The organism is Pseudomonas sp. IC_126 (assembly GCF_004331835.1).
In the GTDB taxonomy this organism is placed as follows: domain Bacteria; phylum Pseudomonadota; class Gammaproteobacteria; order Pseudomonadales; family Pseudomonadaceae; genus Stutzerimonas.
This window is the reverse complement of record NZ_SJSS01000004.1, coordinates 397,831-485,433: the sequence shown is the minus strand read 5'-3', so window position 1 is coordinate 485,433 and position 87,603 is coordinate 397,831. Positions and strand designations below refer to the sequence as shown.

Sequence of the window (87,603 nt, the reverse complement as noted above, 5' to 3'; positions counted from 1 at the left end):
ACCATAGAGCGTTGGAACCACCTGATCCCATCCCGAACTCAGCAGTGAAACGACGCATCGCCGATGGTAGTGTGGGGTCTCCCCATGTGAGAGTAGGTCATCGTCAAGCTTCTACACCAAACCCCCGACCCTCGTAAGAGGGTCGGGGGTTTGTCTTTGCACGAGAGAAATTATTAAGCTGTAGAGAGGGCTCTGTGCAAGGCCTGCGAAAACTTCACCAGCCATGCCGACGCCCTAGGTCCAACCCCAAGATCGAGTTTGAAAAGGTTCGCTTAGCAGGTACTGATCGTTCGGATTGTGATGCTCGAGAAATCGTTCCACTGTTTCAATCTGTTCACAATAATGACGCGAGCAATCCTTCGAGAGAAATGCAAATACTGCTAAATTGACGAACTCTGGCGGTCTCGGTGTGTTGGGGCTGCGGTTTTTGTTCAAGAGGTTCGCGTGGCCAAGAAAACCACATCGTTCTCCGGTCTTGGCGGGCTGGTGTTTTCCACAGACGCAGGGCGTCACTGCCCCGATTGCAATCAGCCGTTGGATGCCTGTATCTGCAAGCAGCAGGCGATTCCTGAAGGTGATGGTATCGCCCGCGTGCGTCGGGAGATCAAAGGGCGCGGCGGCAAGACCGTGACGACTGTTGCTGGCGTGCCCCTTGCGGAAGCGGAGCTCAAGGAGCTCGCCAGCGCGCTCAAGCGCCGTTGCGGTACTGGCGGCGCGCTCAAGGACGGGATCATCGAAATTCAGGGCGATCATGTTCAACTGCTGCTAGATGAGCTGATCAAGCGCGGATTCACGGCCAAAAAATCCGGCGGCTGAGTTCGATATCCGACTAATCAAATTTTGTGCTTATTACTTGGCGCACCGGCTGTCCAATCGGATAGCTTTCTGCCGTGCTTTACGCTCGGTAGGTAATCTCATATCAGGAGGCCTAGATGCCCGTACGACGCACACGTAAAGATGACGGCAGCCAATGGACCGCAGCGGATAGCCGTAGCGTTTACGGGATTCGTCACTGGGGTGCCGGTTACTTTTCGATCAGTGACGAGGGCCATGTCGAAGTACGTCCGCAGGGGCCAAGCGGAGAGCCCATCGAATTTACCGGCCTGATCGAGCAGTTACGTGACGCCGGTTTGACACTACCGCTGTTGGTGCGCTTCCCAGATATTCTGCAGGACCGTGTGCGTCGTTTGACTGGTGCCTTCGATGCCAACATCGAGCGCCTCGAATACCAGAGCAAGTACACCGCGCTGTATCCGATCAAGGTCAATCAGCAGGAGGCGGTAGTGGAGAACATTATCGCCACGCAGAACGTCGCTATCGGCCTAGAGGCCGGCTCCAAGCCTGAGCTGATGGCGGTGCTAGCACTGGCGCCTAAAGGTGGCACCATCGTCTGCAACGGCTACAAGGACCGTGAATTCATTCGGCTGGCGCTGATGGGGCAAAAGCTGGGGCACAACGTCTTCATCGTCATCGAGAAAATGTCCGAAGTAGGGCTGGTCATCGAAGAAGCCGCCGAGCTGAAGCTCGTTCCGCAGGTTGGTTTGCGCGTGCGGTTGTCCTCGCTGGCCTCAAGCAAGTGGGCCGACACTGGCGGTGAAAAGTCCAAGTTCGGTTTGTCGGCGGCTCAGCTGTTGACTGTCATCGAGCGCTTCCGCGCCGCGGGCGTCGAGCAGGGAGTGCGGTTGCTGCATTTCCACATGGGCTCGCAGATCGCCAACCTTGCGGACTACCGAGAAGGTTTCCGCGAAGCCATTCGGTACTACGCCGAGCTGCGCGCGCTGGGCTTGCCGGTCGACCATATCGATGTCGGCGGCGGCCTGGGGGTCGATTACGACGGCACCCATTCGCGCAATGCCAGCTCGATTAACTACGATATCGACGAATACGCCGGCACCGTGGTCGGCATGCTCAAGGAGTTCTGCGACCGGCAGGAGCTGCCGCATCCGCATATCTTCTCCGAAAGCGGCCGGGCGATGACTGCGCACCACGCGGTGCTGGTGATGCAGGTGACCGACTTCGAGCGTCACAACGATGAAGCGCCGACCATCGAGAATTACGATGAACTGCCCGATATCGTCCAGTCGCTGGCCGATCTGCTCGGGCCGACCGATCCGGAGATGGTTACCGAAACCTATTGGCGCGCCACTCACTACATTAGCGAGGCCGCAGCTCAGTATGCGTCCGGCAAGCTGTCGCTGGCGCAGAAGGCATTGGCCGAGCAGAGCTACTTCGCTATCTGCCGTCGCCTGTACAACCAGCTGAAGGCGCGCCAGCGTTCCCATCGTGCCGTACTCGACGAGCTGAACGACAAGCTGGCGGACAAGTACATCTGCAACTTCTCGGTATTCCAGAGCCTGCCGGATACCTGGGCGATCGACCAGATTCTGCCGATCGTGCCGCTACAACGTCTGAGCGAGGAGCCGGTGCGCCGTGCCGTGCTGCAGGACCTGACCTGCGACTCGGACGGTAAAATCAAGCACTACGTCGACGAGCAGAGCATCGAGAACAGTATGCCGGTGCATGAGATCCAGGCGGGGGAGGAGTATTTCCTTGGCGTCTTCCTGGTCGGTGCCTACCAGGAAATTCTAGGCGACATGCACAACCTGTTCGGCGACACCGATTCGGTGAACGTCTACCAGCGCGAAGATGGCAGCTATTACCACGCCGGTATCGAGACCCACGACACCATCGAGGACATGCTGCGCTACGTGCACCTGTCGCCAGAGGAGCTGATGACTTACTACCGTGACAAGGTTTCCAGCGCCCGGCTCAGCGCCAAGGAGCGCACCCAGTACATCGACGCGCTGCGACTGGGGCTGACGCGCTCGTCTTATCTCACGCCTTGAGCTGTGGGGGGCCCGCTTTGGCTTAAAGCGGGCCGTAGACCTGCCGGCAAGGCCCAAAGCATCGCGCCGAGAGCCAAAGCCAAAAGTGCATACCGCATCGATTTTAGAAGGCCCGCCCCTCACGGCGAAGCTTTCGGCTTTGCTCTAAACCTTACGAACAAACTCCGACTTCAGCTTCATCGCCCCGATGCCTTCGATCTTGCAATCGATGTCATGATCGCCGTCGACCAGACGGATGTTCTTGACCTTGGTGCCGACCTTTACCACCAGCGATGAACCTTTGACCTTGAGGTCCTTGATGACGGTGATGGTATCGCCGTCCTGCAGGGGATTGCCCACCGAATCCTTGATTACCTTTTGGTCGTCGCCAGCGCTCTCCGCTGCGCTGGTCGACCACTCGTGCGCGCATTCTGGACAGACCAGCAACTGGCCGTCTTCATAGGTGTATTCGGAGCTGCATTGGGGGCAGGGTGGTAAAGCGCTCACGGCGAGTCCTCTACAGGCAAAGGGGAAATCGCGAAGTGTATAAGGTTTTATTCCATCAGGCGCGGACGCAGCACTGATCGCCAGGGTGGGATTTGAAAGCGTGCCGACTCCGCCATCTGAGAGCGACGGAGTGGCCCTATGAGGCGAACTGAACTCAGTAGTCGTCCTTGATCGCACGGTAGCGCTCTTCCAGCTCGCGGCGGATTTGCCGGCGTTGCTGGGCCTGGGCGAAGCGGCGCTTTTGGTCCGGCGTTTGCGGCTGTAGAGGGGGAACGCTGGCCGGGCGGCCATCCTCACCGACCGCGACCATGGTGAAGAAGCAGCTGTTGGTGTGGCGAACCGTCTTTTGCCGAATGTCTTCGGTGACGACCTTGATGCCGATTTCCATCGAAGTGGTCCCGACATAGTTGACCGAGGCGAGAAAAGTCACCAGCTCGCCGACATGTACAGGCTGGCGGAAATTGACCTGGTCCACTGACAGCGTCACCACGTACTGCCCGGCGTAACGGCTGGCGCAGGCATAGGCGACTTCGTCGAGGTACTTCAGCAGCGTGCCGCCATGGACGTTGCCGGAGAAGTTGGCCTTGTCCGGGGTCATCAATACGGTCATGGTCAGTTCGGCATGTCCATCAAGCATGTGCGCGGCTCATCCTGGCGAAAAGGGGCGCTACTTTAGTCGAATACGAAGCGGCTGTGTGCATTGCTTGCTTCGTTGCCTCCAGTTTTTGTTCGAGGGGTCAATGTGGCAATAGCGCGCAGCATTAGATGCAGTTCCTGGAGGTCTTTCGGTCGACTGATGTTGTAGGCAATTTCGAAGTGCTCACGCTCCAGGCTCGTAGTGTGATGCTTTATTGATTTGCGCCAGTATCGCGTCTGTATTTCTCCTTATAGTCCCGGCTATTCAAGTTTCTGTTCACCGTGCCGGACTTTTCGCATGCGCTTTATCGCCGCTCTGATGCTCAGTTGCTTCGCTTCATTCGCTCACTCCAACGAGACGGCGATGGAGCGCTTCAACTACCTGATGGCCGATGCCGAGCGACGCCAGCAGGCTTATGCAGCCGGTCAGGAGCGCGCGCTGTTCTGCGGCTACTGCCACGGTGAGGACGGCAATAGCAAGCGGCCGCACATTCCCAATCTGGCCTCGCAGAACCCGGTTTACCTGTTCCAGTCGTTCGAGAAATTCGCCGAGGCTGAGCGCACCGATTACGTGATGTCGAAGCTGGCGAAGAATCTGACGCTCGAGGACCGGGTCAACATCGCCGTCTATTTCAGCCAGCAGAAGATCGTGCCGGCTGCGACTGCAGACGATGCGGCGCTGATTCAGCAGGGTGCGACACTTTTCCAGCGCACCTGTACCGGCTGCCATGGCGAACGTGCCGAAGGTCGAGAGGCCATGCCGCGTCTGGCCGGCCAGCCTGCTGTATACATCCGCACCGCGCTGACACGTTTTCGTAACCACGAGCCTAGCCGCGCGGGTTCGGTGATGATCGGCATCGCCGACAAACTGTCTGAGGCGGAAATAGAGTCCCTGGCTGCCTATCTGACGCAGCTGCAGCTGAGCGAAAGGCAAGAGCAGCAAGCCAGCGCGCAGCTATTGGGTATGGACGTGCATTGATCTTGTTTTACGTTGCGTTGCGAGCCTGAACCGCCTGCGTTTGCGAAACAACCAGAATTTTCCTATCGCGCCGCTTCGCTTATTCAATTTCGGCTGCACGGCGCACCGCTCTAGTCTCCTCGCCGCGTCCCAGACGCAATCCAAAATGAGAAGAGGACGACTAGATGAATCGTTACCTGCCAGGCGCCTTGCCTGCCCGCACGCTAGTGGGCGCGCTTTGCGCGAGCCTGCTGTCACTATCCGCCTATGCTGCTCCACTGACCCGCGACAACGGTGCGCCGGTTGGCAACAACCAGAACTCCCAGACCGCTGGCCCGAACGGTCCAGTGCTGCTGCAGGACGTGCAACTGCTGCAGAAATTGCAGCGCTTCGACCGCGAGCGCGTGCCGGAGCGTGTGGTCCATGCCCGCGGCACCGGCGCCCACGGTGAATTCACCTCCACCGCCGACATTTCCGACCTGACCATCGCCAAGGTCTTCGACAAAGGCGCCACCACGCCGGTATTTGTGCGCTTCTCCGCAGTGACCAACAACAGTCACTCGCCGGAAACCCTGCGCGACCCACGCGGCTTCGCCACCAAGTTCTACACCGCTGATGGCAACTGGGATCTGGTCGGCAACAACTTCCCGACCTTCTTCATCCGCGACGCCATCAAGTTCCCGGACATGGTCCACGCGTTCAAGACCGACCCGCGCACCAACCTGGACGACGACAGCCGTCGGATGGATTTCCTGTCCTACCACCCCGAATCCATCCAGACCCTGACCCGCCTGTACTCCAACTACGGTACGCCGGCCGGCTACCGCTTCATGGACGGCAGCAGCGTGCATTCCTACAAGCTGATCAACGACGAAGGCCAGGTGCACTATGTCAAGTTCGCCTGGAAATCGCAGCAGGGCATCAAGAACCTTGATCCCAAGCAGGTGCAGGAAACCCAGGGCCGTGACTACAGCCACATGACTCGCGACCTGATCACGGCCATCGACAACGGCGACTATCCGAAGTGGGACCTGTACCTGCAGGTGGTCAAGTCGGAAGAGCTGGCCAAGTTCGAGTTCGATCCGCTGGATGCCACCAAGATCTGGCCCGAGGCGCTGGTGCCCTCGAAGAAGATCGGCACCATGGTGCTGAACAAGAACCCGGACAACGTCTTCCAAGAGACCGAGCAGGTCGCCATGGCACCGTCCAACCTGGTTCCTGGCATCGAGCCCTCCGAGGACCGACTGCTGCAAGGCCGTCTGTTCGCCTATGCCGATACCCAGATGTACCGCATCGGTGCCAACCACATGAGCCTGCCGATCAACCAGCCCAAAGCGCCGGTCAACAACGGCAACCAGGATGGCCAGCTCAACGGCGGCAACACCACCACCAGCGTGAACTACCAGCCGAGCCGTCGTCTGAGCCGTGAAGAAGAGTCGCGTGGCCTGTACAGCCAGCTGGAACTCTCGGGTACCACTCAGCAGGCGCCGATCTACCGCACGCAAGACTTCAAGCAGACCGGTGAACTGTTCCGTTCCTTCACCCGCAAGGAGCAGAAAGACCTGATCGCTACCCTCGGTGGAGAACTGGCCAAGACCGACGAGGAAGCGCGCCATCACCTGCTGTCGTACTTCTACAAGGCTGATGCCGAGTACGGCGAAGGCCTGACCAAGGTGGCCAAGGGCGACCTGCAGAAGGTCAAGGCGCTGGCCGCCGAGCTGGAAGACTGATGCACCCGGCCGGCCCACGCAGCCGGCCATTCCCCGGCCCATGGCGTCTGCCGCGGGCTTCTCGTATGAAGAGAAACGCAATGAAAAACCTGATTCTGCTGGCTGCCCTCTGGCTGGGTAGTGGATATGCACTGGCGCAGGGCGAGCCCATCGCGGCGGATGCCGAACAGGTACACGCCCAGTTGCGCGATTATTTCTTCGATGCCGCGAGGCACGGCGATAGCCCGATCCTCGACGAATTCATCCAGGCGGGGTTTGACCTGAACACCGCCGACGAAAAGGGTTACACGGCCTTGATCCTCGCCGCTTATAACGGCCATGCGGACACCGTAGAGCAGCTGCTTGCGGCCGGTGCGGATGCCTGCGCCGAGGACAAACGCGGCAACACCGCCCTGATGGGCGCGATCTTCAAGGGCGAGCTGCGCATCGCCAAGCGCCTGCTGGCCACCGAGTGCAATCCGGACCAGCGCAACGCCGCCGGCCAGACGCCGGCCATGTACGCCGCGCTGTTCCAGCGCGAGACGCTGCTCGACGCCTTGCGCGAACGCGGTGCCGACCTCGGAGCCTCCGACCCGCTGGGTAACTCGGTCGAGAGCCTGGCCCGTGGCGAGATTCGCACGCGCTAGCTAATAGTTAGAGGTTTATTGGCACGCTACAAATTTGTAGACCGAACAAGTTCGACCTTACCTCCAATACGAAAGGGATGGGTCCGTCGAGCGCGCAGCGAAACGGGACACTAGCGATGCACCGGAACCATGCAGGCCGTGTACGGCGGTTCAATCGTATTCAGAGGCGACATGCTCGCCCAGCAGGCGTCGCTGCCGTGATGTCGCGACGGCCAGCACCTCGGGGTTGAACGCGAAATGCAGGTAGGGCGAGAACTTTTGCGCCACCATTCGCCGACCGTAGTGCACCTGCAGCAGGTAGCGGCTGCGGTCGGTGGTGCGGTTGCGGCTGCCGGCGTGCCAGAGATCGCTGCGAAAGAACAGCACGTCGCCGGCTTCGCACAGTACCGGCTCTGCGTTGCGTCCGCGCCAGTCGGTTTCTCCTGGATGCGGCTTGCGTCCGGCGCGATGGCTGCCAGGGACGACCAGCGTTGGGCAGAGGTCGGCGTCGATGTCGTCCAGGTACAGGTGTGCAGTGCAGACTTGCATCGGCAGCTCGAAGGCCGGGTCGGCCAGCAGGTTTTCCGGCAGTTTCATCGCCAGGTAATCGGCGTGCAGCTCGCCGCCGACGAAGCCTGGATGGCTGCGCCAGGCGGTCTGGCCGATCACATGGCAGTCCGCGCCGAGGCAGGCTTCGGCCAGCTCGATGACGTCCGGTAGATCTAGATAATCCAGCCAGAACGGATCGCGGTTGAACACACATTTGTAATGGTCGTCCACCAATCCCTGGTAATCCCAGTGGATCGGCTCCAGGCGGTCGATGGCGGCACGTACGTCTTCGATCTGCTGCGGTTGCAAAATGCCGCGCAGCAGCACGAAGCCTTGCGCGTTCATGGCACACAGATGTTCGGCGGCGGGACGGATTCGCGGCATGGCGACGGATTCGGTGCTGTTTGGGCTATCGACAGTTTGCTGAAAGCTTGGGTTCGTATGCTGCCTCCTGTTCGCGATGACCTGTCGTCGCGGCAGGTGTGCTGCCACAAGCGGCGCGCTGGCTACATCCTTTCTTGTGCGAACTTCGGGGCGTGGCCACAAGCGGCGTTCGCGGGTTCGCTTTAGCACAAATCATTCTGGTTACATCGCGACACCGCTCTGGCTTGGGTCTTTCCGGCATTTGAGCGAAAATCGCCGCGCTTTTTCCCCGTCGCACATCGATGCGCTTGGCATGCTCACGAGGCCTGGATGACTACCGCACGCTTCACCCCCATACAGATCCTGTTCCATTGGTTCAGCGCTTTGCTGGTGCTAGCAATCATTGCGTTGCCTTACGGCGCGGACTATTTCGCATCGCTACTCGGCGGCAAGAGTAATGTGTTTACTCTGCACAAGTCGCTGGGAGTGCTGGTATTGGCGTTAACGCTGCTGCGCTTGTTCTATCGCGGCCGCAAGGTTTCCCCGCAACAGCTCGAACCCGAGCAGTCCCGCCCACAGCAGCTCGCCGCGATGGTGGGGCACGGGCTTCTCTATCTATTGCTGATGATGATGCCAATCTCAGGGCTGCTGTTCGGCAGCAAGCCGATCAACCTGTTCTGGCTGGTGGAGATCGGACCGCTACCATTCTCATCGGATATTCGTAGCGTTGCGAAGGACGTTCATATACTCGGCCAATACGTGCTCTTCGCGATGATCCTCGGCCATGCTGCCGTTGCCCTCTGGCATCACTACGTACGTCGCGATGACGTGCTCAAGGGTATGTTGCCGTTGGTGCGTTGACCGATCGGGATCGGCACGCCGCCGATCCCGCTTCTTTACAACCGCTCAGCCCGCCCCGCCCACGATCCGCAGCCCGCTCTGCCCATTGCCCTGTCGCTGCACCTGAATCTGCACCGGAATGCGCTCGTGCATTTCCGCGACGTGGCTGATCACCGCGACCTTGCGGCCTTGGGCCTGCAATGAATCCAGCGCGTCCATGGCGATCTGCAGCGACTCGGGATCGAGGCTGCCGAAGCCCTCATCGATGAACAGCGACTCGATCCGAAGTTTGCTCGACGCCATCGAGGCGAGGCCCAGTGCCAGCGCCAGTGAAACGAGGAAGGTTTCCCCGCCCGAAAGCGAATGCACCGAGCGCAGCTCATCGCCCATCTCGGTATCCATCACCAGCAGTCCCAGCGGACTGCCGCCGCGCTTGAGGCGATAGCGTCGAGCCAGCTGGCGCAGCTGGACGTTGGCGTGCTGTACGAGAAGGTCGAGGTTGTAGCCCTGGGCGATCTTGCGGAAGGCGCCGCCGTCGCTCGATCCGATCAGCGCGGCGATGCGGCCCCAGCGCTGGTGTTCGGCCGTGGCCGCCTCTATCTGTTCGAGCAGGGCCAGGCTCTGGTTGCGCCGCCGATCGTCATCGAGCAGCGCGGCGAGGGTTTCGGCGCAGTGGCGTTCGGCCTGGTCGCAGCTGACCTGTTGCGCGGCGAATTGCTGCTCAAGGCTTTCGGCGTCCAGCGTCTCGGTGTACTGCTGTTGATGTGCGGCGATTCGCTGTTCGCAGCCCTCCAGGCGCTCGCGGCTGCGGGCGAGCTGTTCACTGTTATCGCGCAGGCGCTGACGTGCTTCGTCGAGCAAGGCGTCCTCCATATGCAGCAGCTGGGCGAAGGTCGCGTCGTCCAACTCAGGATGGGCGCTGCGCCAGGTGGCGAGCTCTTCGTCCAGTGCACGGCGTTCGGCCAGTAATTCGTCGCGGCGCTGGCGGCAGTTGTGCTGCTCGCCGGCCAGGCGAGTAAGCCCGAGCCGGGCCTCGTTCAGTTGCCGGTCGACCTCGGCCTGCCGCTGGCGAGCATTCTGGATCGTCTGTTCCAGTTGCTGTTGCCAGGCCTGAGCGCTGGGTTGTTGACCCAGGCTTTGGCGCAGGCTTTGCCTGCAGGCTTGTTCACGAGTTTGCAGTTCGGCCAGGCGCGCGGCGCAGGCCTGATGCCGTTCGAGGCGATGGTGCTGTTGCAGCTGCTCGTGCTCCAGCGCGGTTTGGCATTGCTGCTGTAGTTCGGTCAGCTGCGCTTGCTGCTCAAGCTGCTGGCAACGGGCCTCGACCAGGCCGTCGAGCTGCATGAAGGTTTCGGCGGGTGTCTCGCGCCAACGCTCGAACAGGGTGGCGGGCAATAGACCGGCAAATTCGGCCAGTTCCTCGGCGAGCCGTGTTTCGTCGCGGGCGATGGCGTCGCGTTGTCCTGCCAGTGCCTGGGTGGCCTGGACGCAGGTTTCCCGGGCGCTCTGCCAAGCCTGGTGCAGTGCTTCGCTGCGCTGCTGCAAGGTGAGCAGTTCGCGCTGGCGGGCGTTGGCGACGGTGATGTCGGCTTTGAGCGTGGCCAACCGGCTGTCGAGCCAGGACTGCTGAGCTGTTTCCGCCTGGGTTAGCAGTTCGGCGTAGGCGGATAGGGCGACCAGTTGCGGTTGCAGCTGGGCCAGTTCCTCGGCGATTTCCGCAAGACGCTGCGTGTTCTGTTTGATCTCGCCAGTCAGGGCGATGTGCTGGTCGCGCAACGTTTGCAGCCGTTCGTCCTGGGCCTGCAAATGCCGTTGGGCCTGCTCGGCTTCATGCTCGTCCTGCTGATCCAGAGCGGCGAGCAGCGCCTGGCCGTCGTGCCAGGGATGTTCGAGGCTGCCGCAGACGTTGCACGGCTCACCCGGCACCAGCGCGGCGCGCAGGGCCTCGACATTGGCGCTACGGGCCAGACGCTGGCGTTCCAGCAGAGCCTGTACCAACTGCAGCGCCTTTTGCGCATCGTCGCGTTCGTTGCGGGCGACCTTGCCGGCCTGGGTCAGCGCCTCGAGTTCGTCTTGCTGACGGCTTCGTTCGTTCTGCAGGTGGCTTTGTTGAGCGACGAGCTGCTGCTGGCGCGACCAGAGGCGCTGCAGGGTTTCGATCTCGCGTTCGGCGGCGCGCCAGGTTTCTAGTTGCGTCGTAAGCTGCGCCAGTTGCTCGCTGGTCTCACCGCCGATCTGCGCCTGCAACGCATCGAGTGCCTGGCGCGTGGTCGCCTGGGCTGTTTCGGCGGTGCGGGCGGTGGCTTCCAGCGCCGGCAGTTCCGCGCGGCCCTGGCGGAGGCGGGCGGCGATCTGCACGGCCTGTTGCAGGCGCGGGCGGTAGCCATTCCAGGCCGCGCAAAGCGGTTGCAACTCGGCGCTGCGGGCGAGCTGTTCGCCGAGGGCGTCGAGTTGCTGGGCGGCTTGTTCCTGTTGCTGGCGCAGTTGGGTGAGTTTGAGTTCGCCAGCCTTAGTGGCTGCTTCGGTCTGCTCGGCTTGCTCGCGTGCTTCACGCAGGTCATTAGCGAGATGGCTCAGCCGTTCTTCTTCACGCCGCGCCTGGGCGAGCCCTGGTTCGGCAGACTTGAGCGCCTGTTCGGCGGCTTCAAGTGTCTCGGTTGCAGTACGGCAGGTCTGCTCCAGTTCATCGAGGCGGCGCTGTACCTCGGCATATTCGCGGTCGTGGCGGGCGAGGATCTCGTCGGTCTTCGCCAGCAACGGCGGGAGTTCGCTCGCGCGGATGAAACGGTGGCGCTGCGGCGCCAGCTGCTCGAACAGGGCGAGGATGCGCTGGGCGTCGGCGAGGCGTTCCTGCTCGTCTTCGGCCTCCTGCAACTGTGCGCGTGCGGCGCTGTGTTCGTTTTCCAGGCGCCGCAGCTCAGTCAGCCACTGACGTTGCTGTTCCAGTGCCTTGAGCTGTTGCTGCAGGCTTTTCAGTTCCGTTGTTTGCTGGTTGTGCTGGTCCTCCAGCGCTTGGCGTGCCTCGGGTTCCAGCGGCTGCACGCCGCCGGCCTGCTGTTGCAGCTGGGCCAGCGCTTCGCGGGCGCGCTTGGACGCTTCGAAGGCCGCCTGGCCGAGGCGGCTGTAGAGGCCGGTGTCGGTGAGTTTTTCCAGCAGTGTGCCGCGCTCGTTGTCGTCGGCCTTGAGGAAGGCGGCGAATTCGCTCTGTGCGAGCAGTACGGCGCGGGTGAACTGCGCCAGGTTCAAACCCAGGCGGGCTTCGAGCAGCTCACGGAATTCGCGTTTCTTGCCGCTGGCCAGTAATTGTCCACTGTCCAGATCGGTAAGGCTCTGGCTGCTGGCCTGCAGACGGCCATCGATCTTCTCGCGGGCGCGCTTGACCTCCCAGCGCGCACGGTAGCGGTGGCCGTCGACGCCGATGAAATCCACCTCGGCATGGCCACTGCCGCAACCGCGGCGCAGCAGGTTGCGTTCGTCACCACCGCCGATTTCGGCGTCGCCGTCGGGCACCTTGTTCAGCGGCGAGACGCTGTCCAGGCGCGGCGTGCTGCCAAACAGCGCCAGGCACAGGGCGTCGAGAATAGTGCTTTTGCCGGCACCGGTCGGCCCGGTGATTGCGAACAGGCCGGCGCTGGCCAGCGGCTCGGCGGTGAAATCGATGATCTGCTCGCCAGCGAGTGAGGCGAGGTTCTTCAGGCGAATGGCGAGGATTTTCATCTGTCCTCTCCTTCGCCGAACTCCACGGTCTGTAGCAGGCCGGCGAAGTCGTCCAGCGCTTGTTCGTCCGGCGGGTTGCCGAACTGTTCTTCCCAGGCGCGGGCGAACAGCTCCTGCGGGCTGATCTGGTCGAGGCCGAGCAGTACTTCAGAATCCGCCTCGCCGCGCTTGCCTGCATATTCGCTGGCGATGCGCACCAGCCGGCAGGCCTTGCCGGTGATCGCCGTTTCAATGCGCTGGCGCAGGTCGGGCAGCGGCTCGTCCAGCTGTACGCGGACTTCCAGCCAGGGCAGGTTTTCGCTGAACAGGCCGACCTGAGGCAGTGCCTCCAGCGCAGTGATCACTTCGGCCAGCGGCGCGCGACCGATGCGGATCATCTCCACGGCGCGCGGGATCGGCAGGCTTTCGATGTTTTCAAGGCGATCGCCATCGAGTTCGACCAGCAGCACCTGATGCGGATAATTCACCTCGGCGAAGGACAGCGGCAGCGGCGAGCCGCTATAGCGGATGCGCGCCTGGCCGGCGACCTGCTGCGGCTTGTGCAGATGGCCGAGGGCGACATAGGCGATGGCCTCGGGGAACAGGCTGGCCGGCAGCGCTTCGGCATTGCCGATGACGATGCTGCGCTCTGATTCCTCCGACACGGCACCGCCGGCCATGTGTGCGTGGCTCATGGCAACCAGCGCCTGGCCGGGCTGGCGCGCGGCTTCGGCGGCGGCGATCAGGCGTTGATGGACATGGCGGATGCCGGCCATGTAGTCATCGCCAGTATCGAAACCGGTGACTTCCGCTGGGCGCAGGAAGGGCAGGGTGAGGCACCAGGCGGCGACCTGGCCGTTGGCATCGTGTAACGGCACGCGCAGTCGTTCGTGATCGAGCTGGCCTTCTGCGACCCAACTGATTCGGCCGACGGCGTGGGCGTTCAAGCGCCTCATCAGCGGCGCCGGCAGTTCGATGCGGCCGCCGGAGTCGTGGTTGCCGGCGATCATCACGATGTCCAGTTGCGGCAGCCGTTCGTGGGCGCGGACGATGAAGTCGTACAGGCGTTCCTGGGCCTTGAGCGGCGGGTTGACCGTGTCGAAGACGTCGCCGGCGATGAGCAGGGCGTCTGCTGTGTGGGCGACGAGCTGGTCGAGCAGCCAGGCGAGGAACTGGGCGTGTTCGTAGTCGCGGTCCTGGCCGTGGAGGGTCTGGCCGAGGTGCCAGTCGGAGGTGTGGATCAGGCGCATGGGCTCAGTTCTTCATTCGGGCGAGCACGGCCTGCAAGCCGTTGCGCGGCTTTGCGGGGTGGCCAGTTGCTGGGGATAGGCATGGTTTTCGGCTGGTTTGGATCGTGTGCTTGTGCCTGTTTGCTCGGCTGTGAAGCTAAGCAGACGGTTGGCAAGGTGTTCGCTCGTGATGCTTTTCTTGTCGGACACTCAGGTTTCGCCCTGCTGGGCGAGTCCCTTTTGGCAAACGCCCCAAAAGGAACCAAAAGGTCTTGCCCCTGCATCCGGCCCCGGCTGCGCCGGGGTTCCCTCGCTCCGATGACGCTCCAGGGGCCCGCCGCGAAGCCATCCATGGCCCATCGCGGCTCTCGCGGCATCCATGCCGCTCAACCCCTTCCGCGCCACCTGCGCTCGGCCTTCTGAAAGGGGCGGTTCGGTGCTGTCTGATAGAAAAAAGAGCAACTGGGCGCCCATTTGCGTCACGTCTATCTGTACCTGCCACGATGCTGTGATGACTTCTAAAACTCTAACGCGGTTTTGACTTAAAGCGATTTGCCGCTTTGTCTGAGCACGGCCTGTCAGACGGCACAAAGCGCCCCTTTCAGGAGGCCGAATGGAGTCCTCGTGGAGGGGTGCGAGCGGCATGGATGCCGCGAGAGGCGTAAAGGGCCATGGATGGCCCTTGTACGCCGGCCCCCGGAACGAGGATGGAATGAGGGAAGTCGAACGCAGCGAGACCCGGATGCAGGGGCAAGCGTTTTTGCTTACTTTTTTGGGGGCCGGCCTTCCGGCGTTTGAAAAAAGTAAGGCGCCCAGCAGGGCGAAACCTGAGGTCCGGGGCGCCTCAAGCGCGGCGTCATATAAAAATGCCCGCGCCGCCAGCACTATTTCGCGAGCAAGCTCGCTCCTACGAAAAGCGACTGAGCGGTAACTTGGCCAATTCGCAGGCTCCATAGCAGGGGACATGCCGCCGTCCATAGCTGATCTGCCAATCCGCGCCGGGCGAACAAGTTCACCCTTACGGAGCACGATGCGGTGTGGCGGGCTAATCAATACAAACCACCTCTTCAATGTCTGCAGATTCGGCGTCTGAATCCGCTGCGCCGCCGCATTGGCCTGATAACGCTGCAGCACATATTGTGAACCAGCGCTCCACCCTTCCCGAAGCACAGCGCGCCGCTCTCCATTCCGTAGTCGGTTTCGATGATTGCCTTCTGCTCCGCTCTCAGCCTCGCGTAGGGTTCGGCCGCCAGTTCGACGTGCGCGCGAACCTACCTATATTCACGTCGCGCTTCAATCCAGCCGAGCAAACTTGGCGGTCGTCAGGAGTCCACACCTGGAGATGCCGACGAAACGGGACCGCGTCTGAACGGCTGCTAAACGTTACAGTTTCTTGTCGACAGACGGTCATCCGATGAGCGGTCGGAATCTCCTCTCGCATTGCTGGGTCTTTGTGTCAGACCCAGCGCTTGAGGCATCCATGAAAACCCTGTCCCGCCACCTTGCCGATCATTTCCCTCCCGACTACAAAACCCGTGTAGAACCGCAGGACGATGGCTATCTGGTCGTCCGCATCGGCTATCCCATCAACGGCACCGAAGCCATTCGAATGGTCTCGGGTCGGCAGGTCCAAAACGGCTTGTTGGTCGAAACCATTCTGGAAGACATGCGCAACGAGCTGGCCCGCGCGCAGTGATTCCCCGCTTCATCCGCTGTTCTTAGACTCCCGGTTAACCTCGCCCACGCTGCTGCGTCGGCAGATGGATGCACGCTCGCAACCCGCCCAGATCGCTCTGCTCCAACGATAGCCGGCCGTTCCAGGCCGTCAGAATATCCCGCACGATACCAAGCCCCAGACCATGCCCTTCGGCACGCTCATCCAGGCGAGTGCCGCGCTCCAGTACCGCTTCGCGGCGGTCGGCAGGTATTCCCGGTCCGTCGTCTTCTATCTGAATGAGATAGCCATCCGACATCTGATCGATGCTCAGTAGCACCTCCGAACGGGCGAATTTGCAGGCGTTGTCCAAGAGATTGCCGAGCAGTTCGAGCATGTCCTCGCGGTCCCAGGGTAGGCGGCAATCCTGATGGGTTTGCCAATGCAGATTGAGATCACGACGGTGGATCATCTTCAGCGTTTCGAATAGCGGCGTGAGTTCTTCGTTGCAATTGAAATAGGCGCCGGGTAACACCTCGCCAGCCAGACGGGCGCGACCCAGCTCGCGGGAGACGCGCTGCTGGACCTGCGCCAGTTGATCCCTCAGGTCCTGTTGCAGTCGCGGATGGGCTGCCAGCTCCTCTCGCTGCGTGAGGCTGCCGAGCACCGCCAGCGGGGTTTTCAACGCGTGGCCCAGGTTGCCCAGGGCGTGCCGAGAACGTTTGAGGGTATCGTCGGTGTGTGCCAGCAGGTGATTGATTTGCTCCACCAGCGGCTGCAGTTCGATTGGCGCCTGGATATCCAGCTGCTGCCGCTGACCCTGCTGCAGTTGAGCGATTTGCTGGCGGGCACGTTCCAATGGGCGCATGGCGAGCTTCACGGCGTAGCGTTGCAACAGCAAGAACGCCAGCAGCGCCACGCCGATTAGCCCCAGCCCCCCAAGCCGAACCTGAGCGAAGCTTTTGAGGATCGGCGTGTAGTCACGCGCGACGCTGATGACGATGCGTTGGCCGTCGCGGCGATATTCGGCGCGGTAGGCCAGCAGCCGCTGCTCCTGCGGGCCATCCACTAGGTCGCTGGCCAAGCCGTTGCGCGTCGGCCAGGCCGGTTCGGCGTCCCACAGCGAGCGCGATCGCCAGCTGCGCTCGGGCAGTTCGATGCGGAAATAGTGACCGGAAAACGCCCGCTGATAACGTGGATTCAGCCGACTCGAGTCCAGCTTGAAGCCCTCGGTGCCCTGGACTACCGCGATCAGCAGGCCTTCAGTTTCTTCGCGCAGATCGGTCGCCAGGTTGCGCCGCAAACCCGCCTCGAACAGCCACAGACTGCTTTGCACCAGCAGCAGGCCGACCAGCAGCAGGGCGCAAACCAGCCCGAGGCTGAGGCTGCGCTGAATCGACTTCAAGGCGCGCCGCCGAAGCGATAGCCCTGTCCGCGACGGGTTTCGATCAGCTCGCGGCCGAGCTTGCCGCGCAGGCGGTTGACGTGCACCTCGATGACATTGGAGTCGCGCTCGGTTTCGCCGTCGTAGAGATGCTCGGCCAGTTGGGTTTTGGACAGCAGCTGACCGGCGTGCAGCATGAAATAGCGCAACAGGCGGAACTCGCCGGCGGTCAGGTCGATGTCCTCGCCGTCCTTGTTGCAGCGCTGGCGGGCCTCGTCCAACGCCAGCCCGCCAACCTGCAACAGTGGCTGGTTGGCCACGCCGTGGGCACGGCGCAACAGCGCCTGAATGCGCAGCAGCAATTCTTCGGGATGGAAGGGTTTGGTGAGGTAATCGTCGGCGCCGGCTTTCAGCCCCTCGATGCGTTCGGCCCAGGAGTCGCGGGCGGTGAGGATCAGCACCGGCGTCGCCAAACCCCGTGCGCGCCAGGCGCGCAATACATCGAGCCCCGGCTTGCCGGGCAGGCCAAGGTCCAGAACGATCAGGTCATAGGGTTCGCTGCTGCCCTGGTAATCGGCGTCGCGGCCATCGGCCAGCCAGTCAGTGGCATAGCTTTGGCGGGAGAGGCTGGCGATCAGCTCGTCTGCCAGCGGTACATTGTCTTCGACCAGTAGCAGGCGCATCAGTCCTCTTCATCCTTGAGCAGACGGCCATCGCGCGCGTCGATTTCCAGCTCGCGGGCGATGCCGTTGGTGGTCAGCAATTCGATTTCATAAACATAGATGCCGTCATCCTCCTCCAGCTCGGCTTCCAGCAGCCGGGCTCCCGGATAGCGCTCCATGGCGCGCTGCAAGAGCGCTTCGAGCGGCATGATCAGCCCCTCGCGGCGTAGCCGCAGGGCTTCGTCCTGATCGAGGTCGCGACTCGCCGCCGGGGTGGCGGCGAGCAGTAGAGCCAAGGGAGTCGCTAGGAAGAGGGTGGCACGCATTAGTCGTCCTGATGGTCCTTGAGCACTTCGCCGGTCTTGGCGTCGAGTTCCATGTCCCATTGCACACCTTTGTCGTCGCGCAATTCAACCTGATAGATGTGGCGACCGTATTCTTCTTCCAGTTCGGTTTCCTCGATGGTGGAGCCTGGGTGCTTAGCCAGTGCGGCTTCGTTGAGCTTCTCGAACGACTGGATGGTGCCGGCGTCGCGTAGCTTGAGCGCTTCGTCCGGGCCGAGGTCGCGGGCCATTGCCAGGTTAGCGCCGAGGGCGAGGGTGGCGGCAGTGATCAGCGTAGTCAGTGTTTTCATGTTTCGTTTTCCTGTGTGGGTTTCGACGATTCACAGGTTACGAGCCCCGGCTTACGCCAAGCTGAACGAGCGCGCGCGACGAAAAAGCATTCGCCAGCAGCAATAGGTGCGGCCCGATTGTCCAATGCGCGTACGTCCACCTGTATCGGGAGGTCTGTCATGAAAGCGCTTCATTGCGTCACGCTAAGTCTGGCGCTGCTCGCCCAGCCTGCGCTGGCCGAAGATCTGCTCAAGCCCGCAACGCCGGCCCCATCGCCGGATATTGACGCCGGCCCCGCCACCGAAATGGTCTCCGAACCGGTCATACGCGCGACCGGCTCGATCGAGGCCATGGATCGCGAGCGAGGCGTGGTGACCATCGCCCACGGTCCGGTCCCGGCGCTGAAGTGGCCGGCTTCGACGATGGCGTTTCAAGTCAGACCGGAACAACTTGAGGGTCTGGCCGTGGGCGATGCGGTCCGGATCGGCTTTCAGAGCGAGGGCGACGAGGCGGCGATCGTCTCCATCGACAAGCGCTGACACAGTCTCGTTACCCATGGCAGACGGGTTGCAAGGAACCCTTTGCTAACTAAAGACCTCGTATTCAACAGGGGCCGCGTTACCAGCCATGTGAAAGCGCCGTAGCTTTCACATAGTTTGGTTGCGGCTTGCATCGATGAATCATTGCGAGGATCACGCTCATGTATCACAAGAAACTGACCGCAGCTCTTGCCATCGCCATTCTCGGAGGCGCCAGCGGAATCGCCCTGGCGGACAAGCCGGGCGCTGATTGGATCACGCTCGAACAGGCCGTGGAAAAAGCCAAGGCCGCCGGTTACACCACGCTCCACTCGATCGATGCCGACAACAATTCCTGGGAAGGCGAAGGCACCAAGGCCGACGGCAAAACCTGGGAATTCAAGATGGATGGCAAAACTGGGGAAATCACCCACGACAAGGAAGACTGATCCGGCGGCCCGCCACAGCGACTAGCGGCGGGCCGATTCATCTACTAGATCGCGGCGGGGCGGGTTAAAGCGCCTCCTGATCGGTATCTGGCGCGTCTTCGGAAACCGCTTCGTCAGGCTCAGTGATAGACGGAGTGGAGGGCTCGGCCAAGATTTCTTCGCCCCGCATCTGCCGTGCCGCATTGCTCAGTGCGGTTGCTTCGTCGGAACCTTGTGCGATATCCAGCAGCGCGGCGTTGGCGGCTTCCCAGAACAGGCTCATTTGTGGTGCCGAAGGCATAGGACGTCCGAAGGTGACGCCATCCATCGATATCCGCAGGTGCTCATCCGTGACCATATCCCAGAATAACCGCTTGTTCAGCGGTACGCCGATGGGTTTGTCGGCGTTCACCGTGCGCAGCCCTTCGCTGTCCAGCAGATAGCCTTCGATGAATTGCTTGGCTGTTGCGCCGTTTGGGCTCTGCGCAGCGATCATCGCGCCCATGACGCCGACGAAGGGGCGAGCAGGCTGACCCTCGATGGTCGGCAACGGCGCCACACCGAAGTCCACACCGGCCCGGCGCAATCCTTCCCATGACCAGGCCCCGGTTATCCACATGGCCTGTTTGCCGGCGTGCATCGCCTGCTGCGCGGCGTCACCGGGCATTCCACCCTGCGGCAGTACGCCGCTGTCGATGAAGCGGCGCAACAGGCGACCACCCGCCAGAGCGCCCGCGTTATCGATGCCGATATTCCCCGTGTCGTAGCTGCCGTCGGGCTGGCGCTTGAACACATAGCCGCCATTGGCCGCCAAGAGCGGCCAGCTGAAGTAGGCATTGGTGTAATCCCAGCCGATGGCATCGATGCCGCGCTTGCCGAGCTCGCTATCCAGCGCCTCGATTTCTTCGAACGAGGACGGCGGGGCGGGTATCAGCGCCTTGTTGTAGAGCAACATGATGGCTTCGGCGCCGACCGGATAACCCCAGGTCCGTCCACCAACCGTGAAGGCATCCCAGCCTACGGAAACCAGCGCTTCGCGCAGCGCCTGTGGCGGCTCGACAGGGACGACCAGACCCTTGGCAATGAAGTCGCCGAGACGGTCCTGTGGCCAGAGGATGATGTCCGGTCCGCTGCCGTTACGGGCGGCTTCTTCGAATTTCTGCGCGAGATCATCAGGGTGCTCCACCTTAGCCGGGATACCGGTCGCCTCGGTGAAACGGTTCGCGACCTGTTGCAGACCGCCGTGACCTTTGTCGGCGTTGATCCAGATGAGGAGCTTGCCTGGCTCGGCCGCCGAGGCGTTCAGGCAGACGAGCAACAGCGGCAACAGGGCTGTGATTAATTTCAAATGCATGGTTGGCCCCTGCTTCAGTAACGGTAACGGGAAATGTCGGTCAGCATTCGCTCAGCCAGCCCGTGCAGGTCATCGGCCTGGCTGGAGGTCTGGTTGGCGGTGCCGGTGTTGGTCTCGCTCATCGAGGCGATCTTTTCCACCTGTACGGCGATCAGGTTGCTGGCTGCGCTTTGTTCGCGAATGGCGTATGAAATCTCGGCTGCCAGCTCCACGGTTTGAGTCGAGGCGGTACGGATCGCCTGTACCGCAAGGCCGGTTTCCTCCGCTCGGCTGGCGCTCTGCTGGACCGTATGTACGGCCTGCTGCATGCGCTTCACCACATCGCTGGCGCCTTGTTCGATGGCAGCGACGATACCGGTGATCTCTGCGGCGGACTCGGCGGTGCGTGCCGCCAGTTTGCGTACTTCATCGGCGACCACGGCGAAGCCGCGGCCCTGCTCACCGGCGCGCGCAGCTTCGATCGCCGCGTTGAGCGCCAGCAGGTTGGTCTGCGCGGCGACATCGCCGATCACCCCGGTGACGGTGGAGATGCGCGTGGTTTCTTGCTGCAGGTTGTGCACGCTCTCGGCGGTGCCGTTCACTTCTTCGGCAATCATGCCCAGGTCGTCGATGGTGCTTTGCACTACCGCGACGCCTTCGGCGGCACGGTTGCCCGCCTCGGTCGAGAGCTTGGCGGCGTCCTCTGCGCGTTCGGCCACGTGGTCGATGCTGACGGTCATTTCCTCGACGCCGGCGGCCATCTGCGTCGCCGCGTCGGCCTGGGCGACGGAGCTGCCCGAGAATTCGTTGGCGTTGACCCGTAGCACGCCGGCGGCACGGCCCACATCCTCGGCGTTCTTGGCCAGATCATTGAAGCTGCGCTGCAGGGCTTCGATCATGGTGTCGAAGGCCTGTACGGTCTGGCCGATCTCATCGTTCGAACGGGACCCGACACGACGGGTGAGGTCGAGCGTTTCGCCGATGGTCATGACAGTCCGTCGCATCGCCTGCAAGGGCGCCATGATCGAGCGGCCCAGGGTAAGTCCGAAGCCCATCATCACCACCAGCGCCGCCAGTACGATACCCAGCAGAAGTCGGAACGATGTGCGATAGGCCTCGGCGGACGCTTGCTGAGTGATGTTCAGGGCGGCGGTGGCATCGTCGGAAAGCTGATCCGCCAGCTGGCCGGTAAGAATGGCCGCATCCTCGATGAACGGGCTGGAGGCCAGCTCCATGGCAGCCTCGGTCTGGTTCTGGCGCGAGCGGGCCAGTGCCGTCTCGCCGACGATGAGGTAGGCGTTGACCGTCTTGCGGAATTCCTCCAGCGCTCTGGTGGCTTCTTCCGAGTCGGCCTCGGCGATGGCCCGTGCCAGATCTTCATCCAGCTCACGCCCCTTACGTTTCAATTGCTCATCGAGCATTCGCTTGCGTGCAGAATCAGGGTCGGCGATGTGCCGGAAGATGATGCCGCGCAGTTCCTGATAACGACCGGCAAAGGTTTTCGCATCCACCAGACGCGGTACCTCATTGCTGGTGATATGCGCGACCGATGCGTCGAGCTTTCGTAGTTGAATCAGCCCCAGCGCGCCGACGGCGAACAGCGACAGCAAAGCGATCGACACCAGCGCGATCAGGCGAAGTTTAATAGTCATGCAAGCCCCATGAATGTGGTTGCCTGCCGCATTGAGACGACAGGAACGGACAAGGAGGCTTTCGGCTGGCGGGGCGAACTCTTAAGTCTCACCTGCCGGACGGCAATCCGAAGCTTTGCAGGACGCAGCGAGCAAGCCTCAACGCCGATGCGTCCGGCGTAGGTTTATTCCTTGTCCTGCTCCTTGTCCTTGTCCCGGGCCGGCATCACCTTGCTCAGCACCTGCTTGACCGACTGTTTGATGATGCCGCGCTGGTTCGGGTCGCCATGCAGCAGCGTGGTGACGAATTTCTTCGCCTGCTCCAGCTTGATGTGCGGAGGTAACGGCGGCACGTCGGGGTCGGTCTTGAATTCGATCAGCACCGGCCTGTCAGCAGCGAAGGCTTCATCCCAGGCGGCGGCGACCTGGTCCTCACGGTCGACGTAGATCCCCTTCAGGCCGATCGATTCGGCGAAGCGGTAGTACGGCACGTTGGGGATGTTCTGCGAGGCTTCGAATTTCGGATCGCCTTCCATTGCCCGCTGCTCCCAGGTCACCTGGTTCAGGTCTTCGTTGTTGAACACGCAGCAGATCCATTGCGGGTTCTGCCATTCCTTCCAGTATTTGGCGACGGTGATCAGTTCGGCCATGTTGTTCATCTGCATCGCGCCATCGCCCACCATGGCCACTACCGAACGGTCCGGATGGCAGAACTTGGCCGCGATGGCGTAGGGCACCGCCGCGCCCATCGAGGCCAGCCCGCCGGACAGCGAACCCATCATGCCGCGCCGCAGCTTGACGTCACGCGCGTACCAGTTAGCGCAGGAGCCCGAGTCGCTGGTGACAATCGCCGCATCTGGCAGGCGCGGCGATAGCTCGAAGGCGACGCGCTGCGGGTTGATCGGGTCGGCCCCGACCATGGCGCGTTTTTTCAGGGTTTCGTCCCAGTCGGCGCGCCATTTCTCGATCTCGCCTCGCCATGTGCGCTCGGCCTTTTGTTGAAGCAGCGGCAACAGCGCTCGCAGGGTTTCTGCCGAGTCGCCATGCAGGTTCACTTCCATCGGATAGCGGATGCTCAGCATGTCGGCCTTGAGGTCGATCTGCACTCCGCGCGCTTGGCCTTCCTCGGGCAGGAACTCGGAATAGGGGAAGCCCGAACCGATCATCAATAGGGTGTCGCATTCGGTCATCAGCTTGTAGCTCGGCTCGGTGCCGAGCAGGCCGATGGAGCCGGTGACCCAGGGCAGATCGTCCGGTATCGCCGCCTTGCCCAGCAGCGCCTTGGCAACGCCGGCACCGAGCTTTTCCGCTACCGCAATGACTTCATCGGTGGCATTCAGCGCACCGGCACCAACCAGGATCGCTACTTTCTCGCCGGCGTTGAGCACTTCAGCGGCATGTATGAGATCAACCTCGTAGGGCACCACCTTGGGCCGCGTATAGCCGATGCCGGAATGCACTGCGCCGTGAGCCCGCGGCGGCTCGCTGTACTCCATCTCCTGCAGGTCGTTGGGCAGGATGATCGCAGTGACAGTGCGCTGACCTACCGCTGTGCGAATCGCCCGGTCGACCAGATGCCTGACTTGAGCCGGGGCGCTGGCCTGCTGCACGAATGCGCCAGCGACGTCCTTGAACATCGACGCCAGATCGACTTCTTGCTGATAGTGCGCGCCCATGGCCGTGCGCGCCTGCTGCCCGGCGATCGCCAGCACCGGCATGTGGTCCATGCGCGCGTCGTACAGGCCGGTCAGAAGATGTGCCGCGCCCGGTCCGGACGTAGCGATGCAAACACCCAGCCCACCGTTGAATTTGGCGTCGGCGGAGGCCATGAAAGCGGCCATTTCCTCGTGTCGAGCCTGAATGAAGCGAATCTTCCCGTTGGCCCGGTTGAGCGCGCCGAACACGCCGTTGATGCCATCGCCGGGATAGCCATAGATGCGACGAACGCCCCATTGGTAGAGACGTTCGATCAGATAGTCGCCAACTGTCATTGCCATGGGTATCTCGCCTGATTTGACTGGAAACGGCCGGGCAGCCGGGACGGGCCTCGGCGCTGGGTGTTCTAGTCTGGACAGGGCGACCCCGCCAGGGTTCGCCGGCTTCAGCATTGCAGGGCGGGCCGGCCACCATGCCTCAGCTTGTCATGCATCGCCGTAGGGTGGGCTTCAGCCCACCGGTGTTGCTTCGGCGTCGCTCTCTGTGAGATTGAAGCGGAGCACCGACCGGCCCGGTCCACGATGCTTCCACTGGCTCACTGAGGGTCTACCTGATGGCAACAGCCGGCAGAGGCGGTGGAATCACCTGGTCGGGCTCGTCCGGTAATATCGACGGTGCCGCCGCTGCCGTAGCGATCATGATGGCGAACCCAGTCGGTCAGATTGTGTTGCGGCCCGTTCTCGCTGCGGCCATTGGGTGTCATGTCGAGTAGCACATAGCTACCCAGCAACTCCTCCGCACCGCGCCCGTAAGCCGAAAAGGTATGGAAGATGCGCCCATCCTCGTCGCGATAGAACACACTGAAACCCGACAGCTCCTCACAGACGAACGGCTCCCATCTGTAGTTGTAAAAGACCTTGCCGTCGACGATGTCCTCGGGATCGAACGAGACGTGGAAGTCGCGATTGAAATCGCTGCCGGCAGACGATACCCAACGGATCGGCCAGCCCATCCGTTGGCGGAACGCGTCGAGCGTGGCAAAAGGCGCTCGCGACACAGCGACGACGCTGACATCGTGGTTGGCCAGGTGCACCAGCGTGCCCTGCAGGTGATCCATCTCGAACGAGCAACCCACACAGCCTTCCTGCCAGTCGGGGCCGAACATGAAGTGCTTGATGATCAGTTGGCTGCGACCCTCGAATAGTTCGTCCAAACCTACCGGGCCGCTTGCGTCCTGAAACGCGTAGTGCTTGTCCACCAGCGCCCAGGGCAATTCGCGACGGGCGGCGGCGAGCGCCTCGCGTTGATGAGTGACCTGCTTTTCCTTGAGCAGATGCGCGGTATGGGCGGCCAGCCACTGCTGGCGGGAAACGATCGGATGGTTGTGCATCGTGGGCCTCCGGTTGCGGGACGAGTGAACTGGCCATCGATGATTTCGATGCGCTCTCGAATGGTCGACTGGTAGCGATACAAATCGACAGCTGTGGCTAATCAAGTTGGTCGGACATCGATGTCGGAGCGCTCGCGGCGGTCGGGTATCATCGTTGGCCTTTTCCGCTCGTACGCACCGTCATGTCCGCTACTGCCCCTAATGCCCGCAGCACCCTTCATCTGCCCCAAGGTGATTGGGCCACCGTGCTCGACTGCTTGTGCGCGCATTTCCCGGCGATCGATCGTGACATCTGGTCAGATCGCTTCGCCAGAGGGCGTGTGCTGGGCGCGGATGGACAACCATTGGCGGTGACGCATCCCTATCGAGCCGGGCTAAAGATTCATTACTTTCGCGAAGTGCCGAATGAAAAGCCGATCCCCTTCGAGGAGCAGGTGCTGCATCTTGACGAGCACTTGCTGGTGGCCGACAAACCGCACTTCCTGCCGGTGATGCCGGCCGGCGAATACGTCAACGAAACGCTGCTGGCGCGCCTGAGCAAGCGCGTGGGTAATCCCGATCTGGTGCCTATCCACCGCATCGACCGGCTGACCGCCGGGCTGGTGCTGTTCTCCACCAATCCGGAAAGCCGTGGCCGCTACCAGGCGTTGTTTCGCGAGCGGAAGATAGACAAGCGTTACGAAGCGATCTGCCCGGCGCTGCCCGATCTGAATTTCCCGCGTCAGGAGCGGCTGCACATGGTCGATGGCGAGCCGTTCTTCTTGATGAAAAAGGGCGCCGGAGAGCCCAACAGCGAGACGCGTATCGAGGTGCTCGAGCGGCGTGGCGAGCTCTGGCGCTACGCGTTGTATCCGGTCACCGGACGCAAGCATCAGCTGCGCCTGCAGATGGCGACGCTGGGCGCCGGTATTTGCAATGATCCCTTCTATCCCGAGCTGATCGAGCGTGGGCGCCGAGATCAAGACGACTATTCCAAGCCGCTCAAACTGCTGGCGCGCGGGTTGGAATTTCGCGATCCGCTGACTGGCGAGCCGCGCCGGTTCGAAAGCCGTCTGCAGCTGGATTGGTGACGCCGCTGGACCCCGTGCGCCTTTATATAGAGCGAGCTTGCTCACGAAGCCCCGATGACCGGCCGCACCTTCGCGACTGATCCAAGTCGATATCCATAACGCCCCTGCCGAAGCGATATCGCCATGCCCGAAGGTCCATCGATCGTCATTCTTCGCGAACAGGCCGACGTGTTTACCGGCCAGGTCATCGAACGTGCCGAGGGCAACTCCAAGCTCGATAAGGTGCGGCTGGTCGGCCAGACGGTGCGATCGTTTCGCAGCTGGGGCAAGCACTTTCTGATCGAGCTGGACGACGTTTCTCTGCGCATCCATTTGCTGTTGTTCGGCAGTTATCGAATCAACGAGCGCAAGGAATCCGCGCCGCGCCTGAGTCTGGGGTTCGCCAACGGCGAGCTGAATTTCTACGGATGCTCGGTGCAGCCCATCGAAGGCCTGTTGGACGATGCCTACGACTGGAGTGCAGATGTCATGAGCGACGCCTGGGATGGCCGCGCGACGCTCAAGAAATTACGCGCACGGCCACGCCTGCTCGCCTGTGATGCGCTGTTGGATCAAACGCTGTTCTCGGGCTCGGGCAACATCATCAAAAACGAAGTGCTTTTTCGCACCCGCATTCATCCGCTGTCGCTGATCGGCGATCTGCCGGCGGCGAAGCTGCGAGAACTGGCGCGAGAGGTTCGGACTTACAGCTTCGAATTTCTCCAGTGGAAGCGCGAGGGCGCGCTCAAAGCGCACTGGCTAGCACATACGAAAACGACCTGTCCGCGCTGCAAAATCCCTTTCGTCAAAGCCAAGGAGCTGGGGCGAAGCAAGCGCCGCGCCTTCTATTGTGAGCGTTGTCAGAAACGCTACGGGACCGACGCTGGCACTCAGCAAGCCGAGCAGCCAATTGTCGACATCGACTGACGCCCGCGTAACTGCCCGGCGAATCGCTAAGATGGCCCGCTACGAACTGGCTGGAGTTTTCCGATGCTCGACCTAGCGGCGGCGTTCATTGCGCTGACGACCTTCTTCACTTACGTCAATTACCGCTTCATCAAGCTGCCGCCAACCATCGGGGTGATGCTGACGGCGCTAGTCCTGTCGCTTATCGCGCTGGGTTTCTCGGCGTTGGGCTATCCGGTGCTTGAAACCGAAATGCAGCAGATCGTCAAGCAGATCGATTTCTCCGCCGTATTGATGACCTGGTTTCTGCCGGCACTACTGTTCGCCGGCGCCTTGCACGTCAACCTCGACGACCTGCGCAGCTACAAATGGCCCATCGGCATCCTGGCCACCGGTGGCGTGCTGTTTTCCACCCTGGTGGTGGGTTGGCTCGCGTTCAATATTTTCGGGCTGTTCGGCTGGCACATCGAGTTCATCTATTGCCTGCTGTTCGGTGCGCTTATCTCCCCGACCGATCCGATCGCGGCGATGGGCATCCTCAAGACTAGCGGCGCGCCGAAACCGCTACAGACCACCATAGTTGGCGAATCGCTGTTCAATGACGGCACCGCGGTGGTGCTGTTCAGCATTCTGCTGGGCGTGTTGAGCCTTGGCCAGGAACCGAGCCTTGCCGACTTCGGCCTGCTCTTCGCCAAGGAGGCGGTCGGCGGCATCGTGCTGGGGGTCGTGCTGGGCTTCGGTGTGTTCTATCTGCTGAGCAAGGTCGATGAGCATCAGCCATCCGTGATGCTGACCCTGGCGCTGGTGTTCGGCGGCTCGGCGCTGGCGACTCATCTGCACGTTTCGGCGCCTATCGTCATGGCGGTGGCCGGCCTGATCATTGGTAATCAGGGCCGCAAGAAGGCGATGAGCGACAGCACGCGGCGTTACGTTGATGGTTTCTGGGAACTGATCGACGAAATCCTCAATGCGTTGCTGTTCGCGCTTATCGGCCTCGAACTGCTGATCCTGCCGTTCGGCTGGCTGCACGCGGTGGCGGCGATGCTGCTGGGCGGCGCGGTGCTGCTATCGCGCGTGCTTACCGTGGCACCGATGATCGTCACGCTGCGTAAAATTTACGGCATCACGGATCGGCAGATCACCCGCGGCACCATCCGCATCCTGTCCTGGGGCGGCCTGCGTGGTGGCGTCTCGGTTGCGCTCGCGCTGTCGTTGCCGCTGGGAGAGGAACGGGATCTGCTGCTGAGCCTCACCTATATCGTCGTACTGGTCTCGATTCTTTTGCAGGGCCTGACGGTCGGGCCGCTGGTGCGTTCGCTGCATGGCTCGCAGCCAGCTGCGACTGACCAGCACTGAGCGGCTCATTCGCGACCCTATCTGGAGCCTATCTATATGCGCGCCGCCTTGCTGTCGTTGATGCTGTTGCCCTTGTTTGCCAGCGCCGAACCTCTACTCGATCTGCGTGTGGGCGATGCACGGCTTCAGGCCGAATACGCCCGTTCAGCAGCCGACCGCGAACGCGGTCTGATGGAGCGCACCGAGCTGGCGGCGGACAGCGGCATGCTGTTTCGCTTCGATGATTTTCGTCGCCACTGCCTGTGGATGAAGAACACGCCGCTGCCGCTGTCGGCTGCCTTTATGGACGAGCAGGGGCGCATCGTCGATGTCATCGACCTGGAGCCGTTGAGCACCGCGATCCGCTGCTCGCGCGAGCCGGCGCGTTATGCGCTTGAGGTCAATCAGGGGTGGTTTAGTCAGCACCGGGCAGGTATCGGCGATCAGGTGAATGGCATTCCAAAATAGGCTGCGAACGGCCAGTCGACGCCGCGCCGCGAGCTAGACGGCGCGCTTTGACGAGCGGGTTCCGAAGCCCGTCTCGCCTGTTTAGACAAGTCATTAAACCGTCATAGACCGTTCACCGAAGCGACATTAGCCGGCCCTAAGGTCATGCCTCATCAGACGGCGGCCAACAAGGGGCTGCCGTCGTTCTCGATGAGGGAGACGGTCCATGAGTGCAGTTATCCGTGTCGACAGTCTGAACAAGACTTTCGCAGGCAAACGTGCCCTGCATGATCTGGCGCTGTCCGTGCAGCCGGGCGAGATGGTGGCGCTGATCGGCGCGTCCGGTTCCGGCAAGTCCACACTGCTGCGGCACATCGCCGGCCTGGCCTGCTGTGATCGCAGTGGTGGCAACATCCAGGTGCTCGGTCGTGAAGTGCAGTCGGCGGGACGTTTGAATGCTGACGTGAGGCGGCTTCGTGCAGACATCGGCTACATCTTTCAGCAATTCAATCTGGTCAACCGCCTCAGTGTGCTGGACAACGTGCTGCTGGGCTTTCTCGGACGGATGCCGCGCTGGCGCGGTTCGCTGGGCATGTTCACCGCTGAGCAGAAGCAGCAGGCGCTGGCAGCACTGGAGCGCGTGGGGCTGGCCCACCGCGCTGATCAGCGTGCGTCGACGCTGTCCGGCGGCCAGCAGCAGCGGGTCGCCATCGCCCGTGCGCTCACCCAACAAGCCGAAGTGATCCTTGCCGACGAGCCGATCGCCTCGCTCGACCCCGAGTCCGCGCGCAAGGTCATGGACATCCTGGCTGACATCAACCGACGCGACGGCAAGACGGTGGTGGTGACCTTGCATCAAGTCGATTATGCCCTGCGTTACTGCCGCCGAGCGGTGGCACTCAAGGATGGCCGCATCCATTACGACGGCGCTTGTGCCGACCTCGATGGCCGCTTTCTCAACGATCTCTACGGCGCCGATCTCGACGCCAATCTTCTGTTTTCCGATCAGACCCGCTCGCCTGCCGCAGCGGCGCCTGCACAGCTCCGCACGCTGAGCCTGGCCAAGGCCTGAGCACCACTTCCCTTGATCCCACGTCATGCCAACCAAAGCGTCTATCTCTGACAGGAGCTTTTCCATGTTCAATCGTATTGGCCGCGTCCTTGCCGCCTCTGCCTTGCTGACCGGCTCGCTGCTGGGCGGCGCCCACGCGGATGATGGCAAGGAACTGAACTTCGGCATCATTTCCACCGAGTCGTCGCAGAATCTGCGAGCTGTCTGGGACCCGTTCCTCGCCGCCATGAGCGAGCGCACCGGGATGAAGATCAACGCGTTCTTCGCGCCGGACTACGCCGGCATCATCCAGGGCATGCGCTTCGACAAGGTCGACCTGGCCTGGTACGGCAATAAGTCGGCGATGGAAGCCGTGGACCGCGCCGGCGGCGAGATCTTCGCTCAAACCGTCGCCTCCAATGGCGCTCAGGGCTATTACAGCCTGCTGGTAGCGCACAAGGGCAGCCCCATCGACTCCGTCGACGACATGCTCAAGGACGCCGCCAACCTGACCTTCGCCAACGGCGATCCGAACTCCACCTCGGGCTATCTGGTGCCGGGCTATTACGTCTTTGCCAAGAACAAGGTGGACGCCAACAAGATCTTCAAGCGCTCGCTCAACGGCAGCCACGAAGTGAACGCCCTGTCGGTGGCCAACAAGCAGGTCGACGTCGGCACCTTCAACAACGAAGGCATGGAGCGCCTGGAATTGACCGCGCCGGAGAAGGCCGCTCAGCTCAAGGTGATCTGGACGTCGCCGCTGATTCCCGCCGACCCCATGGTCTGGCGCAAGAATCTGCCGGAAGCGACCAAGGCCGGCATCCGCGAATTCTTCATGACCTATGGCGATCAGCCGAGCGAGATGAAGGTGCTGGCTGACCTGCAGTGGGGCAAGTTCCGCGCCTCCGATGACGATCAGCTGCTACCGATTCGCCAACTGGAGCTGTTCAAACAGCGCAGCGAAGTCGCCAACAACGCCAAGCTCGATGAAAGCGACAAGCAGGCTCAGCTAAAGGAGCTGGACGCCCAGCTTGCGGCGCTTGAGCAGCGCATGGCCGAGATCGAGCAGAAAACCGCCGCCGCTACGGCGGGCTGATCCGCTGGCCGCCGCGTAAGCGGCGGCCGACCTCTGTTTGCCGGAGCATCCATGACTTCTCTGACCGCACCTACCCCCGTTGCCGCATCGCAGAAACATTCGTGGTTCAAGCTGATCGGTTGGGGTCTTTTCCTGGCAGTGCTGGGCTGGTCTTGGCAAGGCGCCGAGATGAATCCGCTGGCGCTGATCCGCGACGGCGGCAATATGGCGACCTTCGCCGCTGACTTCTTTCCGCCGGACTTCAGCAACTGGGAGCTGTACCTCAAGGAAATGATCGTCACCGTGCAGATCGCCCTCTGGGGCACGGTGCTGGCGATCCTCTGCGCGATCCCGCTGGGCATTCTCTGCGCCGAGAACATCGTGCCCTGGTGGGTCTATCAGCCGGTCCGACGCGTGATGGACGCCTGCCGTTCGATCAATGAAATGGTCTTCGCCATGCTCTTCGTCGTAGCGGTTGGCCTCGGGCCTTTTGCCGGCGTGCTGGCGCTGTTCGTCGGCACCACCGGCGTGCTCGCCAAGCTCTTCGCCGAAGCGGTTGAAGCCATCGAACCGGGCCCAGTGGAAGGCGTCCGCGCTACCGGCGCCAGCGCCCTGCAAGAGGTCATATTCGGCGTCATTCCTCAGGTGCTGCCGCTGTGGATTTCCTACGCGCTGTATCGCTTCGAATCCAACGTGCGCTCGGCAACAGTGGTGGGGATGGTCGGTGCCGGCGGCATCGGCGTGATTCTTTGGGAGGCCATTCGCGGCTTCCAGTTCGGCCAGACCTGCGCCTTGCTGATCGTCATCGTGGCGGTGGTGAGCGTGATCGACATCGTTTCTCAGCGCTTGCGCAAATTGTTCATCTGACCGGAGAGGGACGCCGCGCGCGTCTTTTTTTAGCCATGCACATGTCTAGACAACCGCAGCCGCGATACCTGCAACTGGCCGCCCAGCTGCGCGATGAATTGCGTCATCTGCAGCCGGGCGACCAGCTGCCCGGCGAGGTTCAGCTGGCGACACGTTTCGCGGTGAATCGACACACGCTGCGCCGCGCCATCGACGAACTGGTCAGCGAGGGCCGGGTGCTGCGCCAGCAGGGCAGAAGCACACGGGTACTGGAGCGGCCGTTGATCTACCCGCTGGCGGCGGGCAGCGCTTACAGCGAGTCGTTGTCGGCGCAGGGGCTCGGCGTCCAGGCTCGCCTGCTGCAGCGCCAACTGCGTCCGGCCACCGTCGAAGAAACCGAACACCTCAAGTTGGACGAAGGCGCGTCGCTGCTGGAGCTGCACACCCTGCGTCTGCTCGACGAGCAGCCGGTGAGTCTGATTCGCCACCGTTTCTGTGCCAGCCGCCAGTCGCTACTGGCCGAATACAACGGCGGCTCGCTGCGCCATTACTTGGCCGAGCGCGAACTGCCGCTGAGCCGCGCCTTTAGCTTGATTGGCGCACGGCTGCCCACGCCCAATGAGGCCGACCAATTGCTGATGCCGCGCCATGCGCCGCTGCTGACCGTACTCACCCTTTCCCATGACCTGGCCGGGCGGCCGGTGGAGCTGTCGTTATCGACCAGCCGAGCCGACCGCTTCCAGTACCAGGTCGCTACCTGATGGAGACGCGCATGACCCCAGAAATAGCCACTCGCCAGCGCTGGATGGGCGTGCTTGCCCGTGCCGGTGATGAGCTGACGCGCTACGAGGCTGCACTCAAGGACATCGAGTACCAAATGGTGCGGGCGCCGGAGATCGGCATGACCCTGGTCCGCGGTCGCATGGGCGGCACTGGCGCCGCGTTCAACCTGGGCGAGATGAGTGTGACCCGCTGCGTCGTGCGTCTGGGCGACGGCCGCACCGGTTACAGCTACGTGGCCGGGCGCGACAAGCGTCACGCCGAACTGGCCGCGCTGGCCGACGCGCATTTGCAGGGGCGCGATCAGGCGCGCTGGCAGCAGCAACTGATCGCACCGCTAGCGGCTGCACAGGCAACCCGCCGCGCCGCACAAGACGCCGAGACGGCCAGCAGCAAAGTGGAATTCTTCACCCTGGTGAGAGGAGAGGACTGATGAGCGCAGACCTGTTGTACGCGGCACTCGATGATCAGGTGCTGGACAGCCAGCGTATTTTCCGCGCCGCGCTCAAGGCCCTCGCCGAACCCGGCCTGGCGCAGCCGCTGATTGCTGTTCCGGCCCTCGATCCGCTGGCGTCGGCGACCTACGCCTTGTGCCTGAGCCTGCTCGATGGCGAGACGCGGTTGTGGCTGGCGCCCGCCTTCGATACGCCGACGGTGCGCACCAACCTGGCATTTCATTGCGGGTGCCCGATCGTTGCTGAGCGCGAAACGGCCGAGTTCGCATTGCTCGACGCGCAGGCGCTGGATGACCTGTCCGGTTTCTGCACGGGTAGCGAACGTTTCCCCGACCAGTCCTGCACGCTGCTGGTCCAGCTCGATGGCCTCGACAGTGGCCCGACGTTGAGCTGGAGCGGCCCCGGCATTCTCGGCCAGCGCGAGGTGAGCCTGCCGGTGCCGGCCTCGTTCTGGCAGCAGCGCGCCGCCCGCAATGATTTCCCCCGCGGGCTGGACCTGTTCTTCGCCGCCGACCAGACCGTGCTCGGCTTGCCCCGCAGCACCCGCATCGCGCCATCGATAGAGGAGGTCGCCTGATGTATGTAGCCGTCAAAGGTGGCGAACAGGCCATCGACAATGCCCACCGACTATTGGCGAAGAAGCGCCGTGGCGACACCGCCTTGCCCGAATTGAGCGTCAGTCAGATTCGCCAGCAGCTGCCGCTGGCGGTGGCGCGGGTCATGGCCGAAGGCTCGCTGTTCGATGAAGAACTGGCTGCGCTGGCAATCAAGCAGGCGGCCGGCGATCTGCTCGAAGCCATCTTCCTGTTGCGGGCTTACCGCACCACGTTGCCGCGCTTTGGCAACAGCGTGCCGCTGGAAACCGCGCAGATGCGCCCGACCCGGCGGATCTCGGCGACCTTCAAGGATTTGCCTGGCGGCCAGCTGCTCGGCCCGACCTTCGATTACAGCCATCGCCTGCTGGATTTCAGCCTGCTGGCCGAAGGCGAACATCCCGGTCCGGAGCTTGATCCTCAAGCCGAGCTGGCAGCCTGCCCGCGTGTGCTCGACCTGCTCGCCAAGGAAGGCTTGATGAAACCCGAGCGCGGCGGCGATCAGGCCGTGCCGGACATCACTCGTGAGCCCCTGGAATTCCCCAGTGATCGTGCCCAGCGCCTGCAAGCTCTGGCCCGTGGCGATGAGGGCTTCCTGCTAGCGCTGGGCTACTCGACCCAGCGTGGCTATGGCCGCAACCACCCCTTCGCGGGAGAAATCCGCATCGGCCAGGTTGAGGTCTGGATGGAACCGCCGGAATTGGGCTTCGCCGTGCCGCTGGGCGATATCGAGGTGACCGAGTGCGAGATGGTCAACCAGTTCGTCGGTGGCCAGGGCATGGACCCGCAATTCACCCGTGGCTACGGGCTGGCCTTCGGTTACGCCGAGCGCAAGGCGATGGGCATGGCACTGGTCGATCGCGCGCTGCGTGGCGCCGAGTACGGTGAGACGGTGCAGGGCCCGGCGCAGCAGGAAGAGTTCGTCCTGATGCACTGCGACAACGTCGAGTCTGGTGGCTTTGTCTCGCACCTCAAGCTGCCGCATTACGTCGACTTCCAGTCCGAACTGGAGCTGATTCGCAAGCTGCGCCGCGCGCCGGTCGAGGAGACCGTTACGGCCCAGCCCGAGCCCAAGGCCGAGGAGCGCCGCGCATGAACATGACTGTCACTGAACGCCAGCCCGGCGCGACGGAGCAGGGCTACAACTTCGCCTACCTCGACGAGCAGACCAAACGCATGATCCGCCGCGGGCTGCTTAAGGCCGTCGCGATTCCGGGTTACCAAGTGCCCTTCGGCGGCCGCGAGATGCCGCTGCCCTATGGCTGGGGCACCGGCGGCATGCAGTTGACCGCGGCCATTCTCGGCGCCGAGGACGTGCTCAAGGTGATCGACCAGGGCGCCGATGACACCACCAACGCGGTGTCGATCCGCCGGTTTTTCGCGCGCACGGCGGGCGTCGCCACCACCACCCGCACGCCCGAGGCGACGCTGATCCAGACCCGCCACCGGATTCCGGAAACGCCGCTGCGCAACGACCAGCTCATGGTCTTCCAGGTGCCGATCCCGGAACCGCTGCGCTTCATCGAACCCTCGGAAAGCGAGACCCGGACCATGCACGCCCTTGAGGACTACGGGGTCATGCACGTCAAGCTCTACGAGGACATCGCCACCTTCGGCCATATCGCCACCAGCTATGCCTACCCGGTGACGGTGGACGGTCGCTACGTGATGGACCCCTCGCCGATTCCCAAATTCGACAATCCCAAGCTGGACATGAGCCCGGCGCTGATGCTGTTCGGCGCTGGCCGCGAGAAGCGCCTCTATGCCCTGCCGCCTTACACCGATGTGCGCAGCCTGGACTTTGAGGATCACCCCTTCGCCATTCAGGCCTGGGATCACTGCTGCGCTTTCTGCGGCAGCGAAAGCTCCTACCTTGACGAACTCATCGTCGACGACGCCGGCACCAAGCGCTTCGTCTGCTCCGATACCGACTACTGCACGCAACGCCGCGACGCCCAGGAGGCCGCCGAATGAACGCCGCGCTCGATCTGCAACAACCTGCCAGCCGCCTCGACCAGCCATTGCTTTCGGTACGCGGGCTGACTCGCCTGTACGGGCCGGACACCGGCTGCCAGGGCGTCGACTTCGATCTCTATCCCGGTGAGGTACTGGGGATCGTCGGTGAGTCCGGCTCCGGCAAATCCACGCTGCTCAGCCTGCTGTCCGGGCGCTGCCCGCCCGACCGGGGTTCGGTGAGCTACCGCGGCCGGGATGGCGCCTGGCTCGACCTATATGCCGCCAGCGAGGCCGAGCGCCGCAGCTTGCTGCGCACCGAATGGGGCTTCGTCGAACAGAATCCGCGCGACGGCCTGCGCATGGGCGTTTCGGCCGGCGCCAACATCGGCGAGCGGCTCATGGCCCAGGGGCAGCGCCATTACGGCCAGCTGCGCCAGGCCGGGCTGGATTGGCTGAGCCAGGTGGAGATCGATCCGGCGCGTATCGATGACCTGCCGCGCACCTTTTCCGGCGGCATGCAGCAGCGTTTGCAGATTGCCCGCAATCTGGTGTCCGGGCCGCGCCTGGTGTTCATGGACGAGCCCACCGGCGGCCTCGACGTCTCGGTGCAGGCACGCCTGCTCGACCTGCTGCGCGGGCTGGTGCACGAGCTGGATCTGGCGGTGGTCATCGTCACCCACGACCTCGCCGTGGCGCGGCTGCTGGCGGATCGGCTTATGGTCATGCGCCGTTCGCGGGTGGTGGAAACCGGCCTCACCGATCAGATTCTCGACGACCCGCAGCACCCTTATTCGCAGCTGCTGGTGTCTTCGGTGTTGCAGCCATGAGTGGGGTTGATCGGCTATCGCAGACCATCTCGCCGCTATCTATTCAGTCCATTCTCGGTGATCGCTCATGAACAACCCGATTGAGGTCAGGGACCTGCGCAAGTCCTTCACCCTTCACCAGCAGCACGGCGTAACGCTCGACGTGTTGCATGAGGTGAGCTTTACCGTGGCCCCTGGAGAGTGCCTGGTGCTCCACGGACGCTCCGGTGCCGGCAAATCCACCCTGTTGCGCTGCCTGTACGGCAACTACTTGGCCACCGGCAGCATCCGCCTGCGCCATCGCAGCGAACCACTGGAGCTGGTCGGTGCCGAGCCCCGACAGATGCTGTCGGTACGCCGAGAAAGCCTCGGCTATGTCAGCCAGTTTCTGCGGGTGATTCCACGGGTGCCTTGCCTTGAAGTGGTGATGGCACCGGCGCTGGCGCGAGGCTGGAGCCGGCAGGAAGCTCAGGCCCGAGCGGAAAGCCTGCTGACCCGGCTGAACATCCCCGAGCGGCTCTGGCAGCTGGCGCCCGGCACTTTTTCCGGCGGCGAGCAGCAACGTGTGAACCTGGCGCGCGGCTTCATGGTGCAGTGGCCGGTGCTGCTGCTGGACGAGCCCACCGCATCGCTGGACGAGGCGAACTGCCAGGTGGTGCTGGAACTGATCGCCGAAGCCAAGGCCGCCGGGGCCGCGCTGATCGGCATCTTCCATGACCGTGCCATACGAGAGGCAGTCGCCGATCGCTATCTGGACATGACTGCCGAGGAGCATCGCCATGCCTGCTGAACTGATACTGAGCAACACGCGGATCGTCATGGCCGACCGGGTGATCGACGGCACGCTGGTGATCCGTGACGGCCTGATCGCAGATGTGAGCGAGGGCCGCAGCCAGCTGCCACAGGCTCAGGACCTGAACGGTGACTACCTGATGCCAGGGCTGGTCGAGCTGCACACCGACAATCTGGAAAAACACATGACGCCACGTCCCGGTGTCGATTGGCCCTCGGCCTCAGCGGTGCTGACCCACGATGCGCAGATCGTTGCCGCGGGCATCACCACGGTGTTCGATGCCTTGTCCATCGGCGACATCAACCCGCGCGGCAAGCGCATGCAGCAGTTGCCCGCCATGCTCGACGCCATCGCCCAGGCCGAGGCAGCCGGAGACACCCGCGCCGATCATCGTCTGCACCTGCGCTGCGAGGTTTGCCATCCGGATGCGCTGCCGGTGTTTCGCGACCTGGTGGAACATCCGCTGGTGCAGTTGGTATCGGTGATGGACCACTCGCCGGGCCAGCGGCAATTCGCCCAGACAGAGAAGTACCGCGAGTACTACATGGGCAAGTACCACCTTAACGAGGCGGAGATGGATGCGTTCAGCGACCAGCAAACCGCCAACTCCAGGCAGTACAGCGATCAGCAGCGCCGCGCCATCGTCGAGATATGTCAGGCCCGCGGTTTGGCCCTGGCCAGCCACGATGACGCGACGCTGGCCCACGTAACGGAGTCGGCCGGCTTCGGCATGGCCATTGCTGAATTCCCCACCACCTTCGAAGCGGCCGAGGCCAGCCATGTGCATGGGCTCAAGGTGCTGATGGGCGCGCCGAACATCGTTCGTGGCGGCTCGCATTCGGGCAATATTGCCGCGGCTGATCTGGCGCGGCGCGGCGTGCTGGATATCCTTTCCAGCGATTACTATCCGGCCAGCCTGCTGCAAGCTGCGTTTCTACTCGCGGCACAGGACAACGCCTACGATCTGCCCAAGGCCATCGCCACGGTTAGTCTGGCGCCAGCCGTGGCAGCGGGCTTCGATGATCGCGGCGAGATTCGTCCCGGCCTGCGCGCGGACCTACTGCAGGCGAGCGACAGACAGGGCCAGCCGGTGGTCCGACAGGTATGGCGACAAGGCAGAAGGGTCTTTTGATGAAGGGACGGATGACGGGACGACTGATCTATCTGATGGGCCCCTCCGGCGCGGGCAAGGACAGCCTGTTGCAGGCTGCCAGCGAGCCATTGCAGGCGCGCGGATGCAGGATCGCGCGGCGCGTCATCACCCGTTCCGCCGAAGCGGTAGGGGAGGATGCCCTGGCGGTGACGGAAGCCGAGTTCGAGCAGTTGCGCCATAGCGGTGCGTTTGCCCTGCACTGGCAAGCCAACGGATTGCGCTACGGCATTTCCCGCGAGATCGACGACTGGATGGCGGCTGGCGAGGATGTGCTGGTCAACGGTTCGCGAGGCTACCTACCAGAGGCGCGGGAGCGCTATCCGCAGCTGTGCGCGGTATTACTCACGGTAGCGCTGCCCGTATTGCGTGAGCGTTTGCTGGCGCGGGGGCGCGAGTCGCTCGATGAAATCGAAGCGCGGCTGGCGCGCAACCAGCAGTTTTATTCGGCGGCGGAGCAGGGCGAGGTGCTCATTCTGGATAACTCTGGGCCGCTGGAAGAAACCATGCAGCGCCTGCTGCAACTGATCGAACGGGGTCGCGCATGCGCCTGACCATCCTCGGCAGCGGCAACGCCCGTCAGGTGCCGGTGTACAACTGCGATTGCGCAGCCTGTTGCCGGGCTCGCGCCGATTCGACCTGGCGCCGCGGACCCTGCTGCGCACTAATCGAATGCGGCTCGCAACGCTGGCTGGTCGACAGCGGCCTCACCGACCTGACCGAGCGTTTCGCGCCGGGCAGCCTCAGCGGCATTCTGCAAACCCATTACCACGCCGACCACGCCCAGGGTCTACTGCACCTGCGCTGGGGGCTCGGGATGCGGATTCCGGTGCATGGCCCGCAGGATCCCGAGGGGCTGGCCGATCTCTACAAGCATCCCGGCATTCTGGATTTTTCTCAGCCTTTCGCCGCGCTGGAGCATCGCGAGCTGGGTGAGCTGAGCGTCACTGCGTTGCCGCTCAATCATTCGAAGCCGACCCTGGGCTATCTATTCGAGGGAATGGGTCGGCGCATCGCCTATCTCACCGACACCCTTGGCGTGCCCGAAGTCAGCCTGACGGTGCTGCGCCAGCGCCCGCTCGACCTGCTGGTGCTGGACTGTTCGAGCCCGCCCCAAGAGGCGCCGCAGAACCATAATGATCTGACTCGTGCGCTGGCAGTGATTGCCGAGCTGCAACCGGACCAGGCCGTGCTGACCCATATCGGCCACAATCTGGACGCCTGGTTGCTGGAGCATCCCGACGCGCTGCCAGCTGGCGTCAGCCTGGCCGTCGACGGTCAAACGCTCTGAATACGCTGGGCCCGCAGGACGTTGCCACCAAGATGGATGCCGAATGAACTCGACCGATACCTCACCGCCGCCAGCCTCCCAGCCGAGCCAGACCGCGCGCCGCCTGACCCTGGTGATGTGCATCGCAGAAACCCTGGGCATGGCAGGCTTCGCGCTGTTCGCCGCGTTGCTGCCCGAGTTTCAGTCACTCTGGGACCTGGACAACACCGAAGCGGGCTGGATCGGTGGTGGCTTCTTTCTTGGCTACATGCTCGCGGTGCCGGTCCTGACCGGGCTGACTGATCGTCACGACGCACGGCTGATCTACCTCTGGGCAATGCTACTGACTGCCCTTGCCAGCGCCGGCTTCGTGCTGGCCGATGGCTTTTGGTCGGCGCTGCTCTGGCGCGTACTGGCAGGGATCGGCTTGGCCGGCACCTACATGCCGGGGCTCAAAGCCCTGTCCGAACGGATCGAGGGGCCGGCGCAATCGCGCGCCATCGCCTTCTACACCGCGAGCTTCGGCCTCGGTACGGCGTTGTCCTTCCTGCTTGCCGGTGAACTCGCCGCGCTCGGCGGCTGGCAACTGCCGGCACTGCTCAGCGGGGGCTGCGCGCTGTTGGCCTGGGTGATGGTCTGGCGCGGCCTGCCGCCCAAGCCGGTTACCGCGCACGAGCCGCGTCGCCTGCTGGACCTGGCGCCGTTGACGAGCCGTCCCGTCATCGCCTATTGCCTGGCCTATGCCATGCACAACCTGGAGCTGTTCGCCTTCCGTGCCTGGCTGGTGGCCTTCATCGTGTTTGCCGGCGATTGGCAGGGCCAGTCGCCCTGGCTGAGCGGAACCTGGGTGGCGATGATCGCAACGCTCATCGGCATGCCAGCGAGCATCATCGGTAACGAGATGGCGATCCGCTTTGGCCGGCAGCGCTGGCTGGTCGCCGTGATGCTGTTTTCGGCGGTGTTGGCCTGCCTGGTCGGGCTCGGTGCGGCGCTGCCGTTCTGGGCGCTGCTGGTCCTGATCCTCTGCTACAGCGTCACGGTCACGGCCGACTCCGCTGCGCTGACCTCTGGACTGATAGCCGAGGCCCCCGCCAGCCACCGCGGCGCCGTCATGGCGCTGTATTCCTGCACCGGCTTTACCGGTGCGTTTCTCGGCCCGCTGCTGTTCGGCATGGTGCTCGATGCGTTGGGCGACGAACAGTTGGTGGGCTGGTGGGCGGCGTTCGCGCTGATGGGCCTATTGCTTGTGATTGGGCCGCTGGCGCTGCGCTGGGCGAGTCGCCGTTCCGAGCCACAGCCCGAGCCGCAACAGGCCTGATCTTGCATTAATCCAACGGCAACTCCGTCGTCCGCTTCACTTCACTCATGGCGATATGACTGTGGGCCTCCTGCACATGGGGGCGCTGCAAGAGCTGATCGCGCAAAAAGCGCTCGTAGCTGTCGATGTCCTTGGCCACGACCTTGAGCAGATAGTCCGATTCGCCGGCCATGGTGTGGCATTCCAGCACTTCGGGGTAACCGACCACAGCCCGTTCGAACTCGTCGAGGTTGCTGCGGCCGTGGGCGGACAGCTTGATATTGACGAACACCGTCATGTTCAGCCCGAGCTTCTTGGGGTTGAGCAGGGCGACCTTGCGCTCGATCAGCCCTTCTTCCTGCATGCGGTGGATGCGGCGCCAACAGGGCGATTGCGATAGCTCGACCTTTTCTGCGATCTCGGCGGCGGAGAGGTCGGCGTTGTGTTGCAGCAGCAGCAGAATCTTGCGGTCGATGCTGCTCAGCGGGGTCTGCATGGTGGTTCCTGTTTTGTTGTTGTTAGTGGATGGATCATGCACGCGAAGGCGCTTACACCGCAAAAGTAGAAAGAAAATCTCTCTTCGTCACGGCCAGACTCTTATCCAACGCGCAACGGTGGGGTGATCCCCCGCTGGACGCTGGCGTGGGGCGGCTTACCGTGCAGCTGCCCACGACTTTTTAGGCGGACAGTGAACAGCACTGTCCAGACTCCGATAAAAACAAACAGGAGCGCCACATGTCATTGGCCGAGATCCGCCTGGATGACAAGTACCGGCTCGCAACCGGACATCTGTACCTCACCGGCACCCAGGCGCTGACCCGCCTGCCGATGCTGCAGCATCAACGCGACCAGGCTCAGAACCTGAACACCGGTTGCTTCATCTCCGGCTACCGCGGCTCGCCGCTCGGTGGGCTGGACAAGAGCCTCTGGGAAGCGCGCGAATTCCTCAAGCAGAACGCCATCCATTTCCAGCCGGGCCTCAACGAGGAACTGGCGGCGACGGCGGTCTGGGGTAGCCAGCAAACCAATCTGTTCCCCGGCGCGAAATACGACGGTGTCTTCGCCATGTGGTACGGCAAGGGGCCGGGCGTCGACCGCGCGGGCGACGTGTTCAAGCATGCCAACGCCGCCGGTGTCTCGCCCCATGGCGGCGTGCTGCTGCTGGCCGGCGATGACCACGGCTGCAAATCCTCGACACTGCCACACCAGAGCGAGCACGCCTTCATCGCGGCCTCGATCCCGGTGCTGAACCCGGCCAACGTTCAGGAAATCCTCGACTACGGCATCCTTGGCTGGGAGCTGTCGCGCTATTCCGGCTGCTGGGTGGCGCTCAAGACGATCGCCGAAAACGTCGATTCGTCCGCCGTGGTGGAAGTCGATCCGCTGCGCGTCAGCGTGACCATTCCCGACGATTTCGAACTGCCCGAAGACGGCGTGCACATCCGCTGGCCGGACCCGCCGCTGGCCCAGGAAAAACGCCTCAACCTGTACAAGATCTACGCCGCGCGCGCCTTCGCCCGTGCCAACAACCTCAACCCGATCATGCTCGATTCGCCTAACCCGCGCCTGGGCATCATCACTACCGGCAAGAGCTACCTCGACGTGCGCCAGGCCTTGGATGACCTCGGGCTGGACGAAGCGCTGTGCGCCCAGGTCGGCCTGCGGGTGCTCAAGGTGGGCATGAGCTGGCCGCTGGAACCGGTCTCGGTGCATGAATTCGCCCAGGGCCTGGACGAAATTCTGGTGGTCGAGGAAAAGCGCAGCATCATCGAAGACCAGCTCACTGGGCAGCTCTACAACTGGCCGTTGGACAAGCGACCACGGGTGGTCGGTGAGTTCGACGAGGAGGGCAATTCGCTGTTGCCCAACCTCAGCGAGCTGACCCCCGCGATGATCGCCCGGGTAATAGCCAAACGCCTCGCGCCGATCTACACCAGCGACAGCATCCAGGCACGGCTCGCGTTTCTCTCCGCCAAGGAGAAGGCCCTGGCCGCGCATAGCTACAACACCGTGCGCACCCCGCATTACTGCTCCGGCTGCCCGCACAACACCTCGACCAAAGTCCCCGAGGGCAGCCGCGCCTCCGCCGGCATCGGTTGTCACTACATGGTGCAGTGGATGGATCGGCGCACCGATACCTTCACCCAGATGGGTGGCGAGGGCGTCAACTGGATCGGCCAGGCGCCGTTCACCGACACGCCGCACATGTTCCAGAACCTCGGCGATGGCACCTATTTCCACTCCGGCAGCCTCGCCGTACGCGCAGCGGTTGCATCGGGCGTCAATATCACCTTCAAGATTCTTTACAACGATGCGGTGGCCATGACCGGTGGCCAGCCCATCGACGGCGAGCTGCGCGTCGACCAGCTCAGCCGGCAAGTCGCCGACGAGGGCGTCAAGCGCATCGCGCTGGTCAGTGACGAGCCGGACAAGTACCCGAGCCGCGATGGCTTCGCGCCGATCACCAGCTTCCATCATCGCCGCGATCTGGATGCCGTGCAGCGCGAGCTGCGTGAGTTCAAGGGCGTCTCGGTGATCATCTACGACCAGACCTGCGCCACCGAGAAGCGTCGTCGGCGCAAGCGCGGCAAGCTGGAAGACCCGGCCAAGCGTGCCTTCATCAATCCCGCCGTGTGCGAGGGCTGCGGCGACTGTGGCGAGAAGTCCAACTGCCTCGCCGTATTGCCGCTGGAAACCGAGCTGGGGCGCAAGCGCGAGATCGACCAGAACGCCTGCAACAAGGATTTTTCCTGCGTCGAAGGCTTCTGCCCGAGTTTCGTCACCGTTCATGGCGGCGGGTTGCGCAAGCCGGAAGCGGTCGGTGCTAGCCTCAATCCGGCAAAGTTGCCGGAGCCGCAACATCCGACCCTCGAACGTCCATGGAACGTACTGATTCCCGGCGTCGGCGGCAGCGGTGTGACCACCCTCGGCGCGCTATTGGGGATGGCCGCGCATCTGGAAGGCAAGGGCTGCACCGTGCTCGACCAGGCCGGCCTGGCGCAGAAGTTCGGCCCGGTGGTCACCCACGTACGCATCGCCGCCAAGCAGGACGATATCTATGCCGTGCGCATCGCAGCGGGCGAAACCGATCTGCTGCTGGGGTGCGATCTGGTGGTGGCGGCCGGTGACGATTCGCTGACTCGCCTCAACGATCAGATCAGCCACGCGGTGATCAACAGCCATGAGGCGGCGACGGCGGAATTCACCCGCAACCCCGACGCCCAGGTGCCGGGCAAGGCCATGCGCGAAGCGCTGATGGATGCGGTGGGTGCCGAGAAGACGCACTTCATCGACGCGACTCGGCTGGCGACCCGGCTGATGGGCGACAGCATCGCCACTAACCTGTTCCTGCTGGGATTTGCCTATCAGCAAGGGCTGTTACCGCTGTCGGCTGAGGCCATTGAGAAGGCCATCACCATCAACGGCGTGGCAGCCGAGCTGAACCTGCAGGCGTTCCGCTGGGGCCGTCGTGCAGTGTTGGAGCGCGAGACGGTGGAAAAACTGGCGCGTCCGGCGGAGTTGGCCGAGCCGATCTGCCAGACCCTGGAAGAGATCGTCGACTGGCGCGTGGACTTCCTTACCCAATACCAGAACGCGGCCTACGCCAAGCGTTATCGGGCAATGGTCGAGCGCGTGCGAGAGGTCGATACGGCCGATGACCTGGCCCTGTCCAAGGCGGTGGCGCGCTACTACTTCAAGTTGCTGGCGTACAAGGACGAGTACGAAGTGGCGCGGCTCTACAGCGAGCCGGAATTCCGCCAACAGCTCGAAGCGCAGTTCGAGGGCGACTACAAGCTGCAGTTCCACCTGGCGCCGGCCTGGCTGGCCAAGCGCGATAGCACTACGGGCGAGCCGCGTAAGCGTGAGCTCGGCCCTTGGGTCCTGAACGCCTTCAACGTGCTGGCCAAGCTGAAATTCCTGCGTGGTACACCTCTGGACGTGTTCGGCTACGGCCATGACCGACGTGTCGAACGCGAGCTGATCAGCGAGTACGAGCGCAACCTCGACGGGCTGCTGGCGCAACTCAAGCCGAGCAACTACCGCACCGCCGTGGCGATTGCCGCGCTACCTGAACTGATCCGTGGCTACGGCCCGGTTAAAGAGCGCTCCATCGCCAAGGCACGCCAGCAGGAGAAGGTGCTCAAGGAGCAGCTGAACCGCGGCGACGAGGTGCAGAGCGTGCGGTTGTTCGAGCCGGCGGCGTAAGGGCTTCAGCGTAGGGGGCGGGCGGCGCTCTTCAACGTAGGGTGGGCTTTAGCCCACCAGCGGAGTTCAGCGTACTGGTGGGCTAAAGCCCACCCTACAGGGCCTACCTGCGCGGCGACGAGGTGCAGCTTCGTAGGGTGGGCCGGGCGGCGTTCCGCTTCAGCCCACCAGAGTCATTGGCGCCCGTAACCGGTGGGCTAAAGCCCACCCTACGGTTTGGCTCTATGCACATGCTGTTCATTACAAATTTTCAACGGCCTCGATGAACCGGGCCCGAACCAAACAACAACAGAGGAATCCTCAATGTCCGTCTTCACCCATCCCGATTTCGATAACCACGAACAGGTGGTCTTCTGCCACGACAAGGCGTCGGGTCTGCGCGCCATCATCGCCATTCACGACACCACGCTCGGCCCGGCGCTGGGCGGTTGCCGGATGTTCCCTTACGCCAGTGACGACGACGCCGTGCGCGATGTGCTGCGCCTGTCCCGTGGCATGACGCTCAAATCGTCGCTGGCGGGCCTCAAGCTCGGCGGCGGCAAGGCGGTGATCATCGGCGATCCGCATACCGGCAAGAGCCAGGCGCTGCTGCATGCCATGGGCGATTTCGTTGACAGCCTCGGCGGGCGCTACATCACGGCGGCGGATTCGGGCACTGGCGACGCCGAGATGCAGGCCTTCGCCCAGCGCACCCGTCATGTGATGGGCGCATCGCCGCGCACGCTGCTTGACGGCAGCATCGCCAGTGGCGATCCATCGCCGTCCACCGCGCTCGGCGTGTTCGTCGGCCTTAAGGCAGCCGTGCAGCATCGGCTGGGACGCGATGATCTGACTGGTCTCAAGGTGGCGATCCAGGGTGTCGGTCATGTCGGTCTGGGCCTGGCCCGGCATCTCAAACAGGCCGGCGCCGAGCTGTGGGTCTGCGACATCTTCGATGCAAACGTACAGCGCGCCATGGAAGAGCTCGGCGCCAACGCGGTACGCCCGCACGACATTTATGGCCTGGATGTGGATGTCTTCGCGCCCTGCGCCATGGGCGGCATCCTCAACGCCGAGACCTTGCAAAGTCTGCGCGCGTCAGTGATTGCCGGTGCGGCGAACAACCAGTTGGCAAGCCCGGAGATTGGTGTCGAGCTGCAGCGCCGCAATCAACTCTACGCGCCGGATTACGCCATCAATGCCGGCGGCATCATCGACGTCTACTACCAGCGCATCGGTGGCAGCGCGGCGCAGACCGATGCGCACGTCAAAGGTATCGGTGACACCCTGCGTGAGATCTTCAGCCGGGCCGCCGTCAGTGGCGAACCGACCTCGGTCATCGCCGACCGCCTGGCCCTCGAGCGGCTGCAGACCGGTGAGACCCTGGCGCAGCCGAGTGAGCAGCGCCTGCACGCTTAGCGATCCCCGGCGGCCCCGTGCCGTCTGCCCGTACTGCCGAGCCATTAGTGAAAGACGCAGACAAGCGCGGCGTCTATGGGCGCCCCTTGTTGTCGGGCGCCTGCACGCCGCGTGTCGTCTCGTCCGTGTACATCCCTGACAAAAACAACAAGCAGGAATCCGCATGACTGAAAAAAGCAGCCTCGCCGCCGGTACGCTCGGTGGCGCCTCCGTTCGTACTCAGCAAAGCGCGGCGCGTGGGCTCTGGTCCTCACGCTGGGTTTTCTTCCTGGCCGCCACCGGCTCGGCCGTCGGCCTCGGCAATATCTGGAAATTTCCCTACATCACCGGCGAAAACGGCGGCGGTGCCTTCGTACTCGTCTATCTCGGTTGCATCCTCACCATCGGCATTCCGTTGCTGATGGCCGAGGTGCTGATCGGCCGGCGCGGGCGGCAGAATCCGGCCGGAGCGGTCGCCAACCTGGCCCGCGAGGCCGGCGCCAGTCCGCATTGGCGTACAGTCGGCTGGCTTGGCGGATTCACCGGTTTTCTCATTCTGAGCTTCTATGTCGTGGTGGCTGGCTGGGCGCTGGCCTATGTGCCGACAACACTCAGCGGCAGCTTCACCGGCGCGGATGCGGCGGCCAGCGCCGCGCTGTTCGATGCGCTGTTGGCCGACCCGCTGCGGCTGGTGCTGTACGGCTCGGCGGTGCTGGCGGTGACCATGCTGATCGTCGGGCTCGGCGTGCGCGACGGGCTGGAGCGTGCGTTGCGTTTCATGATGCCGGGGCTGTTCCTGCTGTTATTGGGGCTGGTCGGCTATGCCGCTGTGGCCGGTGATTTCGCCCGGGCCGTCGAGTTCCTGTTCGTGCCGGACTTCTCCGCACTGAATGCAGAGAGCATGCTGCTGGCCCTCGGGCATGCGTTCTTTACCCTGAGCCTCGGCTGCGGCGCCATGATGGCCTACGGCTCGTACCTGCCCAAGGGTGTCTCGATCGCCAAGACCTCGCTGCTGGTGGCCTTGGCCGACACCTCGGTGGCGCTGTTGGCCGGGCTTGCGATCTTTCCGCTGGTATTCGCCAATGGCCTCGAGCCGGGTTCCGGTCCGGGACTGATCTTCGTCACGTTGCCGATTGCCTTTGGCCAGATGCCGCTGGGCCAGCTGTTCGGTGGGCTGTTCTTCGTCATGCTGGTGCTGGCTGCGGTGAGCTCGACCATCTCCCTAAGCGAACCAGGCATCGCATGGCTCAACGAACGCTTCGGCATCAGCCGCGCCAAGGCCGTGCTGACCACCGGCGCCGTGCTCTGGCTGCTCAGCCTTGCCAGCGTGTTCTCCTTCAACCATTGGGCCGATTATCAGCTGTTCGGCCGCACCTTCTTCGACACCATGGACTACCTCACCGCCAACTGGCTGATGCCGCTGGGCGGGCTGGGCACGGTGCTGTTCACCGGCTGGGTGCTCAAGGAGAAGGTCGTGCGCGAGGCGGTTGGTATCGTTCATCCCGGCTGGTTCCGTGTGTGGTGGAACCTGCTGCGCTTCGGCACGCCGGTGGCGATCGGGTTGGTGTTCTTCAGTCTGATTGGGGTGATCTAGGCATCGGCGTTGGCCAGGCTACATCGCGCGGCGCGCTTGGTTGGGTGTTGACCCGATGCCGCGCTTTGGTGGGCTGAAGCGGAGCGCCGCCCGGCCCACCCTACCGGGGATTCAGCTGTAGGGTGGGCTTCAGCCCACCACACCCCGCCGTAAAGACCTTGAACGCCCGCTGCGGCGCCTTGTCGCACTGGCTCGTCAACTTTTCGTTACGCATGGAAAGTCGGAGGACCAGCATCTGCGGCACGTCTGGTGCTGTAACGAAAAGCTGACGGACAACCCGTGTCGCCGCCAGGTCGGGAACTTGAAACGGGATTGTCCGGCGTGCTGCGCTGGGGTGTGATGGGAGCCGCCATGTCCGTGCGACACCAGAACAATAAGCAGGAGGCGCAATGAACGCTGTGACCAAGATCGAGCAGCACAACCCCATCGGCACCGACGGTTTCGAGTTCGTCGAATTCACCGCGCCGAATACCGAGGGCATCGAGCAGCTGCGTCAGTTGTTCAACCAGATGGGCTTTACCGAAACCGCCAAGCATCGCTCCAAAGAGGTTTGGCTGTTCCAGCAGAACGACATCAATATCGTGCTCAACGGCAGCCCCAGCGGCCATGTCCGCGAGTTTGCCGAGAAGCACGGGCCGAGCGCCTGCGCCATGGCGTTCCGGGTTAAGAACGCCGCTCAGGCCGCCACCTATGTCGAATCCCAGGGCGCCAAGCTGGTGGGCAGCCACGCCAACTTCGGCGAGCTGAATATTCCCTGCGTCGAAGGTATTGGCGGCTCGCTGCTGTATCTCGTCGACCGGTACTCCAATGAGAGCAGTGACAAGAGCATCTACGACGTCGACTTCGAGTACATCGAAGGCCGCACGCCGAACGACAATGCCGTCGGGCTGATGTGCATCGATCATCTGACCCACAATGTCATGCGCGGGCAGATGGACTTCTGGTCCGGCTTCTACGAGCGCATCGCCAACTTCCGCGAGATTCGCTACTTCGATATCGAGGGCAAGCTCACCGGCCTGTTCTCCCGCGCGATGACCGCGCCGTGCGGCAAGATCCGTATCCCGATCAACGAGTCGGCGGACGACAAGTCGCAGATCGAGGAATTCATCCGCGAGTACCACGGCGAGGGCATCCAGCACATCGCGCTGTCCACCGACGACATCTACGCGACCGTGCGCCAGCTGCGCGCCAACGGCGTGGACTTCATGAGCACGCCGGATACTTACTACGAGAAGGTCGACACCCGCGTCGCCGGACATGGCGAGCCCACCGAGGTGCTGCGCGAGCTGAACCTGCTGATCGACGGGGCGCCTGGGACCGGCAAATCAGGTGACGACGGCATCCTGCTGCAAATCTTCACCAACACGGTGATCGGCCCGATCTTCTTCGAAATCATCCAGCGCAAGGGCAATCAGGGCTTCGGCGAAGGCAACTTCAAGGCGCTGTTCGAATCCATCGAGGAAGATCAGGTTCGCCGCGGCGTGATTGGGGGCGAGTAAAATGGTCGGAACGTCGCCTGGGCCAGCATGTAGGGTGGGCCGGGCGGCGTTCCGCTTCAGCCCACCACGTCCAAGTCCGCCGATTCGGTATCGGTGGGCTAAAGCCCACCCTACATCGGTTCCGCGCCGCCCTTTTAACTCAGGGATATCCATGGATAGCAATCAAGCGATAACAGCTGACCCATCAAGCGCGCCAGCAACGCTCAAGCTCTACGGCTACTGGCGCTCCAGCGCGGCCTATCGAGTGCGCATCGCTCTGAATCTCAAGGGGCTGGCGTTCGAGAATCTGCCGGTGCATCTGGTCAAGGATGGCGGCCAGCAGCATTCAGCTGACTATCGGGCCCTCAATCCACAAGGCCTGGTGCCGTTGCTGGTCGATGGTGACGAGCGCATCGGCCAGTCGCTGGCGATCTTCGAATACCTGGAAGAAATCTTCCCGCTACCGCCGCTGCTGCCGGACGATCCCGCCGATCGCGCGCGGGTGCGCTCGCTGGCGTTGCATATCGCTTGTGATGTGCATCCGCTGAACAACACACGCGTGCTGCAGTACCTGAGCGGCACGCTGGGCGTGGAGGACGAGGTCAAGAACGAGTGGGTCCGTCATTGGATCGCTACCGGCCTGGCGAGCGTCGAGCAGGGGCTGGCCCCGTTCGAGGGCAGGTTGTCACTCGGCAGGCGGCCGGGTTACCTGGAGGCATGTCTGATTCCACAGGTATACAATGCGCGCCGTTTTGCCTGTGACCTCACTGCGTACCCGCGCATCCTCGAGATGGTCGAACGCTGCGAAACCCTCGAAGCCTTTGCCAAAGCAGCTCCGGAGGTGCAGCCCGACGCTCAATAAAAGGTTTATCCGCCTTGCACATTCCGTCGCGCTACGAGCGTGGCGGGTTCGATTTTCGTCACAGATAAAAACAAACAGGTGACGCATGACCCGTGAAAAACCCAAGAACCTCTGGCTGTCCCGCTGGGGCTTCATTCTCGCCGCGACCGGTTCCGCAGTCGGCCTCGGCAATATCTGGAAATTCCCCTACATAACCGGTGAATACGGTGGTGGCGCCTTCGTGTTGATGTACCTGGCGTGCATCCTGGCCATCGGCATTCCGGTGATGATGACCGAGATCGCCATCGGCCGGCGTGGCCGCGGCAGCCCCATCGATGCGATTGGCCGCGCGGCGCGTGAAAACGGCAGCAGTCCATTGTGGAAGGGTGTCGGCGGCATGGCCATGGCGGCCGGCTTCTTGATTCTCTGCTTCTACGTAGTGGTCGCCGGCTGGGCCTTCGCCTATACCCTGAAGATGCTCGACGGCTCTCTGGCCGCCACCTCGGTCGACGGTATGGCGCAGGTATTTGAGGCGCATAACGGCAACCCCTGGCAGCTCGGCGGCTGGAGCCTGCTGGTGGCACTGCTGACACTGTGGATCGTCGCCAAGGGCGTGCAGAAGGGCATCGAGAATGCGGTGCGCTGGATGATGCCGGGACTCGCCGTGCTGCTGCTGATCCTGGTCGGCTACGCTTTCACCAGCGGCGGCTTCGATCAGGGCTTCGCTTTCCTGTTCAGCTTCGACACCTCGAAAATTACTGGCGAAGCCTTGCTGGCCGCCCTCGGTCACGCTTTCTTCACGCTTAGCCTGGCGTCCGGCGCGATCCTCACTTACGGCTCGTACCTGCCCGATGACAAGTCCATTGCCCGTACGACTTTCACGGTCGCCATCATCGATACCTGCGTGGCATTGCTGGCGGGCTTGGCGATTTTCCCGATCATCTTCGCCAACGGCATGGACCCTACCGCCGGACCGGGGCTGATCTTCATGAGTCTGCCGCTGGCCTTCCAGCAGATGCCGTTCGGCACCGCCTTCGGCGTGCTGTTCTTCGCCATGGTTTCCCTCGCCGCGCTGACTTCGGCCATTTCGATGATCGAGGCCACCGTCGCCTACCTCAACGAAAAACATGGCATCAGCCGTCTCAAGGCGGCCATCGGCTCCGGCGCGGTCTTGCTGGTGATTAGCCTGCTGGCGATGCTCTCGTTCAACCTGCTGTCGGGCTGGACGCCGCTGGGCAAGAACTTCTTCGACTGGCTGGACTACCTGACCTCGCGCTGGATGATGCCGCTGGGCGGGATTTTCATCGTGGTCTTTGCCGGATACGCGCTGCGCAGCGACATCATGCGCGACGAGCTGGACCTGCCACCGCTGGGCTATGCGCTGTGGCTGTTCATGGTGCGCTATGTCTGCCCGGTGCTGATCCTGATGGTATTTCTGCATGCCCTCGGTTGGCTGGGCTTCGACCCGCTGGTGCGCTGGTACTGGATCGTCGGCGCCATCGGCGTACTGACCATCCTTGGCGAAGGCCTGCGGCCACGGGTGATGCCGGCGCTCGCAGGACGCTGAGTTCGCCAGCCCATCTGGTGCGTTAACGGAACGGCACGCTCGGCATGAGCGTGCCGTTTTTGCTTGTGCATGGGCGCTTTTCTAAATTGCCACAAGATATATCGCTGGTCCGTCAGTGAGGCATCGAAAGCCCCTGTTCATGGAGGCTGTGGCCCGTTTCGACCGAAATTCGATGATTAAAGATTCATCGGCAGACGCCGACAGATCGGTAATGCAACGGATGCTCAGCCAGGCCTGGGATTGCCGCCTTGATCCAGAACAAAACAAATGGTTGCTCTCATGTCTAGCCGTCTCAAGTTCAGCCACAAAATATTGCTGGCCGCGTCACTCGTAGTGATCGCGACCTTCGCCCTGTTCACGCTCTACAACGATTACCTGCAGCGCAACGCCATTCGGGACAATCTCCAGGGCTACCTGAGCGAGATGGGCGATAGCACCGCGCACAACATCCAGAGCTGGCTTGCCGGCCGTCTAGTGCTGCTGGAAAGCGTGGCGCAGACCATCGCCCATGACAGCTCCGGCGGGGCGGTCAATTCGCTGGTCGCGCAGCCGGCGCTCAGCTCCACGTTCGCCTTTACCTATCTGGGTCGCGCCGACGACGGCGAGTTCATCGTTTATCCCCGCCTTGAATTGCCGGCAGACTTCGATCCGCGCCAAAGGCCCTGGTACAAGGACGCCATCAGCGCGGCAAGTACGACGCTGACCGAGCCCTATTTGGACACCGCTACCAAAGAGTTGGTCATTTCGGCGGCAACGCCAGCCAAACGTGGCGGCCAAAACCTCGGCGTGGTCGGTGGTGACCTGAGCCTGCGCATGCTGGTGGACACCATCAACGCGCTGGACTTCGACGGCATGGGTTATGCCTTCCTGGTCAGCGGCGACGGTAAGATATTGGTGCACCCGGACAAGACCAAGGTGATGAAGACCCTGGCCGAGCTCTACCCGCAAAACACCCCCGCGCTCACCAGCAACTACAGCGAAGCCGAGCTCGACGGCGAGACGCGGATTGTCAGCTTCAGCCCGGTCCCTGGCCTGCCCTCGGTGACTTGGTACGTCGGCATCTCGGTAGACAAGGCCAAGGCCTACGCGGCGCTGTCGAGCTTCCGCACTACGGCTGTGCTGGCCACCGTTATCGCCGTTGCCTTCATCATGCTGCTGCTGGGCATGCTGATTCGCGTGCTGATGCGCCCGCTCACCGAAATGGGGCGGGCCATGGAGAACATCGCGGCGGGCGAGGGCGACCTCACCCGGCGGCTGAAGGTCGAGTCGAATGATGAATTCGGCACCCTGGCGCTGGCCTTCAACCGCTTCGTCGAGCGTATTCACGGGTCGATCCGCGATGTGGCATCGGCGACCGAGCAGGTCAACGAAGTGGCGCAGCGCGTGCTGACGGCTTCCAACTCCTCCATGGTCAACTCCGATGAGCAGGCCAGCCGCACCAACAGCGTGGCCGCCGCGATCAATGAGCTCGGCGCCGCCGCTCAGGAGATCGCCCGCAACGCCGCCGATGCCTCGCAGCAAGCCAGCGGCGCCAGCCATCAGGCCGAAGACGGACGCAAGGTGGTCGAGCGAAACATCGTGGCGATGAAGCAGCTGTCGAGCAACATCAGCGCGTCCTGCGAGCAGATCGAAGCGCTCAACAGCCAGACCGTCGGCATCGGCCAGATTCTCGATGTGATCAAGGGCATTTCCGAGCAGACCAACCTGCTGGCGCTCAACGCCGCCATCGAAGCGGCCCGCGCCGGTGAAGCCGGCCGTGGCTTCGCGGTGGTGGCCGACGAGGTGCGCAGCCTGGCCCATCGGACCCAGGCTTCCGCGCAGGAAATCCACGGGATGATTGAAAAGCTACAGATCGGCGCGCGTGATTCGGTCACCACCATGACCGAGAGCCAGCGTCAGAGCGAGGCCAGTGTGGGCATCGCCAACCAGGCCGGCGAGCGGCTCAGCAGCGTGACCCAGAGCATCGGCGAGATCGATGCGATGAATCAGTCGGTCGCCACCGCCACCGAGGAGCAGACCTCGGTGATCGAGTCCCTGAACATGGACATCACCGAGATCAATACCCTCAACCAGGAAGGCGTGGAAAACCTGCAGTCAACCTTGCGTGCTTGTGGCGACCTCGAACAACAGGCCGCTCGCCTCAAACAGTTGGTCGGCAGCTTCCGTATCTGACCCGAGCAGGCACCGCCAGAGGCGAAGCTCGGGCCTGTCAGTGGCCCGTCTTCGTCGTGGCTGGCATGTTTGTCGAGGCTGCCAGCTCCAGCGCCTGCACCGTGCTGTACTGCGCATTGGTGCCATGATTGGCCCCTTCGTTGATGCGCAGGTCGACCGTCAGTCCGGACACGGCTGACAGGCGTTCGGCCAGCTCCCGCGCATTGCCCACCATACGCCGCTCAGCCATGTGGCGCTGGCGTGGATCGGTCAGCGGATCGTCGGCGGCGGGTTCTTCCGCGCTGCCGGCGGTGACCAGCAGGCGCGCCTGCACGGGATGCCGTTTCACTCCCTTCTCGAACGTCGCCAGGCTGCGCTCGATATAGCCGTTGTACCACCAGATCGACGGGCTGGCGGCGACATAGCCGCTGAACGCCTGCGGTCGGTTGAGCAGCGTGTAGAGGGTGAACAGCCCGCCGTAGGAGTGACCGAACAGCGTCTGCCGCGCCGGATCGACCGGATAGCGCTCGGCGATCATCGGTTTGAGCTCGGTTTCGATAAATTCCAGGAAGCGCTCGGCGCCGCCGGAGGGTGGCGGTTCGCGGCCGGGCAGCCGCTGACGGTCCTCAGCGTCGGGTGTGTAGTCCTCGGCGCGCGCCTTGAAGTCGTAGAGCCCCTCGCCCGGATAGCCGATGCCGACGATCAGAACGGAGTTGCGCAAGGTCGGATCGGGGCGGGCTTCCAGCGCCTGGGCCTGGATCGCCAGCGAAGGAAACAGTGCATTACCGTCGAGCACGTAGAGCACCGGATAGCCGCCGGGTGGTGGTTCGTGCTGTGGCTGCGAGACGAAAATGCGGTAGTCGCGGTCGGTATGCGTTGAGTGCAGAAGACGCTGCTCGGCCTGCGACAGTGTCACGGCTTGCCACTCTTGGGCAGTGGACGCCGCTGCCGGCATCAGGTGCGCACCGACGCTGGCTATCAGGACCAGAGCGAGACGCTTCATGGCACCACTCCATCGGCTGGTGGCAGGGCTCCCTGCTGCCAGTCGACCAGCAGCGCTTCCTCGCCGGAGAAGCGCTGGAGGTGATCGGCGATGACGAAGCGCAGGCGTTTTTCGGCATCGCCGGGCTCGGCCTGACAATCGATCAGCAGGCGGTCGGCTTCGGCGCGCATCTGGCAGTTGCCGAAGGCGAAATCGATCTCTGCGCGGGCCTCGTCGAAGCGCACGTCACCCTTGTGGGCGAAGTGTTTGCACAGGCGGGTCATATTGCGCGCGGCGCGTGGTGTGGGGACTACGGCGTGAAACTGAGACATGGCGTTCTCCATGGCGAAGCCGCCAACATCCATAGGACGCCGACGGCTCGGGCGGATTAAAACTCGTAGCGGGCACCGACGACGAAATTGCGTGACGGGCCGTAGAAGTTGAAGGTGCCGACGCTGCCGACCCGCGAATAATATTTGCGGTCCAGCAGGTTGTTGGCGTCGAAGGTGGCGGTCAGCTTCTCGGTGATCGGGTAGGACAGCTTGGCATCGACCACCGCATAGCCGGGTGCGCTCAACCGCGGGCTGCCGGCGCGTTCGATGTGAAAGTCGCTCATGGCGCTGACTCCGGCGCCGATGCCCAGGCCGCGCAGAGTGCCGCCGGGTAGCGTGTACTTGGTCCATAGTGAGGCCTGGTGGCGCGGCATCAGAGCGAACAGCGCATTCTCGTCGCCGGACAGATTCTCGGTCTTCATGTAGGTGTAGCCGGCCAGCACCTCCCAATCAGGCGTCAGGTAACCGCTGACTTCGAATTCGCCGCCGCGGATGCGGGTCTTGCCGCTGGCCTCGTACACGCCGCCGATGGGCACGCCGAAGTCGTCGACGGCACCAGTGGCGCGATTCTCGTCGGTGAGCTGGAAGGCGGTGATCCGCGCGTTCAGGTCGCCACCGTAGTAGCTGCCCTTGATGCCTACCTCGTATTGCTCACCTTCGCGTGGCTCGATGATGCGTCCGCCGGCATCGGTCTCGGTCTGCGGCTTGAACACTTGCGAATAGCTGGCGTACAGCGAGTGTTGCGCATCGAGGTCGAACACCAGGCCGCCGTAGGGGGTGACATTGCCGCTTTCCGTGGCGTCGTGATCGGCCGTGCTGTTCTCGCCCGTGAAGCTGCTCACGCGAGCGCCGCCAATCAGCGCCAGGCGTTCGATGGGGCGGAAGGTCAGCTTGGCGTAGAGCCCGGCTTCGCGTTCCTCGGTCTCGGTCGGCGTGCCGAAGGTGATGTTCGGCCTCGGCTTGTCGCTTGGGTGATAGGTGTCGACGTCGATACCGCCAAGGTTGCCGCGGGCATCGGCGTATTCGGTCTCGTAGCGTTTGAAATCGGTGCCGACGACGAATTCTGAGACCTGGCCCAGCAGTTCGAACGGCTGGCTGTAGTTGGCGTCCACCGCGAGGGTGTCCTGCTCCAGGTCGCGTGCGGTGTAGGAGAGGTTGGTCACGCCCGTGGTGGCGTTGCGTCCGGTGAAGGCATAGAGGTAGTCGGTGGCCCGTTTGGATCCGCGCACGGCGACGCGGCCGTAGCCGCCGTTGTCGAAGCGGTGGGTCAGCTCGGCGACGGCATCGGTGCTGCGGCTATCGAAATCGCCCCAGTCGGCACCGAAGTAGGTCGAGCGACTGAAGTTCTGGAGACTGCCGTCGGTGGCGGCGGGGTAGCCGTTGTGCGGCAGGATGTCCTTGGTCTGGTGGATCAGCCCGAGGGACAGCGTGGTGGCATCGGAGAGATCTACATCCAGCGCGCCATAGAAGCTCTCGCTGGTGTTCTCGTTGTAGTCCACCTCGCCGTTGGTGTCGGCGCGCGAGGCGACCACGCGGCCACGTACGCGGCCTTCCTCATCGAGCGGTCCGGCGAAGTCGGCTTCCTGATAGTTCTGGTCCCAGGTGCCGTAGCGTCCGGTCAGGCTGCCCTGGAATTCGGCGGTCGGGCGCTTGCGGACCATGTTGACGATGCCGCCCATCTCGCTGGTGCTGCTGAACAGCCCGGACGGGCCGCGCATGATCTCGACCCGGTCGAACGGCGACAGCGACGGCAGCGTGCCGTTGATGCTGGCCATGGGCGCGGGCAGGCCGTCGATGTTGAATTCGTCGTACTCGTAGCCGCGTGCATAGATCGAGGAGCGGCCGCTGTCGTTGGTCAGGGTGCGCAGGCCGGCGGTGTATTTGGCCAGATCATCGAGGTTCACGAACTGACGGTCGCGGATGTAATCGCTGGTGTAGACGGTGATCGACTGCGGGATGTCGCGCAGTTCGGCTGGCGTCTTGGTGCCGACGGTGGCAGCCGGCACCGTATAGCCGCCGCTCTGCTCAGAGGACGGCATGTCATACAAGCGGTTGCCCTCGACCGTGATGCTCTCCAGCTGGACCGGCTCGTCCTGCGGCGCGACGCCTTGGGCCAGAGCGCTCAGCGGAAAGGGCGCGAGCAGGCCGACCAGCAGCCAGCGCCGAGAATGATGGGTAAGACGGAAGGGGCGGGTGGCTCTGTCCATGCGGCGGCTCCTGTCGCGAGCGGTGGGCAGATTGGCGACTGCCCCTTGGCTTCACTTAATGATAATGATTTGCATCAATATGTAACGGCGCGTAGTCTGCCACCGCGCTGTGGACAGAACCTTTGCGCGAACGAACATTTGCTTTGCGATCGCCATTGCCGGGGATATGCGCCATGCAGCAGCCTGATCACCTCATCCGACGCGACGAGTTGCCACTCACGAGCCAGCCGGGCTTGCGTCTGGCGAGGCCTGACGACGATTGCCTGTTCTATGGCCGGGTGGGCTGGCTGCAGTTGCGCGACGGGCTGTCGCTGCACTGGTCCGACTACGAGGAGCTGCAGGACTTCGTCACGGAAAACGTCGTCGGCCCGCGCCTGTCGTTCGTGCTCTTTCTCGATGGGCAGAGCGAGGTCAACTACGGTGACTTGTCGCTCACCTTTGGCCAGCCGGGCCGGTGTCGCAGTCCCGAGGGGATCGCACTGGCGATGAACGAGCCGGTGCTGTTCCGTCGCCAGGCCCGGCGCGGCCGGCATATCCGCAAGCTGGTGGTCAGCCTGTCGCCCGAGTGGTTCGAGGCCGCTGGCGGCGAGGTTGGCGGCTCGGTGCATCGCTTCATGCAAAGCCACTTGACGCCGCAGGTGTGGCAGCCCTCGGCGCGCCTGCTGACCCTGGCCGAGCAGATGCTCAATCCGCCCGATTACGATCCGCTGCTGCAACGTCTGTATCTGGAAAGCCGCGCGCTGGATATCGCCTGCGAGGCGTTGGGCAGTCTTGACGAGCGAGCAACTAGCGTCGGTCTGCGCCCACAGGAGCATGTGCGCGTGCAGCGGCTTACCGAGCTGCTCGATAGCGGTGCGGCAGATGACTGGAGGTTGGAGCGCATCGCGCGGGAAATCGGTGTCAACGCCAATACCCTGCAACGTCAGTTCCGCACGCTGCATGGCATGACCGTGTTCGAATACCAACGCGCACGGCGGCTGCTGCAGGCGCGTCAAGCGCTGGAGCGCGACGGCGTCAGCGTCAACGAAGCCGCCTGGCGCGCGGGTTACAACAGCCCGGCCAACTTCGCCACGGCGTTCAAGCGACAGTTCGGCATCAGCCCGAGGCAGGTGCGCGCGAGGATTTGAGGCAGCGAACTAGGTGGGGCGGGGCGAGCGGCGTTCCCGTCAGCCCGGCCACGCCAGCGTTTCGGCCTGGCCGCAGGCCTCGAATAGCGGTTTGCTGAACAGATACCCCTGCATCAAGTTGATGCCCAGATCGTGCAGAGCGCTGCATTCATCAAGGGTTTCCACGCCTTCGGCGATCACGGCGATGCTCAGCTCCTGACACATCCCGACTGTTGCTCTGACGATCGCCTGACGCGCACGGCTCTGGTCGATGCCGCGAATCAGATCCATGTCCAGCTTGATGATGTCCGGCTGGAAGTCGGCGAGCAGGTTGAGCCCGGCGAAGCCGGCACCGAAGTCGTCGATGGCCGTAAGAAACCCGATGCGTTGATATTCACGAAACACCTCGGCCAGCCATTTCGCGTCGCTGATGCGCTCGCCCTCAATGGTTTCGAAGATGATCCGCTCCACCGGGAAGTCATGCACGCGCGCCGCTTCGAGCGTCGAGCGGATGCACAGCTCCGGGCGATAGATGGCGTTGGGCATGAAATTGATCGATAGCCGGCTGCGCATGTCGAGCTTGGCGGCGGTCTTGATCGCTTTCACGCGACAGGCCTGATCGAAGCGGAAGCGATTTTCGTCGGTGACCTGCGACAGCACGCTGGGTGCCGGTTCGCCGTTGACACCTCGGACCAGCGCTTCATGGGCAAAGATTTCGCGCGCCTGGAGATCGACGATCGGCTGATAGGCGTAGCTGAAGCGAAAGCCAAGGCGCTCGCCGCTGGCGCAGCTGGGGCAACCGCCGTGTTCCTCGGCCGAATGGCAGGAATAGGAAGAAGGGGCTGGGTTACTGGCGTCATGTTGAATCATGGGCGCGCTCGCTGTCGGACGTGTTGAGTGACATTAGCGGCCGCGTTTACTGACGCTGGACTCCGCTCATCGCCGGGCGACCCATGTTACGACAAGCATCAGTGCGGTGCGCTGGCGAATTGATGGCGTTCGTCTTTTTTCAGCGGTACCCGTGTTTTGAAAGCGGTGAGCTGTAGATGGGCCGGGCGGCGTTGCGCTTCAGCCCACAATGCTCCGTCAACGTAGGTCGAATTAGCCGTAGGCGTAATCCGAAGCTCGGCAGGAAAGAAATCCGACGGCCGCGTGCATCGTCGGGGCAGCAAGCGACGGTAGCGCCTTCGGCGATTTCATCCTACAGAGCACTCGCGACGCCCCGTCAACGTAGGTTGGATTAGCCGGAGGCGTAATCCGACGTCCGACGGCATCATCCGACGCCCACCCATTCCACCGTGGCTGGGCTCAGTCTGAAACTACCCGCGCAATAGCTGCGGCCAGCTGATCCAGCCTCGCGGAATCCAGTCCGGCAATATTGGCGCGGCCGCTTTCCACCAGATACACCGAGTCATCGGTGCGCAGGCGCAGCACTTGCGCGGCGGTCAGGCCGGTGTAGGAGAACATTCCCCGCTGCCGAGCGATATGCGCGAAGCGTTCGGCCAGACCGTGCGGTTGCAGCGCTTCCACTAGACCCTGGCGCAAGCCGGCGATGCGCTCGCGCTTGGCGGCGACTTCCTGTTCCCAGAGCTGGCGCAGCTCGCTATTGGCCAGAATCGTCGCCACGACGGCCGCGCCATGAGACGGTGGTGTCGACCAGAGATTGCGCACCACCGAGGCTAACTGGCTGCGTACGTCGATCAGCGAGTCGCCGTCCGCCGTGACCACTATTAGTGCGCCGGTGCGTTCGCGATACAGGCCGAAGTTCTTCGAGCATGAGCTGGTGATCAGCACTTCCGGCAACGCGTCGACGAACAGCCTTACGGCCCAGGCGTCCTCGTTCAGCCCGTCGCCGAAACCCTGGTAAGCGAAGTCGAACAGCGGCAACAGCTCACGCTTGCGAACGATTTCCAACACCTGACGCCAGTCGTCCTGGCCCAGGTCGTAGCCGGTGGGGTTGTGGCAGCAAGCGTGCAGCAGCACCACGTCGCCGCTGGGAATCTGCTCCAGCGCGGCGAGCATGGCCGGCACGTCCAGCCGGTTCTGCTCGTTCACATAGGGATAGTGCTCGACCTTTAGCTGGGCCGCTGCGAACAGAGTTTCATGGATTGGCCAGGTCGGGTCGCTGAGCCAGAGGCTACGGCCCGGCAGGCATTTGGCGATGAAATCGCCCACCAGCCGCAGCGCGCCGGTACCGCCGGGCGTCTGGGTACAGCCGGCCCGGTTCTCAACCAGGGCTGGCGAGCCTTCGCCCAGGACCAGACGCAGAAGCTGCTCGCCAAACAGAGGATCGCCATGGCCACCGATGTAGCTCTTGGTCTGCTCGCTGTCGATCAGCCGCTGCTCTGCCAGCTTCACCGCCTTGGGGATCGGCGTCAGGCCCAGGGCGTCCTTGTAGACGCCAACGCCCAGGTCGAGCTTGGCCGGGTTCGGGTCGGCACGGTAGGCATCGAGCAGACCGAGAATCGGGTCGCCGGGGACCCGCGCCACGTCGCTGAACTGTTTCACTTGCGGCCCTCGGCTGTCTTGGCTACCTCATCGGTGCGCGCGGCCATGATGAAGTCGTTGCGGTGCAAGCCTTTGATCGAGTGGCTCCACCAGGTCACGGTGACCTTGCCCCACTCGGTGAGCAGACCGGGATGATGGCCCTCGGCCTCGGCGATCTCGCCGACGGCATTGGTGAAGGCCAGGGCGTGCTTGAAGTTCTTGAACGCGAAGACCTTCTCCAGCTCCATGTGGCCGTCGCGGGTTTCAATGTTCCAATCCGGGATCTGCTTGATCAGTTCGGCCAGCTCGTCATCGGATACCTTGGGCGCGTCGGCGCGGCAGGCTTCGCAGTGGGCTTGGGTGAGGGCGGTCATGGTCGGTCCTTGTGTTGTTCGTTGTTAATGGTCTGGGCTTGTAGGTGGACGCGTAGCGTGGGCTTCAGCCCACCGTTTTTTAGCCCAGATGTGGCATTGGTGGGCTAAAGCCCACCCTACGATTACGCCGTGCGGTTCACGTCATGCCGCTTTCGGCGGAAATTTCGGCTGGTGTAGGCCCAGCTGCATGGCGGTGCGCACATGGCCCATGATGTCTTCATGGGCGACGTCGAACAGCCTTCTCAGCTCCGGCAGGACGAAATACACAGGTTGCAGGATGTCGATGCGATAGGGCGTGCGCATGGCTTCGACCACGTTGAACACCTGATGCTCGGGTTCGTCGGAGAGGCAGTAGAGCGTCTCCTTCGGCGAGGACAGGATGCCCCCACCGTAGATGCGCTGGCCGGCTGGCGTTTCAACCAGGCCGAACTCGATGGTCATCCAGTACAGCCGCGCTAGGTAGACACGCTCTTCCTTGTTGGCCTTGAGGCCGAGCTGGCCATAGGTGTGGGTGAATTCGGCAAACCAGGGGTTGGTCAGCAGCGGGCAGTGGCCGAAGATCTCATGAAAGATGTCGGGCTCCTGCAGGTAGTCGAGTTCTTCCGGCGTGCGGATGAAGGTCGCGACGGGGAAGCGCTTGCTGGCCAGCAGTTCGAAAAAGGTCTGAAAAGGAATCAGCGCCGGCACGCGCGCCACCTGCCAGCCGGTGGTCGCCTGTAAGACGCGGTTTATCTCGTCCAGCTGCGGAATTCGGTCGTGGGGCAGGGCAAGCTGCTCGATGCCGTCCAGGTATTCCTGACAGGCGCGCCCGTCGAGGAGCTTCAGCTGGCGTTCGATCAGGGTCTGCCAGACGGCGTGTTCGGCGTCGGGGTAATGAATATGGCCGTGCGCGTCTGGTTCTCGGGCAACGTACTTCGTGGTTTTCATCTGACCTCCTGAGCGGGGTGGCCGCCTGAGTCTTTTTTGTTTTGGATGCCCTTCATCTGATAGCGGCAGCGCAGCGTATGGAAGTGCTTTGGTAGATGCTCTTGATGGGATGGTTCGGGTGATTCGTAAAGAAACGCTTACGAATCGTCGCATTAACTACTCTATCGCCTTGTCGAACAGCAGAACTGTCAAATAATCTTGACGACAAACAAGAGCGAGCAGCAGAAAGTTGCGGCCGAAACGAAAAGGGACAGGTTCACATGCGAATCAGGATTCTTTGCCAGAACCGCATCGGTATCCTCCGAGACATGCTCGAATTGCTGGTCGACTACGGCATCAACGTCGCACGCGGCGAGGTGGGCGGTGAGCATGGCAATGCGGTCTACCTGCATTGCCCCAATCTGATGAACCTTCAGCTGCAGGCGTTGCGCCCGAAGATCGAGGCGCTGCAGGGCGTGTTCGAGGTGCGCAAGGTCGGCCTGATGCCAAGCGAGCGGCATTCGCTGGAGCTCAATGCGCTGCTCGGCGCACTGGAGTTTCCGGTACTGTCGATCGACATGGCCGGCGCCATCGTCGCGGCGAACCGCGCGGCTGCCCAGTTGCTGGGCGTGCGCGTCGATGAGGTGCCGGGCATGAGCCTGTCGCGCTACGCCGAGGACTTCGACCTGCCGGAGTTGGTGCGGGCGAACAAAGCGCGCATCAACGGCTTGCGGGTGACCATCAAGGGCGACGTGTTCCTCGCCGACATCGCGCCGCTGCAATCGGAGCACGACGACAGCGAAGCCCTGGCCGGTGCGGTACTGACGCTGCACCGCGCCGACCGCGTGGGTGAGCGTATCTATAACGTGCGCAAACAAGAATTGCGCGGCTTCGACAGTATCTTCCAAAGCTCGAAAGTGATGGCTGCGGTGGTTCGTGAGGCGCGGCGCATGGCGCCGCTGGATGCACCGTTGCTGATCGAGGGCGAGACCGGCACCGGCAAGGAGCTGCTGGCGCGCGCCTGCCATCTATCCAGCCCGCGCGGGCAATCGCCGTTCATGGCGCTCAACTGCGCCGGTTTGCCGGAGTCCATGGCCGAGACCGAGCTGTTCGGCTACGGCCCCGGCGCCTTCGAAGGCGCGCGCCCGGAAGGCAAACTCGGCCTGCTGGAGCTGACCTCCGGCGGCACGCTGTTCCTCGATGGCGTCGGTGAGATGAGTACGCGGCTACAGGCCAAACTGGTGCGCTTTCTACAGGACGGCTGTTTCCGCCGGGTAGGCAGCGACGAGGAGGTGTATCTGGATGTGCGGGTGGTCTGCGCCACGCAGCTGGATTTGTCCGAGCTCTGCGCCAAGGGTGAGTTTCGCCAGGACCTGTATCACCGGCTCAACGTGCTGTCGCTGCACATCCCACCGCTGCGCGAATGCCTCGACGGGCTCGAACCGCTGGCGCTGCACTTTCTCGATCAGGCCAGCCGGCAGATCGGCTGCGCGCTGCCGAGCCTGTCGCCGCAAGCGCTGGAGCGGCTAGCCGGCTATCACTGGCCGGGGAACGTGCGGCAACTGGAGAACACGCTGTTTCAGGCGGTTTCACTCTGCGAGGGCGGGGTGATCAAGCCGGAGCACATTCGTTTGCCTGATTACGGCGCGCCGCAGCCGTTGGGTGAGTTTTCCCTGGACGGCGATCTTTCCAGCATCCTTGGCCGCTTCGAGAAAACCGTGCTGGAAGAGCTTTACCAACGCCACCCAAGCAGTCGCCTACTAGGTAAGCGATTGGGCGTGTCGCATACCACCGTGGCCAACAAATTGCGTGAATACGGCATCGGCAGCACGCGCGGCGGTGGGGGGTAATGCATACGATGCGGTGAGCGCGGGGGCCGTCAGAGCCACCCGCGCCGCGATCACAGTCACGCCAGCAAATCGGTTCCGAGCTGGATGGCGACCCACACCGCGAGGATTGTCGCCAGACCTAGAGCGATATTCTCGAACAGGTTGTTGCGATATTCGCCGAGCAGCTTCTTCTGGTTGGACATGATCAGCAGGCCGATCGAGATGATCGGTAGGCCCACGATATTCAGCGCGTTCACACCGATGGTCAGCGTCACGAAGTCGGGCATGCCTGGCAGTGACCAGACCAGCGGCGTGACCAGCACAAAGAGCATGAACCACTTGTGCAGCGGATCGCTCTGGAACTTCTCGCCATAGCGCGCACGGCGGGACGGTGCCGAGTAGTGCAGGGCGTCGACGATCAGCATCGGGAAGGCGGTCGTCTTGCCCACCACGCTAGCGAACAGGGTGGCAAACACGCCGATGAAGAACACATACCAGCCGGCCGGGCCGAAGAACATTTCCAGCGCTGCGCCCAGGTCGTCGAGCGTTTCGACCTTCAGCCCGTTGGGCCGCAGGATTTCCGCGCCGACCACCCAGATCGCCAGGTTGATCAGGATGCCGATGAACACCGCGAACAGCAGGTCGTTGCGCTGCATGCGCTTGTGCTGCGGCCCGGTCCAGCCCTTTTCCTTCATAACGTAGGGGTGCACGAAGTTGGCGATCGAGCCGGCGACCGCGCCGATCACCGAGACGGCCACCAGCAAGGCGCCATGCACGCCCCGGTCGCTCGGGATGCTGAAGCCGAAGGTGCCGGAGATGATGCCGCCGACGTCCGGCCCGGCCATGATGGCCAGCGACAGGAAGGCCAGCGTCATGATCGCTAGCAGCACCTTCATCACACCCTCGATCAGTGCGTAAATGCTGCGCCCGACCACTAGCCAGACGCCGATTACCACGGCGACCGAGCAGAGCAGCGGACGGTCGATGTGCAGCAGCGTAGAGAGAGCTTCGCCGGCGCCCTTGATCATGTAGGCGTTCATCAGATGTCCCATGAACAGCGCGTAGACGAACATGAACCAGGCGAACGCCGGGTGAAGCTGGGCATAGCCACCAAGGATGGTCATGCCTTGGTTATTGCAGAGCTGGAAGCGCGCAATCATGTTGACGATCAGAAAGCGCAGCAGTAGCGAACCGGCCAGCACCCACATCATCGCGTAGCCATAGTTGGCGCCGGCAACAGACGAGGTGATCAGATCCCCGGCGCCCAGCCAGGAGAGCACGGCGATGATACCGGGGCCGAGCAATTTGACGATTTTTCCCAGTCGCGAGGACGAGTGGGCGGGAACGATTTTATCAATGGCGTCCGAGCGGGCCATGAGTTGATCTCCGAATTATTGTTGTAGAAGGAACTGCGAGATGTAAGACATCATATGACTAGGTGTATTGCAATGTCATTCGACGCTTTTTCTCCTCGCAGCTAAAAAGATGTAACGAGCAGCCCACATAGTGGGACGGAAAGCCTTAGCTCGCATCTTCTATGGCATTTGGCTAGCAAAGTAGGTTGCTTGATCCGGCGCGATCATGCGTCGCTTTGTAGAATGGAAGCGATGCGATGGCTGCTAGTCATCGGACGACTAGGGCGCTGAACCTATGGGCAGTACCGAGGCGGGCCTCAATGCACCGCCTGAGTCACCGCATCGATCAATGCCTGCAGGTCGATCGGCTTACGCAGGTGCTGGGTGAAGCCTGCAGCCTTGGCCTTTTCCACGTCGCGCAGGGTGCCGTAACCGGTCAGGGCGATGCTTGGGGTGGTGGCGTTGGTGTCGCCGTGGCGTATCTCGTTCATCATCTTGTGGCCGTCGATGCCCGGCATGCCGACGTCGGAGATGATGATGTCGAAGCGCGTCGCCTCGGCCAATTCGATGCCTTGGGCACCGCCATCGGCGGTGGTGACCGTGGCGCCTTCGCTTTCCAGCAGTTCGCACATGGTGTCGAGAATGTCGGGCGAGTCATCCACCAGGAGGATGTTGATACCCACCAGCCCACCCATTTCGGCATCTGCCAGCTGGCTGAGCTCCAGTTCGGTCTGCATGTGGATTGGCAGCCAGACGCTGAAGCGCGCGCCCCGGCCAATGCCTTCGGAGTGGGCTTCGATGCGCCCGTTGTGGGCTTCGACCAGTTGCTTGACCAGCGCCAGCCCGATTCCCAGGCCATGCTTGGAGCGCTGCGCGTGCTGCATATCGGCCTGGCCGAACATGTCGAACACCTTGGGAAGGAACTCTTCGGCGATTCCCATGCCGGTGTCGATCACATCCAGGCGGGCCTGATCGCCTTCGCGCTCGAGTTGCAGGCAGATGCGATCGCCGCCCTTGGTGAACTTCCAGGCATTGTTCAGCAGATTCCAGATGATCTGCTCCAGGCGCGTCGGGTCTGCGTGGATATACACCGGCTCCTCGGGTATGACGCTTTCGAAGGTGACGCCTTCGCCCTCTGCCAGCGGCAGGAATACCGATTCGATGCCTTTGAGCAATTCCTGATAGTGCAACGTGGTGAAGTTCAGCTTGAGCTTGCCGGTGCGCATGCGCGAGACGTCCATCAGGTCGTCGATGATCCGCGACTGGCTGCGCACCGCGCTTTGTATCGACTGCGTGGCTTTGGACAGGCTACTAGCGTTCTTGACGACCTGCGAACGGGCAATAAGATCGGTGTTGAGCTGGATCAGGTTGAGCGGATGCTTCAGCTCGTGGGAAAGCACGGCGAAGAATTCGTCCTTCTGCAGGCTCGCGGCCTGGATACTTTCCAATTCGCTGGTGCGCAGGTTGTTGATCCGCTGCTGTTCGGTGAGGTCGCGGCCAATCTTGGCGAACCCCATCACATCGCCGTTATTGTCGACCAGCGGATTGACCAGGCCGCTGCAGAAGAACTGCGAGCCATCCTTGCGCATGTGCCAGCGCTCGTCGGCGGCCTGGCCCTGCTCCAGTGCACGCTTGCGCTCGGCCTCGGGGATGCCGACCTCACGGTCCGCTGCGGTGTAGATGAGGTCGATGCATTGGCCAATCACTTCCTGTTTGCTGTAGCCGAAAATGGATTCGGCGCCAGGATTCCAGGCGGTGAGCTTGCCTTGCAGGTCCGTGGTCATGATGGCGTAGCCGCGCATGCTCTGTGCCAGCAGTTTCATATGGGCTTCGCCAGCACGCGCGCGCTCCTCGGCGTTGCGTCGGGCAGTGATGTCGATGAAGGTCAGCACCGCGCCCTGGATGCGATCGTCGGTGGTGCGGTAGGGCAGAAAGCGCGCCATGTACCACTTGTCTTCGTGGCTCCTGACCTCGCGCTCGACCAGCTGCAGCTCGCCGAAGGCTTCGGAGGCGTCGCTGTACAGGGTTGGGTAATCGAGACGGTGGGTGATGTCGAGCAGCGAGCGGCCGGCATCGCTGCCGATCACGTTGAAGATGTCCTGGGCGCGCGGGGTGAACCACTTGATGCGCATGTGGCGGTCGACGAACAGCGTGGCGATATCGGTGGACGAGATCAGATTCTGCAGGTCGTCGTTGATCTTGCTGGTTTCGTCGACCTTGCTCTTGAGCTCGGCGTTGACTGTGATCAGCTCTTCATTGATCGACTGCAACTCCTCCTTGCTGGTTTCCAGATCTTCACTGGCCGAGCGCAGCTCTTCGTTGATGGCCTGCAGTTCTTCGTTGGATGCGCGCAGCTCCTCGTTGGAGGTCTCCGAGTGCTCGATGGTCAGCTGCAGCTGCTCCTTGGTCTGTTGCAGCTCGACTTGAAGCTGCGTCAGCTCGCTGTCGTTGGCGTCCCCTTGTGATGTCGCGGCGCGCTTATCGGAGGGATCCTCGATTTCATCGAAAAGCACCAGCAGGTAGTCGGCGCCAGCTTCATCGTCGCGGAACGGGCGTACCGTCATATCGATGAAAAAGTGGCGACCCTCGCGCTCCAGGCTGATGCGCCTGGCCTCGATGCACTTGCCGGTTTGCACGGCCTGATACAGCGCGCTACGCAGTGCCAGCCGCAGCTCGGGCTGCACCAGGGTCGCCAGGTTGAGCGAGGGTTCACCGCTGACGTAGCGCAAGAAGCGGCCAGCACGGTCGGACATGTGGACGATTTCCGACTCATGATTGACGATCACGCTGGGCGGCGCGTATTGCTCCAGTGCGCGCTGATGAGCGTAGGCGAAGGAGAATTTGCTGCGACGGGCCATCGCCGCGCCGGAATCGCGAGTGGGCGAGGCGGTGGAAAAGTTCTGTAACGAGGGCATCGGCACGCGTCGCTGGTTGCCGATATCCCGGGCGCGGTAAATACGGTTTTTCTTGTCCACGGGGGCGAACAGATGCGAGCAGATGTCCGCCGTCTCGGAGTTACCGAGAAACAGATAACCGCCAGGGTTGAGGGCGAAGTGGAACATGCGCAGCACTTCGCTCTGGATGTCCCGGTCAAGGTAGATCAGCAGGTTGCGGCACGAAATCAGATCCAGCCGCGAGAAGGGTGGGTCGCGCAGGATGTTGTGGCGAGCGAACAGGATCCGCTCGCGCAGCTCTTTGCGCAGGCGATAACGGTTCTGTTCCTTGGTGAAGTACTGCTGCAGCCGGTTTGGTGGCACGTCCGTGACGATCGCTTCGGGATAGACGCTGGCGCGGGCGATTTCCAGCGCCTGGTCGTCGATGTCGGTGGCGAAGACCTGCACATCGGCGCGCAGGCCGTTGCGTTCGACGTACTCGGTAAACAGCATGCCCAACGAGTAGGCCTCCTCGCCGGTGGAGCAGGCGGCGGACCAGATACGCAGCGCGTCGCTTTCGCCGAGCAAGGCCTTTTCCTCGAACAGCTGCGGGATGATGTCACGCTCCAGCGCTTCGAAGGCCTCCTGGTCGCGAAAGAAGTTGGTGACGCCGATCAGCATGTCGGCCAGCAGCGCCGGGGTTTCCTCTGGCCGGTCGTTCAGCAGTTGGGCATAGCCGGCCATGTCGTGGACGGCATTGACCTGCAGGCGTCGCTCGATCCGCCGCAACACGGTGGCTTGCTTGTAGTGGCGGAAATCATGGCCAGTGCGGCTGCGCAGCAGGCCAAGGATGTCGCGCAGGGCCGCTTCGCTTGCTTGGGTCGGCGTGTGCGTTGAGGCTTGTTCGGCTGCAGCCGGGGACTCGATCGGCGGCACCATCGTCTGCATGTTGCGGCTCAATTCCATCAGCCGCTGGGGCATCTCCAGCACCGGCAGCACGATATCGACCATGCCGGTTTCAATGGCGCTGCGCGGCATGGAGTCGTATTCGGCATCGTCGGGAGACTGCGCCATGGTCACGCCGCCCTGTTCCTTGATGCGGGACAGGCCGACCGAACCATCCGCGCCGGTGCCGGACAATACGATGCCGATAGCGTGGGTGTGATGGACGTCGGCCAGCGCTCGAAAGAACAGGTCGATGGCGACCTGCACGCCGCGTTCGCGAGTGGGCTTGGTCAGCCGCAGATAGCCGTCATTCATCGACAGGTCGAGGGCCGGCGGGATCACATAGATCCGGTTGCGCTCGATGGGCACCGGTTGCGTCACCTGAATCACCGGCATGCGTGTCTTGTTTTGCAGGATGCTGTCGGCGTTGCTTTCATGCGTCGGCGAGAGATGCATGATCACCACAAACGCCATACCACTGTCGCTGGGCATCTGTTCGAACAGGCTCATGAGAGCCTTGAGGCCACCGGCTGAGGCACCGATACCGACCACGGGAAAATCCAGGGTGCTGCGAGCCACGCTCAGGTTCTTCGGGGTCGATGGTTCATTGGGGTTACTCATCGGTTCCTCTGTGTGACGATCCATTGACGGCAGGGCGCCTGTGTTAAGGACAGTGGTGCGGCGAAATATGTCCCTTTTTCGCCACGAACCGCAGGATGATAAAGCTTCGTCACGGCGATTTCTTCTGCGGGCAGCCGGCAGGGGGGAAGTCACTTATTGCAATCTATGGATTACGCCTTCGGAACCTCGGATTACGCCTTCTGCTAATCCAGCCTCCGTTGACGGGGCATGGCGGATCGGCGAATCGCTTTCCGTAGGCTGGAATGCCCCAAGCGCTTCTATCGCTTCAACATTCGATGATGTTGACGGCCAGCCCGCCGCGCGCGGTTTCCTTGTACTTGCTCTTCATGTCGGCGCCGGTCTGGCGCATGGTGCGGATGACCTTGTCCAGCGAGATGAAGTGGCTGCCGTCGCCGCGCAGGGCCATGCGGGCGGCGTTGATGGCCTTCACCGAGCCCATGGCATTGCGCTCGATGCAGGGCACTTGCACCAGCCCGCCGACCGGATCGCAGGTCAGGCCGAGGTTGTGTTCCATGCCGATTTCAGCGGCGTTTTCCACCTGCTGCGGCGTGCCGCCCAGCACCTCGCACAGCGCGCCTGCGCCCATGGAGCAGGCGACGCCCACTTCACCCTGGCAACCCACTTCGGCGCCTGAGATCGAGGCGTTCTCCTTGTAGAGAATGCCGATGGCCGCCGCCGTGAGCAGAAAACGCACCACGCCGTCTTCGTCGGCGCCGGGCACGAAGCGCACGTAATAGTGCAGCAGCGCCGGGATGATTCCGGCGGCGCCGTTGGTCGGTGCGGTCACCACCCGGCCGCCGGCAGCGTTTTCCTCGTTGACGGCCAGGGCGTACAGATCGACCCAGTCGAGCACGTTGAGGCTGTCGCGCAGGTTGGCTTCTGGGTTTTCGCTGAGCTGGCGATACAACCGGGCGGCGCGGCGCTCGACCTTGAGCCCGCCGGGCAGGATGCCTTCGGTGCGGCAGCCGGCGCTCACGCAGTCCTGCATGATCTGCCATATTTGCAGCAGCCGTGCGCGGGTTTCCGCTTCCGGGCGCCAGGCCGCTTCGTTGGCCAGCATCAGTTGGCTGATCGACAGCCCGTGTTGGTCGCACAGCGCCAGCAACTCGCGGGCGGTGCGGAAGGGGTAGGGCAGGGGCGTGCGGTCTTCGACGATGCGGTCGGTGCCGGCCGCCTCTTCGTCGACCACGAAACCGCCGCCCACCGAGTAATACTCGCGGCTGCGGATCTGCAGGCCGGCGGCGTCGAAGGCGCGAAACACCATGCCGTTGGGGTGAAAATCCAACGGCTTGCGAATCATCGCCAAATGGTCCTTCTCGACGAAGCGGATTGGCTTTTCACCCAGCAGCCGCAGGGTGCCGTTTTTGCGAATCGCCGCCAGACGTTCCGGGATGCGGGTGGTGTCGACCTGTTCCGGCTGCTCGCCTTCGAGGCCTAGGATCACTGCTTTGTCGCTGCCGTGGCCTTTGCCGGTTGCGCCGAGCGAGCCATACAGCTCGACCCGCACGCGCTCGGTCGCATCCAGCAGGCCGTCCTGCTTCAGGCCCGCGGCGAACCGTGCCGCCGCGCTCATGGGGCCGACGGTGTGTGAGCTGGAGGGACCGATGCCGATCTTGAACAGATCAAAGGTACTCAGGGACATGAAGAATGCTCGGCTAGAAGAACGACAGCCCCAGGGACCAAAAGGTACCTGGGGCTGTTATCAGCTTAGACGCTGATTCACTGAGGAACGCTGGCGAGCGCTTCCTGGGTTTTGCGTTCGGCGAAGTAGGTGTTGGTCAGCTTGACAACCACAGGGCTCAGCAGCAGCAGCGAGATCAGGTTCGGGATCGCCATCAGGCCGTTGAGGGTGTCAGCGACCAGCCAGGCGAAGTCCAGCTGCGCCACTGCTCCGAAGGGCACGGCAAGCACCCAAACCACCCGGAACGGCCATATAGCCTTGGTGCCCACCAGGAACTCCCAGCATTTTTCGCCGAAATAGCTCCAGCCGAGAATGGTAGTAAAGGCAAAGACCACCAACGCAATGGTCAGAATGGCGCCGCCGAAGCCGGGCATCGCCGATTCGAAGGCGGCCGCCGACAATGCCGCGCCGCTCTCGCCGCTGGTCCAGACGCCGGAGCAGATGATCGCCAGGCCGGTCATCGAGCAGATGATGATGGTGTCGATGAACGTGCCCAACATGCCGATCAGGCCGGAGCGAACCGGGCATTTGCTGGTGCCTGCGGCCTGGGCGATGCCGGCAGTGCCGAGGCCTGCTTCGTTGGAAAAGATGCCGCGTGCCACGCCGAAACGAATCGCCGCAATCACCGCCGCGCCGGCAAAGCCGCCGGTTGCTGCGACCGGGTTGAAGGCGGATTCGAAGATCAGCGCGAACGCGCCAGGAATGGCTTCGAAGTTGACCGCCAACACCACCAGTGCGGCGATGATGTAGGCCACGCACATGAACGGCACCAGCGACGCGGCGACCTTGCCGATGCGCTTGATGCCGCCGAGGATCACCATGCCGACGATGGCCATCGAGACCACGCCAGTGATCCACATCGGTACGCCGAAGGTCGTCTCCATGGCATGGGCCATGCTGTTGACCTGCACCATGTTGCCAATGCCGAAACCGGCCAGGCCGCCGAAGATGGCGAAGGCGCCGCCGAGCCACAGCCACTTCTTGCCCAGGCCGTTCTTGATCGCATACATCGGGCCGCCAACGTGCTCGCCGCGGTCGTCCTTCTCGCGGTAATGCACGGCCAGTACAACCTCGCAGTACTTGGTCGCCATGCCCACCAGCGCGGTGCACCACATCCAGAACAGCGCACCCGGCCCGCCGAGGAAGATGGCGGTCGCCACACCAGCGATGTTGCCGGTACCGACGGTGGCCGCCAGGCAGGTCATCAGCGCCTGGAACGGGCTGATTTCACCCTCGGCGCCGGGCTCGTTCTTGCGCCCCTGCCACATCAGCCGAAAGCCGCGTGGAATGGTGCGCCAAGGCATGAACTTGAGGCTGATCATCAGGAACAGCCCGGTGCCTAAGACCAGCACCAGAGTCGGCGGACCCCATACCAGCGCGTTGATTTTATTGACCAGATCATTGAGGAATTGCATGTCGACTCCGTTTGTTCTTGTGGTTTACGGCGTGTCGGGGTGCGGCGAGGCACTTGTCCGGATTTCTGACTGGCCTGAGCTATGTTCTTTAGCGAAACGACCAGGCCATTCGGACTCCATGTGTGACAACGACGCAAGCGGGATGCCAGCTTTTATGGAATTCGTTGTAAATCAGTAAGTTAAAAATAAGTAGAAACTGAGCGTTGATGCTCTTTGTATTACATTCGATACAGCTGTATCGCGTAGCGCGAGATTGGTTGAGAAAAGCCGCCTGTATTGGTTTAGGTACGGCGTATCGATAGAAGTACAGGTGGGTGATGATCGCTGAGGCGAATGTGCACAGGCCGAGCGAAAGCGCTGTTCCCAAAGGTTACGTTAACGGCAGCTCAGCTTGATGTCTGGGCTCGAAAGGCCAGCGCTTGTAGAGTGCGCTCCGCGCACCGATCGGGACTGAGGGAAGGATCTAGGGGCAAGCGAACGCACTACTTTGCGGTGCGCGGAGCGCACCCTACGGAGAGTGGTGTGCTTGCAAATCCTAGCCGCCGATACCGTACTTGCGCAGGCGCATGGCGATGGCGCTGTGCGAGCTTTTCAGCCGCGCCGCCAGCAGCCGGGTAGAGGGATAGCTCGTGTAGAGCTTTTCCAGGATCGAGCGTTCGAAGGCGTCCATGGCTTCGCTGAGGCTGGAGATTTCATCGTCCTGGCAGGCCAGCTTGGTGCGGGCGATATCCAGGTCGTCGAGGCCGATCATGCCGCTGTCGGACATCGCCGCGGCGCGGAAAATGATGTTCTGCAACTGTCGCACGTTGCCGGGCCAGGGGTTGCCGAGCAACACCGGGTAAGTCGAGGGCGCAAGCCTGCATGGCGGGCGCTGGATCTGAGTGCAGGCCTGCAGCAGGAAGTGCCGGGCCAGCAACAGGATGTCTTCGCCGCGCTCGCGCAACGGTGGGACGTTCAGGTTGAGGACGTTGAGCCGGTAGAAGAGATCCTCGCGGAACGTTTCCTCACCAACCAGCTGTTCCAGGTCGCGGTGAGTGGCGCTGAGGATGCGCACATCGACGCGAATTTCGCGTTCACCGCCGATACGCCGGAAGCTGCCCTCGCTGAGAAAGTGCATCAGCTTGGCCTGCAGGTAAGGCGACATCTCGGCGATCTCGTCGAGAAAAACCGTGCCGCCATTGGCCAGCTCCAATAGACCGGGCTTGCCGCTGCGCTGAGCCGCGTTCGCGGCGCCTGGCGCATAGCCGAACAGTTCGCCGTCGGCCTGGTTCTCCGCCACGGCCGCGCAGCTGAGCGTGAGAAAGGGCGCGTTGCTGCGTGGGCTGGCGGCGTGGCAGGCGCGGGCGATCAATTCCTTGCCGGTACCGGTTTCGCCCTGGATCAGCAAGGGCGCATCGAGTGCCGCGACGCGCTTGCCGCGGGCCTTGATTGTGCGGATCGCTGGCGAGTCGCCGAGCAGCGCATCGAAGCTTTCCGCATGGTGCGGGTGCAGCGCGGCCAGGCGTTCCCCGAGACGGCTGGGTGCGTAGAGCGTGAGCAGGGCGCCGGCCGCCGGCTGAGTGCCGTCTGCCATGAGTGTTTCGGCGATCGGCATCACGTCGATCAGCAGGGATTGGCCATTGAAGATGATTTCGCGCATCGGCAGGCGAAAGCCCTGCTCGAGCATCGCGGCCTGCAGCTCCGGGGCTTCGAACAGCTCGCCGACGAATTGGCCTTCGGGGTCGAGCCCGACCAGGCTGATCAGCGCCGGGTTGGCCATGAGTATCTTGCCGTCGCCATCGACCGCCATCAGCGGGTCCGGCATGGCGTGCAGCAGCGCGTCGAGCTGCAGGCGGCGCTGCTGACCGGGCAGCATGCCAACCACCTGGATGTCCTGCACGCCCCGTACGCCGCGCAGCGCCTGGCGCAGCTCGTCGAGCACGTGCGCATCGATCGCCGGCGCGTCTATATAGACGTTGGGCGGCACCATCTCCACGGCGTCGAGGTTCAGGTTGCGCGCCACCAGTAGGGCGAGCACCTCTTGGGTGATGCCGATGCGGTCGATGAAGGTAACGTGGATGCGCATGCTGTTCGGGCCTCGGTCGAGGCCCGAAGTATGCCTGCTTGCCGAGCTGAAGGCATCGCCGGCGCGGCGCCGTTATCGGCTCGGTCCGCCCCAGGGTTTGGCTTCCAGGCTGTTGTGCACCGCGGTGGCTGCCTGGGCGGCCTGGCCGATGGCGACGCTCATCTGTTTCAGGCCCATGGTCACATCGCCGATGGCATAGAGTCCGCGCATCGAGGTTTGCAGATGATCGTCGACCCGCACGCCGCCGCACTCGTCGCAATCCACGCCCAATTGCAGGGCGAGATCAGAACGAAAACGCGCGCCAAGGCTGGGGTAGATGATGTCGAAATGGTGGACGTCACCGTTGCAGGTGATCAGCTCGATGCCGGTCTCGCAAGGGCGCAGGGCCTCGACGCGATCGCTGATCAGGCGGATGTCGTAATGCTCGGCCAGGGCGATGGCCTGATCGCAGGCATCCTGCTCGCCATGCACCACGACGGTGACGCGATCGCTGAAGGTGCGCAGGAACACCGCGTGGCCGATGGCGCACTCTGCTTCACCATAGACCGCGACGTTGTCCCCCTTTACCTCGTAGCCGTCGCAGATGGCGCATAGCCGCACTTTGCCTTCGGCGATGGCCTGCTCGACGTTGGGCATATCCGGCAGCGTGTCCTCGATGCCAGTGGCAAGAATGATGCGCCGGGCCACGCAACTTTGATCGCCATAGCGCACGCTGAAACCCTCCGCATGCGGCTCGATGTGCTCGACCCGGCCGTGTTCGAGCCTGGCGCCGTAACCGCTGGCCTGCTCGCGCAGCCTTACCAGCAGATCATTGCCGTTGATGCCCGGTGGAAAGCCCGGGTAGTTGTGCGATCGCGGGATCCATGAGGCGCGGCTGGAACCGGCATCGACCACCAGGCAGCTGCGCCGGAAGCGCGCCAGGTAAAGCGCTGCGGTCAGTCCACCCGGGCCGCCACCAATGATCAGGCAGTCGACAATCGTGGGTTGCGGGTTCGGCGAGCGTTGGTTCATGGCATTGGCCGTTGGCTTTCTGTTGGCCAGTAGAAGTGCTTGGCGGTGTGAAAGTTCGGTCAGTCCGATAAATGCAATATGCCGTTTTGAGAGCTGGTTGGACTTCCTGCGCTTGTGTCATGTGCGCCTATGCCGAAAACTCCCACCTTTCGTGAAATACCGCTCTAGCATCGGTGTTTCACGATCCTCATTCCAATAAAGGCCAGCCGCCGGCGCTCCGTTGCCGTGATGAGCGGGCCATTCACGTTGAAATGGACCGACCGCGCGTGTTGGGTCCGATCACGATCGATAAAACCACTCGAACGGTGCTTACGAGGCGCCGAGGTCGAGCTTTTCCTATTTGGGGGACAAATGTTCAAGTCTTGTGTCGCTGCGCTGGTCGTAGCCCTGTATTGGTTGAGTGCCCCGGCTACAGCGGCTGAAGGGGAACCCTTCGTCATCAAGTTCGCTCACGTGGTGGCCGATGACACGCCCAAGGGCAAGGGGGCGTTGCTGTTCCAGAAGCTGGCCCACGAGCGCCTGGCCGGCAAGGTGAAGGTCGAGGTGTATCCGAACTCGACGCTGGTCGGCGATGCCGACGAAATGCAGGCGCTGCTGAACAACGAAGTTCAGATCCTTGCGCCTTCGCTGTCCAAATTCGGCCAGTACACGAAGAAGCTGCAGGTATTCGATCTGCCGTTCCTGTTCGACGATCAGGCGGCGGTTCAGCGGTTCCAGCAGCGCGAGATGAGCCGTGAATTGTTGCGCTCGATGGCCGGCTCCGGCATCTATGGCCTGGCGTACTGGAACAACGGCTTGAAGCAGTTTTCCTCCACCCAGGCCCTGCGCCTGCCCGAAGATGCCAGCGGGCTCGCCTTCCGCATACAGCCATCGGCGGTGCTGGAAGCGCAGTTCAACGCGGTTGGGGCCAAGCCGGTGGTACTGCCCTTCGCCGACGTATACAAGTCGCTGCAAAGTGGTGTGGTGCAGGGCGCGGAAAACCCCTGGTCCAACATCGCCAGCCAGAACATGCACAAGGTTCAACCGTTCATCACCGAGAGCAATCACGGTGTGCTCAATTACATGCTGGTGACCAGTTCTAAGTTCTGGATGAGCATGCCATTCGCGGTGCGCTCAGAGCTCGAAGGCATCATCCTCGAAGTGACCCAGGCGGTGAATCGCGAAGCGGCGGCGCTTAACCAGCGCGACCGTGATCGGATCCTCGCGAGCGGCAGCAGCAAGCTGATTACCCTCACGCCCGAGCAGCGCCAGGCCTGGCGCGAGAAGATGATGCCGGTGTGGCAGTCCTATGAAGCGGAGATTGGCGCCGACGTCATCCGTGCGGCGCTGACGGTGAATCGCAAACACTAAGGCTGTTCCGTCCGTCGCCGTCGCGACGGACCTCACGACATCCGCTCGCCGGCATAGCACGTCGGCGAGCTCGGCGCACCGCGGCGCTCCAACTCTTCCTCCAGCCATTCTGCCAACACCCGCGCATTGTTCTGCTGCTCGTCGCGAGCGGCGTAAAGCAGCGTCAGCGGGCCCTTCATGGCGATGTCCAGCAACGGCCACCAGTGCTCTGGGTGGGCGGCCAGCTCTTGGCGATAACGCTCATGAAAGGCATCGAAGCCCAACCCATCATGCTTGAACGCTTGGCGCAGCGCCGCCGAGGGCGCCAGTTCCCGCAGCCAGTTGTCCAGCGCCAGGTCTTCCTTGCGCAGGTTTCGTGGCCAGAGGCGGTCGACCAAAACGCGGTATCCATCGCGGGTTTCGCAGGCCTCATAGGCGCGTTTGCAAAGAATCATCGCCTGCCTCCTAAGGTTTCGGAACTAAATCGGATTAGGGTTAAAAATACTTATATACAGGTAGTAAATACCCTTAAAGGCAAGGTTTATATAACCCGTTATATTGCATCTTATTGATTAATAAAGATTAAAAAGCGGCACGCTTCGTGACTAAGAGTAAGGGAAACATAACGCGTATAAGGAGCATCACATGAAGAATCTAGTCGCTTTGGTTGCCGGTGCAATGTTACTGACCAGTACGCTGGCGGGTGCCGATGAGGTCGTGGAGGCTCGCCAGGATCGAGTCGTGGGCGGCGGGTTTGGAGGGCTCAGTGGTTTCATGCTGGGCGCGGCAGCCGGACCGATCGGCGCATTGATTGGCGGCGGGCTGGGTTATCTCGTTGGTCAAGGGGCGCAGCAGGCGGCCGGTCTCGATCAGACGCTCTACATAATCGAGGCCGAAGATGGCAGCCAGTCCCAGGTGCGGAGCTCGGCGAACGGCTTCGTTGTCGGGCAGCAAGTCGAGCGTGATGGCGCCAAGCTGACGGCGCTGAATCGCTGAGTACGGGCGGCTATCTTCGATGCCGTAAGCGACTACAGCGAAGCGGAGACAGATCCTAAACTGGCCGGCAGGAACCGAAGGAGCCGCGATGAGCTATTCCCTGTTGCATGTGATTCACCTGCTGGCGGCCATTTTCTTCATCGGCGCGCTATTCGTTGAGGTGCTGGTGCTTCATCAGGTTCGCCAGCAGATCGAGCCGAATCTGATGCAGAGCGTTGATAAGGCCGTCGGTGCGCGCCTGAGAGTGGTGCTGCACTGGGTCGTGCTGTTCGTCTATGGCGCCGGCATCGGTCTGGCCTGGCATCACCGTCATGCACTGGCTAATCCTTTTGCGAGCAGTTTCGCAACCTTGCTCTCGTTGAAAATCCTGCTGGCGATCGGTGTGTTCTTCACCTTCGGTATGGTCGCCATGCTGTTGCGCAGCGGACGCATGACGCCAGCGCGTTATCGGCGCATCCAATGGGCGATCTTCCTGCAGATGATCGGCATCGTGTTGCTGGCCAAGGCGATGTTTTACCTGCATTGGTAATCCACCGGGTTACGCCTTTGGATCGTCGGATTACCCTACAGCATGGCGAATTCGCTACCGGATAGACCGTAGGGTGGGCTTTAGCCCACCATTTTGCTATTCCGAGCTACCGGAGCCCGCGATGTTCGCCTTCGGATCGTCGGATTACGCCTTCGGCTAATCCAACCTACGTTGACTGGACATCGCAGGTGCTTTGTAGATGAATCGCCGAAGGCGCTTCCGTCGTTTACCGCGAACGACGATGTCGCGTTAGCAGGTTCGTGGCAGACGAAGAATGACTTTGATCAACGGCGCATATGCTTCGCGTGCCGTTGATTGGCGCCAATTCAGCCGCTGTACCTTCGTTGCCTTCCCGGCTGCTGCGTCTAAGGTGGATGCTTCACATCCGGATCGGCAGAGGTACCGCATGAACTTCGCCTATAGCCCGCGCGTGGAGACGCTGCGCCAGCAACTTCTCGCCTTCATGGATCAGTACATCGTGCCGCGTATCGGTGCCCGGCACGATGAGGTCGCGGCGGGGCAGTATCCGGTGTCCTTCATGGAAGACTTGAAGGCGCTGGCGCGCTCGGAAGGTTTGTGGAATCTGTTTCTTCCGTCACTTGGCGCGGACGAGCCGGGCATGGGCCTGAGCAACCTCGAATACGCGCCGCTGGCGGAAATCATGGGGCGCGTGCAGTGGGCCTCGGAAGTGTTCAATTGCAACGCGCCGGACACCGGCAACATGGAGCTGCTGCACCTGTTCGCCAGTCCTGAGCAGCGTGAGCGCTGGCTCAAGCCCCTGCTCGAAGGCCAGATCCGTTCGGCCTTCGCCATGACCGAGCCGGACGTGCCATCGTCGGATGCCACCAACATCCAGACGCTGATCCGCCGCGATGGCGACGACTACGTCATCAATGGCCGCAAGTGGTTCATCACCAATGCCTCGCATCCCAACTGCAAGCTGTTGATCGTGATGGGCAAGACCGATCCCGACGCCGAAGCCCATCACCAGCAAAGCATGATCCTGGTGCCGTTCGACACGCCCGGCGTCGAGCTGGTGCGCAACATTCCGGTGATGAATCACATCGCCCCCGAGGGCCACAGCGAGCTGCTGTTAAGAAACGTTCGGGTGCCGGCGCGCAACCTGCTGGGCAAAGAGGGCGACGGCTTCATGATGGCCCAGGCGCGCCTCGGGCCGGGTCGCATCCACCACTGCATGCGATCGATCGGCATGGCCGAGCTGGCGCTGGAGCTAATGGTCGAGCGCGCTCAGGAGCGCAAGGCCTTCGGCAAATATCTGCAGCAGTATTCCAACGTCGGCGACTGGATCGCCGAGTCGCGCATCGAGATCGAACAGGCGCGGCTGCTGGTTCTGAAGACCGCCTGGATGATCGACGAAGTGGGCGCCAAGGCGGCTCGCAAGGAGATTTCCATGATCAAGGCGCTGGTGCCGCGCATGCACATTCGCGTCGTCGATCGCGCCATCCAGGTCTACGGCGCCATGGGCCTGACCCCGGATACCCCGCTGGCCGACATGTGGACGGGTGGCCGCGCGCTGCGCTTCGCCGACGGCCCGGATCAGGTGCACTTGCGCAGCATCGCGAAGATGGAGATCAAGGCCAGCGAAGCCACCCGAGGCGCCACCGCCGCCTATCTCACGCCGCCTGGCCGAGCTTGAACGGGTCCGTTTAGGGGAACGCAGCCTCGTCTAGCGCGAGGCCTCCGCCGGAGCCTGCACGGCATGGATGCTAGTCAAGATCGCTGAGGTTCGAGGGGCAACAGAGGGCACTGGACGCTTCGTTGACATGGCTCAAGAAATCAGTCGTCAGCGGTAAGGTTGATCGCGGTCAAGGGTAGGCCTGGGCTGCGTCACTACCATGCTTCCTACATTCCTTGCTGGAAGTGGAACAGTGCTCATGAAGCCCCAACGCAGTACGTCCGTTATCGCCGGCAATTGGGGGGCGTACCTGCTGATCGCAGTGTTCCTCATGGTCTGCAGCCTCACGCTGCAAGCCAAAGAGTACGAAGCCGAGCAACAACGCATCGAGCTGTTCTTCCCGAACGTAACCCAGATATCCGAGCCCGAAGGCGAGTATCAGGTGCGCACCCTCACCGATGGCGCCGGCACCGTCTACGGTTATGCCTTTCAGAGCGTCAACGTCACCGACATTCCGGCCTATTCCGGCAAGCCGCTGAACATGCAGGTGCTGCTCGATCGTGAGGGCCTCATCGTCGATGCCTACGTTCTGGAGCACCACGAGCCCATCCTGCTGATCGGCATTCCCGAGCAGAAGCTGCATGATTTCACCGCGAAATACGCCGGCATCAAGGCCGATCAGCGTGTGGTGGTGGGGCGTTCCAGCGACAAGAGCGCAGTGACCGTCGATGCCGTGACGGGCGCAACCGTGACGGTGATGGTGGTCAACGAAATCGTCATGCGCTCCGCCCATGAAGTGGCGGCGTCTCTCGGTCTGGTCAAGAGCAACCTCGACGCCAGGCAGAAGCCGGCCATCGTCCGCGAAGACGTTTACCAGCCCGCCACCTGGGCGGAGCTGACCGGCAACGGCGCGATTCGTCGGTTGCATCTGACCCATGGCGATATCAATCAGGCGTTCAAAGGCACCAAGGCCGAAGGCATCGACGAGGCGCCCGCCGAGGAAGTCGACGATACATTCATCGACCTCTACGCCCTCCACCTGAACCCGCCGACCATCGGCCGCAACCTGCTGGGCGACAATCAGTACCGCTTCCTGATGGAAGACCTCAAGCCGGGCGAACACGCCATCGCCGTGCTCGGCAGCGGCGAATACTCGTTCAAGGGCTCGGGTTACGTGCGCGGCGGCATCTTCGATCGGGTGCAGGTGCGCCAGTTCGGCAACATCCTCAGCTTCCGCGATATGGATTATCAGCGGCTCAACGACGTGTTCGCTGAAGGCATTCCGGACTTCAAGGAAATGGCAATCTTCATCCTCCGCGAAAATACTGGCTTCGATCCGGGCACGCCGTGGACGCTCGAGTTGCTGGTGCGTCGCCAGACCGGTCCGGTGGACGGCATCTTCACCAGCTTCGAGCTGCCCTATCAGATTCCCGAAGACTACATCGAGCGCCCGCAGCCGACTGCCGAGGAGCTGGCCGCCATCGAGGAAGCCAACCGGCCGATGTGGGTCAACATCTGGTACCAGAAGAGTTTCCAGATCGGCGTGATCCTGGTCGCGCTGGCGCTGCTGACGGTCATCCTGTTCATGCAGGACACCTTCGCTCGTTACCCGCACTTCCTGCGCATGCTGCGCCATGGCTATCTGATCTTCACCGTGGTGTTCATCGGCTGGTATGCCTTGGGGCAGCTGTCGGTGGTCAACGTGCTGACCTTCGTCCACGCGCTGGTGCAGGACTTCCGCTGGGAGCTGTTCCTGACCGATCCGGTGATCTTCATTCTCTGGACGTTCACCGCCGCAAGTTTGCTGCTCTGGGGGCGCGGCGTGTTCTGCGGCTGGCTGTGTCCCTTCGGCGCGCTGCAGGAGCTGATCAACGAGGCCGCGCGCAAGCTGAAGATTCCGCAGTACGACGTGCCCTTCACCGTTCACGAGCGGCTCTGGGCGATCAAGTACATCGTGCTGCTGGTGCTGTTCGGCATCTCGCTGGAATCCATGACGATGGCCGAAAAGGCCGCCGAGGTGGAGCCATTCAAAACTGCGATCACCCTCAAGTTCGACCGTCAGTGGTGGTTCGTCGCCTACGCCGTGTTCCTGCTGGTGATCAACATTTTTACCCGCAAGGTCTTCTGCCGCTACGTCTGCCCGATGGGCGCGGGGCTGGCGATCACCGGTCGCTTCCGCCTGTTCGACTGGCTCAAGCGGCGCAAGGAATGCGGCAACCCCTGCCAGCTCTGCGCCAACGAATGCGAAGTGCAGGCGATTCATCCGGATGGGCATATCAACCACAACGAATGCCACTACTGCCTGGATTGCCAGATGACCTACTTCAACGAAAACAAATGCCCACCGCTGATCGCCAAGAACAAGCGCGCTAAACGCGGCAAGAAAGCGCCGGTCGGGCCTCAGCTGATCCCCGTGCAAGTCGTGGAACCCTGAACCAGACACAACCCTTCACTTGACTGTTGGAATTACATCCCGAAAGGAGCTGACCATGAGCGACAAGGCAAAAGGTAACACCGAGGTGCTGGAAAAGAGCGGTCTGAGCCGCCGCGGCTTCCTTGGTGCGACTGCAGTGACCGGCGCGGCGGTTGCCGCCACGGCGTTCGGCGGCGCGGTGATGACCCGCGAAGCCTTCGCGGCTGCGGCGAAAGACGCAAAATCGAAGATTCATGTGGGGCCTGGCGAGCTGGATGACTACTACGGCTTCTGGAGCGGCGGCCACCAGGGCGAGGTCCGCGTGATCGGCGTACCGTCGATGCGCGAGCTGATGCGTATCCCAGTGTTCAACGTCGATTCGGCCACTGGTTGGGGCCTGACCAACGAAAGCCGCGCGATCATGGGCGAGAGCGCCAAGTACCTCAACGGTGACTGCCACCATCCGCATATCTCCATGACCGACGGCAAGTACGACGGCAAGTATCTGTTCATCAACGACAAGGCCAACAGCCGCGTGGCGCGTATCCGCCTCGATGTCATGAAGTGCGACAAGATGCTCACCGTGCCCAACGTCCAGGCGATCCACGGTCTGCGTCTGCAGAAGGTGCCGCACACCAAGTACGTGTTCGCCAACGCTGAGTTCGTGATTCCGCATCCCAATGACGGCAGCACCTTCGATATCAGCGGCGAAAACGCCTACACCATGTTCAACGTCATCGATGCCGAGAAGATGGAAATGGCCTTCCAGGTCATCGTCGATGGCAACCTGGATAACACCGATGCCGATTACACCGGGCGCTTCGCCGCTTCCACCTGCTACAACTCGGAAAAGGCGTTCGACCTGGGCGGCATGATGCGCAACGAGCGTGACTGGGTCGTGGTGTTCGACATTCCCGCCATCGAGGCGGCAATCAAGGCGGGCGACTTCATCACCCTCGGCGACTCCAAGGTGCCGGTGGTCAATGGTCGCGACGGGTCCAAACTGACCCGCTATATCCCCGTACCCAAGAACCCGCACGGCCTGAACACCTCGCCGGACGGTAAATACTTCATCGCCAACGGCAAGCTGTCGCCGACCGCCACCATCATCGCCATCGACAAGCTGCCCGAGCTGTTCGACGGCAAGCTGGCCGATCCGCGTGACGTGGTCGTAGGTGAGCCCGAGCTGGGCCTCGGCCCGCTGCATACCACCTTCGACGGACGCGGCAACGGCTACACCACGCTGTTCATCGACAGCCAAGTGGTCAAATGGAACATCGAAGAGGCGACGCGCGCCTACAAGGGTGAGAAGGTCAACTACATCAAGCAGAAGCTTGATGTGCACTACCAGCCGGGCCACATCCACGCCTCGCTGACCGAAACCAGCGAAGCGGACGGCAAGTGGCTGATCGCACTGTCGAAATTCTCCAAGGACCGTTTCCTGCCGGTCGGCCCTCTGCATCCAGAGAACGATCAGCTGATCGACATTTCCGGCGACGAGATGAAGCTGGTGCACGACGGCCCGACCTATGCAGAGCCGCACGACTGCATCCTGGTACGCCGCGATCAGATCCGTACCAAGAAGATCTGGGAGCGCAACGACCCCTTCTTCGCCCCAACGGTGGAAATGGCCAAGAAAGACGGCGTCAATCTGGACACGGAAAACAAGATCATCCGTGATGGCAACAAGGTGCGCGTCTACATGACCTCGATGGCGCCGGCGTACGGCATTACCGAGTTCACGGTGAAGCAGGGCAACGAAGTCACGGTGATCATCACCAACATCGACCAGATCGAGGACGTGTCCCACGGCTTCGTCATGACCAACCACGGCGCAAGCATGGAGATCAGCCCGCAGCAGACCTCGTCTATCACCTTCACGGCTGATAAGCCCGGTCTGCACTGGTACTACTGCAGCTGGTTCTGCCATGCGCTGCACATGGAAATGGTCGGTCGCATGCTGGTCGAACCGGCCTGAGGCAGCCCTGAACGTAGGGCGGACAAGGCGCGAAGCAGGTTCGCGCCGAGCTCGCTTTCATGGTCGCTTCAAAGCTGGCGAACCCTGATGGGTTCGCCAGTCGCATCACCCGCCTGGACGCTGAAGAAGGTAATTGGTGTGCTCGGATTTCAGGCTATTCGCTTAGGGTTTTCAGTGGCGCTTGTCGTCCACATGTTTTTTGCCGGGGCCGCGCTGGCGGAACCGCAACCCATCACCTCGCTGCCCTTGCAGGCGCTTGGGGAAAACCGCTGGACGCTGCCCGCCGGCGAATACAGCGGGCAATTTTTCATCGATCAGCCGCTGGCGTTGCACTGTGCACCCGGCGCGGTGATCGAGGCGCAGGGCAAGGCCAATGCGCTAACTATCCGCGCGCCGCATGTGACGATCGACGGCTGTGAGCTGCGCGATTGGGGGCGCGATCTGACCGACATGAACGCGGCGATCTTCATCGAGCCCAGCGCCACCGATGCGGTGATCCGTAACAACCGCCTGCAGGGGCCGGGGTTCGGTATCTGGGCCGATCGCAGCCAGAATCTGCTGATCGAAGGAAACCGGATCGAGGGCGACCTCGAACTGCGCTCCCAGGACCGTGGCAACGGTATCCATCTGTTCTCCGTTCGCGGTTCCCGCGTCGTCGGCAACCATGTCTGGAACACCCGCGACGGTATCTACATCGACAACTCCAACGGCAACCGCATCGAGCGCAACCTGTTCGAGGACCTGCGTTACGGCGTGCACTACATGTTCTCCCACGAGAACCAGGTGATCGCCAACGTCACCCGCCGCACTCGCACCGGCTACGCGCTGATGCAAAGCCGCAAGCTGACCGTGATCGGCAACCGCTCCGAACGGGACCAGAACTACGGCATCCTGATGAACTACATCACCTACTCGACCATCAAGGACAACGTCGTCAGCGACGTCGAGCGCGGCGATACCGGTGGCGACAGCATGATCAGCGGCGGCGAGGGCAAGGCGCTGTTCATCTATAACTCGCTGTTCAACACCATCGAGAACAATCACTTCCAGCGCAGCGAGCTGGGCATCCACCTGACCGCCGGCTCGGAGGACAACCGCATCGTCGGTAACGCCTTCGACGATAACCAGCAGCAGGTCAAGTACGTGGCGGTGCGCACCCAGGAATGGTCGGTGGACGGGCGCGGCAACTACTGGAGCGATTACCTGGGCTGGGACCGCGACGACGACGGTCTGGGCGATATCGCCTACGAGCCCAACGACAACGTCGACCGCCTGCTGTGGATGTACCCGCAGGTGCGGCTGCTGATGAACAGCCCCAGCATCGAAGTGCTGCGCTGGGTGCAGCGCGCATTTCCCGTGATCAAGTCGCCGGGCGTGCAAGACAGCCATCCGTTGATGGAGCCGCCTACCAGCGAACCGTTGAAGCCAGACCAGGAACCCCTTTCATGAATGCCGTTGAAATCATGGGTGTGAGCCAGCGTTACGGCAACATGACCGTGTTGCACGAGTTGAACCTGAACCTCGGCGAAGGCGAGGTGCTGGGCCTGTTCGGCCATAACGGCGCCGGCAAGACCACCAGCATGAAGCTGATCCTCGGCCTGTTGCAGGCCAGCGAAGGGCAGGTCCGGGTACTCGGCCGCGACCCAAGGACCAGCGATGTTCGTCGTCAGCTGGGATATCTTCCCGAGAACGTCACCTTTTATCCCCAACTCAGCGGCCGCGAGACGCTGCGCCACTTTGCCCGCCTGAAGAGCACACCGCTGAGTCAGGTCGACGATCTGCTCGAACAGGTCGGCCTCGCCCACGCGGCCGACCGCCGGGTGAAGACCTATTCCAAAGGCATGCGTCAGCGCCTTGGGTTGGCCCAGGCGGTACTCGGCGAGCCGCGCCTGTTGCTGCTTGATGAGCCGACAGTCGGCCTCGACCCTATCGCCACTCAGGATCTGTATCTACTGGTCGACCGCCTGCGCCAGAGCGGCACCAGTGTGATTCTCTGCTCCCACGTGCTGCCAGGCGTGGAAGCACACATCAACCGCGCGGCGATTCTCGCCAAGGGCCGGCTGCAGGCCGTTGGTAGCCTCAAGCAATTGCGCAGCGAAGCCGGCTTGCCGGTGCGCATCCGTGCCAGCGGCGTGAGCAAGAGTGAGGCGTGGCTGGAGCGCTGGAACACCGCAGGCCATTCGGCGCGGCGCCATGGCGAGGATGGCGTCGAGGTGATCGCCATCAACGGCCACAAGCTGCCGCTGCTGCGTGAACTGCTGGGCGAAAGCGAGCCGGATGACGT

72 protein-coding genes, 1 rRNA gene and 1 pseudogene (1 of these 74 only partly in view) are annotated in these 87,603 nt (G+C 62.6%); 46 read left to right on the top strand and 28 right to left on the bottom strand.

The window, feature by feature from the left end:
* The 3 genes from rrf to speA all read left to right on the top strand — a co-directional run.
* Positions 1 to 109: ribosomal RNA gene (gene rrf, locus E0D86_RS15585) — 5S ribosomal RNA — on the top strand; the annotation flags it as partial.
* A 335-nt stretch (positions 110 to 444) separates the two neighbouring features.
* On the top strand, positions 445 to 816 hold the full coding sequence (locus E0D86_RS15580) for a translation initiation factor Sui1 (RefSeq protein WP_131650939.1): 372 nt from the start codon (positions 445 to 447) through the stop codon (positions 814 to 816).
* Positions 817 to 932: 116 nt separating this feature from the next.
* Complete coding sequence (gene speA / locus E0D86_RS15575) at positions 933 to 2,846, top strand: arginine decarboxylase (RefSeq protein WP_131650938.1); 1,914 nt, start codon at positions 933 to 935, stop codon at positions 2,844 to 2,846.
* 144 nt (positions 2,847 to 2,990) lie between these two features.
* On the opposite strand, the gene E0D86_RS15570 is transcribed toward speA, so the two are convergent.
* The gene (locus E0D86_RS15570; protein WP_131650937.1) at positions 2,991 to 3,332 is read right to left on the bottom strand and encodes a zinc ribbon domain-containing protein YjdM; all 342 of its coding nucleotides are present in this window, start codon (positions 3,330 to 3,332) and stop codon (positions 2,991 to 2,993) included.
* A gap of 154 nt (positions 3,333 to 3,486) precedes the next feature.
* Positions 3,487 to 3,969, bottom strand: coding sequence for an acyl-CoA thioesterase (locus tag E0D86_RS15565; RefSeq protein WP_131650936.1), 483 nt, complete (start codon positions 3,967 to 3,969; stop codon positions 3,487 to 3,489).
* A 297-nt stretch (positions 3,970 to 4,266) separates the two neighbouring features.
* Between E0D86_RS15565 and E0D86_RS15560 the strand changes: the two genes are divergently transcribed.
* The 3 genes from E0D86_RS15560 to E0D86_RS15550 all read left to right on the top strand — a co-directional run bounded on the left by E0D86_RS15560 (position 4,267) and on the right by E0D86_RS15550 (position 7,282).
* Positions 4,267 to 4,947 carry a c-type cytochrome gene (locus E0D86_RS15560; RefSeq protein ID WP_131650935.1) on the top strand — a complete coding sequence of 227 codons (681 nt, stop codon included), beginning with the start codon at positions 4,267 to 4,269 and terminating at the stop codon, positions 4,945 to 4,947.
* A 164-nt stretch (positions 4,948 to 5,111) separates the two neighbouring features.
* Positions 5,112 to 6,656 carry a catalase gene (locus tag E0D86_RS15555; RefSeq protein WP_131650934.1) on the top strand — a complete coding sequence of 515 codons (1,545 nt, stop codon included), beginning with the start codon at positions 5,112 to 5,114 and terminating at the stop codon, positions 6,654 to 6,656.
* A gap of 80 nt (positions 6,657 to 6,736) precedes the next feature.
* Positions 6,737 to 7,282, top strand: a complete 546-nt coding sequence (locus E0D86_RS15550; protein WP_131650933.1) for an ankyrin repeat domain-containing protein — start codon at positions 6,737 to 6,739, stop codon at positions 7,280 to 7,282.
* Positions 7,283 to 7,432: 150 nt separating this feature from the next.
* Here E0D86_RS15550 and E0D86_RS15545 read toward each other — a convergent pair whose 3' ends face one another.
* Positions 7,433 to 8,194, bottom strand: coding sequence for a phytanoyl-CoA dioxygenase family protein (locus E0D86_RS15545; RefSeq protein ID WP_131650932.1), 762 nt, complete (start codon positions 8,192 to 8,194; stop codon positions 7,433 to 7,435).
* A 309-nt stretch (positions 8,195 to 8,503) separates the two neighbouring features.
* Here E0D86_RS15545 and E0D86_RS15540 point away from each other — a divergent pair, with 309 nt between their 5' ends.
* The gene (locus E0D86_RS15540; RefSeq protein ID WP_131650931.1) at positions 8,504 to 9,034 is read left to right on the top strand and encodes a cytochrome b; all 531 of its coding nucleotides are present in this window, start codon (positions 8,504 to 8,506) and stop codon (positions 9,032 to 9,034) included.
* A 45-nt stretch (positions 9,035 to 9,079) separates the two neighbouring features.
* On the opposite strand, the gene E0D86_RS15535 is transcribed toward E0D86_RS15540, so the two are convergent.
* Both E0D86_RS15535 and E0D86_RS15530 read right to left on the bottom strand, forming a co-directional pair.
* On the bottom strand, positions 9,080 to 12,727 hold the full coding sequence (locus tag E0D86_RS15535; protein WP_131650930.1) for an AAA family ATPase: 3,648 nt from the start codon (positions 12,725 to 12,727) through the stop codon (positions 9,080 to 9,082).
* Positions 12,724 to 13,956 carry an exonuclease SbcCD subunit D C-terminal domain-containing protein gene (locus E0D86_RS15530; RefSeq protein WP_131650929.1) on the bottom strand — a complete coding sequence of 411 codons (1,233 nt, stop codon included), beginning with the start codon at positions 13,954 to 13,956 and terminating at the stop codon, positions 12,724 to 12,726. The genes E0D86_RS15535 and E0D86_RS15530 overlap by 4 nt, the downstream gene beginning before the upstream one ends.
* Positions 13,957 to 15,415: 1,459 nt before the next feature.
* Here E0D86_RS15530 and E0D86_RS15520 point away from each other — a divergent pair.
* Positions 15,416 to 15,631, top strand: coding sequence for a hypothetical protein (locus E0D86_RS15520; protein ID WP_131650928.1), 216 nt, complete (start codon positions 15,416 to 15,418; stop codon positions 15,629 to 15,631).
* A 34-nt stretch (positions 15,632 to 15,665) separates the two neighbouring features.
* Here the strand turns inward: E0D86_RS15520 and E0D86_RS15515 are convergent, their stop codons facing one another.
* The 4 genes from E0D86_RS15515 to E0D86_RS15500 are packed head-to-tail and all read right to left on the bottom strand — an operon-like array spanning position 15,666 to position 18,269.
* Complete coding sequence (locus E0D86_RS15515) at positions 15,666 to 16,994, bottom strand: sensor histidine kinase (protein WP_131650927.1); 1,329 nt, start codon at positions 16,992 to 16,994, stop codon at positions 15,666 to 15,668.
* A complete protein-coding gene (locus E0D86_RS15510) occupies positions 16,991 to 17,656 on the bottom strand; it encodes a response regulator transcription factor (protein ID WP_131650926.1) in 666 nt (221 codons plus the stop codon). Before E0D86_RS15510 ends, E0D86_RS15515 begins: the two co-directional genes overlap by 4 nt.
* Entirely contained in the window at positions 17,656 to 17,961 is a 306-nt protein-coding gene (locus E0D86_RS15505) for a PepSY domain-containing protein (RefSeq protein ID WP_131650925.1), read from the bottom strand. Before E0D86_RS15505 ends, E0D86_RS15510 begins: the two co-directional genes overlap by 1 nt.
* Positions 17,961 to 18,269 (bottom strand): PepSY domain-containing protein, encoded by a 309-nt coding sequence (locus tag E0D86_RS15500; RefSeq protein ID WP_131650924.1) that lies wholly within the window; start codon positions 18,267 to 18,269, stop codon positions 17,961 to 17,963. Before E0D86_RS15500 ends, E0D86_RS15505 begins: the two co-directional genes overlap by 1 nt.
* Before the next feature lie 159 nt (positions 18,270 to 18,428).
* On the opposite strand from E0D86_RS15500, the gene E0D86_RS15495 reads away from it, so the two are divergent.
* A complete protein-coding gene (locus E0D86_RS15495) occupies positions 18,429 to 18,788 on the top strand; it encodes a copper-binding protein (protein ID WP_131650923.1) in 360 nt (119 codons plus the stop codon).
* A 161-nt stretch (positions 18,789 to 18,949) separates the two neighbouring features.
* On the top strand, positions 18,950 to 19,216 hold the full coding sequence (locus E0D86_RS15490; protein ID WP_131650922.1) for a PepSY domain-containing protein: 267 nt from the start codon (positions 18,950 to 18,952) through the stop codon (positions 19,214 to 19,216).
* 64 nt (positions 19,217 to 19,280) lie between these two features.
* Here the strand turns inward: E0D86_RS15490 and malE are convergent, their stop codons facing one another.
* From malE to E0D86_RS15470, 4 genes are all read right to left on the bottom strand, one after another.
* Positions 19,281 to 20,549, bottom strand: a complete 1,269-nt coding sequence (malE, locus tag E0D86_RS15485; protein ID WP_131650921.1) for a maltose/maltodextrin ABC transporter substrate-binding protein MalE — start codon at positions 20,547 to 20,549, stop codon at positions 19,281 to 19,283.
* Positions 20,550 to 20,563: 14 nt separating this feature from the next.
* Entirely contained in the window at positions 20,564 to 22,180 is a 1,617-nt protein-coding gene (locus tag E0D86_RS15480) for a methyl-accepting chemotaxis protein (RefSeq protein WP_131650920.1), read from the bottom strand.
* A 164-nt stretch (positions 22,181 to 22,344) separates the two neighbouring features.
* The gene (locus E0D86_RS15475; protein ID WP_131650919.1) at positions 22,345 to 24,156 is read right to left on the bottom strand and encodes a thiamine pyrophosphate-requiring protein; all 1,812 of its coding nucleotides are present in this window, start codon (positions 24,154 to 24,156) and stop codon (positions 22,345 to 22,347) included.
* 254 nt (positions 24,157 to 24,410) lie between these two features.
* Positions 24,411 to 25,205 (bottom strand): thioredoxin family protein, encoded by a 795-nt coding sequence (locus tag E0D86_RS15470; RefSeq protein ID WP_131650918.1) that lies wholly within the window; start codon positions 25,203 to 25,205, stop codon positions 24,411 to 24,413.
* A 182-nt stretch (positions 25,206 to 25,387) separates the two neighbouring features.
* On the opposite strand from E0D86_RS15470, the gene E0D86_RS15465 reads away from it, so the two are divergent.
* From E0D86_RS15465 to E0D86_RS15380, 18 genes are all read left to right on the top strand, one after another.
* Positions 25,388 to 26,275, top strand: a complete 888-nt coding sequence (locus E0D86_RS15465; protein WP_177493059.1) for an RluA family pseudouridine synthase — start codon at positions 25,388 to 25,390, stop codon at positions 26,273 to 26,275.
* 123 nt (positions 26,276 to 26,398) lie between these two features.
* Entirely contained in the window at positions 26,399 to 27,181 is a 783-nt protein-coding gene (locus tag E0D86_RS15460) for a DNA-formamidopyrimidine glycosylase family protein (protein ID WP_131650917.1), read from the top strand.
* Positions 27,182 to 27,244: 63 nt separating this feature from the next.
* Complete coding sequence (locus E0D86_RS15455; protein WP_131650916.1) at positions 27,245 to 28,516, top strand: sodium:proton antiporter; 1,272 nt, start codon at positions 27,245 to 27,247, stop codon at positions 28,514 to 28,516.
* Positions 28,517 to 28,552: 36 nt separating this feature from the next.
* A complete protein-coding gene (locus E0D86_RS15450; protein WP_131650915.1) occupies positions 28,553 to 28,963 on the top strand; it encodes a DUF192 domain-containing protein in 411 nt (136 codons plus the stop codon).
* Between the two features lie 205 nt (positions 28,964 to 29,168).
* Positions 29,169 to 30,014: a phosphonate ABC transporter ATP-binding protein gene (phnC, locus tag E0D86_RS15445; protein WP_131650914.1), complete on the top strand. Its 846-nt coding sequence runs from the start codon at positions 29,169 to 29,171 to the stop codon at positions 30,012 to 30,014.
* A 64-nt stretch (positions 30,015 to 30,078) separates the two neighbouring features.
* The gene (gene phnD / locus E0D86_RS15440) at positions 30,079 to 31,089 is read left to right on the top strand and encodes a phosphonate ABC transporter substrate-binding protein (RefSeq protein ID WP_131650913.1); all 1,011 of its coding nucleotides are present in this window, start codon (positions 30,079 to 30,081) and stop codon (positions 31,087 to 31,089) included.
* A 51-nt stretch (positions 31,090 to 31,140) separates the two neighbouring features.
* A complete protein-coding gene (gene phnE / locus E0D86_RS15435; RefSeq protein WP_131650912.1) occupies positions 31,141 to 31,935 on the top strand; it encodes a phosphonate ABC transporter, permease protein PhnE in 795 nt (264 codons plus the stop codon).
* A gap of 35 nt (positions 31,936 to 31,970) precedes the next feature.
* Positions 31,971 to 32,675, top strand: a complete 705-nt coding sequence (gene phnF, locus E0D86_RS15430; protein WP_131650911.1) for a phosphonate metabolism transcriptional regulator PhnF — start codon at positions 31,971 to 31,973, stop codon at positions 32,673 to 32,675.
* Entirely contained in the window at positions 32,675 to 33,127 is a 453-nt protein-coding gene (phnG, locus tag E0D86_RS15425) for a phosphonate C-P lyase system protein PhnG (RefSeq protein WP_131650910.1), read from the top strand. Before phnF ends, phnG begins: the two co-directional genes overlap by 1 nt.
* On the top strand, positions 33,127 to 33,726 hold the full coding sequence (phnH, locus tag E0D86_RS15420) for a phosphonate C-P lyase system protein PhnH (protein ID WP_131650909.1): 600 nt from the start codon (positions 33,127 to 33,129) through the stop codon (positions 33,724 to 33,726). Before phnG ends, phnH begins: the two co-directional genes overlap by 1 nt.
* Positions 33,726 to 34,838 (top strand): carbon-phosphorus lyase complex subunit PhnI, encoded by a 1,113-nt coding sequence (locus E0D86_RS15415; protein WP_131650908.1) that lies wholly within the window; start codon positions 33,726 to 33,728, stop codon positions 34,836 to 34,838. The genes phnH and E0D86_RS15415 overlap by 1 nt, the downstream gene beginning before the upstream one ends.
* Before the next feature lie 2 nt (positions 34,839 to 34,840).
* Positions 34,841 to 35,716 (top strand): alpha-D-ribose 1-methylphosphonate 5-phosphate C-P-lyase PhnJ, encoded by an 876-nt coding sequence (locus E0D86_RS15410; protein ID WP_131650964.1) that lies wholly within the window; start codon positions 34,841 to 34,843, stop codon positions 35,714 to 35,716.
* The gene (gene phnK, locus E0D86_RS15405; protein ID WP_131650907.1) at positions 35,713 to 36,525 is read left to right on the top strand and encodes a phosphonate C-P lyase system protein PhnK; all 813 of its coding nucleotides are present in this window, start codon (positions 35,713 to 35,715) and stop codon (positions 36,523 to 36,525) included. Before E0D86_RS15410 ends, phnK begins: the two co-directional genes overlap by 4 nt.
* A 67-nt stretch (positions 36,526 to 36,592) precedes the next feature.
* Positions 36,593 to 37,294, top strand: a complete 702-nt coding sequence (gene phnL / locus E0D86_RS15400) for a phosphonate C-P lyase system protein PhnL (protein WP_131650906.1) — start codon at positions 36,593 to 36,595, stop codon at positions 37,292 to 37,294.
* Positions 37,284 to 38,429: an alpha-D-ribose 1-methylphosphonate 5-triphosphate diphosphatase gene (locus E0D86_RS15395; RefSeq protein WP_131650905.1), complete on the top strand. Its 1,146-nt coding sequence runs from the start codon at positions 37,284 to 37,286 to the stop codon at positions 38,427 to 38,429. The genes phnL and E0D86_RS15395 overlap by 11 nt, the downstream gene beginning before the upstream one ends.
* A gap of 11 nt (positions 38,430 to 38,440) precedes the next feature.
* Positions 38,441 to 39,001 carry a phosphonate metabolism protein/1,5-bisphosphokinase (PRPP-forming) PhnN gene (gene phnN, locus E0D86_RS15390; protein ID WP_131650904.1) on the top strand — a complete coding sequence of 187 codons (561 nt, stop codon included), beginning with the start codon at positions 38,441 to 38,443 and terminating at the stop codon, positions 38,999 to 39,001.
* A complete protein-coding gene (gene phnP / locus E0D86_RS15385) occupies positions 38,992 to 39,738 on the top strand; it encodes a phosphonate metabolism protein PhnP (RefSeq protein ID WP_131650903.1) in 747 nt (248 codons plus the stop codon). The genes phnN and phnP overlap by 10 nt, the downstream gene beginning before the upstream one ends.
* Positions 39,739 to 39,781: 43 nt before the next feature.
* Positions 39,782 to 41,035, top strand: a complete 1,254-nt coding sequence (locus tag E0D86_RS15380) for a nitrate/nitrite transporter (RefSeq protein ID WP_131650902.1) — start codon at positions 39,782 to 39,784, stop codon at positions 41,033 to 41,035.
* Positions 41,036 to 41,042: 7 nt separating this feature from the next.
* Here E0D86_RS15380 and E0D86_RS15375 read toward each other — a convergent pair whose 3' ends face one another.
* On the bottom strand, positions 41,043 to 41,510 hold the full coding sequence (locus E0D86_RS15375) for an Lrp/AsnC family transcriptional regulator (protein WP_128121983.1): 468 nt from the start codon (positions 41,508 to 41,510) through the stop codon (positions 41,043 to 41,045).
* 239 nt (positions 41,511 to 41,749) lie between these two features.
* Between E0D86_RS15375 and E0D86_RS15370 the strand changes: the two genes are divergently transcribed.
* The 8 genes and pseudogenes from E0D86_RS15370 to E0D86_RS21995 all read left to right on the top strand — a co-directional run bounded on the left by E0D86_RS15370 (position 41,750) and on the right by E0D86_RS21995 (position 54,249).
* Positions 41,750 to 45,220, top strand: coding sequence for an indolepyruvate ferredoxin oxidoreductase family protein (locus E0D86_RS15370; RefSeq protein WP_131650901.1), 3,471 nt, complete (start codon positions 41,750 to 41,752; stop codon positions 45,218 to 45,220).
* A 303-nt stretch (positions 45,221 to 45,523) separates the two neighbouring features.
* Positions 45,524 to 46,618, top strand: a complete 1,095-nt coding sequence (locus tag E0D86_RS15365) for a Glu/Leu/Phe/Val dehydrogenase dimerization domain-containing protein (protein WP_131650900.1) — start codon at positions 45,524 to 45,526, stop codon at positions 46,616 to 46,618.
* Positions 46,619 to 46,781: 163 nt separating this feature from the next.
* Positions 46,782 to 48,191, top strand: a complete 1,410-nt coding sequence (locus E0D86_RS15360) for a sodium-dependent transporter (RefSeq protein ID WP_131650899.1) — start codon at positions 46,782 to 46,784, stop codon at positions 48,189 to 48,191.
* Between the two features lie 389 nt (positions 48,192 to 48,580).
* Positions 48,581 to 49,690, top strand: a complete 1,110-nt coding sequence (hppD, locus tag E0D86_RS15355) for a 4-hydroxyphenylpyruvate dioxygenase (RefSeq protein WP_131650898.1) — start codon at positions 48,581 to 48,583, stop codon at positions 49,688 to 49,690.
* A gap of 151 nt (positions 49,691 to 49,841) precedes the next feature.
* Positions 49,842 to 50,531, top strand: a complete 690-nt coding sequence (gene maiA, locus E0D86_RS15350) for a maleylacetoacetate isomerase (protein WP_131650897.1) — start codon at positions 49,842 to 49,844, stop codon at positions 50,529 to 50,531.
* A gap of 85 nt (positions 50,532 to 50,616) precedes the next feature.
* A complete protein-coding gene (locus E0D86_RS15345) occupies positions 50,617 to 52,077 on the top strand; it encodes a sodium-dependent transporter (protein ID WP_131650896.1) in 1,461 nt (486 codons plus the stop codon).
* Positions 52,078 to 52,344: 267 nt separating this feature from the next.
* Positions 52,345 to 53,343, top strand: a pseudogene (locus E0D86_RS22000) (cache domain-containing protein); the annotation flags it as partial.
* Positions 53,344 to 53,484: 141 nt separating this feature from the next.
* Complete coding sequence (locus E0D86_RS21995) at positions 53,485 to 54,249, top strand: methyl-accepting chemotaxis protein (protein ID WP_371924081.1); 765 nt, start codon at positions 53,485 to 53,487, stop codon at positions 54,247 to 54,249.
* Positions 54,250 to 54,286: 37 nt separating this feature from the next.
* Here E0D86_RS21995 and E0D86_RS15335 read toward each other — a convergent pair whose 3' ends face one another.
* The 3 genes from E0D86_RS15335 to E0D86_RS15325 are packed head-to-tail and all read right to left on the bottom strand — an operon-like array spanning position 54,287 to position 57,749.
* Positions 54,287 to 55,231, bottom strand: a complete 945-nt coding sequence (locus tag E0D86_RS15335) for an alpha/beta hydrolase (protein WP_131650894.1) — start codon at positions 55,229 to 55,231, stop codon at positions 54,287 to 54,289.
* On the bottom strand, positions 55,228 to 55,542 hold the full coding sequence (locus tag E0D86_RS15330; RefSeq protein WP_131650893.1) for a DUF2218 domain-containing protein: 315 nt from the start codon (positions 55,540 to 55,542) through the stop codon (positions 55,228 to 55,230). The genes E0D86_RS15335 and E0D86_RS15330 overlap by 4 nt, the downstream gene beginning before the upstream one ends.
* A gap of 56 nt (positions 55,543 to 55,598) precedes the next feature.
* The gene (locus E0D86_RS15325; RefSeq protein ID WP_131650892.1) at positions 55,599 to 57,749 is read right to left on the bottom strand and encodes a TonB-dependent siderophore receptor; all 2,151 of its coding nucleotides are present in this window, start codon (positions 57,747 to 57,749) and stop codon (positions 55,599 to 55,601) included.
* Between the two features lie 173 nt (positions 57,750 to 57,922).
* Between E0D86_RS15325 and E0D86_RS15320 the strand changes: the two genes are divergently transcribed.
* A complete protein-coding gene (locus tag E0D86_RS15320) occupies positions 57,923 to 58,876 on the top strand; it encodes an AraC family transcriptional regulator (RefSeq protein WP_131650891.1) in 954 nt (317 codons plus the stop codon).
* Positions 58,877 to 58,915: 39 nt separating this feature from the next.
* On the opposite strand, the gene E0D86_RS15315 is transcribed toward E0D86_RS15320, so the two are convergent.
* From E0D86_RS15315 to phhA, 4 genes are all read right to left on the bottom strand, one after another.
* Complete coding sequence (locus E0D86_RS15315) at positions 58,916 to 59,725, bottom strand: EAL domain-containing protein (RefSeq protein WP_131650890.1); 810 nt, start codon at positions 59,723 to 59,725, stop codon at positions 58,916 to 58,918.
* A 438-nt stretch (positions 59,726 to 60,163) separates the two neighbouring features.
* Positions 60,164 to 61,363: an amino acid aminotransferase gene (locus E0D86_RS15310; protein ID WP_131650889.1), complete on the bottom strand. Its 1,200-nt coding sequence runs from the start codon at positions 61,361 to 61,363 to the stop codon at positions 60,164 to 60,166.
* Positions 61,360 to 61,716 (bottom strand): 4a-hydroxytetrahydrobiopterin dehydratase, encoded by a 357-nt coding sequence (locus E0D86_RS15305; RefSeq protein WP_131650888.1) that lies wholly within the window; start codon positions 61,714 to 61,716, stop codon positions 61,360 to 61,362. Before E0D86_RS15305 ends, E0D86_RS15310 begins: the two co-directional genes overlap by 4 nt.
* A 141-nt stretch (positions 61,717 to 61,857) precedes the next feature.
* Entirely contained in the window at positions 61,858 to 62,643 is a 786-nt protein-coding gene (gene phhA / locus E0D86_RS15300) for a phenylalanine 4-monooxygenase (protein ID WP_131650887.1), read from the bottom strand.
* Positions 62,644 to 62,903: 260 nt separating this feature from the next.
* Between phhA and E0D86_RS15295 the strand changes: the two genes are divergently transcribed.
* Positions 62,904 to 64,472 (top strand): sigma-54-dependent transcriptional regulator, encoded by a 1,569-nt coding sequence (locus tag E0D86_RS15295; RefSeq protein WP_131650886.1) that lies wholly within the window; start codon positions 62,904 to 62,906, stop codon positions 64,470 to 64,472.
* Positions 64,473 to 64,528: 56 nt separating this feature from the next.
* On the opposite strand, the gene E0D86_RS15290 is transcribed toward E0D86_RS15295, so the two are convergent.
* The 6 genes from E0D86_RS15290 to E0D86_RS15265 form a co-directional block, all read right to left on the bottom strand.
* Positions 64,529 to 65,827 (bottom strand): Nramp family divalent metal transporter, encoded by a 1,299-nt coding sequence (locus tag E0D86_RS15290; RefSeq protein WP_131650885.1) that lies wholly within the window; start codon positions 65,825 to 65,827, stop codon positions 64,529 to 64,531.
* Between the two features lie 296 nt (positions 65,828 to 66,123).
* A complete protein-coding gene (locus E0D86_RS15285) occupies positions 66,124 to 70,245 on the bottom strand; it encodes a CheR family methyltransferase (protein WP_131650884.1) in 4,122 nt (1,373 codons plus the stop codon).
* 286 nt (positions 70,246 to 70,531) lie between these two features.
* On the bottom strand, positions 70,532 to 71,908 hold the full coding sequence (locus E0D86_RS15280) for an L-serine ammonia-lyase (RefSeq protein ID WP_131650883.1): 1,377 nt from the start codon (positions 71,906 to 71,908) through the stop codon (positions 70,532 to 70,534).
* A 77-nt stretch (positions 71,909 to 71,985) separates the two neighbouring features.
* Complete coding sequence (locus E0D86_RS15275; RefSeq protein WP_131650882.1) at positions 71,986 to 73,362, bottom strand: sodium:alanine symporter family protein; 1,377 nt, start codon at positions 73,360 to 73,362, stop codon at positions 71,986 to 71,988.
* A 535-nt stretch (positions 73,363 to 73,897) separates the two neighbouring features.
* The gene (locus E0D86_RS15270) at positions 73,898 to 75,427 is read right to left on the bottom strand and encodes a sigma-54-dependent transcriptional regulator (RefSeq protein WP_131650881.1); all 1,530 of its coding nucleotides are present in this window, start codon (positions 75,425 to 75,427) and stop codon (positions 73,898 to 73,900) included.
* Between the two features lie 72 nt (positions 75,428 to 75,499).
* A complete protein-coding gene (locus E0D86_RS15265; RefSeq protein WP_177493058.1) occupies positions 75,500 to 76,438 on the bottom strand; it encodes an NAD(P)/FAD-dependent oxidoreductase in 939 nt (312 codons plus the stop codon).
* Between the two features lie 351 nt (positions 76,439 to 76,789).
* Here E0D86_RS15265 and E0D86_RS15260 point away from each other — a divergent pair, with 351 nt between their 5' ends.
* Positions 76,790 to 77,788: a TRAP transporter substrate-binding protein gene (locus E0D86_RS15260; protein WP_131650880.1), complete on the top strand. Its 999-nt coding sequence runs from the start codon at positions 76,790 to 76,792 to the stop codon at positions 77,786 to 77,788.
* 32 nt (positions 77,789 to 77,820) lie between these two features.
* Here E0D86_RS15260 and E0D86_RS15255 read toward each other — a convergent pair whose 3' ends face one another.
* Positions 77,821 to 78,222 (bottom strand): DUF488 domain-containing protein, encoded by a 402-nt coding sequence (locus E0D86_RS15255; protein ID WP_131650879.1) that lies wholly within the window; start codon positions 78,220 to 78,222, stop codon positions 77,821 to 77,823.
* A 190-nt stretch (positions 78,223 to 78,412) separates the two neighbouring features.
* Between E0D86_RS15255 and E0D86_RS15250 the strand changes: the two genes are divergently transcribed.
* From E0D86_RS15250 to E0D86_RS15220, 7 genes are all read left to right on the top strand, one after another.
* Positions 78,413 to 78,763, top strand: coding sequence for a hypothetical protein (locus tag E0D86_RS15250; RefSeq protein WP_131650878.1), 351 nt, complete (start codon positions 78,413 to 78,415; stop codon positions 78,761 to 78,763).
* 88 nt (positions 78,764 to 78,851) lie between these two features.
* Positions 78,852 to 79,292 carry a CopD family copper resistance protein gene (locus E0D86_RS15245; RefSeq protein ID WP_131650877.1) on the top strand — a complete coding sequence of 147 codons (441 nt, stop codon included), beginning with the start codon at positions 78,852 to 78,854 and terminating at the stop codon, positions 79,290 to 79,292.
* Between the two features lie 406 nt (positions 79,293 to 79,698).
* Positions 79,699 to 80,949, top strand: a complete 1,251-nt coding sequence (locus E0D86_RS15240; RefSeq protein ID WP_131650876.1) for an acyl-CoA dehydrogenase family protein — start codon at positions 79,699 to 79,701, stop codon at positions 80,947 to 80,949.
* A 310-nt stretch (positions 80,950 to 81,259) separates the two neighbouring features.
* Positions 81,260 to 83,362: a transcriptional regulator NosR gene (gene nosR / locus E0D86_RS15235; RefSeq protein WP_371924080.1), complete on the top strand. Its 2,103-nt coding sequence runs from the start codon at positions 81,260 to 81,262 to the stop codon at positions 83,360 to 83,362.
* Positions 83,363 to 83,417: 55 nt separating this feature from the next.
* Positions 83,418 to 85,319, top strand: a complete 1,902-nt coding sequence (gene nosZ / locus E0D86_RS15230) for a TAT-dependent nitrous-oxide reductase (RefSeq protein ID WP_131650874.1) — start codon at positions 83,418 to 83,420, stop codon at positions 85,317 to 85,319.
* A 192-nt stretch (positions 85,320 to 85,511) separates the two neighbouring features.
* Positions 85,512 to 86,768 (top strand): nitrous oxide reductase family maturation protein NosD, encoded by a 1,257-nt coding sequence (locus tag E0D86_RS15225; protein WP_131650962.1) that lies wholly within the window; start codon positions 85,512 to 85,514, stop codon positions 86,766 to 86,768.
* Positions 86,765 to 87,603, top strand: the 5' portion of a protein-coding gene (locus E0D86_RS15220) for an ABC transporter ATP-binding protein (RefSeq protein WP_131650873.1). It continues 88 nt past the right edge of the window; 839 of the gene's 927 nt are visible here — the first part of the coding sequence; its start codon is at positions 86,765 to 86,767; its stop codon lies off the right edge, out of view. Before E0D86_RS15225 ends, E0D86_RS15220 begins: the two co-directional genes overlap by 4 nt.

What these genes read in the sequence shown, in the direction of transcription:
- E0D86_RS15465 (WP_177493059.1), top strand. Translation starts at nt 25,388, where the DNA reads ATGTCCGCTACTGCCCCTAATGCCCGCAGCACCCTTCATCTGCCCCAA.
- E0D86_RS15295 (WP_131650886.1), top strand. Translation starts at nt 62,904, where the DNA reads ATGCGAATCAGGATTCTTTGCCAGAACCGCATCGGTATCCTCCGAGAC.
- E0D86_RS15395 (WP_131650905.1), top strand. Translation starts at nt 37,284, where the DNA reads ATGCCTGCTGAACTGATACTGAGCAACACGCGGATCGTCATGGCCGAC.
- E0D86_RS15470 (WP_131650918.1), bottom strand. Translation starts at nt 25,205, where the DNA reads ATGCACAACCATCCGATCGTTTCCCGCCAGCAGTGGCTGGCCGCCCAT.
- E0D86_RS15280 (WP_131650883.1), bottom strand. Translation starts at nt 71,908, where the DNA reads ATGTCCCTGAGTACCTTTGATCTGTTCAAGATCGGCATCGGTCCCTCC.
- E0D86_RS15360 (WP_131650899.1), top strand. Translation starts at nt 46,782, where the DNA reads ATGACTGAAAAAAGCAGCCTCGCCGCCGGTACGCTCGGTGGCGCCTCC.
- E0D86_RS15450 (WP_131650915.1), top strand. Translation starts at nt 28,553, where the DNA reads ATGCGCGCCGCCTTGCTGTCGTTGATGCTGTTGCCCTTGTTTGCCAGC.
- E0D86_RS15250 (WP_131650878.1), top strand. Translation starts at nt 78,413, where the DNA reads ATGAAGAATCTAGTCGCTTTGGTTGCCGGTGCAATGTTACTGACCAGT.
- E0D86_RS15225 (WP_131650962.1), top strand. Translation starts at nt 85,512, where the DNA reads ATGTTTTTTGCCGGGGCCGCGCTGGCGGAACCGCAACCCATCACCTCG.
- E0D86_RS15535 (WP_131650930.1), bottom strand. Translation starts at nt 12,727, where the DNA reads ATGAAAATCCTCGCCATTCGCCTGAAGAACCTCGCCTCACTCGCTGGC.
- E0D86_RS15375 (WP_128121983.1), bottom strand. Translation starts at nt 41,510, where the DNA reads ATGCAGACCCCGCTGAGCAGCATCGACCGCAAGATTCTGCTGCTGCTG.
- E0D86_RS15565 (WP_131650936.1), bottom strand. Translation starts at nt 3,969, where the DNA reads ATGCTTGATGGACATGCCGAACTGACCATGACCGTATTGATGACCCCG.
- E0D86_RS15260 (WP_131650880.1), top strand. Translation starts at nt 76,790, where the DNA reads ATGTTCAAGTCTTGTGTCGCTGCGCTGGTCGTAGCCCTGTATTGGTTG.
- E0D86_RS15240 (WP_131650876.1), top strand. Translation starts at nt 79,699, where the DNA reads ATGAACTTCGCCTATAGCCCGCGCGTGGAGACGCTGCGCCAGCAACTT.
- E0D86_RS15275 (WP_131650882.1), bottom strand. Translation starts at nt 73,362, where the DNA reads ATGCAATTCCTCAATGATCTGGTCAATAAAATCAACGCGCTGGTATGG.
- E0D86_RS15330 (WP_131650893.1), bottom strand. Translation starts at nt 55,542, where the DNA reads ATGTCTCAGTTTCACGCCGTAGTCCCCACACCACGCGCCGCGCGCAAT.
- E0D86_RS15290 (WP_131650885.1), bottom strand. Translation starts at nt 65,827, where the DNA reads ATGGCCCGCTCGGACGCCATTGATAAAATCGTTCCCGCCCACTCGTCC.
- phnC (WP_131650914.1), top strand. Translation starts at nt 29,169, where the DNA reads ATGAGTGCAGTTATCCGTGTCGACAGTCTGAACAAGACTTTCGCAGGC.
- phnL (WP_131650906.1), top strand. Translation starts at nt 36,593, where the DNA reads ATGAACAACCCGATTGAGGTCAGGGACCTGCGCAAGTCCTTCACCCTT.
- malE (WP_131650921.1), bottom strand. Translation starts at nt 20,549, where the DNA reads ATGCATTTGAAATTAATCACAGCCCTGTTGCCGCTGTTGCTCGTCTGC.
- phnE (WP_131650912.1), top strand. Translation starts at nt 31,141, where the DNA reads ATGACTTCTCTGACCGCACCTACCCCCGTTGCCGCATCGCAGAAACAT.
- E0D86_RS15475 (WP_131650919.1), bottom strand. Translation starts at nt 24,156, where the DNA reads ATGGCAATGACAGTTGGCGACTATCTGATCGAACGTCTCTACCAATGG.
- phnH (WP_131650909.1), top strand. Translation starts at nt 33,127, where the DNA reads ATGAGCGCAGACCTGTTGTACGCGGCACTCGATGATCAGGTGCTGGAC.
- E0D86_RS15325 (WP_131650892.1), bottom strand. Translation starts at nt 57,749, where the DNA reads ATGGACAGAGCCACCCGCCCCTTCCGTCTTACCCATCATTCTCGGCGC.
- E0D86_RS15270 (WP_131650881.1), bottom strand. Translation starts at nt 75,427, where the DNA reads ATGCGCATCCACGTTACCTTCATCGACCGCATCGGCATCACCCAAGAG.
- phnG (WP_131650910.1), top strand. Translation starts at nt 32,675, where the DNA reads ATGGAGACGCGCATGACCCCAGAAATAGCCACTCGCCAGCGCTGGATG.
- phhA (WP_131650887.1), bottom strand. Translation starts at nt 62,643, where the DNA reads ATGAAAACCACGAAGTACGTTGCCCGAGAACCAGACGCGCACGGCCAT.
- E0D86_RS15530 (WP_131650929.1), bottom strand. Translation starts at nt 13,956, where the DNA reads ATGCGCCTGATCCACACCTCCGACTGGCACCTCGGCCAGACCCTCCAC.
- E0D86_RS15550 (WP_131650933.1), top strand. Translation starts at nt 6,737, where the DNA reads ATGAAAAACCTGATTCTGCTGGCTGCCCTCTGGCTGGGTAGTGGATAT.
- phnF (WP_131650911.1), top strand. Translation starts at nt 31,971, where the DNA reads ATGCACATGTCTAGACAACCGCAGCCGCGATACCTGCAACTGGCCGCC.
- E0D86_RS15520 (WP_131650928.1), top strand. Translation starts at nt 15,416, where the DNA reads ATGAAAACCCTGTCCCGCCACCTTGCCGATCATTTCCCTCCCGACTAC.
- E0D86_RS15480 (WP_131650920.1), bottom strand. Translation starts at nt 22,180, where the DNA reads ATGACTATTAAACTTCGCCTGATCGCGCTGGTGTCGATCGCTTTGCTG.
- E0D86_RS15495 (WP_131650923.1), top strand. Translation starts at nt 18,429, where the DNA reads ATGAAAGCGCTTCATTGCGTCACGCTAAGTCTGGCGCTGCTCGCCCAG.
- E0D86_RS15285 (WP_131650884.1), bottom strand. Translation starts at nt 70,245, where the DNA reads ATGAGTAACCCCAATGAACCATCGACCCCGAAGAACCTGAGCGTGGCT.
- phnK (WP_131650907.1), top strand. Translation starts at nt 35,713, where the DNA reads ATGAACGCCGCGCTCGATCTGCAACAACCTGCCAGCCGCCTCGACCAG.
- E0D86_RS15540 (WP_131650931.1), top strand. Translation starts at nt 8,504, where the DNA reads ATGACTACCGCACGCTTCACCCCCATACAGATCCTGTTCCATTGGTTC.
- maiA (WP_131650897.1), top strand. Translation starts at nt 49,842, where the DNA reads ATGGATAGCAATCAAGCGATAACAGCTGACCCATCAAGCGCGCCAGCA.
- E0D86_RS15245 (WP_131650877.1), top strand. Translation starts at nt 78,852, where the DNA reads ATGAGCTATTCCCTGTTGCATGTGATTCACCTGCTGGCGGCCATTTTC.
- E0D86_RS15560 (WP_131650935.1), top strand. Translation starts at nt 4,267, where the DNA reads ATGCGCTTTATCGCCGCTCTGATGCTCAGTTGCTTCGCTTCATTCGCT.
- E0D86_RS15365 (WP_131650900.1), top strand. Translation starts at nt 45,524, where the DNA reads ATGTCCGTCTTCACCCATCCCGATTTCGATAACCACGAACAGGTGGTC.
- E0D86_RS15555 (WP_131650934.1), top strand. Translation starts at nt 5,112, where the DNA reads ATGAATCGTTACCTGCCAGGCGCCTTGCCTGCCCGCACGCTAGTGGGC.
- E0D86_RS15510 (WP_131650926.1), bottom strand. Translation starts at nt 17,656, where the DNA reads ATGCGCCTGCTACTGGTCGAAGACAATGTACCGCTGGCAGACGAGCTG.
- E0D86_RS15410 (WP_131650964.1), top strand. Translation starts at nt 34,841, where the DNA reads ATGACTGTCACTGAACGCCAGCCCGGCGCGACGGAGCAGGGCTACAAC.
- nosR (WP_371924080.1), top strand. Translation starts at nt 81,260, where the DNA reads ATGGTCTGCAGCCTCACGCTGCAAGCCAAAGAGTACGAAGCCGAGCAA.
- E0D86_RS15380 (WP_131650902.1), top strand. Translation starts at nt 39,782, where the DNA reads ATGAACTCGACCGATACCTCACCGCCGCCAGCCTCCCAGCCGAGCCAG.
- E0D86_RS15500 (WP_131650924.1), bottom strand. Translation starts at nt 18,269, where the DNA reads ATGAAAACACTGACTACGCTGATCACTGCCGCCACCCTCGCCCTCGGC.
- nosZ (WP_131650874.1), top strand. Translation starts at nt 83,418, where the DNA reads ATGAGCGACAAGGCAAAAGGTAACACCGAGGTGCTGGAAAAGAGCGGT.
- E0D86_RS21995 (WP_371924081.1), top strand. Translation starts at nt 53,485, where the DNA reads ATGGTCAACTCCGATGAGCAGGCCAGCCGCACCAACAGCGTGGCCGCC.
- E0D86_RS15370 (WP_131650901.1), top strand. Translation starts at nt 41,750, where the DNA reads ATGTCATTGGCCGAGATCCGCCTGGATGACAAGTACCGGCTCGCAACC.
- phnP (WP_131650903.1), top strand. Translation starts at nt 38,992, where the DNA reads ATGCGCCTGACCATCCTCGGCAGCGGCAACGCCCGTCAGGTGCCGGTG.
- E0D86_RS15455 (WP_131650916.1), top strand. Translation starts at nt 27,245, where the DNA reads ATGCTCGACCTAGCGGCGGCGTTCATTGCGCTGACGACCTTCTTCACT.
- E0D86_RS15315 (WP_131650890.1), bottom strand. Translation starts at nt 59,725, where the DNA reads ATGATTCAACATGACGCCAGTAACCCAGCCCCTTCTTCCTATTCCTGC.
- E0D86_RS15305 (WP_131650888.1), bottom strand. Translation starts at nt 61,716, where the DNA reads ATGACCGCCCTCACCCAAGCCCACTGCGAAGCCTGCCGCGCCGACGCG.
- phnN (WP_131650904.1), top strand. Translation starts at nt 38,441, where the DNA reads ATGACGGGACGACTGATCTATCTGATGGGCCCCTCCGGCGCGGGCAAG.
- hppD (WP_131650898.1), top strand. Translation starts at nt 48,581, where the DNA reads ATGAACGCTGTGACCAAGATCGAGCAGCACAACCCCATCGGCACCGAC.
- E0D86_RS15505 (WP_131650925.1), bottom strand. Translation starts at nt 17,961, where the DNA reads ATGCGTGCCACCCTCTTCCTAGCGACTCCCTTGGCTCTACTGCTCGCC.
- E0D86_RS15415 (WP_131650908.1), top strand. Translation starts at nt 33,726, where the DNA reads ATGTATGTAGCCGTCAAAGGTGGCGAACAGGCCATCGACAATGCCCAC.
- E0D86_RS15460 (WP_131650917.1), top strand. Translation starts at nt 26,399, where the DNA reads ATGCCCGAAGGTCCATCGATCGTCATTCTTCGCGAACAGGCCGACGTG.
- speA (WP_131650938.1), top strand. Translation starts at nt 933, where the DNA reads ATGCCCGTACGACGCACACGTAAAGATGACGGCAGCCAATGGACCGCA.
- E0D86_RS15255 (WP_131650879.1), bottom strand. Translation starts at nt 78,222, where the DNA reads ATGATTCTTTGCAAACGCGCCTATGAGGCCTGCGAAACCCGCGATGGA.
- E0D86_RS15320 (WP_131650891.1), top strand. Translation starts at nt 57,923, where the DNA reads ATGCAGCAGCCTGATCACCTCATCCGACGCGACGAGTTGCCACTCACG.
- E0D86_RS15490 (WP_131650922.1), top strand. Translation starts at nt 18,950, where the DNA reads ATGTATCACAAGAAACTGACCGCAGCTCTTGCCATCGCCATTCTCGGA.
- phnD (WP_131650913.1), top strand. Translation starts at nt 30,079, where the DNA reads ATGTTCAATCGTATTGGCCGCGTCCTTGCCGCCTCTGCCTTGCTGACC.
- E0D86_RS15265 (WP_177493058.1), bottom strand. Translation starts at nt 76,438, where the DNA reads ATGAACCAACGCTCGCCGAACCCGCAACCCACGATTGTCGACTGCCTG.
- E0D86_RS15345 (WP_131650896.1), top strand. Translation starts at nt 50,617, where the DNA reads ATGACCCGTGAAAAACCCAAGAACCTCTGGCTGTCCCGCTGGGGCTTC.
- E0D86_RS15335 (WP_131650894.1), bottom strand. Translation starts at nt 55,231, where the DNA reads ATGAAGCGTCTCGCTCTGGTCCTGATAGCCAGCGTCGGTGCGCACCTG.
- E0D86_RS15545 (WP_131650932.1), bottom strand. Translation starts at nt 8,194, where the DNA reads ATGCCGCGAATCCGTCCCGCCGCCGAACATCTGTGTGCCATGAACGCG.